This is a genomic window from Gottfriedia sp. NPDC056225 (assembly GCF_042267765.1).
Classification (GTDB): Bacteria; Bacillota; Bacilli; order Bacillales; family Bacillaceae_G; genus Gottfriedia.
This window is the reverse complement of the sequence record NZ_JBHJTJ010000009.1, coordinates 1-115,343: the sequence shown is the minus strand read 5'-3', so window position 1 is coordinate 115,343 and position 115,343 is coordinate 1. Positions and strand designations below refer to the sequence as shown.

99 protein-coding genes and 1 pseudogene are annotated in these 115,343 nt (G+C 32.1%); 67 read left to right on the top strand and 33 right to left on the bottom strand.

What is annotated here, in order from left to right:
* The first annotated feature begins 188 nt into the window (after positions 1-188).
* The 3 genes from kynU (at position 189) to ACFCYN_RS08880 (ending at position 4,241) form a co-directional block, all read left to right on the top strand.
* Entirely contained in the window at positions 189-1,475 is a 1,287-nt protein-coding gene (kynU, locus tag ACFCYN_RS08890) for a kynureninase (protein WP_375948795.1), read from the top strand.
* A 38-nt stretch (positions 1,476-1,513) separates the two neighbouring features.
* Positions 1,514-2,938, top strand: a complete 1,425-nt coding sequence (locus tag ACFCYN_RS08885) for an amino acid permease (protein ID WP_375948793.1) — start codon at positions 1,514-1,516, stop codon at positions 2,936-2,938.
* A 508-nt stretch (positions 2,939-3,446) separates the two neighbouring features.
* A complete protein-coding gene (locus ACFCYN_RS08880; RefSeq protein WP_375948791.1) occupies positions 3,447-4,241 on the top strand; it encodes an alpha/beta fold hydrolase in 795 nt (264 codons plus the stop codon).
* Between the two features lie 56 nt (positions 4,242-4,297).
* On the opposite strand, the gene ACFCYN_RS08875 is transcribed toward ACFCYN_RS08880, so the two are convergent.
* Positions 4,298-8,425 carry a S8 family serine peptidase gene (locus tag ACFCYN_RS08875; protein WP_375948789.1) on the bottom strand — a complete coding sequence of 1,376 codons (4,128 nt, stop codon included), beginning with the start codon at positions 8,423-8,425 and terminating at the stop codon, positions 4,298-4,300.
* A 345-nt stretch (positions 8,426-8,770) separates the two neighbouring features.
* Between ACFCYN_RS08875 and ACFCYN_RS08870 the strand changes: the two genes are divergently transcribed.
* The 4 genes from ACFCYN_RS08870 to ACFCYN_RS08855 all read left to right on the top strand — a co-directional run bounded on the left by ACFCYN_RS08870 (position 8,771) and on the right by ACFCYN_RS08855 (position 14,224).
* On the top strand, positions 8,771-10,342 hold the full coding sequence (locus tag ACFCYN_RS08870) for a spore germination protein (protein ID WP_172445454.1): 1,572 nt from the start codon (positions 8,771-8,773) through the stop codon (positions 10,340-10,342).
* On the top strand, positions 10,326-11,525 hold the full coding sequence (locus ACFCYN_RS08865) for a Ger(x)C family spore germination protein (RefSeq protein ID WP_172445453.1): 1,200 nt from the start codon (positions 10,326-10,328) through the stop codon (positions 11,523-11,525). The genes ACFCYN_RS08870 and ACFCYN_RS08865 overlap by 17 nt, the downstream gene beginning before the upstream one ends.
* Before the next feature lie 9 nt (positions 11,526-11,534).
* On the top strand, positions 11,535-12,632 hold the full coding sequence (locus ACFCYN_RS08860; RefSeq protein WP_375948787.1) for a GerAB/ArcD/ProY family transporter: 1,098 nt from the start codon (positions 11,535-11,537) through the stop codon (positions 12,630-12,632).
* Positions 12,633-13,183: 551 nt separating this feature from the next.
* A complete protein-coding gene (locus tag ACFCYN_RS08855) occupies positions 13,184-14,224 on the top strand; it encodes a CotS family spore coat protein (RefSeq protein WP_375948785.1) in 1,041 nt (346 codons plus the stop codon).
* A gap of 522 nt (positions 14,225-14,746) precedes the next feature.
* Here the strand turns inward: ACFCYN_RS08855 and ACFCYN_RS08850 are convergent.
* The 3 genes from ACFCYN_RS08850 to ACFCYN_RS08840 are packed head-to-tail and all read right to left on the bottom strand — an operon-like array spanning position 14,747 to position 18,588.
* A complete protein-coding gene (locus ACFCYN_RS08850) occupies positions 14,747-15,910 on the bottom strand; it encodes a Ger(x)C family spore germination protein (protein ID WP_375948783.1) in 1,164 nt (387 codons plus the stop codon).
* Positions 15,897-17,000, bottom strand: coding sequence for a GerAB/ArcD/ProY family transporter (locus tag ACFCYN_RS08845; protein WP_172445449.1), 1,104 nt, complete (start codon positions 16,998-17,000; stop codon positions 15,897-15,899). The genes ACFCYN_RS08850 and ACFCYN_RS08845 overlap by 14 nt, the downstream gene beginning before the upstream one ends.
* Positions 17,001-17,025: 25 nt before the next feature.
* On the bottom strand, positions 17,026-18,588 hold the full coding sequence (locus ACFCYN_RS08840; RefSeq protein ID WP_172445448.1) for a spore germination protein: 1,563 nt from the start codon (positions 18,586-18,588) through the stop codon (positions 17,026-17,028).
* Between the two features lie 472 nt (positions 18,589-19,060).
* On the opposite strand from ACFCYN_RS08840, the gene ACFCYN_RS08835 reads away from it, so the two are divergent.
* Entirely contained in the window at positions 19,061-20,341 is a 1,281-nt protein-coding gene (locus ACFCYN_RS08835; protein ID WP_172445447.1) for a helix-turn-helix domain-containing protein, read from the top strand.
* A gap of 136 nt (positions 20,342-20,477) precedes the next feature.
* Entirely contained in the window at positions 20,478-24,632 is a 4,155-nt protein-coding gene (locus ACFCYN_RS08830) for a S8 family serine peptidase (protein ID WP_375948781.1), read from the top strand.
* Positions 24,633-24,982: 350 nt separating this feature from the next.
* Here the strand turns inward: ACFCYN_RS08830 and ACFCYN_RS08825 are convergent, their stop codons facing one another.
* On the bottom strand, positions 24,983-25,999 hold the full coding sequence (locus ACFCYN_RS08825; RefSeq protein ID WP_375948779.1) for an NAD-dependent epimerase/dehydratase family protein: 1,017 nt from the start codon (positions 25,997-25,999) through the stop codon (positions 24,983-24,985).
* 250 nt (positions 26,000-26,249) lie between these two features.
* Here ACFCYN_RS08825 and ACFCYN_RS08820 point away from each other — a divergent pair, with 250 nt between their 5' ends.
* From ACFCYN_RS08820 to ACFCYN_RS08805, 4 genes are all read left to right on the top strand, one after another.
* On the top strand, positions 26,250-27,344 hold the full coding sequence (locus tag ACFCYN_RS08820; protein ID WP_172445444.1) for a CotS family spore coat protein: 1,095 nt from the start codon (positions 26,250-26,252) through the stop codon (positions 27,342-27,344).
* Entirely contained in the window at positions 27,344-29,002 is a 1,659-nt protein-coding gene (locus ACFCYN_RS08815) for a glycosyltransferase family 4 protein (protein WP_375948831.1), read from the top strand. Before ACFCYN_RS08820 ends, ACFCYN_RS08815 begins: the two co-directional genes overlap by 1 nt.
* A gap of 408 nt (positions 29,003-29,410) precedes the next feature.
* On the top strand, positions 29,411-30,316 hold the full coding sequence (gene galU, locus ACFCYN_RS08810) for a UTP--glucose-1-phosphate uridylyltransferase GalU (protein WP_375948776.1): 906 nt from the start codon (positions 29,411-29,413) through the stop codon (positions 30,314-30,316).
* 1 nt (position 30,317) lies between these two features.
* On the top strand, positions 30,318-31,628 hold the full coding sequence (locus tag ACFCYN_RS08805) for a UDP-glucose dehydrogenase family protein (RefSeq protein ID WP_375948774.1): 1,311 nt from the start codon (positions 30,318-30,320) through the stop codon (positions 31,626-31,628).
* Positions 31,629-31,672: 44 nt separating this feature from the next.
* Here ACFCYN_RS08805 and ACFCYN_RS08800 read toward each other — a convergent pair whose 3' ends face one another.
* Positions 31,673-32,455 (bottom strand): HipA family kinase, encoded by a 783-nt coding sequence (locus ACFCYN_RS08800; protein WP_172445442.1) that lies wholly within the window; start codon positions 32,453-32,455, stop codon positions 31,673-31,675.
* On the bottom strand, positions 32,448-33,557 hold the full coding sequence (locus ACFCYN_RS08795) for a glycosyltransferase family 4 protein (protein WP_172445441.1): 1,110 nt from the start codon (positions 33,555-33,557) through the stop codon (positions 32,448-32,450). Before ACFCYN_RS08795 ends, ACFCYN_RS08800 begins: the two co-directional genes overlap by 8 nt.
* Before the next feature lie 385 nt (positions 33,558-33,942).
* On the opposite strand from ACFCYN_RS08795, the gene ACFCYN_RS08790 reads away from it, so the two are divergent.
* The 4 genes from ACFCYN_RS08790 to menC are packed head-to-tail and all read left to right on the top strand — an operon-like array spanning position 33,943 to position 37,964.
* Positions 33,943-34,797, top strand: coding sequence for a MurR/RpiR family transcriptional regulator (locus ACFCYN_RS08790; protein WP_172445440.1), 855 nt, complete (start codon positions 33,943-33,945; stop codon positions 34,795-34,797).
* Between the two features lie 24 nt (positions 34,798-34,821).
* Positions 34,822-35,952, top strand: a complete 1,131-nt coding sequence (locus tag ACFCYN_RS08785) for an amidohydrolase (protein WP_172445439.1) — start codon at positions 34,822-34,824, stop codon at positions 35,950-35,952.
* Positions 35,953-35,971: 19 nt separating this feature from the next.
* On the top strand, positions 35,972-36,814 hold the full coding sequence (locus ACFCYN_RS08780) for a GNAT family N-acetyltransferase (RefSeq protein ID WP_375948771.1): 843 nt from the start codon (positions 35,972-35,974) through the stop codon (positions 36,812-36,814).
* A 34-nt stretch (positions 36,815-36,848) separates the two neighbouring features.
* A complete protein-coding gene (gene menC, locus ACFCYN_RS08775) occupies positions 36,849-37,964 on the top strand; it encodes an o-succinylbenzoate synthase (RefSeq protein WP_375948769.1) in 1,116 nt (371 codons plus the stop codon).
* Between the two features lie 53 nt (positions 37,965-38,017).
* Here menC and ACFCYN_RS08770 read toward each other — a convergent pair whose 3' ends face one another.
* Genes ACFCYN_RS08770 through ACFCYN_RS08760 form a run of 3 tightly spaced genes read right to left on the bottom strand, consistent with a single transcriptional unit; the run spans position 38,018 to position 41,370 of the window.
* Positions 38,018-39,202 carry a hypothetical protein gene (locus ACFCYN_RS08770; protein WP_375948767.1) on the bottom strand — a complete coding sequence of 395 codons (1,185 nt, stop codon included), beginning with the start codon at positions 39,200-39,202 and terminating at the stop codon, positions 38,018-38,020.
* A 17-nt stretch (positions 39,203-39,219) separates the two neighbouring features.
* Entirely contained in the window at positions 39,220-40,419 is a 1,200-nt protein-coding gene (locus ACFCYN_RS08765; RefSeq protein WP_172445436.1) for a DUF58 domain-containing protein, read from the bottom strand.
* A complete protein-coding gene (locus tag ACFCYN_RS08760; protein ID WP_172445435.1) occupies positions 40,420-41,370 on the bottom strand; it encodes an AAA family ATPase in 951 nt (316 codons plus the stop codon).
* Positions 41,371-41,724: 354 nt separating this feature from the next.
* Between ACFCYN_RS08760 and ACFCYN_RS08755 the strand changes: the two genes are divergently transcribed.
* From ACFCYN_RS08755 to ACFCYN_RS08735, 5 genes are all read left to right on the top strand, one after another.
* Positions 41,725-42,894 (top strand): CapA family protein, encoded by a 1,170-nt coding sequence (locus ACFCYN_RS08755; RefSeq protein ID WP_375948765.1) that lies wholly within the window; start codon positions 41,725-41,727, stop codon positions 42,892-42,894.
* 374 nt (positions 42,895-43,268) lie between these two features.
* Positions 43,269-43,817 carry an RNA polymerase sigma factor gene (locus ACFCYN_RS08750; RefSeq protein ID WP_098171206.1) on the top strand — a complete coding sequence of 183 codons (549 nt, stop codon included), beginning with the start codon at positions 43,269-43,271 and terminating at the stop codon, positions 43,815-43,817.
* On the top strand, positions 43,814-44,272 hold the full coding sequence (locus tag ACFCYN_RS08745; protein WP_172445433.1) for a zf-HC2 domain-containing protein: 459 nt from the start codon (positions 43,814-43,816) through the stop codon (positions 44,270-44,272). The genes ACFCYN_RS08750 and ACFCYN_RS08745 overlap by 4 nt, the downstream gene beginning before the upstream one ends.
* Before the next feature lie 14 nt (positions 44,273-44,286).
* Complete coding sequence (locus ACFCYN_RS08740) at positions 44,287-44,742, top strand: hypothetical protein (RefSeq protein ID WP_172445432.1); 456 nt, start codon at positions 44,287-44,289, stop codon at positions 44,740-44,742.
* Positions 44,739-45,950 (top strand): DUF4097 family beta strand repeat-containing protein, encoded by a 1,212-nt coding sequence (locus ACFCYN_RS08735; protein ID WP_375948762.1) that lies wholly within the window; start codon positions 44,739-44,741, stop codon positions 45,948-45,950. Before ACFCYN_RS08740 ends, ACFCYN_RS08735 begins: the two co-directional genes overlap by 4 nt.
* A 157-nt stretch (positions 45,951-46,107) precedes the next feature.
* Here ACFCYN_RS08735 and ACFCYN_RS08730 read toward each other — a convergent pair whose 3' ends face one another.
* The 3 genes from ACFCYN_RS08730 to ACFCYN_RS08720 all read right to left on the bottom strand — a co-directional run bounded on the left by ACFCYN_RS08730 (position 46,108) and on the right by ACFCYN_RS08720 (position 48,745).
* On the bottom strand, positions 46,108-46,773 hold the full coding sequence (locus tag ACFCYN_RS08730; RefSeq protein WP_172445430.1) for a DUF2642 domain-containing protein: 666 nt from the start codon (positions 46,771-46,773) through the stop codon (positions 46,108-46,110).
* A 35-nt stretch (positions 46,774-46,808) separates the two neighbouring features.
* Positions 46,809-48,167: an arsenic transporter gene (locus ACFCYN_RS08725; protein ID WP_172445429.1), complete on the bottom strand. Its 1,359-nt coding sequence runs from the start codon at positions 48,165-48,167 to the stop codon at positions 46,809-46,811.
* Positions 48,168-48,415: 248 nt separating this feature from the next.
* The gene (locus tag ACFCYN_RS08720) at positions 48,416-48,745 is read right to left on the bottom strand and encodes a DUF1904 family protein (RefSeq protein WP_172445428.1); all 330 of its coding nucleotides are present in this window, start codon (positions 48,743-48,745) and stop codon (positions 48,416-48,418) included.
* A 1,001-nt stretch (positions 48,746-49,746) separates the two neighbouring features.
* On the opposite strand from ACFCYN_RS08720, the gene qoxA reads away from it, so the two are divergent.
* The 7 genes from qoxA to katG all read left to right on the top strand — a co-directional run bounded on the left by qoxA (position 49,747) and on the right by katG (position 57,329).
* Positions 49,747-50,619, top strand: coding sequence for a cytochrome aa3 quinol oxidase subunit II (gene qoxA / locus ACFCYN_RS08715; RefSeq protein WP_375948759.1), 873 nt, complete (start codon positions 49,747-49,749; stop codon positions 50,617-50,619).
* Positions 50,619-52,586, top strand: a complete 1,968-nt coding sequence (gene qoxB, locus ACFCYN_RS08710) for a cytochrome aa3 quinol oxidase subunit I (protein WP_216854199.1) — start codon at positions 50,619-50,621, stop codon at positions 52,584-52,586. Before qoxA ends, qoxB begins: the two co-directional genes overlap by 1 nt.
* The gene (locus ACFCYN_RS08705; RefSeq protein ID WP_375948829.1) at positions 52,555-53,154 is read left to right on the top strand and encodes a cytochrome c oxidase subunit 3; all 600 of its coding nucleotides are present in this window, start codon (positions 52,555-52,557) and stop codon (positions 53,152-53,154) included. The genes qoxB and ACFCYN_RS08705 overlap by 32 nt, the downstream gene beginning before the upstream one ends.
* On the top strand, positions 53,151-53,432 hold the full coding sequence (gene qoxD / locus ACFCYN_RS08700; RefSeq protein WP_172445425.1) for a cytochrome aa3 quinol oxidase subunit IV: 282 nt from the start codon (positions 53,151-53,153) through the stop codon (positions 53,430-53,432). Before ACFCYN_RS08705 ends, qoxD begins: the two co-directional genes overlap by 4 nt.
* A gap of 684 nt (positions 53,433-54,116) precedes the next feature.
* Positions 54,117-54,353: a hypothetical protein gene (locus ACFCYN_RS08695; RefSeq protein WP_375948757.1), complete on the top strand. Its 237-nt coding sequence runs from the start codon at positions 54,117-54,119 to the stop codon at positions 54,351-54,353.
* A 27-nt stretch (positions 54,354-54,380) separates the two neighbouring features.
* A complete protein-coding gene (locus ACFCYN_RS08690; protein WP_375948755.1) occupies positions 54,381-54,611 on the top strand; it encodes a hypothetical protein in 231 nt (76 codons plus the stop codon).
* Between the two features lie 519 nt (positions 54,612-55,130).
* A complete protein-coding gene (gene katG, locus ACFCYN_RS08685; protein ID WP_375948753.1) occupies positions 55,131-57,329 on the top strand; it encodes a catalase/peroxidase HPI in 2,199 nt (732 codons plus the stop codon).
* 261 nt (positions 57,330-57,590) lie between these two features.
* Here the strand turns inward: katG and ACFCYN_RS08680 are convergent, their stop codons facing one another.
* Positions 57,591-58,802 (bottom strand): MFS transporter, encoded by a 1,212-nt coding sequence (locus ACFCYN_RS08680; protein ID WP_375948751.1) that lies wholly within the window; start codon positions 58,800-58,802, stop codon positions 57,591-57,593.
* A 203-nt stretch (positions 58,803-59,005) separates the two neighbouring features.
* Here ACFCYN_RS08680 and ACFCYN_RS08675 point away from each other — a divergent pair, with 203 nt between their 5' ends.
* The gene (locus ACFCYN_RS08675; protein ID WP_375948827.1) at positions 59,006-59,650 is read left to right on the top strand and encodes a DNA alkylation repair protein; all 645 of its coding nucleotides are present in this window, start codon (positions 59,006-59,008) and stop codon (positions 59,648-59,650) included.
* A 187-nt stretch (positions 59,651-59,837) separates the two neighbouring features.
* Positions 59,838-61,052 (top strand): D-alanyl-D-alanine carboxypeptidase family protein, encoded by a 1,215-nt coding sequence (locus ACFCYN_RS08670; RefSeq protein ID WP_375948749.1) that lies wholly within the window; start codon positions 59,838-59,840, stop codon positions 61,050-61,052.
* Positions 61,053-61,138: 86 nt separating this feature from the next.
* Here the strand turns inward: ACFCYN_RS08670 and ACFCYN_RS08665 are convergent, their stop codons facing one another.
* Together ACFCYN_RS08665 and ACFCYN_RS08660 are read right to left on the bottom strand one after the other, a co-directional pair.
* Positions 61,139-62,149 carry an inorganic phosphate transporter gene (locus ACFCYN_RS08665; RefSeq protein ID WP_172445420.1) on the bottom strand — a complete coding sequence of 337 codons (1,011 nt, stop codon included), beginning with the start codon at positions 62,147-62,149 and terminating at the stop codon, positions 61,139-61,141.
* Positions 62,150-62,160: 11 nt separating this feature from the next.
* Positions 62,161-62,781, bottom strand: coding sequence for a DUF47 domain-containing protein (locus ACFCYN_RS08660; protein ID WP_172445419.1), 621 nt, complete (start codon positions 62,779-62,781; stop codon positions 62,161-62,163).
* Positions 62,782-63,110: 329 nt separating this feature from the next.
* Here ACFCYN_RS08660 and ACFCYN_RS08655 point away from each other — a divergent pair, with 329 nt between their 5' ends.
* The 5 genes from ACFCYN_RS08655 (at position 63,111) to ACFCYN_RS08635 (ending at position 68,308) form a co-directional block, all read left to right on the top strand.
* Complete coding sequence (locus ACFCYN_RS08655; protein ID WP_216854197.1) at positions 63,111-64,499, top strand: aldehyde dehydrogenase; 1,389 nt, start codon at positions 63,111-63,113, stop codon at positions 64,497-64,499.
* Between the two features lie 111 nt (positions 64,500-64,610).
* Complete coding sequence (locus tag ACFCYN_RS08650) at positions 64,611-65,585, top strand: ABC transporter ATP-binding protein (RefSeq protein ID WP_375948746.1); 975 nt, start codon at positions 64,611-64,613, stop codon at positions 65,583-65,585.
* A complete protein-coding gene (locus tag ACFCYN_RS08645; RefSeq protein WP_172445416.1) occupies positions 65,582-66,433 on the top strand; it encodes an ABC transporter permease in 852 nt (283 codons plus the stop codon). Before ACFCYN_RS08650 ends, ACFCYN_RS08645 begins: the two co-directional genes overlap by 4 nt.
* A complete protein-coding gene (locus tag ACFCYN_RS08640; RefSeq protein ID WP_172445415.1) occupies positions 66,434-67,234 on the top strand; it encodes an ABC transporter permease in 801 nt (266 codons plus the stop codon).
* A gap of 27 nt (positions 67,235-67,261) precedes the next feature.
* Complete coding sequence (locus tag ACFCYN_RS08635; protein WP_375948743.1) at positions 67,262-68,308, top strand: polyamine ABC transporter substrate-binding protein; 1,047 nt, start codon at positions 67,262-67,264, stop codon at positions 68,306-68,308.
* 70 nt (positions 68,309-68,378) lie between these two features.
* Here ACFCYN_RS08635 and ACFCYN_RS08630 read toward each other — a convergent pair whose 3' ends face one another.
* A complete protein-coding gene (locus ACFCYN_RS08630) occupies positions 68,379-68,804 on the bottom strand; it encodes a MarR family winged helix-turn-helix transcriptional regulator (RefSeq protein WP_172445413.1) in 426 nt (141 codons plus the stop codon).
* Between the two features lie 204 nt (positions 68,805-69,008).
* On the opposite strand from ACFCYN_RS08630, the pseudogene ACFCYN_RS08625 reads away from it, so the two are divergent.
* Positions 69,009-69,207, top strand: a pseudogene (locus tag ACFCYN_RS08625) (histidinol dehydrogenase); the annotation flags it as partial.
* A 250-nt stretch (positions 69,208-69,457) separates the two neighbouring features.
* On the opposite strand, the gene ACFCYN_RS08620 reads toward ACFCYN_RS08625, so the two are convergent.
* A complete protein-coding gene (locus ACFCYN_RS08620; RefSeq protein ID WP_172447664.1) occupies positions 69,458-70,066 on the bottom strand; it encodes a YitT family protein in 609 nt (202 codons plus the stop codon).
* A gap of 644 nt (positions 70,067-70,710) precedes the next feature.
* On the opposite strand from ACFCYN_RS08620, the gene adhE reads away from it, so the two are divergent.
* The 3 genes from adhE to ACFCYN_RS08605 all read left to right on the top strand — a co-directional run bounded on the left by adhE (position 70,711) and on the right by ACFCYN_RS08605 (position 75,013).
* Positions 70,711-73,314, top strand: a complete 2,604-nt coding sequence (gene adhE, locus ACFCYN_RS08615) for a bifunctional acetaldehyde-CoA/alcohol dehydrogenase (protein ID WP_375948741.1) — start codon at positions 70,711-70,713, stop codon at positions 73,312-73,314.
* Between the two features lie 93 nt (positions 73,315-73,407).
* Positions 73,408-74,316 (top strand): RluA family pseudouridine synthase, encoded by a 909-nt coding sequence (locus tag ACFCYN_RS08610; RefSeq protein WP_375948739.1) that lies wholly within the window; start codon positions 73,408-73,410, stop codon positions 74,314-74,316.
* A 10-nt stretch (positions 74,317-74,326) separates the two neighbouring features.
* A complete protein-coding gene (locus tag ACFCYN_RS08605; RefSeq protein ID WP_172445410.1) occupies positions 74,327-75,013 on the top strand; it encodes a copper homeostasis protein CutC in 687 nt (228 codons plus the stop codon).
* An 87-nt stretch (positions 75,014-75,100) separates the two neighbouring features.
* Here ACFCYN_RS08605 and ACFCYN_RS08600 read toward each other — a convergent pair whose 3' ends face one another.
* Positions 75,101-75,937 carry a CAP domain-containing protein gene (locus ACFCYN_RS08600; protein WP_375948737.1) on the bottom strand — a complete coding sequence of 279 codons (837 nt, stop codon included), beginning with the start codon at positions 75,935-75,937 and terminating at the stop codon, positions 75,101-75,103.
* Between the two features lie 346 nt (positions 75,938-76,283).
* Here ACFCYN_RS08600 and ACFCYN_RS08595 point away from each other — a divergent pair, with 346 nt between their 5' ends.
* Positions 76,284-76,595, top strand: a complete 312-nt coding sequence (locus ACFCYN_RS08595) for a cyclic-phosphate processing receiver domain-containing protein (RefSeq protein WP_375948735.1) — start codon at positions 76,284-76,286, stop codon at positions 76,593-76,595.
* Positions 76,596-76,882: 287 nt separating this feature from the next.
* Here the strand turns inward: ACFCYN_RS08595 and nagE are convergent, their stop codons facing one another.
* The 5 genes from nagE to phaQ form a co-directional block, all read right to left on the bottom strand.
* Complete coding sequence (nagE, locus tag ACFCYN_RS08590) at positions 76,883-78,247, bottom strand: N-acetylglucosamine-specific PTS transporter subunit IIBC (RefSeq protein ID WP_172445408.1); 1,365 nt, start codon at positions 78,245-78,247, stop codon at positions 76,883-76,885.
* Between the two features lie 187 nt (positions 78,248-78,434).
* Positions 78,435-78,623 (bottom strand): alpha/beta-type small acid-soluble spore protein, encoded by a 189-nt coding sequence (locus tag ACFCYN_RS08585; protein WP_098120552.1) that lies wholly within the window; start codon positions 78,621-78,623, stop codon positions 78,435-78,437.
* A 90-nt stretch (positions 78,624-78,713) separates the two neighbouring features.
* A complete protein-coding gene (locus ACFCYN_RS08580; RefSeq protein WP_172445407.1) occupies positions 78,714-79,157 on the bottom strand; it encodes a MaoC family dehydratase in 444 nt (147 codons plus the stop codon).
* Between the two features lie 58 nt (positions 79,158-79,215).
* On the bottom strand, positions 79,216-79,725 hold the full coding sequence (locus ACFCYN_RS08575; protein ID WP_172445406.1) for a hypothetical protein: 510 nt from the start codon (positions 79,723-79,725) through the stop codon (positions 79,216-79,218).
* 47 nt (positions 79,726-79,772) lie between these two features.
* Entirely contained in the window at positions 79,773-80,192 is a 420-nt protein-coding gene (phaQ, locus tag ACFCYN_RS08570; protein WP_172445405.1) for a poly-beta-hydroxybutyrate-responsive repressor, read from the bottom strand.
* A gap of 202 nt (positions 80,193-80,394) precedes the next feature.
* Here phaQ and ACFCYN_RS08565 point away from each other — a divergent pair, with 202 nt between their 5' ends.
* From ACFCYN_RS08565 to ACFCYN_RS08540, 6 genes are all read left to right on the top strand, one after another.
* Positions 80,395-80,874 (top strand): DUF4349 domain-containing protein, encoded by a 480-nt coding sequence (locus ACFCYN_RS08565; RefSeq protein ID WP_172445404.1) that lies wholly within the window; start codon positions 80,395-80,397, stop codon positions 80,872-80,874.
* A gap of 25 nt (positions 80,875-80,899) precedes the next feature.
* Positions 80,900-81,640: a 3-oxoacyl-ACP reductase gene (locus tag ACFCYN_RS08560; RefSeq protein ID WP_172445403.1), complete on the top strand. Its 741-nt coding sequence runs from the start codon at positions 80,900-80,902 to the stop codon at positions 81,638-81,640.
* Between the two features lie 41 nt (positions 81,641-81,681).
* Positions 81,682-82,764: a class III poly(R)-hydroxyalkanoic acid synthase subunit PhaC gene (phaC, locus tag ACFCYN_RS08555; RefSeq protein ID WP_172445402.1), complete on the top strand. Its 1,083-nt coding sequence runs from the start codon at positions 81,682-81,684 to the stop codon at positions 82,762-82,764.
* A 106-nt stretch (positions 82,765-82,870) separates the two neighbouring features.
* Entirely contained in the window at positions 82,871-84,088 is a 1,218-nt protein-coding gene (locus ACFCYN_RS08550; RefSeq protein ID WP_172445401.1) for an NAD(P)/FAD-dependent oxidoreductase, read from the top strand.
* 79 nt (positions 84,089-84,167) lie between these two features.
* Positions 84,168-84,836, top strand: coding sequence for a DUF421 domain-containing protein (locus ACFCYN_RS08545; protein ID WP_375948732.1), 669 nt, complete (start codon positions 84,168-84,170; stop codon positions 84,834-84,836).
* Between the two features lie 23 nt (positions 84,837-84,859).
* On the top strand, positions 84,860-85,366 hold the full coding sequence (locus tag ACFCYN_RS08540; RefSeq protein ID WP_172445399.1) for a DUF3189 family protein: 507 nt from the start codon (positions 84,860-84,862) through the stop codon (positions 85,364-85,366).
* 37 nt (positions 85,367-85,403) lie between these two features.
* Here ACFCYN_RS08540 and ACFCYN_RS08535 read toward each other — a convergent pair whose 3' ends face one another.
* Positions 85,404-85,883 (bottom strand): spore coat protein, encoded by a 480-nt coding sequence (locus ACFCYN_RS08535; protein ID WP_172445398.1) that lies wholly within the window; start codon positions 85,881-85,883, stop codon positions 85,404-85,406.
* Positions 85,884-85,971: 88 nt separating this feature from the next.
* On the opposite strand from ACFCYN_RS08535, the gene ACFCYN_RS08530 reads away from it, so the two are divergent.
* On the top strand, positions 85,972-86,493 hold the full coding sequence (locus tag ACFCYN_RS08530; RefSeq protein WP_172445397.1) for a DinB family protein: 522 nt from the start codon (positions 85,972-85,974) through the stop codon (positions 86,491-86,493).
* 69 nt (positions 86,494-86,562) lie between these two features.
* Here the strand turns inward: ACFCYN_RS08530 and ACFCYN_RS08525 are convergent, their stop codons facing one another.
* Both ACFCYN_RS08525 and ACFCYN_RS08520 read right to left on the bottom strand, forming a co-directional pair.
* Positions 86,563-86,907, bottom strand: coding sequence for a DUF3905 domain-containing protein (locus ACFCYN_RS08525; RefSeq protein WP_172445396.1), 345 nt, complete (start codon positions 86,905-86,907; stop codon positions 86,563-86,565).
* Positions 86,908-87,117: 210 nt separating this feature from the next.
* Positions 87,118-88,860 carry a B12-binding domain-containing radical SAM protein gene (locus ACFCYN_RS08520; RefSeq protein ID WP_172445395.1) on the bottom strand — a complete coding sequence of 581 codons (1,743 nt, stop codon included), beginning with the start codon at positions 88,858-88,860 and terminating at the stop codon, positions 87,118-87,120.
* 529 nt (positions 88,861-89,389) lie between these two features.
* On the opposite strand from ACFCYN_RS08520, the gene mtnB reads away from it, so the two are divergent.
* The 4 genes from mtnB to ACFCYN_RS08500 all read left to right on the top strand — a co-directional run bounded on the left by mtnB (position 89,390) and on the right by ACFCYN_RS08500 (position 93,263).
* Complete coding sequence (gene mtnB, locus ACFCYN_RS08515) at positions 89,390-90,025, top strand: methylthioribulose 1-phosphate dehydratase (protein ID WP_098120538.1); 636 nt, start codon at positions 89,390-89,392, stop codon at positions 90,023-90,025.
* A gap of 313 nt (positions 90,026-90,338) precedes the next feature.
* Entirely contained in the window at positions 90,339-90,527 is a 189-nt protein-coding gene (locus tag ACFCYN_RS08510) for an aspartyl-phosphate phosphatase Spo0E family protein (RefSeq protein WP_172445394.1), read from the top strand.
* Between the two features lie 69 nt (positions 90,528-90,596).
* Complete coding sequence (locus ACFCYN_RS08505; RefSeq protein ID WP_373604977.1) at positions 90,597-91,046, top strand: MarR family winged helix-turn-helix transcriptional regulator; 450 nt, start codon at positions 90,597-90,599, stop codon at positions 91,044-91,046.
* Positions 91,047-91,568: 522 nt separating this feature from the next.
* Positions 91,569-93,263, top strand: coding sequence for a M3 family oligoendopeptidase (locus tag ACFCYN_RS08500; protein WP_375948727.1), 1,695 nt, complete (start codon positions 91,569-91,571; stop codon positions 93,261-93,263).
* Between the two features lie 348 nt (positions 93,264-93,611).
* On the opposite strand, the gene ACFCYN_RS08495 is transcribed toward ACFCYN_RS08500, so the two are convergent.
* The gene (locus ACFCYN_RS08495; protein WP_375948726.1) at positions 93,612-96,689 is read right to left on the bottom strand and encodes an efflux RND transporter permease subunit; all 3,078 of its coding nucleotides are present in this window, start codon (positions 96,687-96,689) and stop codon (positions 93,612-93,614) included.
* A 190-nt stretch (positions 96,690-96,879) separates the two neighbouring features.
* On the opposite strand from ACFCYN_RS08495, the gene ACFCYN_RS08490 reads away from it, so the two are divergent.
* On the top strand, positions 96,880-96,990 hold the full coding sequence (locus ACFCYN_RS08490) for a DUF6254 family protein (protein ID WP_257131702.1): 111 nt from the start codon (positions 96,880-96,882) through the stop codon (positions 96,988-96,990).
* Between the two features lie 211 nt (positions 96,991-97,201).
* Here the strand turns inward: ACFCYN_RS08490 and ACFCYN_RS08485 are convergent, their stop codons facing one another.
* Positions 97,202-97,387, bottom strand: a complete 186-nt coding sequence (locus ACFCYN_RS08485; protein WP_114341729.1) for a YkvS family protein — start codon at positions 97,385-97,387, stop codon at positions 97,202-97,204.
* A gap of 176 nt (positions 97,388-97,563) precedes the next feature.
* Between ACFCYN_RS08485 and ACFCYN_RS08480 the strand changes: the two genes are divergently transcribed.
* The 6 genes from ACFCYN_RS08480 to ACFCYN_RS08455 all read left to right on the top strand — a co-directional run bounded on the left by ACFCYN_RS08480 (position 97,564) and on the right by ACFCYN_RS08455 (position 103,061).
* Entirely contained in the window at positions 97,564-97,872 is a 309-nt protein-coding gene (locus ACFCYN_RS08480) for a spore germination protein GerW family protein (RefSeq protein ID WP_375948724.1), read from the top strand.
* A 115-nt stretch (positions 97,873-97,987) separates the two neighbouring features.
* A complete protein-coding gene (locus ACFCYN_RS08475) occupies positions 97,988-98,182 on the top strand; it encodes a hypothetical protein (RefSeq protein WP_375948722.1) in 195 nt (64 codons plus the stop codon).
* 368 nt (positions 98,183-98,550) lie between these two features.
* Positions 98,551-98,910, top strand: coding sequence for a class Ib ribonucleoside-diphosphate reductase assembly flavoprotein NrdI (gene nrdI, locus ACFCYN_RS08470; protein ID WP_172445389.1), 360 nt, complete (start codon positions 98,551-98,553; stop codon positions 98,908-98,910).
* Positions 98,897-100,981: a class 1b ribonucleoside-diphosphate reductase subunit alpha gene (nrdE, locus tag ACFCYN_RS08465; RefSeq protein ID WP_172445388.1), complete on the top strand. Its 2,085-nt coding sequence runs from the start codon at positions 98,897-98,899 to the stop codon at positions 100,979-100,981. Before nrdI ends, nrdE begins: the two co-directional genes overlap by 14 nt.
* 135 nt (positions 100,982-101,116) lie before the next feature.
* Entirely contained in the window at positions 101,117-102,085 is a 969-nt protein-coding gene (gene nrdF / locus ACFCYN_RS08460; RefSeq protein ID WP_172445387.1) for a class 1b ribonucleoside-diphosphate reductase subunit beta, read from the top strand.
* Positions 102,086-102,104: 19 nt separating this feature from the next.
* Positions 102,105-103,061, top strand: coding sequence for a quinone oxidoreductase family protein (locus ACFCYN_RS08455; RefSeq protein ID WP_375948720.1), 957 nt, complete (start codon positions 102,105-102,107; stop codon positions 103,059-103,061).
* Between the two features lie 612 nt (positions 103,062-103,673).
* On the opposite strand, the gene ACFCYN_RS08450 is transcribed toward ACFCYN_RS08455, so the two are convergent.
* A complete protein-coding gene (locus ACFCYN_RS08450; protein ID WP_172445385.1) occupies positions 103,674-104,906 on the bottom strand; it encodes a two-component system sensor histidine kinase NtrB in 1,233 nt (410 codons plus the stop codon).
* Positions 104,907-105,022: 116 nt separating this feature from the next.
* Here ACFCYN_RS08450 and ACFCYN_RS08445 point away from each other — a divergent pair, with 116 nt between their 5' ends.
* A complete protein-coding gene (locus ACFCYN_RS08445) occupies positions 105,023-105,871 on the top strand; it encodes a DUF72 domain-containing protein (RefSeq protein ID WP_172445384.1) in 849 nt (282 codons plus the stop codon).
* Here ACFCYN_RS08445 and ACFCYN_RS08440 read toward each other — a convergent pair.
* Together ACFCYN_RS08440 and deoD are read right to left on the bottom strand one after the other, a co-directional pair.
* Positions 105,868-106,281, bottom strand: a complete 414-nt coding sequence (locus ACFCYN_RS08440; protein ID WP_375948718.1) for a disulfide oxidoreductase — start codon at positions 106,279-106,281, stop codon at positions 105,868-105,870. The genes ACFCYN_RS08445 and ACFCYN_RS08440 overlap by 4 nt on opposite strands.
* A gap of 322 nt (positions 106,282-106,603) precedes the next feature.
* Positions 106,604-107,311, bottom strand: a complete 708-nt coding sequence (deoD, locus tag ACFCYN_RS08435) for a purine-nucleoside phosphorylase (protein ID WP_172445382.1) — start codon at positions 107,309-107,311, stop codon at positions 106,604-106,606.
* A 298-nt stretch (positions 107,312-107,609) separates the two neighbouring features.
* On the opposite strand from deoD, the gene ACFCYN_RS08430 reads away from it, so the two are divergent.
* From ACFCYN_RS08430 to ACFCYN_RS08405, 6 genes are all read left to right on the top strand, one after another.
* Entirely contained in the window at positions 107,610-108,338 is a 729-nt protein-coding gene (locus ACFCYN_RS08430; RefSeq protein WP_375948716.1) for a hypothetical protein, read from the top strand.
* A 10-nt stretch (positions 108,339-108,348) separates the two neighbouring features.
* On the top strand, positions 108,349-109,170 hold the full coding sequence (locus ACFCYN_RS08425; RefSeq protein ID WP_375948715.1) for an HAD family hydrolase: 822 nt from the start codon (positions 108,349-108,351) through the stop codon (positions 109,168-109,170).
* Between the two features lie 193 nt (positions 109,171-109,363).
* Entirely contained in the window at positions 109,364-110,251 is an 888-nt protein-coding gene (locus tag ACFCYN_RS08420; protein ID WP_375948714.1) for a ComEC/Rec2 family competence protein, read from the top strand.
* Between the two features lie 438 nt (positions 110,252-110,689).
* Complete coding sequence (nagA, locus tag ACFCYN_RS08415; RefSeq protein WP_375948712.1) at positions 110,690-111,826, top strand: N-acetylglucosamine-6-phosphate deacetylase; 1,137 nt, start codon at positions 110,690-110,692, stop codon at positions 111,824-111,826.
* Positions 111,823-112,533 (top strand): glucosamine-6-phosphate deaminase, encoded by a 711-nt coding sequence (gene nagB / locus ACFCYN_RS08410; RefSeq protein WP_375948710.1) that lies wholly within the window; start codon positions 111,823-111,825, stop codon positions 112,531-112,533. The genes nagA and nagB overlap by 4 nt, the downstream gene beginning before the upstream one ends.
* The gene (locus ACFCYN_RS08405; RefSeq protein ID WP_142317541.1) at positions 112,533-113,270 is read left to right on the top strand and encodes a GntR family transcriptional regulator; all 738 of its coding nucleotides are present in this window, start codon (positions 112,533-112,535) and stop codon (positions 113,268-113,270) included. Before nagB ends, ACFCYN_RS08405 begins: the two co-directional genes overlap by 1 nt.
* 548 nt (positions 113,271-113,818) lie before the next feature.
* Here the strand turns inward: ACFCYN_RS08405 and ACFCYN_RS08400 are convergent.
* The gene (locus tag ACFCYN_RS08400; RefSeq protein WP_375948708.1) at positions 113,819-114,601 is read right to left on the bottom strand and encodes a Cof-type HAD-IIB family hydrolase; all 783 of its coding nucleotides are present in this window, start codon (positions 114,599-114,601) and stop codon (positions 113,819-113,821) included.
* Positions 114,602-114,771: 170 nt separating this feature from the next.
* Here ACFCYN_RS08400 and ACFCYN_RS08395 point away from each other — a divergent pair.
* Positions 114,772-115,343 (top strand): PRD domain-containing protein (locus tag ACFCYN_RS08395; RefSeq protein WP_375948706.1); only part of this gene is annotated, 572 nt, incomplete at its 3' end.

The window sequence follows — 115,343 nt, the reverse complement described above, 5'->3', positions numbered from 1 at the left end:
ATTACTTCTAGCATATAGGTAAATTAATCAAAATGGAAGAAATGTAAGAAAAAACTGAACTTTATAAGCTAGTATAATATTTGAATTGTTTTTATTATCTGAAAATATGACATCGTGTCATTGACATAATGTCAGTTATTTTGATATGATTTTTTCATAAATAGTAGATTGATAGAGGAGGAGCAAAAATGGATACGAAAGTAATAGATAATACATTAGATTACGCAAAAAAAATGGACAGTGTAGATTCACTTACAAAGTTTAGAGATGAATTTTACTTAAAGCCTGGTTCAATCTATATGGATGGCAATTCATTAGGGCTGCTTTCTAAAAGAGCCGAGCGTACTTTACTAGAATCTTTAGATGATTGGAAGAATTACGGTATAGATGGTTGGACGAATGGAAATCATCCTTGGTTTTTCATGGCCGAAAAATTAGGAGAGAAATTGGCTCCATTAGTAGGTGCTTCTTCTGAGGAAGTAATTGTAACCGGTTCCACAACAGTTAACTTACATCAGTTAGTTGCTACATTTTTTCAACCAAATGGTAATCGAAAAAAGATTTTAGCAGATGAGCTTACATTCCCATCTGATATTTATGCTCTTCAAAGTCAACTACGTGTTCATGGATTAGATCCTGAAAAAGACCTTGTTTGTGTAAAGAGTAGAGATGGCCGTTATTTAGAAGAGGACGATATCATTAATGCAATGACGGATGAAATCGCTTTGATTATTTTACCGACAGTTTTATATCGAAGTGGTCAAATTTTAGATATGATGCGTTTAACTGAAGAAGCACATAAACGAGGAATTTTAATTGGCTTTGATGGATGTCATTCAGTTGGATCAATTCCACATTCATTTAGTGAGTGGGATGTTGATTTTGCCTATTGGTGTAATTATAAGCACTTAAATGGCGGACCAGGTGGCGTAGGTGGCTTATTTGTTAACCGTAAACATATTGGAGCAATGCCTGGACTTGCAGGTTGGTTTAGTTCAAGAAAAGATAAGCAATTTGATATGGAGCACACTTTAACGCCTGCTGAAACTGCTGGAGCTTATCAAATCGGTACACCTCATGTATTAAGCTGCGCACCATTAATTGGTTCATTAGAGATTTTTACAGAAGCAGGTATTGATGCAATTCGCGAAAAATCACTTCGTATAAATCAATTTTTAATGGATTGTATTGAAAAAGAATTGCCAAACATGGGATTTTTCATTGGGTCACCTAGAGAAGATGCACGCCGAGGAGGGCATGTGAGTCTGGAGCATGAAGAAGCAGCACGTATTTGTAAATCGTTAAAAGAAAACGGTATTATCCCTGACTTTAGAGCACCGAATATTATTCGTCTTGCACCTGTAGCACTTTACACATCTTACGAGGAAGTCTGGGAAGTTGTTCAAACACTTAAGAAAATCATGATTGAAAAGCAGTATGAAAAATTTAAAAATGAACGTGAAGTTGTGGCATAAGATCAGTTGGCTATCGAAGGGGACAAGGGGATGAGATCATGAAGAAATCCACCACTAATTATAAAATTGAAAACGAGCAAGAAAAAGGCTTAAAAAGGGAGTTAAAAACAAGTCAACTGACGATGATTGCAATGGGGTGTGCGATCGGGACAGGTTTATTCCTTGGAAGTGGACTTGCAATAAAAACTGCTGGACCGAGCGTATTACTAAGTTATGCAGTAGGTGCTTTCATCGTTTTACTACTAATGGGGTGCTTAGCTGAGATGACTGTTGCACATCCTACAAGTGGCTCGTTTGGAACTATTGCCGAAAAATATATTCATCCTATGGCTGGTTATCTTGTCCGCTATTCATATTGGGTGGCACAAGTACTTGCTGTTGGAGTAGAAGTAAGTGCAATTGCAGTCTATATGAAATATTGGTTTCCAACAGTGCCAGGAATTGTTTGGATTACGTTTTTTGCAGCAGTTTTAATTTATATAAACGCTACAAGTGTTAATACATTTGCAACATTTGAGTATTGGTTTTCAATGATTAAAGTAAGTGCAATTGTTGGTTTTATCTTACTTGGATCGTATGTCTTATTTGGGTCATCTAACCATGGGAATATAGGTGTAGAGAACTTGACCAATGATGGTGGATTTATGCCATTTGGTTGGTGGGGCATGTGGGTAGCTGTTTTCATATCATTATTTAGCTTTCTAGGAACAGAAATGATAGCGGTTACAGCAGGCGAAGCAAAAGAACCCGATATTGCTGTTCCAAAAGCTCTTAAAGCAACGGTTTTCCGTTTATCGATTTTTTATGTATTAACAATCGGAATCATGCTGATTATCGTTCCATGGAAGTCGGCAGGAGTAGATGAAAGTCCATTCGTAAAAGTAATGGAAATATTAAATATTCCTTTTGCATCTGGCGTTATGAATTTTATTATATTGACTGCAGCCTTATCTGCGATGAATAGTCAATTATATGCTTCGACGCGAATGGTGTATTCACTATCAAAAAGCAATCATGCTCCGAAGATTTTAGGGAAAGTCAGTAAAAGAGGTGTTCCAGTAAGCGCGCTTTCAGTTTCAACGATCGGGATTATTGTTGCTGCTATTGTCAATGCCGTTCTTCCAGATTCTTCTTATGCTTTTATGATGGGAATTTCAATGTTCGGTGCCATGTTTACATGGATGACAATCTTTATATCTCATCTGTTTTTTAGAAGGAAATGGGAAAAATCAGGCGGTAGAAAATTACCAGTAAAAATGATTGGATTCCCTTATTTCACAATTTTAGGAGCAATTTTATTATTAGGATTAACGATTACTTCTTGGTTTACAGGCTTTAAAATTATGCTCCAGTTCGGAATACCATGGTTAATTGTATTATCTGTAGCGTATCTATTTATTAATAAAAATCAGAATCATAATATACAACGAAATGATTCTGTCTTTAAAACAAAAGATAGATAAGTTCTATATTATAAGGAGATGTCTCATAAGTTATTGTGAGGCATCTTTTTTTGCCCAAAAGACGAACAAAATATGGACTTTATTCATAAAGCTGTGAACTTTGTTCATAAAATAGTGACTTTTGTTCATAAAGCAGCTAATTTTGTGCATAAAAGGCTGGTCTTCGTTCATAAATTTCTTTGACAGATTTGATCGTTGAAATAGCCAGGACTTAAGATTGAAAAATGCGAACATAAATTGAACTATATTGATAAAGTTGTGAACTTCGTTGATATAATGCCAAAACCGGTTGAAATAACACAGATTCTCGTTGATATAGTATAAAAATCAGCTAATAAATTGGAATCATACGAATGATAATCATTCAATCTGCTCAAAGAGAAAATTAATAATAGAAAATACATAAATTGGTATATATTTTTAAATAATGGTAATTTATATTTATAATGTGGATAAAGGGTAGACGAAAATAGTCTACTATTTAATGAATAAACTAGAATGGGGTTGAATGATCATTAATAGTAAAGTAGAACTTCAAAATTTAACAATTGCGTATAAGGATCAAGGTAAAGGTAAGACAATTGTTTTAATTCATGGATTTATGGGAAGTCATGAATATTGGGAAAAAGTAATACCAAAGCTTGCAGAGAATTATCGAGTAATCGCAATTGATTTACCTGGGCATGGAGAGTCTACTTCTATAAAGGAAGAACATTCAATTGAAGATTATGCAGATGTAATGAAAGATCTACTAGATCAATTAAACATTAGCCAAGTAACTATGTTTGGGCACTCATTGGGAGGCTATATTACACTAGCATTTGCGGAAAGATATGATCGGTATTTAAATGGATTTTCATTAATTCACTCTACAGCATATCCAGATAGTGCTGAAGCAAAAAAAGGTAGAATGGCAAATGTTGAAAAAGTTAAAAATGAAGGAGTTAAAAATGTAGTGGATGGATTGATTCCTAAACTTTTCTCTCCAAAAAACTTCCAAAAAAATAATTCAGAAATAGAATCAGCAAAGGAAATTGGTTATAAAACTTCAGTCGAAGGTACGGTTAAAGCACTGATTAGCATGAAGGACAGACCAGATCGAAATCATGTACTTAACGATACGAATTTACCAGTACTATTATTAGCTGGGAAAGACGATCAAATCATTCCGCCAGAAAAAACTTTTTCAGTCAAAAAAGATAATATAAAAACTGTTACTTTAAACAGTGCGGGGCATATGAGCATGTATGAGTCACATCAGGAGTTAGTTAATGAAATGAAGGATTATTTAAGCTCATTTTAGAAAAACTATAGAATTCTAAAAAAACGTCGGAACTAAAAGATCCGACGTTTTTTACGTTATTGAATATTTAAATCTTTCATTATATCCTCAAGAGTTTCGCCTTTAATTTTCTTTTTACCTTTTGGAGCTTCTAAGACATCAGGGTTAGGTGTTAAATAATTCCTTTGAACAAAGCTCATATCCTTTGCATCAACGATCCCATCGAAATTGATATCAGCTGCGCGCTTGTTAGTACCCCAATATGTTTTAATATAATCCGCATCTAATACATCGATTATATCATCGTTATTTACGTCTCCGCCCATAACGGGTGCGTATAAAATATAAGATAAGCGTCCAACGGTATTACCATTCGTAATGTCATATAAATCATTAACAGTTACATGTCGATCGAAATGACCTGGAATTTTGACAGTTAAATCGTATTCTTCATTAGTAGCTGGTAAATTTTTAACAAAGTAGCGTGCGCTGCTGTTAAATTCTCCTGTATATGTCTTACCACTTTTTGAAACTAATTTTAAACTCATACCAGCTTTAGAAAAGTCTTTTTTGTAGTCTAACCAAATACCCCAATCATCTAAAAATCCGTCCGCAAGTATACCACCTTCAAGCTGAGAGTAAGTTGGAACGATATTGATCCCTTGACCGAAACCTAGAATAGTAGCAGGTGCTTGATTTAATGAAAATGCTGTAGATTTTGTAATATCAATGTTTTGAATCCATTTAATATATGTGCTTGGTTTTTCCTTCACTTTAAATGTAATATCGATTAATGGCATAGCGGTTTGAATTGGCTGGATTGAATCACCAGTTAATTGTGTATTAAGTATGATATTATTTGTAGTTTGGTTAATTATTTTAAGGTCAGCATTTAAACCATGTGACTTAGCATAATTAGTAAAATCCTTATTTAATGATACATTTGCGATGTCATAAGTTGTTGAAGGGAATGTTAATGTAAATTCTCCACCTGTTAAATCTTTAATATTATGTGCACTAAGTGATAGCGTTACATTTTCGCCGTATTTTACATCATTTTTGCTTGCTGCTAGTTTTGCATATGGAAGTCCTTTTTTTACAAGTGTGTATGAGAAATCAGGATGATCTTGCATACCATTTTGTGCATAGTCATAGGCATCTAGAGTGGTTTTTGTGACATCTTTACCGTCTATTAGACCTAAATTAAATTCAAAGTCACCATTTTTTTCAATTGCTAAAGGTGTTGATGAGTATTTTGTTTTATTAATTAAGTTAACCATGTTAGAAGACTGATCCCAATTAAATCCGTTTTGATTCATGATATCTACTTGTTGATCATAGATGTTACCCTTTACATTCATACCGTCTTCAGTTACTTCATATACTCCACCTGGTTGTTGCATTTTTACGATAGGGTTCGTATTTTCAATATAAAAGATATCAGACTTTTTAAATGTTTTACCTTCTCTGTTAGTTGCGATTAGTTCCAATTCATATTTTCCTGGAGGTGCAAGCTTTTTTGAATATGAAATTGGATGATCTTTATGACCTGTAAATGCACTATAAAGTCCGTTAAATCCGTACTCAGTTTCAAAAGGAGTATCCTCTGTGAAAAGTCCTTCGTATGCATCAACCAGTCCGAGTTCTTTCCCAGTTTTCGCATCTTTTAATACAAGATCTACCGTTTCCATCGAACTATTAAGTGAAAATTCAATACCTGTTCCAGATGGGAAACTATGATTTAAGTCTCGTCGTGTTGTGAATGCGTCTTCATATGCATTGATATTATTAATGCCTTCTTGTAAGTGCTTGAAGCCAAATGGTAATTGATAAACTTCATCAGGATTACTATTGTCTGTAATATAAATATAACCTTCATAATTACCAAATTCTGCTGTATCAGGGATGTGAATCGTTGGTTTAATTTTTATTGTTTTGTTTGCATTAAGTGTAATTGAATCAGGTACATCTAAAGTTACATTATTAGCTAAAGCATCTTTAGCACCTTTTACATTTTGATTAAACTTAACTTGAACTTTATATTTTTTCTTTTTGTTACTATTATTCGAAATAGAAACTACTCGAAAGTCTGTTTTTTCTTTGTCCTCAGTAACCTGTGGACCGAAGCTTAAAGCTCCTGTAACATCTGGTATTGTTATATCATTACCATCTTTTGTACTGATTGTTTTATCTAGCACTTTAATATGCAAGTTAGCATGTACTGCTTCATAAACATCTATTCTTCCTGCACCTACTTCGAATACACTGTAATCTTTTTGTAGCTTATCTGCTGTATTCATTAAAGCAGCTTTGACATCTTCTGGTTTATATTCTGGATGTTTTTGAAGAAGGAGCGCTACTGCTCCAGCAACATGAGGTGTAGCCATAGATGTTCCAGATGCACTCATGTATGCGTTTGTATAATCAGTTAGATGATTTGGTCCATTTTGATAAGCTGGTACACTTGAGAAAACAGCAACTCCAGGTGCAGTAACTTCAGGCTTAATATCATAAAATCTGGTTGATGGACCACGCGAACTAAAGTCAGCTAATGTATCTCCACCAGTTTTTATTTCACTAAGAGAGTTTAAAGTAAATGTCGCATTCCCTTGATTTACTTGATCAACAACTTTTAATCCTTGTTCATTTGTAAGCGTAAATGAAGGGATAAAGTCAAATCCGTTTCCAAGATAATGAGGAATTTGGCCTTCTTCTGGGTTATTATTGTACATTAAAACTGCTTTTGCACCATGTTTCTTAGCAAGCATTACTTTTTCATTTAAAGAAAGTATTCCACGTTCGATCAGTGCGATTTTTCCATTTACATCCTTGCCGTTATAATCACTTTCACTATTTCCTAATCCTACAAATACGATTGGTAGAGACTGATTTTTTAATGTATTTAAGTCATCATCAAAGCTTTTTGCTAGAAGTCTTAAATTCGAGAGTGATAGATTATCATTTGAACTAACCGTACCAGTAGCTGTAGGGATAGTCATAGAAAAATCACTTGCACCAACTGTTAAAGCTAGCGGAGAAGTACCAGGTGAACCAAGTGAATATAAATCACTACCAGAGTTACCAGCCGCAATGACTGCAGTCGTTCCAGCTAAAACTGCATTATTTATTGCGATTGCATTTGGATCAAGAGGATCATTATAATTTGAACCTAATGATAGATTAATAACATCCATTCCGTCTGCTACTGCTTTATCGATGCCTGCGATGATGTTACTTGAAGTTCCTGATCCATATGGTCCAAGCACTTTGTATGCATAAAGGTCAACTCCAGGTGCAACTCCAGTCACTGCATAATCTGTTTTATTTTTACCTTGACCCGCAATCGTTCCAGATACATGAGTTCCATGGGAAGTATAGTATGTAGATCCAGCTAACGCATTAGTTTCGGGTTCTCCAGATTTTTTCCAGTCATCGTAAGTTGTTTCCATTGGATCAGAATCGTTATTCACGAAATCATATCCACCTTTATAAACATCTTTTAAATCAGGATGATTATAATCAATTCCTGTATCTATTACAGCAACCTTCACACCTTTACCAGTAATACCTTCTTCATGAAGCTTTGTTGCACCAATATTTTCAGTACTATCATCTGCAGGGGAATGACTAATTGATTCACTTGATTGTGTCTCGGATGGAGATGGATCTATTTGGATAATTTTATCTTCGAATATTGCTTTTACTTCATCCATCGCGAGAATAGTATGTACTTCATTAGCGGGTACAGTCATCGCAACACCGTTAAATGCTTGACGGTATTCTTTACGAATTTGAATATTTGGAATGGCTTTTTTTGCTTGTCCGATTTTATTTTTAAAATTTTGGTGAGATTTTTCTACTTTATTTTTAGCAACGTCTAGGGAAACTGCTATGCCATTTTCTTCGTTTTTCTTTACATCCGTTTTAGCCGGGTCCTGTGCAAATTGAACGATGATGCTCACAGGTTTATTACTAGTCGTATCGAGCTTAGGTGATAAATATTTATCTTGGTCCGTTGTTTCAACATTTTTATGAACTCGATTGCGATCCTCTTTTGTTAAATTTTTCAAGTATTGCTCAACGTTTGATATGCCACTCTGAGAAGTAGAATCAACCGAAGCAAAAGTGTGACTAGAAAATAGCAAACTAGCTGCTATAAAACTAGTAGAAACAACCTTGAGTGGCATGACTAAATTACTCTTCAAATACAATACACCCCTTCAAATTTATCTTAAGGAATTAACCTTATATTCTGATTATTAGAAATATTTAATTGACAGTCAATTGGGTTATTTATCCCTTATAAAATCAACGTTTTCCCACTCCTGAATTAAAATCTCTCTAATTTTTTAAAAAAAAATGTTCAAAAACATCAGAAAACATAATAAAAAAATGAATTTTGTTGTTTTTAAACGTTTCCTAATTATTGAACAAAATAAGAAATTCTGCATGATATTGTCTCTTAATTCAAAAAAATGGTAATAAATAGCATAATTTTTCTACATTTAACAAATTTTAAATAGTAATAAATAAATTGATAGGTGATTGGTATGCGATTGGGTTATCCAAAGAGAAGTAGACAATCAGACAAAGTTAAAGTTCAAGTTGTTTTATCATCCGAATTACAAAAAAATTTACAAAATATAAATAATGAACTGCAATATTGTGCGGATTTAATTACTAGAGAGTTTGAGGTTGGGGAAACCAAAAAAAGAAAAATGGCACTAATCCATTTGCAAGGCATTTCAAATGGTGACATGATTAGCCAATTTGTTGTTGATCCGATTCTTCATAAATGGAAAAACTCTAATGTAGATAATTTAAGTGATCTTAACTTTTTTAATGAACTAAAAGACAATACGTTCGATGTTCCACAAGTTAAAACTGAAACTGAATGGAATAACATCATGATGTCGTTGTTAAATGGTGACACTGCGATCTTTCTTGATCATCAGCAAAAAGTATTACTTATTGATACGAAGGGTGGGCAATTCCGTTCAGTTTCAGAATCTACTGGGCAAACGATTATTCGTGGCCCAAAAGATAGTTTTACTGAGTCGATCGCAACAAATATGTCCTTGCTTCGTTATCGAATTAGAAATAAACAGTTTAAGATGGAAATGTTGAAGGTGGGCGATATCACAAATACAAATGTGGTCATTTCCTATTTAGAGGACAAGGTGGATAAAGAATTATTGCATTCAATAAAAGAAAAAGTTGAAAATATTAAGATTAATGGTGTTTTAGAAACAATTTATATTGAATCGCTTATTGAAACAAAGCCTTATAGCCCATTTCCAACAGTTTTGGATACTGAAAGACCTGATGTGATTGCAGCAAACTTATTAGAGGGGAGAATTGGCTTACTTGTGGATGGTAGTCCAATAGGGCTTATTTTGCCAGCTACATTACCGATGTTTTTTCAGTCACCAGATGATTATAATCAGCGTTATATTGTTGGTACATCTTTACGATTATTACGGTCAGTAGCTTTTTTTATTTCTTTACTATTTTCAGCTTGTTTCCTTGCATTAATTACACATCATCCTTCTATGATTCCTACACCATTAATGGTTAGCCTTGCTGCCCAAAGGGAAGGCGTTCCGTTCCCTGCGATAGTAGAGTTATTATTATTAGAATTTGCATTTGAGATTATAAGAGAAGCAAGTATACGTAGTCCAAGAGTGCTTGCTTCAACGGTTGCAATTGTAGGCGCACTAGTAATTGGTCAAGCGGTTGTTCAAGCGGGAATCGTTTCCACTGCTATGATTATCGTTGTTTCAATTACTGGAATATCTAGTTTTACAATTCCAAATTACAGTGTTGCTGCTTCAGCTAGATTAGTTAGATATTTATTTATAATAAGTGCAGGTGTTGCTGGTTTATATGGTATTGCATTAATGTTTTTATTTTGGTTAGTTCATTTAAATACGATTGATTCATTTGGGGTGCCATATTTAATGCCACTATCTCCATTATCTATTAAAGATAATGAAGATACATTTATTCATATTCCTAAGAGACTATTAAAGACTGAAAAGAAAGATGTAGTTCCAGATTCATCTCGAATACGAAAAAAACAAAAAAATAAAATGGGTGAAGAAAATGAATCGAATACGTAAGATCGCATTAATCATTCCATTATTATTATTTAGTTCAGGATGTAGTAATTACACTGAATTGAACGAAATTTCATTTATATTAGGGCTTGGAATTGATTGGTCAGAAGACTCAAATTATAAAGTTACATTACAAATAATTAGTCCAACTGACTTATCAACAGGTGGAACTGGAGGTGGAGGTGGAAACGCATCACCAGTTTTTGTTTATACAAGCACTGGAAATACAATTTCTGCAGCAATTCGAGATGCAGCAAAAAAAATAACGAGAAAAAAAGATTTCACACATGTTGCACTAACAGTAATTGGTGAAAAAGCAGCTAGACACGGTATTGAAGAGATTGTGGATAGTATAATTAGAGAACCACGTGTTTCAGCATTTATGTCAGTACTTGTAGCTAAAGATTCAACAGCAGAGAATATTCTAAATACATTGACACCCATTAAAAAAGTTGCAGCTGTTGCAATGGTATCAAAGATACAAAATGTAAATTTTTCACTAGGTGAAAGTGTAAATCCAAATATATTTCAATTAGCTGAAAACTTAGCATACACAGGCAAAGAGATTGCGATTAGTGGTGTCAAAATTACTGATAATTCTAAGGGGAAAAATAATTTGACTAACATTCAAAAGATGACTCCTTCACAAACGTTTATAGATGATTTGGCTGTTTTTCGAAATAATAAACTCATCGGTTGGCTTGATGGAAGAGATATTAGAGCCGTATTAATGGTTCAAGATAAAATCGAACAGTCAAATTTTTCAGTACCTTGCGGGGATAATAAATTTACCTCACTACGTTTTTTAGAACAAGATATTAAAACCGAAGTGGATGTTAATGGAAATGTACCTGTTATTAAGATTAAAGATATACTATTGAGTTTAGTCGATGAAACTGGCTGTAAAATTAAACTAGAAGATGTAAGCGACTTAATTAAATTAGAAAAAGAAGCTGCAAAAGTTGTAAAAAAGCAGATTGTTGAAAGCATTGAACACGCTCAAAAGTATAAGAGTGATGTTTTTGGTTTCGGAGATATCGTTCATACGAGTAATCCTAAAAAGTGGAAAGCAATTAAAAATAATTGGCCTGAGGAATTTTCAAAAGCAAAAATTGACGTTAAAGTTACATTTATTATCAAGCGAACTGGACTATTGGGCAACCCAGTTAACTTGAAAAGGGAATAAGGTGTATTCATGCTAAATATGAAGTTTAATTCTGAACAATTTTTTAGCTTAATATCAATTTATCTGTTAGGAAGTGCAGTTGCGATGGATCCCGCAAAAGATGCAGGTAGGGATTCCTGGATTGCCATATTAATTAGTTTATTAATAGGACTAATACTCTTTAGTTTGTATATGGAAATCTATACAAATAACCCTTCAATTCCTTTGATTAATTGTTTACAAAAAGCATGGGGGAAATATGTAGGAGGATTAATCGGTTTATTATATATCGTTTATTGTATATATATTGCTTCACGGGTCTTGAGAGATTTTGCTGAGCTAATCCTAATTATTGCGTTGGAAAATACAAGTTTATTTACGATATCGATATTAATGATGTTTCTTATGGTTTACACAGTAATGAAGGGCTTTACAAGTTTTGCAAGAACAGTTTGGATTTGTTTTCTTTTATGTGGTTTTTTCGTATTCATATTAATTGTTACACAAATATTAACTAAGTTTTTTTCTTTATCTCATTTAAAACCAATTCTTGATCACGGTTGGAAACCAGTTTTAAAGTCTGTCTTTCCAACAACTGTAACTTTTCCTTTTGGTGAATCAGTCGTATTTTTATTAATAATGCATCATTTTGAACATCCAAATAAAGCCAAGAAAATTGGTTCCTTGGGTATGATTTATGCAGGCATATTCCTGGCCTTTTCTGCCATTATTCACATAGCAAATTTAGGAGAGATTATTTTTAAAGCTTCAACTTATCCAGTATTATCAAGTGTTTCTTTAATAAATATTGGAGACTTTTTTACAAGATTAGAGTCATTAGCTGTAGTAGTATTCGTTATTTTAGGTTTTATTAAAATCTCAATATTATTTTTTGGAGCAGTAGAAGGAACGATGCTATTATTTCAATTAAAAGAAAACTGGCTAATTACATTTTTAATAGGAATTATCATATTATTCTTAAGTGTACTAACAACGGTTTCATATGCTCAGCATGTACATATTGGACTTGATTTAGTTCCTAAATATTTGCATATTCCTTTCCAAATTATTTTACCGATGATTTTATTCATAACGTTAAAAATTCAAAAAAAATTATCGTTTTCGTAGTTTAACAAACAGCGTAACACCAAAATATATTAGAAAATAACACATTAATACTTTATCGAGTTTTAAGATCCCTACTTTGTTATATGAAAATGCTAACATTAAATAATGTAAGTCAAATCCTTGTAATAAGGTAAACATGTAGATCACCAAAAAACTTAAGAATGATAACAAAATAAAAATAAAGATTTCCTTCATAATAACCCTCCTTTGATGAGTAGTATGTGGAAAATGAAGTTTGATTACTCACAATGAAAGGGGAATAGGTTTTGCCTCTTTTTTTTAGAGGCTTTTTATTATAAAAATCTAACCAAAATTGATTCTAATTAAAACAATTTCTAAAAGAATGTAGTATTTAAACAGGTTAAGTGAAAGTAAAATATAAAGAATGAATTACTGAAATTTTTTGAAGCTGAAAATGAATAAATTGGAATTGAATCGGAATTTATAATTATAAACTTTTAAATAGTAATCTCTTAGTAGATTAGCCGTCTCTAAACTTGTACATATTCATAAATTAAAAAGTGGATAAGTATTATTTGGGAGGTATTTTTTTGGACGCTTTTTTTAGTGATATAGTAAAAAAAGTAATTTTAAATTACCCACTAGAAGTTAATCAAAGATCCTTAGAATTCATTGGTGATCTAAAAGCTGAGTGTCCTTTTGATACAAATTTTGGTGAAGTGTTATTGAAGAAAGTTGAAATTGATAAAGAATATATTGATTTTATGATATATGCAATTGAGTTACTAAGAGATAATGGAGTATACACACCAGAAATATTAACTACAAAATTAGGTGACGGTTTTGTAAGGATGAATGGTGAATATTATATGGTGTTTGAAGCAGTTACTGGCAGGCTTCCAAACTTGGAGAATGAAGACGATCTTATTATGATGATAAGTGGAATTGCTACTTTTCATAAGGCATCAAGAGGAATTGAAATAACAAATGAACAATTACCGTTAGTTCAATCAGATTGGCAAAAAGATCTAAAAAATAAATATTTAACATTAACGAAATGGAAAGAAGAACGCACTAAAGTTAAAAATCCAACTGAAATCGATAAGCTGTTTTTTAAAAATATTAATACAATATTAATACAATGTGAGAAATCTATCGCATTAATAGATAAATATTATCATGCGAAAGAAGCAGAAGCGACAGCTAGTATGAAATCATTGAGTTGTCAAAATATAGAAAATAAAAATTTTTCAATTGGAGAAGATGGTAATTTATATTTCTTAAATATTAGTAAAGTAAAAATCGAATTACCGATAAATGATATTAGAAGAATTTTATTTATGGCAATGAAAAACGAAAAAACTTGGAATTTAAGTTTAATGAAGAAAATAATCAAATCATATCAAGAGATCAATCCATTAACATGTATGTTGTTTAAGTTGCTTAAAGCCGAATTAATGTTTCCTCATTTATTTTATGAAACATTTTTAGCGTATTATGAAAATAAAGAAACAGATTGTGTTGAAGCTAGTTCAGTTTCATTGATAAAAAAGAACGTTGCATTAGAATTAAGTAAAGAAAGAGTAATATATACATTCTTTACACAATCAAAAGAAGTACTTAATGATTAAACGAAAAAACTTGATTTTATAATTAAAAAGCTCGAATCCCTTTAGAATGTGGATTCGAGCTTTATTTTTATTGGCAAGCACTATTTGACTTGTTTAAAATCTTTTGATGGACTTACTAGTCTAAATTTATCACTAAAAAGGTTGTTTATGAAATGTAAATTTATTCAGAACGTAAATTCACCTAATTGGAGGATAAATATGTAATGATATAATAAAAATAATAAACCGAATAGAAAAGAGTGATTTATATGGTCAAAGAAGTAAAAGAGGTATACAAAATTTCTCAACAAGATTTATTGAACGTTAAAGATTATATTCGCTCAATCTATGAAAATATTAAACTCAATTTTTGTTTATCTTCTTTCCCACTAGACGACCGTTCATTTCCTCTAAAAATAATTTTCTTTCCAAAAGTCTTCTTGAATAACAATCACATTTTTCTAATTATAAACAAAATTACCCTATAGAGTTCACTTTTTAGTGTCTACTCGATAGGGTAGATTTTAATTTAAAGGAGCATATTTATTTGTTTTTTTTCTTTCCAATCATACCATAATCTCTTATTGTAATATTAACATCGTAATTTATTTTAGCTTTACTAAATAGTTCATCCCAATTTCCACTCATTTTTTTCCACTTTTTAGGGTAGTGTATTCTTACTTGGTTTCCGAATCCGGCTACATCTGTTTTATATTCAGTTTGTAGCTTTTTAGTTACATTGTCTACAATGTTTGTTACTTCTTTTTCGGTTGCTTTTTCAATTTTTTTTACATTTTTCTCTTCAAATACAGGTCTTAATTTAGGATTCCAATATTCCGCAATTCTACCTTCTGATTCAATTTTCACGTCAAAAGTTATTTTGTTACCTTTAATATGAGGTGTAACTTTACTTTTCATCAATTCAATTTGAAACCATGTTGGTCCATCAGATTTTTTAGTGAATGCCTTTACCGCTCCACCTTTGCCTTGTGCAGTGATCCAATTAATTCCTTCTACTTCTTGTGTATTAAGAGTACCAATCATTTTATTTTTCTTACCGTTGAAAATTGCCCCTCCTGAAAACTTAGCACCTTTATCAGTTGTTTCTAATAATTGGAGAAGGAAACTAGACCCAGAGTTCATTAATCCACCAATTTTAATTAAAGGTGTTTTACTGACGATTTCTGAAGTTGATGATTCGTTAGCAATTTCAACGATTCGTAATGAAGGAATCACATTTGATTCATGCGTTTCCAGTGTTTCTTTGGCTTTGCCTTTTGCTATAAAAATTAGAGTACTCCCACGAATATCAATATCTCGAAAATAAAGGTCAGTAAGTTCACGTAGGTTTATTTCTCTAGCAAGTTCTTCACTAATTACAACACATTTTTGATGCGCTCCAAAAATGTACCCATCTCTACTTAGCGTTGTTTCCCATCCAGAGGGTTCTAACGAAATGCCTTCTCCGACCACATTTATATAAGGTTTTGTTGGATTAACTCCACCAGATTTTGTGGTCATTGCCTCAGGAACAACATATTGTAAAGTCGATCTTAATTTACCGTTGTCATCTTTATCTATAGCGGAGCCTACTATAATGTTTAAATCCTCAATTGGTTTACTACTCCAGCAACCCGATAATAATATTAGGAGAATTATATTAATAATTGAACTTATAAATATTCGTTTTAACCTACATTTTTTCATTAAATTTTTTCCTCACAAATGAAATCACTAGTAGGAGAAGAGGGATAATACCATATAAATAAAATGCAGTATTTCCGATTGCATCAGCCATTATTAAAGTATCATTTATATCCTTTGGAATCATTGCGATAATGTAAATAAATGGTAATGTACCGAACATAAAAGGTTTCATATTTTTTTTATTAAAAATTTGAGCCATACCAAGAGAGCCAATATAGAATGAAATAATATAAGTGGCAAAAATTTGCATAATCCAGATAACTAGAAGTAATGAGTCAAATCTTTCTACAATTAGACCTTGTATATCGTAGCTGCGAATATAAGTAAGTACGGGCCAAGTTTGCAATAAAACACCATCTACACTGAATGCCCCGACTACAGCAACAACTGTAATCGAATAAAAAACAAATGGTATACTTATTCCATAGACAATTGCTTTTGTTATTTTCTTTTTATCCTTCATAAACACAAAGATAAATAAAATCACTTCAAAACCTGAAAATGATAGTGAAGTTGTTTTAAGTCCATTAAGGACAGGCTTAATCCCATTACCAAGAACAGGACGTAAGTTGTCTAAGTCAATGATTCCGATTCCTAAAAAAATAACTAATAAAAAGAAAAATACAGTGATCGGAAAAATGAGTTCTAACATTCTAGCAATTGGGTTGATTCCCCCAAGAACTATATATAATCCGATCCACAAGAATGGAATTAAAATAGCCCAAGAAGGAGTGCCTTGTAGTAAGAATAATCTAGTTGTTTCTGACATTACCCGAACCTCTATAGCTGAAAGGCAAGTATAATATATAATGATAATGATACCTAATGGAACACCTAACCATTTACTAATTATTTTTTGAGTAAATTGAAAGTATGTTTCGTTCGGATATTGTTTACATAGCATAACTAGTAAGAAAACTAAGAGTAAAATTAATAAACCGGATATGACAACAGAGATCCAACCATCAGGAGTTTTTACTTTATCCGTAATCGTCCTTGGTAAGATTAAAATACCCGCACCAAAAATAAAGTTGACCATAAGCATCACAGTTTGATTCGTTGATATACGATCAATAGGCTCTGAATTCATAACTTTTTACTCCTCTTTTCTTATGCTATTTCATTCTTCTTGTTCTTTTTGTCTGCAAGCTTTTGGGTCTATTTTTCATCATAAATGATGGGGCTCTTACGATAAAATCTTTCCAGTCGCTAAATCTTAATGGAGCAGCAGGACTTAGATAAGGGACCCCGAAGCTTTTAAGTTTAACTAAATGACTACATAGTAAAAGGAAAAATAAAACGACTCCATATAATCCAAATATACTGGCAAAAATCATAGAAATAAAACGAAGCATACGTAGTGCAATTCCTACATTGTATTGCGGAAGTGTAAAAGAGGAAATTGCTGTTACTGCAACTACAATAACCATGATTGTACTTACAATACCTGCTTCAACTGCAGCCTGGCCAATAATTAACCCGCCAACAATTCCTAAAGATTGCCCAATTGGCTTTGGTAAACGAAGTCCGGCTTCCCTTAATACTTCGATAGAGATTTCCATTATTAATGCTTCAATTAATGGAGGAAATGGTACCCCACCTCTAGTTGCTGCTATATGAAATACTAGCTTTGTTGGGATTAAGCCTTGATGAAATGAAATAAAAGCAATGTATAAGGATGGAGCAAATAAAGCAATAAAACATGAAAAATATCGTAATAATCGTACTAAAGTAGCAGCGAACCATCTCTCATAATAATCCTCAGGCGATTGTAGTAACATCTGAAAAGTAACAGGAGCAATTAGTGCGAATGGGGATCCATCTAATATAATAGCAACTCGACCTTCCATTAAAGCACTCATAACTCGATCAGGGCGCTCGGTACTTTGAATCTGAGGGAAAGGACTTAAGTAATTATCTTCTATCAATTGTTCAATATAGCCGGAATCTGGAACGCTATCAATTTCAATTCTTTTAATTCTTTTTTTGACTTCTTCGATTAGTTTTGAATCCGCAATATTTGAAATATAAGCTATAACTAATTCTTTTTTTGAAACTTCACCAATCTCGAATCCGATCATTGTTAAATCTGGATTTTTGCCAGAACGTCTTAACATGGCAGTGTTATCTGCTAAATTTTCAACAAAGCCAAGCCTTGGACCACGAACAAGTGCTTCTGAATCAGGTTCCTTTATATCTCTTGATTTTGTTAATGCTTCCCCTATTAAAAAGCATTCAGAAATGCCATCTATTAACAAGGCTATTGAACCAAATAAAATATCTGATTTTAATTTTTTAAAAGTACTAACACCTTCAATCGTACAAACAGTGAGTGATCGCTCTTTAATACAGCTTTTAATGTCATTCATGTTCAGAGCTTGCCCATTATTTTTTTGATCAGTGACAACAGCAGTGAGTCCCGTCATTAATTCGCCTAAAATATGCTTTTGAATTAAATCTGCATTAGATAAGCCATCAATAAAAATGATTGCTAGTTGAATATTTGTATCGCCCAACAGAAATTCTCTAAACTTTACATCAGAATTATGTCCAATCTCATTAAAAATCCAACTTAAATTTTCTTGGAGATTACAGGACAAATTCTCATAATTATTTTGAGCGTCATTATTTAGAGATACCTTATTTTCCTGATTCATTTTGGATCTCCACTGTTTCATCTAAATCACTCTTTCTCCATAAGATGAACCCATTTAAAAAATCTCCATAAGCCTACAGGAACGATAAAAGTAACAAAGGCCTGGATAAAAATCGGATATTCAGGAATAAATGAAATAATCTTTTTGAGCATCTAATCATCCCTAACAAAGTTTTATAAAATATAAAGGTATTATTTCCCATTATAGGAAAAGAATTCGGTGACGCATGGAAAAAGCAAGAAGAGTTATCTTTCATGAGGTATTTCAAAGTCTATTCCTTCTGTTTTATATATCCCTTCTTGATCATAACTTGTAAAAATTAAGTAACTTTAATTAAATAATTGAATATTTCCTGTTTTAAAAAAATGACAAAATAGTATAATTAACCTAATAGATCACGTGCGATTGTACCTAATTGTCCTTTTTTTAACTAGACAAAATGGTGGGGACGATGAATCAGAAAGATTATTACCTTGTATGGAGAGGAAAGCTCATGAATCAGATACTTCTATATGATTTTCTTACATTAATGAATGACAAAAATTGGAATAAAGCTGATTTAGCTAAATATTCTGGAATCCATATTAGTGATATTAGTAGAGTATTTAATAATAAAAAGCCACTTTCTTTACATTATTTAGATGCAATTACAGACGCGTTCGGTTTGGCAGAAGGTCATTTTTACTCAAGCTATACACAATTATGTTTTAATCAGAATCGATATTTAGATAAACGAAGAAGTGTAGCATTCATTTATAAATGTGCAATAAATGGATTTAAAAAAGAATTAAATTTTATCGTATCAGAAATGTTAGAGGAAAAATCTAAAACAATTCGAACAAAAAATTTACAAAATTTATTTGAGATAGCTGAAAAGTTATTTGCTGAAGGAAAAGAGAAAGAGGCGTTGCCTTTATATGAAATCATTATTCATCATATGCCCGATCAAACAGCAGAGGAAGTCGCAATTAGCTATTTTAGAATGTACTATTTAAATCGATTAACAGAAGAAGGACCAGCTACTCTTGTCCACGTTCTAGAATATGTGAGCTATATGCCAGATGATTTTCAAGAACTAACAATTTTATGGATTACGGCAACTTACTATATGTTAAAACAATGGGACAAGGTACTTCATTATGCAAGCCGTTTAGAAAAAATGGCAAAAAATGAAAAGCATTTTGGTTATGCGTTAGTATATCAGGGCTTTGCTTTAAATAGGCTAAGTAATTCAATCGATGAAGTGCTAAAAATAATTAGTAAATATGGCAGCATAAATGATTTTTTTGCGGAGGCTGCAATAGGTAATCGTTATGTTACCTTACTTGATTTCGGTGAGTTACATTATGTCGATGAATACTATGACTGGATTAAAAATAGGGATGATCTATATGTAGGTATTCCGAGAATTATAGAATCCTATGTAAAATTAGGAAGATTAGAAGATGCTTCGATAGTAATTAAGTTACATCATAAAGAGATTAATGAAATGGCAAACAGTTCTAATTTGTATAAACAACAATTATATTTAGACTTCTGCTATGCACAATCAATATTAAAATGTGAAAATAAGCAATATATAGAAGGCTTAAATGAATTAATCAATGTTGCAAGAAAAGTAAAGAACGCAGGAATCATCGAAAAATTTAAATTATGCTTATTATCAATTTGGCACTATAGAGAACATTTAACAGACCAATTAAATGAGGATTATATTCATATGTTAAGTGACGATAAAAGTCAAATGAGTAATATGTATGCAAAGAGCCCGTAAATCGGGCCCTTTTTTTTGAATTTTCGATAAAATAAATGTTTATTTGACAGAATTTTCAAAAGAGTAAAATTCCATAAACTCACCTTACAATGAATTAGTAAGAGAACACAATTTATTTGGGGGAGAGAATAGAAAGATGAATCGTTTGATTAAAAGTACAGCAATATTAACTTTAAGTACTGGTGTTATTTTAAGTTCATTTCCAGTTAAACATCATACGAATTTAGTAAAGGCTGCAGCACAATCGTCTATTGAAGAAGTACTGTCTAAACTTACACCAGAGCAGCGCCAAGCCTTAAAAAAATTAGAGGTTACTAGCAAAGATGGATTACAATTACCGTCTTCAGTAGATTTAGAAAGTTCTAAAGATCTATCAGTAATCGTTGAATTAAAAGACAAGCCCGCTAAAGTTGCAGTAATTGAAGAAGCTGCAAATGGTAATAGCTTATCACTATCCGATGCGGAGCAAAATGCAGTAGAAGCTCAAGAAACATTTAAAAATGATTTACAAACAATCTATAAAGATGACTTAAAAGAGAATAAAAACGTTTATAAAATTAAACGCACATATACAAGCACTTTAAATGGAGTTTCAATGGAACTGCCTGCAAATAAAGTAAAGTCATTATTAAAATCGAAAGCTGTTAAAGCTGTTTGGCCAAACAATACGATTCAAGTAGAGCCACCAAAAGCTACAGAAGGTGCCGGGGATACAAAGAAAGTAGCAACTGAAGTGTTTCCAGGTGTTAATAAACTACATGATGAAGGTATAACTGGAAAGGGAATCAAAGTAGGGGTAATTGATACGGGAATTGACTATAACCATCCTGATCTAACAGATGCTTATAAAGGTTACCGTGCACAATCTGGAGTAAATCCAAAATCGATTAATCCAAGCTCTGTAAAAGGTTGGGACTTTGTAGATAATGATGCAGATCCAATGGAAACAACATACGACGATTGGAAAAAATCTGGTCTTGCTGAAACAAATACTAGTGGATCGACTTATTACACAGAACACGGTACACATGTATCTGGGATTATCGCTGGACGTGGAAAAAATAATACAGATTATGCTGTAACTGGTGTAGCACCTGATGCTGATTTATATGTTTATCGTGTGCTAGGACAATATGGCTCTGGTACTACTGCAAATGTTTTAGCAGGTATTGATAAGTCTGTATCTGACGGAATGGATGTTATCAACTTATCGTTAGGTAGTAATTCAAATGACCCATTAAATATTGAAAGTCTTGCATTAAATAATGCCGTACTTTCAGGGGTCACAGCAGTTGTAGCAGCGGGGAATTCTGGAGATCAAATGTATACTTTAGGTGCACCTGGAGCATCTGCTTTAGGAATTACTGTAGGTGCAAACGACACGAAGACTGAAATTGCTACGTCTAAAGGAACATTACACGGCACAGCTGATGTATCTACAGATTTAAAATTATTAGGTAAAGGCTTTGGAGACAATGTAGACAGCTTAAAAGGTAAAACTTTACAAATTGTTAAAGTACCAAATACTGGATCAGATGCTGACTATAAATCAATTGATGTAAATGGGAAAATTGCATTAGTAAACCGCGGAACAGTTGCACTTGTTGATAAAATTAAATTTGCTAAAAATCATGGTGCTGTAGCGGTAATTATTATGAACAATGTTGCTGGAGAAGGATTTATTCCAGCATACTTAGGTGCAAGCTATGGTTTAGTTCCGACGTTTTCAATGTCATATGAACAAGCAACTTCTATGACTTCAAAACTTGGTACTACTTCAACGTTCTCTTTTGATGAAATGGGAAAAATAGCATATGAAGGAAGTAAATTAGCTTCATTCAGTTCTCGTGGACCCGCTCGAATCACTTATGATATTAAGCCTGAAGTAACGGCTCCAGGTGTATCAGTTTTCTCTACAGTACCATCTTATATGCACGGAGCAGATCAAATTGGAAAATATCAATATGCATATGACAATTTATCAGGTACGTCTATGGCAACACCTAACGTAGCTGGGGTTGCAGCATTAATGCTACAAGCGAATCCAAATTTATCACCAGCTGAAATTAAAGAAACTTTAATGAACACAGCTGATCCTTTAAACGGAGACTATAGCGTGTTTGAAACTGGTGCTGGACAAGTTGATCCATATGAAGCAATTCATTCAAAAACTAGAATTGAAGTATTAGATGAAACAAATGGCATCACTGATAAAAAAGGTAATTTAAAAACAGTTAAAGATCTAACAGGTGCACTTGCATTTGGCGTATTTGCTCCTGCTGGTCAAAATATAGGTGCTCAACGCTCGCTCAACATCTATAACAATAGTAATCAAGCAAAAACATATGACGTAAAAGTAACTTTCCAAGCAAATCGTCGTGGTTCATTAGATGCTGACGATAATGGGGTAATGATTGTTACTGATAAGTCAATTAAAGTTGGAGCTAACTCGAAAAAGAAATCAACTGTAGCAATCTCAGTTCCGAAATCAGCGAAATTAGGAATTTACGAAGGATTTGTAACTTATACAAATCATGATAATCCTGAGGAGACATTCCAAGTACCATTTGGTATTAAAACAGTTGAAGAAGGAATGGGTTCAGTAGCGATGAGTCCTCAAGCATTTACTCAAGTGTTTGATTCAGCATATGCTGGTCAGTTGATTTATACAAATGCATATATGAGTATTAAATCACACATGCGTACTCTTGATGTTGTTCTAGAAGATGGAAAAACAGGAAAAGATATTGGTTTCATTGGTACAATGGACGGTTTAGGAATGGACGAAAATATTACTTACGGCGTTTCCAAAATCTTTAATGGATATTACTACAAGTTCACTGGTGATGAAGATCAACCAATCGCTTATGATACAGACTTAGCAAAACCAGGGTATTATAAGCTGAAAATTATTGGTACAAATGATGCTGGAAAACAGTTCACATCAGAAGGAGATTTCTATTTTGATAACACAGCACCTAAAATAACAGTTAATGCTCCTGATGTACTTGAATATAAAAACGGACAAGCTGGCGTAACGATTACTGGTTCTGTTTACGATAAAGAAACCGAAGAAATGCAAAAACTTGGCATGAACTTTAATCAAGGAAGTACAACTTTATATTACCAAGATCAATTAGGTGGAAGAGCAATAAATGTACCTTTAAATTCAGATGGCACGTTCTCTGTTACTGTTCCTACCAATGCAACTAGAGCTATGTTACTTAGTTTCTACGCATTAGATGCAGCATCAAATAAGACATTTAAAGAAGGTAGAGATATTTTCGTTGTACGTGATGATGTAACATACGGCTATATGCAACCGGAAAAACGTATTGCGAAAACGGGTGAAACCGTTCATGCGACATTGAATTTAAATAAAGCAAATGATGTAAAACAAGCTGTTTATAAGTTTTATCATTACTCGGATATTGCAACTATGAATATTACTCCAACTCCAAATTTATCAGATAAAGTTAATGTTAAGGTCGAAGATAAAGTTTGGAGTGGTAATTTAAATGAAGCAACTGTAACCATTACGACAAAAGATGGTGTGGCTCCTTTAAATGGTGACTTAAAACTAGCAGATATCGCTTTCAAAATGGGTACTGAATATTCACCACAACCTGATATATGGCCAGCTTATATGACAAGTGTTAATGTCACAGATACGAATAATACGACAAAAGCAGTTTCAAGTGGTAATCCTGGAATCTTCTTTACAGAACCAACTTTTTCTATCTTCCGAGGTAGTAAAAGAGCCGAAGCTTTCTTAGATCCAAATGGAGCAGCAACTCAAGGAATTGATTATTCAAAATTGGGTGTTAAAGTAAAAGCAACAAATTCTAATGGAACAGTTTACAATGGGAAAATCGAATCATCATCTGTTTTCCAAATTCAAAATTTACCATTAACAGATGACCAATATGAGTTAGAATTAGATTTCCCAGGTCACTTTACAGTACACAAAGACTTTACAATTGGTTTCCATGAAGATGGAAAAGTTGTTAATCAAAATCTATACTATAAATTAAATCCAGCTATTGCAGGGGATGTAAATAAAGATGATGTTATCGATGTAATGGATGCAATTTATATCCAAACTTATTGGGGAACAAATAAACGTGCAGCGGATATTAACTTCGATGGTGTAGTTGATGCAAAGGATATGGCTTATGTAGAAAAGAATTACTTAATGCAAAATCCAACAATTAAATTTGCACCAACACCAAAGAAGAAATACAAATCTCAAACTTTAGAAACAGTTAAGAGTGCATTAGGCATTCAATAATTTATTATTTGGAAATCTCAAAGTACTAGTACTTTTGAGATTTCTTTTTTTGATTGAATTGGAGGCGATGAGCACTAATACAATATTTACGCTGGAAAAGTCATTTGTGTATAAAAACTTGAGTTTTGTTTCATAAACGTTTGATTTTCGTGCATAAAACAGTAGTTTAGTTCATAAATCATTGGTGGCTTTATCTTTAAGCTCGAATCTAACTAAACTCGATTTAAAATCGTATCTAGAATCTTAGACATAACCAAAGATTACCTCTAACGGGTGGATTTTCCTATGTGAAATACGAATAAACCACAAGGAAATTGCGATCCTTGTGGTTATTTTTATTATATACGCTATTAGTTTATCTTTTTATATACTTTAAACCATTCTACGAATTTGGCGATGCCTTCTTCGATTGAAGTAGATGGACTATATTGAATATCATGAACTAGCTGGTCAATATCTGCATATGTTTCAAGGACTTCTCCTGGTACCATCGGCATTAATTGAATATTTGCTTTTGTGCCAAGTTGCTTTTCTAATGTTTCAATAAAATAGTTTAAGTTTACTGGGCTATGATTTCCAATATTGTAAAGCTTGTAGTAAGAAGAAGATTCAGTAGGCGGTCCATTTTTAATGATTCTTACGATCGATTCAATTACATCATCGATATAAGTAAAATCTCGTTTCATATTTCCATAATTATATACTGCTATTGGATGTCCGCTAATGATTGAATTGGCAAATTTAAATAGAGCCATATCCGGTCTACCCCATGGGCCGTAAACAGTAAAAAATCGTAATCCTGTTGTAGGTAGATTAAATGTATGACTATAAGAATGTGCCATTAATTCATTCGATTTTTTAGTAGCTGCATATAAGCTAATTGGCTGGTCAACTCGATCATTAATTGAAGAGGGAGTTTTTTTATTATTGCCATATACAGAGCTTGAAGAGGCATATAAGAGGTGTTTAATTTGATGGTTCTTACAGCACTCTAATATATTGGCGAAACCTACGAGGTTTGATTGGATATATGACCCAGGATTTTCTAAGCTGTATCTTACGCCAGCTTGTGCTGCTAGATTAATAACTAGATCGAAATCATTTTGTTCAAAGAGCTCCATTAACAAATCCATTTTATCGATTGAGCCGTTTACAAAATGAAAGTTTTCATATTGTTTTAAAAAATCTAATCTATCAAATTTTAGACGTGTGTCATAGTAATCATTTATATTATCAATGCCTACGATTTGTGAACCTTCTTCTAATAGGCGTTTACTTAAATGGAATCCGATGAATCCAGCACATCCAGTAATCAGGATGTGTTTTTTGTTAGCTTTATTAATGATAAAAACCTCCTTACCTAACAATAGTTGAAATATCATATGTAGGTAGAAACGACAAAGTTCGAATGCATTGAGAAATATGTATATAACTAGTTTGAGAGAAAATCTTTTAAATAGACTACACATATACCCTCACAATACTTGTACTAAATCATATTATTACAATAGGTCTTAACTCAGTTAGAGCATAAAAAATATAAGCAATTCGTAATTACATTTCCTTCAAATAGAAATGTGAATTTTTTTATGGGTTCTATAAAGTAGGAGGGAGAAATTGAATAATATAATAATTGAGCCATGGATCGTCGATGAGCTTATTCACGATGAGTTCTATGTGCCTGAATATATTGAAAAAATTGGGCTTGAAGTACTTAAATTTTATGATCTTCAAGTAAATAGCATGCAAGTCATTACTACGAAAGCCGACAAAGGTGGAGCAATTTGGAAAATTGAAACGAACGAAGGACCAAAAAGCTTTAAACTTTTACACAGAAGACCTACTAGAAGTATGTTTAGTTTAGGAGCTCAGAAGTATCTGGTTGAAGTTCAACAGGCTAGAGTTCCAGGGATTGTTCGAACTAGAGACGGCGAGGAATTTGTAGAAGCAGGTGGAAAGCTATGGTTCGTTGCAGAATGGATTGAACAATTGGCGCCAGTTTCTAAAGATTTAGAAGGTGCTAAGCTACTCTGTCACGCACTTGGAGAGTTTCATCGTTTAAGTAAAGGGTATGTACCACCGATTCAAGCAGAGGTCGCATCAAGACTACACAAATGGCCAAAAAGTTATGAAAAAATATATAACAAAATGAATTGGTTCAGAACAATTGCCTTAGCTTATGAAGAAATGCCTGCTAGTCAAGATTTATTAAATGTAGTTGATATATTTCAAGAGCAAGCAAGAAAAAGCATGGAAGACTTAAATGCTTCTAATTATTTTAATATGGTAAATGAAGGAAACGCTAGCTGGGGATTAGTTCACCAGGATTACGGTTGGTCAAATGGCCAAATGGGACCAAATGGAATGTGGGTTATTGATTTAGATGGCGTTGCGTATGATTTGCCAATTCGAGATTTAAGGAAACTTATATCTGGTACTATGTCTGACTTATTTGGATGGGATGCTACATGGGTAAGAGAAATGATAAACGCGTATCACGAAGCAAATCCAATCTCTCCAGAATTATATGACGTATTAATGATTGATTTTTCAATGCCAAATGAATTTTATAAAAACATTAAAGAAGTACTTTATGAACCAGAATTATTTTTAGGTGAATCTACTAAACAATTAATTCAATCAATCGTTGACCTAGAACAGTCAAAATGGGCAACATTAAATGAGATTCGCAACGACTGGAGTGGAAAATGATGAGAATATTGATGGTTTGTACAGAAAACCTACCAGTACCTCCAGTATTAGGTGGTGCGATTCAGACTTATATAGCAGGTAGTTTACCTTATTTAAGTAAAGTTCATGATATAACAATATTAGGAGTAAACGATCCGTCATTACCAGATGAGGAAACGATTGATGGTGTGGATTATGTACGTGTCCCCGGGAAAGTATTAGAGCTATATCGTGAAGGTGTAGTTCAATATATCGAAGGGAAGCAATTTGATTTAATCCACATTTTTAACAGACCACGTCTTGTCCTGCCTATTAGAAAAGTAGCTCCAAAGGCAAAAATCACTTTAAGTATGCACAACGATATGTTTAATATAGGTAAAATTGCTGTTGATGAAGCGAATTTAGTTTTAGAAGAAGTTTCTAGTATTGTTACTGTAAGTGATTATGTTGGAAATGTAATTCGTGAACTATATCCTCAAAGTTCAAATAAAATTAGAACAATATACTCAGGTGTTGATTCTGATCGTTTCTTACCTGGAAATGATTCAAGAATAGTAAGTACGAGAAATACGCTTAGAAAAGAGTTTGGTTTAGAAAATAAAACGGTTATTTTATTTGCGGGTAGACTTTCAGAAAACAAAGGTGTAGACCGTTTAATTAGAGCATTACCAACACTTTCAAAAACCTTCAAAGACTTAGCTTTAGTCATCGTAGGAAGCAATTGGTTTAGTCAAAACAATGTAACGGACTATGTTGCCTATATTCGTGCGATATCAAAAAAACAAGATGTACCGATTATTACAACAGGATTTGTATCGCCTTTTGAAATACAAAACTGGTTTGCAGTAGCTGATTTATTTGTATGTACTTCTTTATGGCAAGAGCCACTTGCAAGGGTACACTATGAAGCGATGGCAGCAGGTCTTCCTATTGTAACAACTGCAAGAGGAGGAAACCCTGAAGTAATTATTCCAGGAGAGAATGGTTTAATCGTTGAAAACCCAGTAGATCCAAATGAATTCGCTACCAAAATAACAGAAATATTATCAAATAAATCGTTAATGAAGAATATGGGAATTAAAGGTAGAGAGCTTGCAGTTTCTAAATATGTATGGAGTCGTGTAGCGGATGAAATTCTATCTGTATGGGGCCGAACAGAATACGCTTCATCAATTTCGCCGGAACAATTATTACAATATGAACCTCAAACATTATTTAAATCTGCAGTACAAAATAAACAGTTTATTGTGCCTAATGACATTGTTACTGAAGAAGTAGCAGAACCAGCTGCAGAAATCAGTGGAGTAACAGCACTTCCGGCTCCAAAAATCATAGAAGTTGAAGAACCAACTGTTGGAACGAAAGAAGAAGAATTAGAATCGCTAATTCAGTCTGAAACAAAAGTAATGGAAGAAGCCTTAGTCGAGCGGGTAAAATCAATCCCTAGAGATAAAGGAATAGTAAAAGCTGATGAGTATATAGCTAATACTAATCCAAGAGTACTGAGACGTATTAGAAAAGTAACTGATACGGTCGGAAATAATGTAAATAGAAGTAGAATAGAAAATAGATCTAATAATCTATCTAATAACTCATCTAATAAAGTTAATTCCGAACCATATAAACTAAAGAGAATTACTAGCATCACTGAAGTATATAGAAATAGAAATCGTTATTAGATCATGTTTTGAGGAGAATGTCTAAATATTAAAGCCCTGTTTCATAAGTTTAAATACTTTTGAGACAGGTTTTTTTTCTTGAAGGATTCGTTTCGGGAGAACATTTTGTGAACTTTGCGGATCAAGTTGTGTACTTGCTTAATTAATGTAGAAAGTGATTTGATTTATGTTCAAACAGCCTTATTAACTTCAAAACTCCCCTGGAAATCATTATATTGGCACAAATAATTCTAATTCAGAGACTAATTGCTATTTCTTTTGTTAGATGGCCTACTTAATGCTGTTGTATAGTCAAAAAAAGCTAGTTTTTAAGGCATAATCTTTCTAAACATAATAGGTATATATGGTGACAAGTCCTCCTTAATTTACATATAAAGTAGAATGAACAAAAGTTTGGAGGCAAGTATAATGAAAATCCGCAAGGCTATTATTCCCGCTGCCGGTCTCGGGACTCGTTTTTTGCCGGCAACGAAAGCGTTGCCAAAGGAAATGTTACCTATAGTTGATAAACCAACTATTCAATATATTGTTGAAGAAGCTGTTGCTTCTGGAATTGAAGAAATCATTATTATTAGTGGTAGAGGTAAGCGAGCGATTGAGGATCATTTTGATAAATCATATGAATTAGAAGAATCATTATCTCGAAAAAATAAGCTAACAGTATTGGAAGAGATGCAGAAAATATCCAATATGGTGAAGATCTTTTATGTGCGTCAAAAGGAACCAAAAGGATTAGGCGATGCAATATTATGTGCTAAGAGTTTTATAGGAAATGAACCGTTTGCTGTTTTGCTAGGAGATGACATCGTTATGTCCACTACACCTTGTCTTCAGCAAATTATTAATGTATACGAAAAACATAAAGCCCCAGTTATAGCTGTTCAAGGTGTTTCTGATCAAGAAGTGAGTAAATATGGCATAATTAAACCTAAAGAAAGTACTTATGATACAAATTTATATCAAGTTGATTGTCTTGTAGAAAAACCAAAATTAGAAGATGCACCTTCCAACTATGCAATTATGGGACGATACATTCTTACTCCAGAGATATTTGATATTTTATCAACACTATCGGTTGGACAAGGATGCGAATTGCAATTAACTGATGCCATAAATGAATTAAATAAACATCATCCAGTATTAGCATATAATTTCGAAGGTAAGCGATACGATATTGGAAACAAAATTGGCTTCATTATGGCTACAATTGATTTTGCAATCAACCGAGAAGACATAAAAGACGAAGTGATTGCTTTTTTAAATGAGGTCATAGCAGATGACACTTCAAATATAAATAATCAGGAAGTGGATTAACTTGAAAATTTCTATATTAGGTACGGGCTATGTAGGTTTAACAACAGGAGTCTGTTTAGCAGAGATAGGTCACACAGTTACTTGTATTGATATAAATGAACTTAAAATCAATAATTTAAGTGCCGGTATATCTCCCATATATGAACCAGGAATAGAAGTATTAATAACTAGAAATATAAAGTTAGGAAAATTATTTTTCACAACCTCATACGAAAAAGGGTTAGACGATGCTCAAGTTATTGTTGTTGCAGTAGGTACTCCTCAAGGGGAAGATGGAGCAGCAGATTTAACTTATCTTGAAGGTGCAGCAATTGATATCGCAAAAAATGTTAAAAAGCATGTAATTGTTGCTATTAAAAGTACAGTACCAGTTGGAACGAATGAAATCGTGAAGGAAATTATTCAAAAAAATTGTAGCGAAGATATTGTCGTTGACGTCGTTTCAAATCCTGAGTTCCTTAGACAAGGCTCAGCGATAAAAGATACAATGGAAGCAGATCGAATTATTATAGGTAGCAATAATCAAGAGTCTGCTAGAATTGTTGAAGAAATGTATAAACCATTAAATGTACCAATCTTAATTACTAGTATTCGAAGTGCAGAGATGATTAAATATGCGTCTAATGCATTTTTAGCTAGCAAAATAAGTTATATAAATGAAATAGCAAACCTATGTGAAGCAGTCGGTGCAAATGTTGAAGATGTGGCAAAAGGAATGGGGAAAGATAAACGAATCGGTGAAGCATTTTTATATGCAGGGATTGGCTATGGCGGTTCTTGTTTCCCGAAGGATGTTAAAGCATTATTGCACACAGCTCAGTTAAATGGGGTTGAATTTGGATTTTTAAATGAAATTATTTCGATTAATAAATTCCAACACGAATTGCTTGTAAAGAAAGCAATTGAAAGATTTAGTGAATTAGAAGGGAAAAAGATTGCATGTTTAGGACTATCATTTAAACCAGATACTGACGATATGCGAGAAGCACCATCTATTAAAATCGTAAATTCTTTAAAAAAATTAGGTGCAGAAGTGATGGCATATGACCCTGTAGCAGTTGAAAACGCGAAAAAAATTCTAGGTAGCAATATTACGTATGCTAGTTCAATAAATGAATGTGTAACGGATGCAGATGCAATTTTTATTGTAACCGAGTGGAGAGAATTTAGAGAACTTGACTTACCAAGCATACTAACTAAAATGAAGAATCCAATTATTTTTGACGGAAGAAACTGTATTATGGAAGATAGAATAAGAGATTGCGTGAAAATAGAATATTATCCAGTTGGTAAACCGTCCATCATTAAATAAAATAAAAAAACGACTTCTAAAAAAATTGAAGTCGTTTTTTCACGTTATTCATTTTGTTCATGTAAAGGACGGTAAATCGTTTTTACGAATTTATGTTTTAGGTATGGGAGAATTTTTTTTCTTCGATTTACTAATCTGCCTACAATTGCTTTTTTGTCATCCTTTGAAAGTAACCAATCATCGGGGGTTAATTCCACAATTTCTTCTAATAGGAGGACTGGGAATCTTTGGATGATCTGCAGTTGTTCATTAAATTTTTCTTCACTTTCTATATACTCGGACATGAATTGATGAGTGGAACTTTTCATAATATTTTGAGGCAAAGTTTCTAACTCTGAAACTAACCAACTGTAAGAACCAAATGCTTCAGCATGGTCAATAATCCAAAGGTTAAATTGATCTAGGGCTTCTTCGCGTAGTAAAATATTTTTTCTAGTACGGTCTCCATTGCACAACCAATAGTCAAATAAAATGATGCCAGCTAATTGGTCTTTATTTACAATACTTGGAACTAATCCAACTTGGTGACCATTTAAAGTTTCAGGGACATACAAAGAAGCAAACTGAAACTTTGATAGTTGAATTTCATCTAGTTCTAAATCCGGTATTGTTTTTGAAAATTCTTCAGGAATTGAAACGATTTGGGCATATGGAACAGGCAAATCTAAAAATCTAGCAATACAGTAAGCAACCCATTCGTTTGGTAATGTTTTCTCAAATCCAGAACGAAAATATTTCACAACATAATCTCTACCATCACTAAAGGTAATTAGATGAGCATTTGATTTTCCTTCAAGTTTTTTTATATATGAAACTGGTTCAATCATTTTGGATCACATCGCTATTTTTAATTTCACCAATTTTTAAAAGATACTCACGATAAATATCGGCTACTTTTTGAATCGCAAAATTTTGTTCAACATGCTTTACGGCATTTTCTGAAAGTTTCTGATGAAGTTTTTGATTATCAACTATTTGATAAATCATCTTTACGGCATCTTTTACATCATGTCCCCGAAATAACATACCTGTTTCACCTTGGAGAACGATTTCTGAAATAGGCATAATATTAGAGGCAACAACAGGAACTCCACATGCCATGGATTCGATAAATGTATTGCCAAAAGACTCAACTTTTGTTGTAGCGATCGTACAACCGCCTGATTGAAGTACTTTTGCATAGACGTGAGGCATTTGTTGATATGGAATAACCGGAAACCATTTGATCATATCAGTAAGACCTTCCTCCTTCCAAGTCAATGCAAAATCTTCTCGTTGGACACTTTGAGCTCCTCCGATTAACCAAATTTCAATATCTGATCGTTCACTTTTAATCCGCTTTGCAATCTCAACTAACATCGGCCAGTTTTTACGTTTATCTACTCTGCCAATCCAACACACTACTTTTTTGTTAGTTGGAAGTATTGGTTGAACATCATATGAAATTTCATCTGTAGCTAATGGATGGAAAAATGTGGTGTCAACACCATTGTAGATTACTTTAATGGGGATATTATCTGTTAAGATGGAGACTAATCTTTTTTGATAATTCGATGGTACGACAATTGAAACAGGTTCAACTGACCTGAATTTTTTTAAATGTGGCTGAAGTTTAATTAGCTCTGGCGTTCGTGCTTCTACAATAACTGGACCTTTGTATTTAGCTTTTTGTAACCATTTATATGCTGCTCCTGTATCTACTACAATAATTGCATCATAGGCATTATTTTTAATGATCCCAATGATTTCGTTTTCATCTTTTGTTAAATAGACAGGTGCAATATCTTCCATTATGTGTAATCCACCATGATCAGTTGTATATAGAAACTCAGTATGAATACCAAACTTTTTAAAGTAAATTGAACGATTCCTCCAGCCAGCATTAACTCCACCAACTGTTAAGAGACGCCATATTATTAAAACTTTCAAATTTTCCCCTCCTTGGGTTTAGGGTATACAAATAACTTTTATATCCTTTTACGAAAACTATTGTATACACTTTTATGGCTTTCGACCGGATTCAAATTTTGAATAGTAGTCCTATTTTAGTTAATTCAAATTAAGGTAAATTGTAAGGGCAATTAACTAATTACTACAAATATTTTACGGGCAAGAAGAGAAGGGAATGCAAGAAATTTATGGGACAAATCAGTTAGTTTTTTACTATTTTTTTTAAAATTTTTTCGTAAGCATTTACCTCGACTTTTTCTTGCCCCTGCTTTTCGGTTATGATAATGTATATGTTAAAGAAGTATTGACTGCAACTTTCTAAAAAAATGAAGTTTAAACTTCATTGGTGGAAGGATAAAAAAATATGAAGCGACCTAGTTTTAAATTGTTAGTAAAAGAGAAGTTTTCACAATTATCTCCGGGGCAAAAAAAAGTAGCTACTTATATGATTGAAAATTTAGAGGAGTGTGCATTTAAAGCAGCTTATCAAATAGGCAGAAAAGCTGATGTGAGTGAGACTACTGTTATTCGACTTTCGTATGCACTCGAATTTGAAGGATTCAGTGATATGCAGTTAAGCGTTCAAAACGAATTTCTACATTTAAATAAAGCAGATTATATGAATGAAAAAGAAGAAATTAAGGATATAAGTGGTCATCATACTTATACAAAAATTATCGAAAATGAAGTAAATATTTTAAGAAATTTGTTACAACCTTCCAATATTGAGGAAATATCAAAAGCGGTAGAAGCAATAATTAGCTCTGATCAAGTGTTAATTGTAGGACATCGTGTATCTCATATTGCAGCGTATTGGTTTGCAAATACATTAAGTTCGATTAGAGGTAATGTAATGTATTGTTCTCCAGCGGGAGATTTTTTTGAAAAATTCTGCAATTTGACGGATAAATCAGTTGTCATTGCATTTTCATTCCCAAGATATGCTAAGGAAACATTAACAATTGCCGAATGTACAAAAGAGAATGGAGTTAAGTTAATATCAGTAACTGATCGATTATTGTCACCGATTGGAAGAATTGCAGATATTATTCTCACTACAGAAGAAAATGTAGAAAGTGGATCAAACTCAATCGCTTCAGTAATGAGCCTGTTAAATTTAGTGATTGCTGGTTTATATGAAAAGGATAAAAAGAGAATTCAAATGTATCAACAAAAATTAGAAAAAATCTATTCAACATATGAAGTCTTTATAGAGTAGAAATTAAGCGAGGAGAAAGAGCTAATGAATCCACAATCCTATCTAGAAGTTAATAAGGAAGCAATAATACAAACGTATCAAGATTTACATATGTTAGCTGAACCGAGTTGGCATGAAGAACAAACAGCTAATTATATAAAAGAACGATTAATCAATGCAGGGATCGAAATTAAAACGTTTGAAAGTCATTTTGGATTTATTGCTGAAATAAAGGGTGAAGAAGATACTGTTGTTGCTCTAAGAGCAGATATGGATGCGCTAGTTCAAGAAGTTGACGGTGTTGTAATCGCAAATCATTCTTGTGGTCATGATGCTCATAGTACGATGGTTTTATTTACAGCGTTGGCCATGGCAGCCAGTAAGATAAAGCCAAGACATACGATTCGCTTTATCTTTCAACCAGCAGAAGAAAAAGGTGAAGGTGCACTCCAAATGATGAATGATGGAGCATTAGATCATGTCATTTCATTATTTGGAGTACATTTAAGACCTGAAAGAGAAGTTCCTTTCCAAAAAGCATCTCCTGTCATCATACATGGTTCAGCTGAAACGATTAAAGGTACAATTCAAGGCATTCAAGCACATGCATCTCGACCTCAGGATGGTATTAATGCAATTGAAGTAGCTGCTGAACTTGTATATAAATTAAAACGATTAAACTTAAATACTGACGTTCCACACTCGATTAAAATGACGCAAATTCAAACAGAGAATGAAGCATCAAATACGATACCTGAAACAGTAAAGTTCTCCCTTGATGTAAGAGCTCAAACAAATGAGATTATGAATCAATTAAATGCTTGTGCAGTCGAGGTTTTTGAAGAAACGATGGATGAAACAAAAGCAAAGATTTCGTGGGTAATGGAAGAATTTGTTCCAGCGGCGGTTCAAAACGCTCAAGCAATAAAAATGACTGAAACTGCAATTAAAGAAATTATCGGAGTAGACAACCTAGTGCCTGAATGCATTTCAAATGGAGGCGAGGATTTCCACTTCTATACAAATAAATATCCTCAAATTGCAGCGACAATGGTTGGTTTAGGTTGTGGACTAGTCCCAGGATTACATCATCCACATATGAAATTTAATTTAGAGGCTCTGCACTATGGAGCAAAAATTTTAACTCAAGCTGTTTTATTAGCATCAGAACAATAATAAATAAGAGGTGAATAGATTGCTAAACGATCTGGATCAATCCGAAGCTACGAATGGTATTACAATACGTTCTCTTCATTCAATAGAAGAAATGGAGCAGGTTCGAAAATTAGAATCAAAAATTTGGGGATTTGAGGATTCGATTCCTACTCATCAAACAATTACAGCTGCGAAGAACGGTGGCTTAGTTTTAGGTGCTTATTTTGAAGGAGAAATGATCGGATTTCAATATAGTTTTCCTGGATTCGATGGTCAAACTGTTTATCTTTGTTCGCATATGCTTGGAATCGATCAAGCGTTTCGTAATAAAGGAATCGGAAAATTGCTTAAAATTGCTCAACGAGAAGAAGCGCTTAAACTCGGTTATAAACTAATAACTTGGACATATGACCCATTAGAAACTGCAAATGGATATTTAAATATTTCAAAATTAGGTGGAGTTTGTCGTACGTATATTGAAAACTGCTATGGTGAGATGGACGATCTGTTAAATAGTGGAATTCCATCTGATCGTTTCCTAGTTGAATGGCATATTTCAAAAAATGAAGATGAAAAAGAAAATTTAAGACAAGTTGAATTGAGCGAAGCACTTGAACATTCTCTGATTGAATGGGAAGAAAATGAAGACGGATTACCTATTCCGAATATAAAAGATTCTTTTGAAATGAGTGATCTAGCATTTGTTGCTGTTCCAAAGGACTTCCGAACAATAAGAGAATCAAATATTCATATTGCAAATAAATGGCGAATGAAGACTCGAGAGTCCTTTCAAAATTTATTCAGAAATGGATGGAAAGTAACAGGATTTTATAAGATTTCAGAACCTAATCTGCCAGTCCATTTTTATATATTAAAAAAATAAAAAACGAATATTTAATATAAGGGAGAGTTCGTAAATGAAAATTAAACAAGTAATATTACGCCATATGAAACTGGATTTATTGCATCCATTTACAACAAGCTTCGGAACAGAGTATGACCGTGAGTTTATTCTATTAGAAACGATAAGTGAAGACGGAATTTCAGGATGGGCTGAATCAGTTGCGATGCTTGATCCTTTATATAATGAAGAAACTGTAAAAACAAACTGGCATATTCTCGAAGATTATTTAATTCCAATCGTCTTAAATAATGAAATTAATCATCCAGATGAACTTTCCGAAAAGCTGTTTTCTCATATTCGTGGAAACTATATGGCTAAAGCTGCCATTGAAGGGGCTATTTGGGATCTATATGCTAAGCAAGAAAACATTTCACTTTCTACTGCAATCGGTGGAACTAAAAAGGAAATTGAAGTTGGAGTAAGCATAGGCATTCAAGATACAATTGATTCTACAATTAAAATCATTGAAAATCGTCTCGAGGAAGGCTACAAACGATTCAAATTAAAAATTAAACCAGGCTGGGATATTGAACTGATCGATAAAGTTAGAAAGGTGTTTCCAACTATCCCTTTAATGGCAGATGCTAATTCAGCTTACACTTTATCGGATATGGATCAGTTAATCGCTTTAGATGACTATAATTTAATGATGATCGAACAGCCACTTGCTTACAACGATATTATCGATCATGCAGATTTACAAGCAAGAATGAAAACGCCTATTTGTTTAGACGAAAGTATTCATTCATTAGAAGATGCTAGAAAAGCGATAAAACTAGGAAGCTGTAAAATTATTAATATTAAAATTGGAAGAGTTGGCGGACTAACTCAATCAAAAAAAATACATGATTTATGCATGGAAAATAACATACCATTATGGTGTGGTGGAATGCTCGAATCAGGAATCGGAAGAGCACATAATATTGCAATTACTTCATTACCTAACTTCATTCTACCAGGTGACACAGCTGCTTCCTCACTATATTGGGCTGAAGACATTATAGAGCCAGAAGTAACTGTAGAAAATGGAATGATCACTGTACCAAATAAACCAGGCATAGGCTACGAGCCACACATGAAAAATATCGAAAAATATACAATTGCTACTAAAGCATACAAGAACAATTAAGGCATAATACAGAAAAAACACAAATTTTAATAAAATTTGTGTTTTTTTACCCTTTAACCTTGTTCTTTATCCCTATTCCTAATCATTTCTTTAATCCGCTTTACCTGTTCCTCATACTTTTCAATATCCTTTAATTCAGCTTTTCCATAGCGTACTGAGTTATATGCATTGATTAGTTCGTCTTCATTTGAAATTTGAATACGTTTAAACCATTCATTTAAAGTTTCACCGTTATGGCGACCCATTTTGTGCTTCGATGCATATTTTTGAAGTTGAAAGATTAGTTTTCTTATTTGATCAGTAGGGGCATTAGCTTTAAAAAGTCGTCTTTTTATTCTCATAGATTCTGGAATTGATTCATATTCAATACCAATTTCTTGTTGGAAAGATTGGTTTTCAATACGAATAGATTTAAGCCTTCTAATAACAAACCAAATTGCGATTAAAACAATTATTAGTATGGCTAGCCAAACCCAAGTAGGTACTGATTCTAAAATAAAATGCTGATTTTTTGGATTTTGCGGTATTCGATTTTTAAGTGGATGACGGTTAAGTTTAATTTTTTCAACTTTAAAATTTTTGTGATCAGCAAAGTTGAAAATAGGTGACGCTACAAATCCAACTACCTTAAATAATCCATCTAGTACTTTAAAAATACTCCATTTAAATAATGGTACGACTAACGTGAAAATACCAGTTAGTGTTGCTGCAATTAGTATTGAACCGAACATGCCACGAGAGTTTTTAATGCTTTGTGTATTAACTGCTTGCTGAAAATATCTCCCTAAACTAAAAAGAATTGTAAACATAATAATTAGCCCATATACGAAACTTTTATACTCGTAATGGAATGACCAGCCAAAAAAGAGTATGAATAAACTTGTAAAATAAAAAACTATTTGCAATTTATTTCGTTCTTCATTCCATAATGAAGTGTCTTTAAGAAAAGCCTCAATTCGAAAAAAGATAAAAGCAGCGCATAAAATTGATGTAACCGAATTTAAGCCAAGATTGTAGCCAACTACACCGCAAAAAACGGCTGCTAAGTATGAGCTAACACGAGACACTTTAGATTTATTTAAAGAGTAAAATAATATTAGATTTCCAATTAGAAAAATGCAAATCATAGCCAAGCTAGGCGGTAGTTGATTTTTTGATTCGTATAAAAATAGAACGATTAAATATAAATATAGACATTCTAATGAGAAAAAATATGTAGGTAGTAAACGTAAAATCATTTCATTATCCTTTCGACTTAATTCTGTCCAAATGGAACAAGCTTTGGACTTTCTAAATCATCTTGTAGATAATATATATTTTGACCGCGTTTTCGCATTTGAGCGAAGTATCGATCTCCATGCTTACCGAACGGTCCACATAAAATCACAACTGGAGATTTTCGTTGTTGTTTTTCAACGTAATGTAACAATCGATCGATCGGCTGTGTCGTTCTTGCTCCATTAATACGGGCAAGGATTTCAAAAGTTTTACTTAATTGAGATTTTCCTCCGCCTATCGGTAAATGATAAACAGGAACTCCACTTTCCATGTTCAAATTTAGAAAGATTTCATACTGAATATTTTTAAGTGTTGCATATTGGACCATATAGGCAATATTACTTGCAATCGATTCAATATTCTCAACGATACTTAGTCTGAAATTTTCATGGTTTGGATTTCTTAAGTTGATGATAAACGTAAATGAATAATCAGCAGTTCGTTCATATATTTTAGTTTGTAGTACTTGCGTCTTGGCACTTGCTTTCCAGTGGATTCGATGAAATGAATCCGAATATACATAATCTCTAGTTCCAATCGGAGCTAGAAAATCTTCAAAAATACTAGACGGCGTCACAAAATTACCATATGAATTAGTTGACATTATTTGGTCAATTTGAGGTACAGGAATTAAGCTTGGATAAACGATTATTTCTTTTTGTAAAAGTGGTTTATAAGTTAAATGTACATAACCTAAGCCAAAAAAATTTGAAATGGTTAGCTCCAATTCTTTTATTCTCGTAACTCCACGTTTTGTCGCAAAGAGCGGCAAAGAAAGCTGAACAGTCTCATTACCTTTTAATTGAATAGGTATGATTAGTTCTAAATTCGAATCATTACTTATAGTTTTAAACTTTTTACCTTCTAAAATTGGATTTAATTTTATTCGAACTGTAGCGTTTATGATCGGTAACCAATTATTTTGTTTAATTTTAACTGGTAATGTAAATTGATCTCCAACGGTAACATGAATTGGTAATCGGTCGTTTTCAATCGTAAGGTGATCAGCTATATGATTTAAATAATATCTACTCATTAAACTAAGGATGATTAAAAAAGCACCTAAAAACATTAACAAGTAAGAAGACTGATAGAAATTAATAATTAAAAAGATTGCGCCAAAAATGATAAGTACATCAAGGGAATTCTTTCCATTTATCTCTTTATGCCAAGTCATTTATTGACCTGCTCCAGCTTCTACAGGAACCTCAACTTGATTTAAAATTGATTCAATAACTTGTATAGCATTGTATTTAAAGGATGCTTCAAGGTTTAATACGATTCTGTGTGAGAGAATATAGGCCGCAACATCTTTTACATCTTGAGGTGTAACAAATGTTCGATTATTAATATAAGCTTTGCCTTGCGAAGCTCTCATTAATGCCAATGTACCACGTGGACTCACTCCAAGCTGAACATCTTCATGATTTCGAGTTAGATGTACAATTTTTAAAATATAATCTTCCACTTCATCCGAAATCTTAACAGTCTTCACTTGTTCTTTCATTTCATAAATTTCATCTAATGTTAATACTTTATTTAAGTTTGAAAATGGACTATTTAAACGATATGATTTCATAATGCTTTTTTCTTCTTCAAACGAAGGATACTTCAAACTAATTTGCATAAAGAAGCGATCCATTTGTGCTTCAGGTAATGGGAATGTACCTTGCTGCGATTCAATTGGATTTTGAGTTGCAATTACGATAAATGGGTTAGGTAGACTAATCGTTTCTCCATCGATTGTTACTTGTCGTTCTTCCATTACCTCTAATAAACTAGCTTGGGTTCTAGGGGTAGCACGGTTAATTTCATCAGCTAATAATATATTCGTCATAACTGGACCGATTCGAAGTTGAAAATCTTGTTCCTTTGGATGAAAAAATTGAATTCCAGTTACATCACTCGGTAATAAATCTGGAGTAAATTGAATCCGCTTAAACGAACCGTTAATCGTTTTTGCAAAGCTTTTAGCTAATTGAGTCTTACCCGTCCCAGGAACACTTTCCAATAAAATATGTCCATTATTTATTAAAGCAATGAAAATCATTTCAACGACATCATCCTTACCGATAATGACGTTGCTTATTTCTTTTTTTAACTGTAATAACTTTTCTGATATACCCATTTTACTCTCCTAACATTTTCAAAATTTAGTAGCCACGTAATATAAGAATGTCGAAATTATTTAAAACCGAAAAACTCCATTCATTTTGACCATATTATTATTTTAATAGTTCTTTTATACTTAAGTCCAATAATTCTTAATTTTAAAAAAATGTTATCTTAAAGTATTAATAATGATTGATATTTGTTAATAAACAATGTAAAATTAAATGTTCATTTGTAAAAAAATGGGAGAAGATTAACTAATTAAATAATAAAGATTAATATGGGACAACTTAAAAATGGACTATGCCTATCCTACTGATAGGCTAAAATCTAAAACTTTAATCTTGCCTCGAACTTTGGAGAGAAAAATGTGAAAAAATTTATAATCATATTGATAACCTGTATTTTTGCTTTATTGAGTGCTTGCTCAAAAAATAATCAAGAAAATAATGTAAAAGAAAATAAATTAAAAACAGAACAGGTCAAAAGACCGAATGAAACTGTTGAGAAAAATGATGAGGTTGTCTCGAAAGTAACTGTTGGTGCTGTCGGTGATATTTTAATACATAATGAAGTTTATGAGGATGCTGTGCTTCCAAACGGTATTTATAATTTTAATAAAATGTTTGATGAAGTTAGAAAAACGATGGAACAGCCAGATATTTTAGTAGCGAATCAAGAAACAATGATTGGCGGAAAACAGTTTGGACTATCAACTTATCCAGCATTTAATAGTCCATATGAAGTAGGTGATGCACTTAAAGGTGCTGGAGTTGATTTTGTAACATTAGCAAATAATCATTCACTTGATCGCGGTGAAAAAATAATCCAAAGTGCACTTTCTCATTGGAATGCAATTCACATGCCATATACTGGGGCATTTAAATCGAAGGCCGACCATGACCAGATAAGAGTTTTAGCAAAAAATAATATACGTTTTTCATTTCTTGCTTATACATTTGGTACGAATGGTATTCCTGTACCTAAAGGCAAAGACTATTTAGTAAATTTAATTGACCTAACTAAAATAAACCGTGATGTTGAAAGAGCAAAAAAAATATCTGATGTCGTAGTAGTTGCGATGCATTGGGGTACTGAATATGAAAGAATGCCAAATAATACTCAAAAGGAACTGGCAAAAAAATTAGCAGATATGGGAGTTCAAATTATTATTGGAAACCATCCACATGTACTACAACCACCGGCATGGATAACAGGAAAAACGGGGAATAAATCAATTGTCTTTTACTCATTAGGAAATTATTTATCAGCTCAAGATGAAATTTATGAGTTAATTGGTGGCCTTGCTACCGTAGACGTAGTAAAAAATCAAAAAAACAAAGATGTAAAAATCGAATTGACTAATCCAAGTTTTTTCCCGACATATAATTATTATCGAGATAATCGAAACTTTGAAATTATGTCTTTAGAAAATATAAATGAGGTAAATTTAAAAAATGGCAAATTGAGATATGAAGAAATAGTGAAACATATGCGCACCTTTATAAAGGATTTACATATTATTCCAGAAGTTCAATAATAATTAAGCAAATCGCAAATAATATCGGGAATCGCAAATAAAAAAGGACAATATTTGATCAAAACAATGTAAAAACATACAAAATTACAAAAAAGTGACTGATTACATAAATTTTTTCCTTAAAACTTAACAACCGTACTTTCTTCACAACCGACGAAACAAAAAAGCTTGTATTAACCCAATATAAGCTTTTTTTTTTGTTCATTTATTCATTAAATAAGTATTTTCCCACAAACTACTTAATAGTTGATATACATGACTTTTTTGCTTTCAATTATATCTTTAAAAATTTTATTAAAAAAACTTTTAAATTTTTGCAGGGTTATTAAAATTTTCTTCGTCTAAAGTTATGGATAGGGAAAAGAGGTGATGCAATGGAGTCGGATGAACAATTAGTAAAAAATATATTAAAGGGAAATCATCAACTATTTAAGGAATTAATTTTAAGATACGAAGCAAAGGTATTTGCAGTAGCATTGAAAGTTTCAACTAATCAAAAGGATGCTGAAGATATTTCGCAAGAAGTCTTTCTCCAATTGTATCGTTCTCTTGAAAACTTTAACGGAGAATCAAGTTTGGCAACATGGATTTATCGAATTACAATGAATAAAGCAATTGATTTTAAAAGAAAACAAGTTAAACAACAGGAGCATGAAACTGGTGAGTTACTTTCTACTTTACCAGAAGAGAATATTTTAACACCTGAGGAAGCTTTACTAAAAACGATCGATAAAGAACTTATTCATTCATATTTAATTGAATTGCCACAAGCATATAGCGATGTATTGAAATTGTATTATTTTGAAGAACTGACCTACGCTGAAATAGCTATGAAATTAAATGTAGCCGTTAAAACTGTAGAGTCACGCTTATATCGAGCCAAACGATTAATTAAAGACAAGCATAAAGGAGGGGTTATTTGAAACATTTAACTTCTGAACAATTATTATCGTATCAACAAAATAAGCTTTCAAAAAAAGAATCTCTTATGCTTGAACAGCATTTAAATGAATGTAGCTCCTGCGAGGCTGAACTTGAACTTCTTAAAGAATTACAAGAGGAATGGATGAATCCACCTGATTATCATTTTTCTGATGACTTCGTGAATGAGATTATGAAGCAAACTGAGTTAATCGAGATTAAGGAACAAGTTAACGAAATGAAATCGAATAATCATAATTCAAAAAAAGTTCGCTTTATCCATTTAGTGTTGGCTGCGGCAGCAACATTTTTATTTTTCCAATTTCAATTAGCTGAGCGAATTTCAAATTCAAATCGCCAAGTTGTACAAACAATCGATCAGACGTCTTCATTAATTGAAAAAAGTGAAAAAATAACAATATCAATTCCAAAAATATTGAAAGAAAATAAAAAATAATGGAGGTACAAACTTTGAAATCACGTAAAAGATTAGTTTATATATTATCAATTTTACCTGGGCTTGGTCATTTCTATTTAGGGTTAATGAGTCGAGGGTTGCAGTTTATGCTACTGTTTTTCGGAACGATATTTTTAACAAATTTAATTTCAAGTTTCGGATTTTTTATACCAGTTATTGTATTTTATAGCTATTTTGATGCTCTACAATACCATAGCAAATATCGTGAGGATATCGAATTAATCGATGAGCCAATTTTAAATAATCATTTTAAAGTTAATAAATTTTTAATTGGTTGGGTATTAATCGGTTTCGGTTGCTTATCATTATTAGAAAATGCCTCAGATTATATCTCAAGACATTACAATCTATTTATTGATTATCATCTAGTTCAAAATTTAATATTCAGTTTCGTGTTTGTTGTACTTGGTATTAAATTATTAACTGGAAAGCCGAAGAAAGAAGTATGAGGAACTGGAAAGTTGGCACTATAACTGCTGGTATTATTTTGATTGCAATTGGTGTATTGTGGTTTCTACAAAGTTTTATTTCGATACCATATACGAAGTTTTTAATTAATGCTTGGCCAGTTGCTTGTATTTTATTAGGGATTGAAGTCTTGTTCTTTCATTTAGTAAGAAAAGAAGACACACTCCGTTTTCATGGATTTAGTATTTTTCTACTTGTTTTAGTAATGATCGTTTCAATTGTTTTTAGTATAGGACATTATTTTATTAAAGAAATTGGGTACACGTTTAAATCCAAAAATATTGAAATAAATGATTCACAAACTATTTCTACATCAATTAATGAAGTTATTATTAAAGCAACGGATGGAGAAATAAATGTAAATGGAACTGACTCAAATTCGTTAAAAGTAAACGGGACGATCCGAATTCCTGATAATGGTAAAAAAGAAACAGGGAAGTTATCAGATTATTATTCGGTAAAAACACTTGGAAATAAAATGTATATAGAAATTAATGATGATGACAATAACATATTCCATTTTGGAAATAAAAAGGCTGAGTTAACGATTGATTTGCCGAAAAGTATGATGACGAATATTAAAGTAGACAATGGTTCGGTAAATTTAACGAATAAGGCTAATGAAACAGTAATTAATTCAAATGACGGTCAAATAAATGTTGAAAATGTATCCGGAAACTTAGTTGCAAAAACTAGAAATGGCTCAATTAGCTTAACTAAAGTGAATTTAACAAATGAAAGTGAAATTGCAACACGTGACGGAGAAATTACCGTTAGGAATATATCTGGTTATTTAAATGCAAGCACAAAAGATGGTAGAATTTCGTTTGACCATGCGAATATGGAAGGTAGAAGTGAAATCACTACAAATGATGGCGAAATAACCCTGAATGAGTTTAAAGGTGAAGTTAAAGCAAAAACAAACAACGGTTCAGTTAATGTCGACGATGCATTATTGTTTGGTAGTAGTAACATTACTTCAGATGACGGTGAACTTCAAATCAACTTGCTAAAAGATAATAGCATTGCAATTAATGCAGAAACAAATGATGGAAACTTTGATGGGAATATAGGCTGGAAAATGGAAAATAAAGATGAAATCCATTCAAATCAGGCGATTGTAGGAAGCGGCGAAAACCAGCTTAATTTAAAAACGAAGAATGGATCGATTTACGTTAATAAAGATTAGAAGACTAATATAGTTAAAGTTAAAAGCCCCAAGCATGGAATGGGGCTTTTACTTAATGCATTAAATTTATATATTAAAGTAAAGTGGCTTAGAAAGTATCTTGCTTATAAATAAAAAAAAACCTTTAAATACAACGCGTATCAAAGGTCATATCCTGCTAAGGTAGGTGAACAGATTTTATATGTGCTAGCTTTAAATAAACATTTTCTCCACTTGCTATACAAAGCACTAATTGATTATTATCAACTTTGTTTAAACGCCCAATTTTCATTGGATCTGTCCCACCATCGAAAATTACCAACTTTCCAATTTCCTTTTTTATCTGACTTTCAAATGATCTGTGTAATGGAGTGGTAGAAGGATGCACAGATAAAGTATCATCATTTAAATTATATGGAACAACTTTATGATTATAGGGTGTAATCCATTTTAAATGCGATAAAGAGATATACATTGTATGAAATACAGGTGAATAAAAGACTAAATAATCACTTAGTACATTCATAACATATCCATGAAAAGTTATATTACCAGTTACATAGATTTCTGAAAAGATACCTTTAGCATTTAGTAAAATTTTACGATAAGAAATTGTCTCCATTTCTTGGGTAATGGATGGTTCATTAGGGTTCTTTATTTTTTCTTTCAATTCATTCGTTTGATATACCATATGGATATGCATCCAAGGAATATAATAATATTTTATGCCATTGAAAAGGACTAAAATATCTTGTCCTAAATCAGTAAGAATACCTTCGAAAATGACATCTCCAGATAGTTTTACTGAAACTTGTTCACCAAGCAATGTTGATACATCACTCACTTTAATCTCCTCCTATAGGTAATTAAAGAACTAAATTAATGAGCAAAAAATAATTGTATCCAATAAAATAATAATATTAATGTAATAATAGTAGTTAATGGGATCACAATTATTGTAACGCTTAAATAATCTTTCCATTTTACTTTAATTTTATTTTCTTTTAATATGTGCATCCAAATTAAAGATGCTAATGTTCCAATCGGTAATAATAGTGAGCCAATATCACTACCGATAATATTTGCAAGATAGATTGCTTTTAGGGTTACTGGATTTAGACCCATCTCAGTTAAACTGATTGTGCCAATCATAAGAGCAGGGTGATTGTTAAATAAATTTGATAATAGACTTACTAATCCACCCATTACTAAAGTAGCATTAAATAGGCCTTGATTAACGACTGGTTCAAGTTCTTTTACAAGAAAATCTGTTAGACCAGCATTATGAAGCCCAAAAATAATTACATACATTGAGAATGCAAACAAAAGTATTTGCCAAGGGGTCTTTTTTAAGATATCCACTGGGTTTGTTCTTAAATGGTACCATCTCCATATAAGTAAAATGAGTGAGCCGAGTACAGCAACAAATTCAATTGGAATCGAAATAAAGGATGCGACGAAAAGCAAACATCTCATAACAAATACGAAAGTTAATATTTTAAGCATAAACTTTGTTCTTTTTCTTTTCGTTTCAACAGAGATTTTTGTTTTTAAAGGATGAAAATTTTTGATGAAAAATGATTCTTCAATGTCATTTGTTGAAGCAGGTAAAACTTCTGGAAATTTACTCTTTAATACGAAATACATCATGAGTGACATAAAGGATAAGCCGATCATTGTTGGTACAAACATCATTAACGGCTGCATATATAGTGGCATGTGAACGATTTTTAAACCGATTAAATTTACGATATTACTTACGCCTATTGGAGCACTCGAAGCGGTAGCAATTAATGCACCCGATAATAGGTAAGGTATTTGTTGATGTGGTTTTAAGCGGAGATTTTTTAAAAGAATAATTAGTATTGGTGTTGTTATTAGGATACTACCATCATTATTAAACAGCAGTGTCATTAAAAAACATAGTAATTGGATATACCAGTATAGGCGATAACTTGATCCTTTAGCTAATGTTACTAGGCGTGCTGCGGACCAGTGGAAAAATCCAAAGCTTTCTAAAATAACAGCCATAACAATTGTTGCAATAATTGTTATAGAGGCCCCACCAATTTTACTAATGATGTCAAGAAGGTCATGGCGACTGACGATTCCAGTTAGCAGTATTAATACTGCCCCTATAGTTGCAGGCCATGCTTCATGAATTCCTTTTGGTCTCCAGAAAATGACAGCCATTGTCATTATGAAAACAAAAGCAGTCACAATAATTTCAAAGTTCATTCTCATTCACCTTTCTCTAATCGGAAGTATTTTGGTCACCTACTTGTCCGATTAATATACTAATATTCAATTTTGTCGATCATGTACTTAGTTACATAACTATTTTTTAAAGTTTGTATATTTGTCCACATAGTAAAAATACCGTGAAATGACATCGTCCTATAGGTACAGTTGACCTATAAATAATGGAAATTATACAAAATAAAAAGGCCAGTGGATTCACTGGCCTTTGTTATTTTGGTATAGTATTATTCAAATCTCTTTCCATTAATATAATAGCTATCTTCTTTATATGTAATAAATGCTATTTCAAATTCTGGAATATTTAATAAATTAACATGTTTTTCGATTGTTGCAGCGAAACGATCTCTTGTCTCTACTCCACGTTCAAACCACTTTACTTCAATAAATGGAAAACTATCTACAACTTCACCATCAAAGATTGAAGTAGAATGAATACAATCAATCGTAAAATTGTCAGTTCCACATTCGCAAACATTTGCAAGTTCTTCAATTAATGGCTTGCTAATTTTGCAAATATCATTTGTTGAAATACCTTTAATTAATAATTGCGGCATACTTGTCCCACCTTTTTTCTACAATTATAACTTATTTGATTTGCAATATTAAATGAGATTGAATTTTATTAATTTGATTTAGAAAATAAAGCATCAATCAAAAAAACGTGAAATGGATGTAAACAATGGATATCTGTCATGGTATGCGCTAAAGGCGGTTGGGTATGGAAAGAAGTAAAAAATTATAAGAGAATGCTGGCTTTGTAGTATTTGAGGCATGATAATGTTTTACTTTTTTATAAAAAATTACAATAATTGGTATTGATAATCATTTTCATTTATGTTAATCTAAGTTTATAAAAGAAGTGTAAGAAAAAGCCATTGTTTTTCTTAGTTCTTCGATTGGATACACATTTTAAAATTAATGTGGAATGCAACCCTAGAACCCCCCCAACCCTATGAAGAGAAGAACATGCTAGGACAGTAGTTTTTCTCTTCAATAAATTAATAACCCTGTTTTTGACGCAGAGAGATCTGCGTTATTTTTTTTGTTAATTTAGAAAGTATCAATTGGTAACGGTGAAGATAAATCGGCGTAGATGCCACTTTTAGGTTGAGTGGAACTATGCCTTTGTCTTCCCCTGACGGATCGCCAATAGAAGAGTATTCTTTGTCCGAAAATACTGATTATTCCGTGAAAATCGTTCGAAATTATTATACTAAATTAATAATATGTAATTTTGAAATTGTGAACAAAAAGTTAATCGAAATCTAATATTTGTCTAAAATGTGAACGTTGTGAAAAGGTGAGCATACATACCGGTTCCTTGATACATATAGGTTTTTAGGAAAAACACATATTTGTAAATATGTCTAAAATGTGAACACTTATTTTTTCCTTTCAAAATAGAAATTAATTGTTTGTTTTTTTAATTAAAGTATCTTACTATAACTGTGGACATTGTTTGTCATTTTGGTGACAATTTATAAAAATACTTAACTAAGAAGCAATTCAAAAAACTGTTTTGTACTTTTACTTACTTAAAGGAAGGAAGAGCGAGATGAAAAAATTTCTAATGAGCATGATGATCATGCTGGTTGCATTAGCATTGGGTGCTTGTGACAAGATTGCAGTTCTTAATCCAAAAGGACCTGTTGCTAAAACGCAAGCAGATACGATTATCTTCTCAATGTTAATGATGTTAGGAGTTTTACTAGTAGTTTACATTCTTTATATAGTTATTCTTTATAAATATCGAGCTAGTAAACTTCCAAAAGATTACGAACCACCTCACGAAGAGGGAAGTAAAACACTTGAAATTATTTGGACGGTTACACCGATCATAATTGTTGCAGTTTTATCAGTAGTAACTGTTAAAACAACAAATGCAGTTGAAAGTGTTCCAAAAGGTCATGCAAATGATAAACCACTTGTAATTTATGCAAGTTCTTCAAACTGGAAATGGCACTTCTCATATCCAGAACAAGGAATTGAAACAGTTAACTATGTTAACATTCCGACGAATAGAAACGTAGAATTCAGACTATATTCATTTGGTCCGATTACAAGTTTCTGGGTTCCACAATTAGGTGGACAAAAATACGCAATGAGTAACATGGTAACTAAATTAAACTTTGTTGCTTCAAATGAAGGTTCATTTATGGGTAAAAACAGTAACTTCAATGGTAAAGGCTTTGCTGGAATGGAATTTGAAGTACTGGCAATGAACAATAAAGATTTTGACGGCTGGGTTAAAGACGTTAAAAATACGGCTCCTGCTTTAACAGAAACAGAGTTTAATAAGTTGCTAAAAATAGAGCATTTAGGTAGAAAGACATATTCTTCAACCCACTTAGAATTTAGACCAGCTCCTGAAGGAAAAAATGCAGGGCATGATCATGGTTCTATGGATAATATGGAGGGGATGAAATAATGATGGGTTATAAATGGGATCACTTTTTTGTAACAGGTGAGCCAATGATCTATGGCGCAATGGTGAGTATCGTTATTGTTTCTCTCGCTATTTTTATTGGTTTAACCAAATTTAAAAAATGGGGTTATTTATGGAAAGAATGGTTAACAACGGTTGACCATAAACGTATCGGTGTAATGTATATTCTTTGTGCATTATTAATGCTTTTCCGTGGCGGAGTTGATGCCTTATTAATGAGGGCACAATTAGCAGGACCAGATTTAAAAATATTAGATGCACAACATTATAATGAAATTTTTACAACTCACGGCTTAATTATGATTTTATTCATGGCGATGCCTTTCATTATTGGTTTAATGAATATCGTTATTCCATTACAAATTGGAGCACGTGACGTAGCATTCCCTTATTTAAATGCAGTTAGTTTCTGGTTATTCTTCGCAGGTGCAATGCTTTTAAACTTAAGCTTTGTTATCGGTGGATCACCTGATGCTGGTTGGACAGCTTACTTCCCACTAGCAAGTAAAGAATTCAGCCCAGGTGTTGGAAATAACTATTACGCAATTTCGCTTCAAATTGCTGGTCTAGGTACATTAATGACTGGTATTAACTTTATCGTAACAATTTTAAAAATGCGTGCACCAGGTTTGAAATTAATGAAATTACCAATGTTTACTTGGAGTATCTTAATTACAAACGTTATTATCGTATTCGCATTCCCAGTATTAACAGTAGCTTTAGCATTAATGATGTTTGACCGTGAATTTGGAACACAGTTCTTCACGATGGCACATGGTAATGATATGCTTTGGGCGAACTTATTCTGGATTTGGGGACATCCTGAAGTTTATATTGTTATTCTTCCAGCTTTCGGTATTTATAGTGAGATTATTGCAACATTCTCAAGAAAGAATTTATACGGATATAAGAGCATGGTTGTCAGTATGATTGCAATCTCTGCTTTAAGTTTCGTTGTTTGGGTTCACCATTTCTATACAATGGGTCAAGGTTCTGTTGTAAATGGCTTCTTTAGTATTACAACAATGGCCATAAGTATACCAACCGGTGTGAAAATCTTTAACTGGTTGTTCACATTAAGGAAAGGTAAAATCGAATTTACCGTTCCAATGCTTTATTCATTAGCGTTTATTCCAATCTTTACAATCGGTGGTGTTACAGGGGTAATGCTTGCAATGGCAAGTGCTGACTATCAATATCATAATACGATGTTCCTAGTTGCTCACTTCCATTACGTATTAATACCAGGTACTGTATTTGCTGTAATAGCAGGTTTCTACTACTGGTTCCCAAAAGTTTTCGGTTTCAAATTAGATGAAAAAATCGGTAAAATTACGTTCTGGACAATTATTGTAAGTTTTAACGTAACTTTCTTCCCATTATTCTTATTAGGATTAAAAGGTATGACTCGTCGTACTTATACGTATAGTGCAGATTCAGGTTTTGGTCCTTTAAACTTGATTGCTTCAATTGGTGCTGTAGGGTTAGCTATCGGGTTCATGTTACTTGTTTATAATATTTATTACAGTGTACGTTATGCTCCAAGAGAAACTAATGGTGATCCATGGAATGCAAGAACATTAGAGTGGGCTACAAGCAGTCCAATTGCTCCTTATAACTTTGCAGTAATTCCTAAAGTTGATTCATTAGATCCATTCTGGAAAGCTAAAAAAGAAGGAAAATCTCTACTTGAAGGTGAGATTACAGATATTCACATGCCAAGTAATAGTGGTATACCATTCATTTTAGGTATGGCATTTATGGCATTTGGTTTCTTCTTAATTTTTGAATGGTGGGTTCCAATGATTGTATTTGCAGTTCCGGTTGCACTTTGCTTAATCGCACGTTCATTCCAACGCGATCATGGATATCATATTCATAAAGAAGAAATTATTGAAACAGAGAAAAAATTACGAGGTGATCATTATGAACAGCAAGCCTCTATATAGTCTAGGTGAAGAAAGTTCTAATAAGATTCTAGGTTTCTGGATCTTTTTAGGAGCTGAGATTGCTTTATTCGGTACATTATTCGCAGTTTATTTCACATTAGCAAAAAATACTGGTTCTGCACCTACTCAAAAAGAATTATTTGAGATGAAAGGTGTAATGATTGAAACATTTGCCTTATTAACTAGTAGTTTTACGATTGGTTTAGTTGTTAACACTATTAAATTACATTCAAAAAAAGCTTTTATTAGCTTCCTTATGATAACTTTAGCTTTAGGTGCAGTCTTCTTAGGAGTAGAGATTACAGAATTCTTTACTTATGTACATGAAGGTGCGACGATCCAAAGTAGTGGAGCTTTATCAGCGTTATTCGTATTATTAGGTACTCACGGTGCCCACGTTTCATTCGGTATGTTATGGGGTATTGCAATCTTAATTCAAGTATCTCGTGAAGGTATTACTGAAACTACTGCAAACAAAACATTTATTTATTCACTATATTGGCATTTCCTAGATGTAGTATGGATCTTTATCTTTAGTTTTGTTTACGTGAAAGGACTGATTGGATGAGCGCGTTATTCCCTAAGCATCAAGTGGTTGGCTTCATCCAATCACTTGTCCTAACAATCATAGCTTTAAGTGTTTACTATTTACATTTACCTTTTAATGTGTCATTTATTATCTTAATAGTAACGGCATTATTACAAGGTGGTCTTCAATTAATTGTTTTCATGCACATGAACGAAAATGAAAATAAAAATGTATTATATATCAATTTAGGTTACGCAGTATTTATTGCAGTAGCAATAGTATTTGGTACTCTTTGGACATTAGTTTGGGGTATGTAATATGAGAAAAGCTCTTCGGTAATCGAAGAGCTTTTTTTTGCATATTAAGAAAGTATTAATTGGGAACGGTGAAGATAAGTCGACGTAGATGCCAATTTTAGGTATAAGTATAAGTGCAACTACCGTCCTGTCTTCGCCTAAAGTCTCGCTAATCGGCGAATTTTCTTTATATAGTATATAAAAAAAGTGCAAATAAGAATGCCAAACATTCAAATAAGAGAATAAAAACTGTAAATAAAAGTGGAAGTGAAAATAAAAATAGGAAATCTGTAATTAAAATTGTGAAACATGCAAACAAACCTATCGAACGTGCAAAAAAGAAATCAGAAACTTACCCTACATTTTCCGGCATACAGGTCAATTCTGAAAAAATATAAAAAAGAAATCACATTGTCTGTTCCAAAACTTTTAGGACAGCCTCTTTTTTTTAAGGGACGACATAAGGGTTTCATGAGTAAATAAAAAAGGGAGAAGGAGTCAATATGTTACTCATTTTGCGGCTGGACTCTAATCAAAGTAGGACCGGGCTGATTTTTCCCGGTTTTTCTTATAGGATAAGGCTGAGCAGTTGAATAAGTTACACATCAAATTCTACGAAAAAAGTCAATTTACCCCCAATTACAAATAACGCTAAGTTATATATAATGACAATATTAAAGTACTTGAAATCCTGGAGGAATGGAATTGGAAGATCCAATCTTACTGTACAAAAATAAACCATATGAGATTATTTTAATGGATGTAATTTTACTAAGTGGTATTTTGGGTTTGACTGTATGCATCATAATAGGACTCGTTAAAATGGATTGGCTTTTCATTGTTATGACAATCTTATTTGCATTGCTGTTTTATTTTTTATTTATCCCTGAACGTAAAAAAATACGAGGGTATGTAGCTGTATATTCTAATAAAATCATTTAAAAGAAAAAAAACACAAAAGAAGTGAAATTGAACGACGTTATAGAAGTAAAATATATTAAAAAAGAAGAATATATTGCAAGACAACCTTGGAATATTGATTATTTACAATTTTATCTCAATAACCATGATGAACCTATTTTAATCCAGCCTTCATTTGGCGGTACGGTTGCACCTTATAATATGAATGAAGAAACAAAGGAGATCCTATCATTTATTAGGGGGAAATTTCCAGATATTAAAGTAACTAAGGAAAAATAATGACTTAATAATGGATGTTTCGTTTTTTAGCTATTGCATTTCGAACGTTGGACAATAAATGGGAAGTAAATTTATATTAAAGATTATAAGCTGCTAAAATAGCAGTTTTTTTGTAGTAAATGGCAAGGTATTCGAACAAGGAAACAGGAATAAAGTATAGAATTAATTACTAGAATAGTACAAGCAAGTGATTGTAAAATTTCAATCATAAAGTTACTTTCAGTTGAGATTTTATAAATAGTATTACCTGCTAAGCAAAGAAATTATAAGAATTAGTGGAGAGTGCAGAGTTGAAGAACAAATAGCTTATTATTCGATAGAGTATGAACAAACTCACTAACCAAAAATCTATTTTACTAATGACATACAATGTTCATATGTTTATCGAAAAATTCATAATAGTAATACTTATTTCTGTTAATATAAGTAATAGTTTAATATAATGATTACATAATCATTATCATATCTTGTTAGTTACGTATATTTACGTATACATAAACTCTTAAGGAGGAAACAAATATGGAAACTAATGAAACTTCTAACATTGCAAAGTGCCCGTTTAATCACGGTAGCGCTACTACTCCCAAATCATCTGGTACTGCAAATAAAGACTGGTGGCCAAACCAGCTAAACTTGAACATTCTACATCAGAATGACAGAAAATCAAATCCCATGGACGTAGAATTTAATTATGCAGAAGAATTTATGAAGTTAGACTATCAATCTCTTAAGCAAGATCTCCATAATCTTATGACAAACAGTCAAGATTGGTGGCCTGCTGACTATGGACATTATGGTCCGTTCTTTATTCGTATGGCTTGGCACTCTGCTGGTACATATCGTACGGGTGACGGCCGTGGTGGAGGGGGAACTGGCACACAGCGTTTTGCCCCACTTAATAGTTGGCCAGACAACGGTAATCTCGATAAAGCCCGTCGTCTGCTATGGCCGATTAAGCAAAAATATGGCAACAAAATCTCTTGGGCTGATTTATTTATTCTAACAGGAAATGTTGCTATTGAATCAATGGGTGGAAAAACATTTGGATTTGGTGGAGGACGTGCAGACGTTTGGCATCCTGAAGAAGATATATACTGGGGTAATGAAACAGAGTGGCTAGGAGATAAGCGTTACAAGGGTGATCGTGAGCTTGAGAATCCACTTGCTGCTGTTCAGATGGGACTTATTTACGTTAACCCTGAAGGTCCAAATGGTAACCCAGATCCGGTTGCAAGTGGTCGTGATATACGCGAAACCTTTGCACGTATGGGAATGAACGATAAAGAAACAGTTGCATTAATCGCTGGGGGGCATACTTTTGGAAAAGCACACGGTGCTGGAGATGCTGCACATGTTGGACGAGAACCGGAAGCTGCTCCTATTGAAGCTCAAGGCTTAGGCTGGTTAAGTACTCATGGCTCTGGAAAAGGTCGAGATACAATCACTAGTGGAATTGAAGGTGCTTGGACTGCAAATCCAACAAAGTGGGATAATGGTTATTTTGAACTATTGTTTGGATATCAATGGTGGCTTACAAAGAGTCCTGCAGGCGCGTACCAATGGCTTGCTGTAAATCCTCATGAGAAGGATCTTGCACCAGACGCTGAAGATCAATCTGTTCGTGTTCCTACAATGATGACTACAGCCGATATGGCATTACGGTATGATCTAGAATATGAAAAAATTTCTCGTCATTTCTATGAGAATCCAGAAGAATTTGCTGATGAATTTGCTCGTGCATGGTTTAAACTAACTCACAGAGACATGGGGCCACGTTCAAGATATTTAGGTCCTGAAGTTCCAGAAGAAGTGCTAATTTGGCAAGATCCTATACCTGCTTTAGATAATGAAATAACTGATGCAGACATTGAAAAGATTAAATTAATGATACTAGACTCAGGACTTACAATTAGTGAGCTAGTAAAAACTGCTTGGGCTTCAGCAAGTACTTTCCGTGGATCAGATATGCGCGGAGGTGCTAATGGAGCACGAATCCGACTTGCTCCACAGAAGGATTGGGAAGTAAATCAACCTGAACAACTTACAAAAGTACTAAATGTACTAGCAAATATTCAAAATCATCTAGAAAAGCAAGTTAGCTTGGCGGACTTGATTGTACTTGGTGGTAGTGCCGCTATAGAAAAAGCTGCACAGGATGCAGGCTTTGATGTATTAGTTCCGTTTTCTCCAGGACGTAGCGATGCATCGCAAGAACAAACAGATATCGAAAGTTTTGCAGTGCTTGAGCCGATCGCTGATGGATTTATTAACTATCAAAAGAAACAGTATAATGTAAGTTCAGCAGAGTTACTAGTTGATAAGGCACAACTACTAGGTCTCACTGCACCAGAAATGACTGCACTAATTGGTGGTATGCGTGTCCTAGATACTAACTATAATGGCACAAAACATGGAGTATTCACTAATCGAGTTGGCACGCTTACTAATGACTTCTTTGTAAACTTGCTGGACATGGGAGTAGCGTGGGTGCCTGTAGACGGAGACGTATTTGAAGGACGTGATCGCAAGTCAGGTGAAATAATACGTACTGCAACTAGCGTTGACCTAGTGTTCGGCTCAAACTCGATTCTACGTGCGATTGCAGAAGTGTATGCTCAAGATGATAACAAAGAGAAGTTTGTACGTGACTTTATCGTTGCCTGGGCTAAGGTCATGAATGCAGATCGTTTCGATCTTGTTCGAGGAAGTACACTATAAAATAAATACGAAAAAAATAAAAATCCTTCCTGACATTTCAGGGAGGATTTTTCAATTTCTTTGACTAGTTTAAAATCAGTCGAAATTTGATTAATGCAATAAAAAAGGATTTTATCGTTAGTTAAAAGAATTATTAAAAGGCTGCCTATTTGACAGCCTTTTAAAATTCAAAAATCAGGTTTACTTTATAAAGAGCTAATATTTTCAATTTTGGCTTACTATAGCCGAAGATTAGTGTCATTACTTTCTGCGGGAATATCGTTAAACTGTTTTTTTACGATCATTTGGCAGCATAAATGCTACTAAGCCTAGTAATGGCAAGAAACTACATAAGTTCATAACGAATTTAAGGCTAGTTGCATCGGCAATTACACCTAATAATACGGCTCCTAAAGCACCCATTCCGAATGCTAAACCTACAATTAATCCACTAACTAAACCAACTTTACCAGGAACTAGCTCTTGAGCATAAACAACTATTACACTAAAGGAACTAGAACTGATGATACCAATTAAAAATAAAATTGGTATAACTGCTAATAAAGAGATATGAGGGAGTAATAACGCTAATGGAAAAGTTCCAACTAAAGAAAATAAAATCGTATTACGTTTTCCAAATTTGTCAGCTAATGTTCCCCCAATAAATGTTCCAATTACACCTGCAATCATAAAGATAAATAAATATAATTGTGTACTTTTAATCGATAAACCATAGCTCTTAATTAAATAAAACTGATAATAGTTGCCTATGCCAGCTGAGTACCATGAGCGAGCAAAGGTAATAAAAATTAACAAAATAATAGCAAATTTTACGGCCGATGTTATTTTGAAACTTTCAGTTGAAGTTTGGCCTTTATTTTTTAATTTAAATGGGTCTTCTTTTAATTTATTTCGGTACCATGTAGATACATAAATTAACACACAAATACCAATAGCAGCTAGAATAGTAAACCAAGCTGCGCCTTTTTGTCCTAGTGGTACAAATATTAATGCCGTAAATACTGGAGCTAGCGAGTTTCCTGTATTTCCTCCAACTTGATAGATTGCTTGAGATACCCCTCTTTTTGAGCCAGAGGCTAAAAACGCTACTTTAGAGCCCTCAGGATGGAAGATTGCTGACCCGATACCGATTAATAGGACAGATAATAGAACCATCATTAAATTTGGTGCAAAAGCTAAACAAAGCATACCTAGTAAACTGGATGACATTCCAATTGGAAGGAGAAATGGTGATGGCTTTCGATCGGAAAAAATTCCAAATACAGGTTGCATTACAGAGGAAGTCATATTTAGCGCAAAGGCTATGAATCCAATTTCTGTGTAAGTTAAATTCATCGTCTTTTCTAAAATTGGAAATATGGCTGGTACAACTGCTTGCATCGAGTCATTTAATAAATGACCTAAACTAATTGCAAATAGAATTTGATACATGGTTGATTGATTAATAACCTTTGTATTAACTGCTGGTTGCATAATATCCCCCTTTCATATTGACTTAACTATCATAAACTAATCTTCAAAAAATTTACACAATTTTGCTCCATAGTCTTTTCATTAAACTTTAACCTCTATTATAATAGAGGAAATACATTGAAATGCTTTTCCCGTTAAAGTTGAATAAATAAAATTAGAACGTTTAAGGGGAGTTGAAATTGGACAACTATTCTAAAGAGTTAATGAAGTTTTTTAAAGACCATCAAAACAATGAAAATCGTCCTGCAATGGAAGCATATATGAAAAACAAGTTTACCTTTTTAGGAATTAAGGCACCAGAACGAAATACGTTATTGAGACAATATCGAGAGAACTATGGTGATCCGCCAAGTTTAAACTCAATCATAAATATTTGGGGCCTTGAAGAAAGAGAGTTTCAATACATTGCATTAACATTTTTAGACCGGCAATATAAAAAAGCTGAAATTGAACGAATCACATTATATGAACAACTAGTAGTGGAAAAATCTTGGTGGGATACCGTTGATACAATTTCAGGAAGGCTGATTAGTTATCATTTTTTAAAATATCCTGAATTGATTGATGAGTACTCAAATAAGTGGATTACTTCTAATAATATGTGGTTAAACAGAGTAGCATTATTATTTCAAATGAAGTTTAAAGAGAAAACTGATCAAGAGCGTCTTTTTAAATACTGCAGACTATTATCAGAAAGCAAAGAATTTTTTATTCAAAAAGCGATTGGCTGGGCATTGAGAGAATTCTCATATGTCAATCCTAAAGCCGTTGAATCATTTATATTAGAGACTAAGTTAGCACCTTTAAGCAAAAGGGAGGGGCTAAAAAAAATAGAGAAATCAAGTTAATAAGAATCTGTCGATTTTCCGGGAAATAACCGTTATTTTTTAAAAACTATTCCAACTTTATGTATAGTTGAGACATTAATTTGAAAAGGTTATAATAGGGACATTATTGTAATGTAAGTACTATTTTACTCAAGAAAACATTAGCGTGAATTGAAAAAATCAAATGAAAAAGTATAAAGGAGATTTAATGTTTTATATGAAATCTACTTTTAATAATATGATAAAATTATGTCTTTGTATTAGCTTAATTAATGGTTTTTTTATGCAGAAAACTGTACATGCAGATGAATTAAATCTATTTAGTGATAAGGCTATTTCAATATTAGCTGATAATGGAGAAGTAATATATAGTAAGAACAGCAATAAAGTTGATTTCCCAGCTAGTACTACTAAAATAATGACTGCTATGGTCATGATGGATCATTTAAATGAAAATGATAAAATTAAGATGACAAAAAGAAGCATACAAGAAGAAAAAAGCAATTCTCAAATACTTTTTTCTACAGGCGAAGTATTAGATCGGAATACAGCATTAACAACGATGATGATTTTGAGCGCAAATGATTTAGCATATGCAATCGGTGAACGAGTTGGCGGGAACATGGATAATTTTGTAAAAATGATGAATGAAAAGGCTAAAAAGATTGGCGCTTATCATACAAATTTTATGAATCCAAATGGACTGCCCAATACAAACCATTATACGACTGCACATGATTTAGCCCTAATCACAAAGGAAGCTTTAAAATACCCGTTAATTATTAAAGCAATGGGTACAAAAGATGCTCATATTAATACATCTAAACAAAAGAATGTGTATATCTTTAATCGCGGAAAAATGTTTGAAAATCCATATTTTTATGCAGGTAAAACCGGATATACAGATTCTGCTCGAAACACTTTAATTGAAATTGACAAAAAAGACGGTCAAATGATTATTAATATTTTATTGCGCTCTTCGAAACCGCAATATTTGCAGGATATTAAATTAATGGATTCATACGCGTTTTCAATGATTCATAAAAAAACGTTAATTAAGAAAACAGATTGGCAGAAAAAAGTAACAATAAGAAAAAACTTAATTCAAACGAAAATTTCGAAAGATTTGGCTTTTTTAACTACTCTAGGTACAAATACAAACTATGATATTAAATTAAAGCCATCATCAACAATTGGCGAGAAATTCAAGGAAAATGGAATATCTAAAAATCAAAAACTTGGTCAGGTTGAAGTTTGGGCTAATAAAGAAAAAGTTTTAAGTACAGATTTATTAGCTGCTAAATCATATAATCGACCTACATTACTTTCGTTAAATACTTTTTTAATCGCTGGTTCGATTATTTTACTGCTTGTTGTAATTTTTTATATAACAAGACCGAAAAGGAAAAGAGAATATATGTAAAAACTAAAGAAGGTTAGACATATAATTGTGTTTGGCCTTCTACACAAAAAAGGCGAACTGTGGTTACGGGTTCGCCTTTTTTATTATTAGATTAAGATTAATTTTAAAATTTGATAGAAGATAGCTGCAACAACTGCTGAAATTGGGATTGTAATAACCCAAGTGATTATCATACGTTTAGCAGTACCCCAGTTTACATCTTTAACACGTTGAGCAGAACCAACACCCATAATAGAAGATGAAATTACGTGTGTTGTACTAACTGGTAAATGTAAAGCAGTAAATGTGAAAATAATTGCGGCCGAAGATAAGTCGGCTGCTGCACCGTTAATCGGGCGTATTTTCATGATTTTTCCACCAACAGTTTTAATGATTTTCCATCCACCAACTGAAGTACCAATTGCCATTGCTGTTGCACAACCAATACGTACCCATAATGGAACGTCTGCACCTGGTCCTTCAATTTTAGCAGCAATTAAAGCAATCATGATAATCCCCATTGCTTTTTGTGCATCATTTGTACCGTGAGTAAAAGACTGTAATGAAGCAGTAAGTATTTGTACAAATCTAAAACCTTTATTTGTTTTAGAAAGATTCGAACGACGGAATATAGTTGCTAAAATTGTCATTACAATAAAACCAAGTGTAATAGCAATGACTGGAGAAATTAATAATGCCTCGATAATTTTAATAAATCCGTCAGCCTTTAAAACGTGAATTCCTTTTGCAGAAACTGCAGCACCAGCTATTGCACCGATAATTGCATGTGAAGAACTACTTGGAATCCCAAAAAACCAAGTAACTAAGTTCCAAACGATACCACCTAATAAGGCAGCAATAACGACAACTAGTCCATTTGTACCTTGAATTGAAATTGGATCAACAATACCAGTAGTAATTGTTTTTGCTACTCCTGTAAATGTAATTGCACCAATGAAGTTCATTATAGCTGCAACTAAAATTGCAGTACGGGGCTTCAAGGCTTTTGTCGAAACAGACGTTGCAATAGCATTTGCTGTATCATGAAATCCATTAATAAAATCAAATAAGAATGCAAAAATCACGATTAATATCGTAAGTAAAAATAAATGTTCCATTTTATAGCTCCTTACGCATTTCGCATGATAATTTGCTCAAGAGTGTTTGCAACATCCTGTGCACTATCAGCTACAGATTCTAAACCTTCGTAGATTTCTTTATACTGTATAATTTTGATAGGGTCTTTTTCATTCATAAATAATTGTTTAATTGAAGTACGTAATAGTTCATCACATTGTGATTCGTAATCTTTAATTTTTATTGCATGGACACGAATTTCAAGTAATTTTTTATTTGAAAGTAATTTGACAGAAAGTAAAATTTCTTCAACAGCTTTTTGTAGAATATCAACGAATTTGACCATATAGTCATCAGCTGAAGTAATAGAATACATCTCAAAACGAGCTGAACAATGTTCGAATCCATCTAGTACATCGTCCATTTTCATCGCTAGTTGTAAAATATCTTCACGCTCAATTGGAGTAATGAAAGTTTTGTTCAATTCAACGATTAGAGAGTGAATGAACTTATCACCTTTTGTTTCATATTCCTTCATTTCTTCTTGAAATTTCTTTAAGTCGCTTGCATTTTTTATTTTAAAATCAACGTAATACTTTGATGCAACGTCCAAATTCTCAGCGATCCCTAAAAGCTTTTCAAAGAATACATCTTTTTTTTGTCCAAAAAACATTATGATTCCTCCAACTAAAACATATAATTTATTATCACCTTCACCATTAATCAGAATTTTATTAATGTCAGAAACTATGTAAAAATGTCGAAAAAAGTAAAGGCCACGTTAATAATAATAATTGGTTTTTAAAATTAATCAATTAAAAACGTTTAATTAATTTACAAATTTACAATATCTTTACAATCCCTTAACAAAGTTAATAATTCGATTCTTTCATTCGTTTATATTGATAATAGTATTCACAGAAATATTGACTTTATGTGAGTTTTTAATTTAGCATTAGATTATATGTTTAAACGAATCAACTTTAAAAGGATGTGATGATTTTGGAAAGTACATATAGAACATCTGAAATTACACAATTAGTAAATAAGCAAAAAGCATATTTTCAGACAGGTATAACTAAAACATCTAAATACCGCATTGCACAATTAAAGAAACTATATAAATCAATCGTCGAAAATGAAGAAGAAATAAAGCAGGCATTAAAACAAGACTTAAATAAATCTGATTTTGAAGCTTATATGACTGAAATTGGATTTACATTAAAAGAAATATCAGAAGCAATTAAAAAAATTGAAAAATGGATGAAGCCTAAAAAAGTTAAAACTCCAATCACTCATTTTGGAACAAAAGGTTATATTTACAGAGAACCATATGGAGTTACGTTAATAATTTCACCTTGGAATTATCCGTTTCAGTTAGCAATGGCTCCTTTAATTGGGGCAATAATCGGAGGAAATACAGCAGTCATTAAACCGTCAGAATTAACTCCTAATACATCAAAAATAATTCAAAAAATAATTAAAGAGTTATTTGATGAAGACTATATTGCGGTAGTTGAAGGTGGAATCGCAGAAAGTACTTTATTATTACAACAAAAGTTTGATTTAATCTTTTTTACAGGAAGTGTTCAGGTCGGAAAAATTGTTATGGAAGCAGCAAGTAAAAATTTAACGCCATTAATACTCGAATTAGGTGGTAAAAGTCCAACAATTGTTCATAACGATGCAAATATTCAAATAGCAGCTAAAAGGATCGTATGGGGGAAATTTACGAATGCAGGACAGACATGCATTGCTCCTGATTATATTTATGTACATGATTCAGTAAAACAAAAATTTATAAGTGCACTAAAGAATGAAATTGTTCATTTTTATAAGGATAAGCCTTTGTTAAATAATGATTATTCAAAAATAATCAGTGAACGCCATTTTAATCGATTGGTTGACTTTTTGAAAAATGGTCAAGTTGTACATGGTGGAGACTATGATTTGCTAACTCATAAAATTGAGCCTACCTTGATCACCGATGTAAATTGGGATTCACCAATCATGTCTGAAGAAATATTTGGTCCTATTTTACCAATTCTTTCTTATTTTAATGTTGATGAAGTATTGGATGAAATTAATCAACATCCTAAGCCTTTAGCACTATATGTATTTACAGAAGATAAGGATTTAGCGAAAAAAGTAATTGAAAAAGTACCATTTGGCGGTGGATGTGTAAACGATACACTTTATCATATGGCAAATCCAAATTTACCTTTTGGAGGAGTTGGAGAAAGTGGAACCGGGAATTACCACGGTGAATACAGTTTTTCTGCTTTTACTCATGATAAAAGTGTTCTACTGCAAACTACAAAAATTGACTTGAAAATTAGATATCATACAACAAAAAACGCTTTACGGTTCATACGTAAATTGTTAAAATAAAGGTTAATGATTAGTTTCTAAGCTCCTTGACAAAAGGGGCTTTTTATATGTTGAAAATAATTTATTCTTTTTTACATAATAATAAAATATTAATATAGATGGGACGCGAAAATGAAAAATATAATTGAAATTGAACAAGTCGAGAAAAGTTTTAGTGAAAATAGTGTTATATCCCCACTTTCATTAGAAATTTATTCGGGAGAGTTTTTAACAATCTTAGGTCCTAGTGGTTGTGGGAAAACTACACTTTTAAGAATGATTGCTGGTTTTGAAGAACCAACATCAGGTTTGATCAAGTTAAACGGTGAAACAATTAATAATTTGCCTCCATATAAAAGAGATATGAATTTAGTGTTCCAACACTATGCATTATTTCCACATATGAACGTTGAACGCAATATTCAATTTGGCTTAAAAATGAAAGGTGTTTCGTTAGAGGAACAAAAAGTTCGAGCTAATGAAGCAATGAAACTAACTCAATTAACCGATTTTAGAAATCGTAAGCCTAGCCAACTTTCTGGTGGTCAGCAGCAAAGGGTTGCAATTGCTCGTGCAATAGTGAACAATCCAAAAGTATTATTATTGGATGAACCACTAGGTGCACTAGATTTTAAATTACGTAAAGATTTACAAAGAGAACTTAAAAATCTTCAACGTGAATTAGGAATTACTTTTATATATGTTACTCATGATCAAGAAGAAGCAATGAGTATGAGTGATCGCATCGTCGTAATGAATCATGGAAAAATCGAACAAATTGGAACACCGAAAGAGATTTATCAAAGACCTGCAAGTAAATTTGTTGCAACATTTATAGGTGAAAATAATTTCTTTAAAAAAGGCGATAAAGAGATTGCAGTTAGACCCGAAAATATTAAAGTTTCGCCTGCTACTGATGAATTTACCGAATACTTAGGTACGATTAAAGATGTTGAGTTTGTTGGAACTTTAAATAAAGTTTTTATTGATTTACATAAACAAGAACAAACAATTGTTGTTTATCAAATGCCAGACCAAACATCTCTTTCGAGAAACGACAAAGTTGAAATTAGTTGGAAGTCGGAAGATGAGGTGATTATGTATTGAGAAATGGTAAATACATAATTGCACCTACGATTATATGGTTATTAGTCTTTTTCCTAGTACCATTACTTTTAATATTTGGATTTGCATTTATGAAAAACGGATTGTATGGAGAAATTGAAAAAACATTTACTTTAGAAAACATTATTAAAGTTTTTGATCCACTTTATTTGAAAGTTTTATGGACTACATTTTGGATTGCTTTAGTTACTACAATAATTACACTACTTGTTGGTTATCCTTATGCATATACAGCTACTGTTGTAAATGCAAAATGGCAAAGGATGCTGCTTTTATTAATCACAATTCCATTCTGGATTAATTTCTTAGTTAGATCGTATGCTTTAATTGTCATCCTTCGTTCAAAAGGAATTATTAATACATTGTTAATCCATCTAGGAATTATAAAAGAGCCGTTACAACTACTATATAATACTCCATCTGTCATAATGGGAATGGTCTATACATTATTACCATTTATGGTATTACCAATCTTTGTCGCTATTGAACAGTTAGATAAACGTAAATTGGATGCGGCTAATGATTTAGGAGCGACTCCGTTCCAAACATTTTTATATGTTACACTTCCATTGACTATGAATGGAATTTTTGCAGGTAGTATTTTAGTATTTGTTGCATCATTTGGTATGTTTGTCGTTTCAGATGTAATGGGTGGTTCGAAAGTTGCGTTAATAGGTAATGTTATTCAAAACCAATTCTTAGCAGCAAGAAACTGGCCATTTGGGTCTGCACTTTCAATTTTCTTAGTTTTAACGTCAATTGGTTTAATTGGACTTTACTATTTAGCGACTAAAAATATTGGTGCTCAAAGAAGTAGAGGTGAGAAATAAATGAAAAAACCGATACTTATTGGATTTTCCACAATTGTATTAATCTGTTTATATTTACCTATTTTGATTTTAATACTATTTTCGTTTAATAAATCAAAGATTAATGCTCAGTGGTCTGGATTTACGTTTGACTGGTATTTAAATCTATTTAAGAATCCACAAGTTGTTGATGCTTTAATGAATAGTTTAACGATCGCAATTGTAACGACGATCCTTTCTACAATTTTAGGTACGATTTGTGCTTTAGCATTACATAAGCATAAATATAAATTTTCGAGTTTTATTAGTGGACTAGTTTACTTACCAATCGTAGTTCCTGATATTTTGATGGGACTTTCTTTACTAATCCTTTTTACAAATTTCCATATCGAATTAGGTAGTATCACAATTATTATTGCACATGTCACTTTTTGTATTTCATATGTAATTATTCTTTTAGCAGCTAGACTTTCAGGTATGTCTTCTGATTTAGAGGATGCTGCAAGTGACCTAGGTGCAACACCATGGCAAACATTTAGATTTGTTACATTACCGGCACTTATGCCAGGAATCATTGCATCTGCACTTTTATGTTTTACATTAAGTATTGATGATTTTGTTATTAGCTTTTTTGTTTCAGGACCAAGTTCAACTACACTACCAATTTATATATATGGAATGGTTAAAAAAGGTGTAACACCTGAAATAAATGCAATTTCAACCATTTTAATCGTTACAATTATATTCCTAATGGTTGTTTCTGAAGTATATCGTACAAAAGGAATCAATAATAAAACAGAGAAAAAATCTTATATAGTTTAAGATTAAAGGAGGTAGTCAGTAGGCATTATGAATAAATTTAAAAAAGTTGCTTCACTAATGGTTTCTTTAGGTTTAGTAAGTTTGCTATTATCTGCCTGTTCAACAGGAAAAAAAGAATTAAATATTTATAGCTGGGCAGATAATTTTGACGAAAAGGTTTTGGAATCATTTGAAAAGAAATATGATGTTAAAATTAATTATCAAGTGTTTGCTAGTAATGAAGAGCTATATGCAAAATTAAAAGCTGGTGGTTCAGATTATGATGTAATTCAGCCTTCAGACTACATGGTTAAACTGATGATTAATCAGAAAATGTTAGCTAAGTTAGATAAAAATAAAATGCCAAACTTAAAAAATATTTCTCCAGAATATACGAATCAAGAGTTTGACCCAAAAGGTGAGTATTCAGTTGTTTATACTGGAGGACTAACAGGGATTGCTTATAATCCAAAATATGTGAAAGAAAACATCGATAGCTGGGATGATCTTTGGAACCCTAAATACAAGGGTCACGTTACTTTATTAGATGATAATAGAGAAGTATTTGGAATGGGATTAATTAAAAATGGTTTTTCAAATAGTTCCACAAATAAAGATGAACTTCAAACAGCATATAATAATTTAAAAACTTTAACACCTAATTTATTAGCATTTGACACAGATACAGTAAAACAAAAATTTATTACAGAAGATGCATGGATTGGCCAAGTATGGTCAGGTGATGCTGCTTATATTCAAAAAGAACTTAAAGATGTAAAATGGGTTGTACCAAAAGAAGGCTCATCAAGATGGGCAGATACATTGGCAATCCCGAAAGATGCAAAACAAAAGGATTTAGCAGAAAAATTTATTAATTATATGTATGATCCAAAAGTAAGTGCAAAAAATTATGAATCAATTGGATATGCAGATCCAAATAGTAAATCAGGACCTTATCATTCTGAAGAATATAAACAAAATCCTTATATAAATGTTACAAAACAAGAAACAGATGCAACTAGTTGGATTAAAGATGTTGGAAAACAGACAGAATTATATGATAAGTATTGGACTGAATTGAAAACGGGAAAATAATATTCACTTTCCTTTAAAAAGTTATTCTTATATCAAACAAAAAAAGGTTATCTCACTTGAGATAGCCTTTTTAGTTTGAAGTTAATTTGTTTAATAATAGATGGAATTGATCTCTTTCATCTTTTGATAGCTTTTCGAATAATGTAAGCCAAAGCTCTTGTCGAATGTTGAACATGTCCTCAATTATTTGTTTTCCTTCATCTGTGAGTTCAAGCCAAGTCACTCTGCGATCTCGGATATCTCTTTTACGAGTAAGTAGATGATTACTTACCAATTTATTTACAGCGGTTGTTATTGAACCTGAAGAAAGACCCATTTGTTTTCCAAGGTCTGAAGCTGAAAGTTTTTGATTTTTATATATTAAATACAATAGTAAGTATTTTGGTGGAGTTAAGGGGTTTTTAACTTCCTCATCTGTTTTTTGCCAGTTTTTTCGAACTCGAATCATTAAGCTAGTTAAATCATCAATCAGAAGTTTATCGTTTTCAGCTAACAAGGCAATATCCACCTCCTAAATTATGATAAAAAGATGATATTAATGTGGCTATTGTATGTATAATTTATCAATTTTCTTAAGTATTATCAAGAATACTTGATTAAACGTTGGTATTTTTTATTTTTGTCAAGTTTTGGTTGTATAGTTTCTATAGTGTTTTGTAAATAGTATGATAAAAGACAACATTGGTAGGGGTGAAGTACAATGTTTAAGTATTTTAAGTTTAAAATAAATGATACTGTTCAATTTGTAAAGAACGATGGCCATTTCTATCGAGTTATTGGATACAGGATCGAAAAAAGTATTTATTTAAATGATGAGTACAGCAGCATTATTTACGAACTCTTACGAGAATTTGATGGTCTACAAGTTGACGCCGAAGAAGAAGAATTAGTAAGTGTATCAAACTTCGATGAGTTTTACGGATCAATGTTTGAGAAATTAGGTACATTTACAATTAAGTTTGCTAAAAAACAAGAGGAAGTAAATAAGACAAGCATTGAAGAAGGCTCATCTGTGGACGAACTATTAGATAAATATAATGACTACCGAAGACTGGCAATCCTTTTTAAAGATTGTCTTTATGATTTAGCTGCTGAAAATGTTTTAAATGAACTCGTTGACTACTCAGAATCAAAAAAAGATTACACGCATTAAGCGTGTAATCTTTTTTCATTCGTTTTAATTGCAACGGATTTATTTTGAACTTTACCTTCATATACTAATTCAGTTACTTTTGCACAAATAGCGACTGAGAGTATTGTATAACCTACTTCATTCCATGAAAGATAACTAAGAGAACAAAGTAGAATCACAGCATCAAATATAAAATATACTTTACCTATTGAAATTTTTGATTTTTTGCTCATTATAATTGTTATTAAGTCATCTCCACCAGTTGCTCCACCACTTCTAAGAATTAGCCCTAATCCAAGTCCAGCGAAAATTCCACCTAATATAGCGGGAATCCATAAATGATTTCCAAAATGAAATGTAAAATGTGATGTTTTTTCTATTATAGAATAAAACACTGAAAATGAAATTGCGCCGAGTGTTGTATTAATTAATAATTTTTTACCTAAATACAATCCTGCCAATAAGATAATCGGAATATCAAGAATTAATGTTGTAATTGAAGGGGATATATTAAACGAATTTTTGACTAATAAAGCAATGCCAATAAATCCACCCTCAGCAAGATTGTTTTGATAATGAAAATGGTAAAGTGTAGTGGCTAAAATAAATGAACCAATTAAAATCATTAAGGTCTCACCCAAACGATTGTTACTCATTGTTATTTCCTCTTTTCGTAGTTAGTAGTTAAAAAGTAAAGTTATAAAACTAACTACGTACATATAGAGCTCGTAGTTAGTTTTTTGTCTTTCTAACTACAAAGCTATATATCATTGAAGAAATAACATAATCGCCTGTCAACCATAGTTTCGCCTACCTTCAGTTTTATTTTTAGAGTTCTTTTGGTTCTCTAAATTAAAACCGCTAAGTGTAGGATAAATCTTTACGTTGCCAAATGCTCCTTCGAGCAATCATGGTTACACGTCCTTTTTGCCAGTTTTGTTAGAAAAATCTAACAGTTGAAAAATAAGTTCAAATGAACTTACTCTTAATTTTATCATATGCGAAATTATTTGAAAAAAGAAAAGAATTAACAAAAATCTACAAAGAATGAATCCAGAGATAGGATAAAAAACGAAAAAAATGAAAAATCCAAATAAAAACACAAGAAATTGTGAAATATTTCACAAAATAGACATAGCATTTTCAATGAAAACGATATATATTATATTTGTAAACGACAATGTGAAATATTTCACAATTTAAATTGATAAATGGGACGTATTAAATCCTAATTGGATATAATTGTCCATCATCAGAGGAGGAGAGCCAAATGGCTGTTCAAGAAAAAATTGTAAATGAAATTAGTAGCGCTTCTGAAATGGTAAATGAATTAGTAGTAAAAGGACAAAAAGCATTAAAGGAATTTGAAAGTTTTAATCAAGATCAAATCAATGAAATCGTACATTCGATGGTTCTAGCTGGTTTGGATCAACATATGCCACTAGCAAAAATGGCAGTTGAGGAAACAGGCCGTGGAGTTTATGAGGATAAAATAATTAAAAATATTTTTGCAACAGAATATATATGGAATTCAATAAAAGATAATAAAACGGTTGGAATCATAAGTGAAGATCAGCAAACAGGAATAACTGAAATAGCAGAGCCTGTTGGTGTAATTGCAGGTGTAACTCCAACAACTAATCCAACATCAACAACATTATTTAAAGCAATAATTGCAATTAAAACTAGAAATCCAATTATTTTTGCATTCCATCCTTCAGCACAAAACTGTAGTAGAGAAGCAGCAAAAATAGTACGTGATGCTGCAGTTAAAGCTGGAGCACCAGAGAACTGTGTGCAATGGATTGAAGTGCCCTCTATAGAAGCAACAAAATGTTTAATGAATCATGTAGGAGTAGCTCTTGTATTAGCAACTGGAGGAGCGGGTATGGTTAAATCAGCCTATAGTACAGGAAAGCCCGCTTTAGGTGTTGGACCAGGAAATGTACCTTGCTATATTGAAAAATCTGCTGAAATCAAATGTGCAGTTAATGATCTAATTCTCTCAAAAACATTTGATAATGGAATGATTTGTGCATCTGAACAAGCAGTAATTGTTGATGAAGAAATTTATGATGAGGTAAACGCCGAATTAGAAGCAAATAATTGTTATTTTGCAACAATAGAAGATAAAAAGAAATTAGAAAAGCTAGTGATTAACGAGGCAACTTGTGCTGTTAATGGGGACATTGTCGGTAAATCAGCTTATGAAATTGCGAAATTAGCTGGAGTAAGTGTTCCGGTGGATACAAAAATTTTAATCGTAGAATGTGACAATGTAGGTGCAAATGAACCTTTAACAAGAGAAAAACTAAGTCCAGTTTTAGCAATAATAAAAGTAAATGACAAAGAAGAAGGCTTTAAACGATGTGAAGAAATGTTAGAGCTTGGTGGATTAGGACATTCTGCAGTTATTCACAGTAGTAATGAAGAAATTCAAAAAGAATTTGGATTAAGAATGAAAGCATGTCGTGTAATATCAAATGCTCCTTCAGCTCATGGTGGAATTGGTGATTTATATAATGCATTTATTCCTTCATTGACACTAGGATGTGGATCGCACGGTAAGAACTCTGTATCAACAAACGTAACTACAGTTCATCTATTAAATATAAAAAAATTAGGAAGAAGAAATATGAATATGCAATGGGTCAAGCTACCACCAAAAATTTACTTTGAAAAATATTCAACTCAGTATTTAGAAAAAATGCCAAATGTCAAAAAAGCATTTATTGTAACTGACGAAGCAATGGTCAAACTTGGTTATGTTGATGTGATTAAATATTATTTAGAAAAAAGACAAGAAAATATTCAAATTGAAATCTTTTCAGATGTAGAACCAGATCCTTCAGATGTTACTGTAATGAAGGGTGCAGACAGAATGAGGGCATTTGAACCAGATACAATCATTGCGTTTGGTGGCGGTTCAGCAATGGATGCTGCTAAGGGGATGTGGATGTATTTTGAATATCCAGAAACTACTTTAGAAGGGCCTAAGCAAAAGTTCTTAGACATTCGAAAAAGAGCTTATAAATATCCAAAATTAGGTCGAAAAGCTCAGTTTGTTGCGATTCCAACTACTTCAGGTACTGGCTCAGAAGTAACGCCTTTTGCTGTAATTACAGATAAAGCAAATAATATTAAATATCCTCTAGCGGATTATGAGTTAACACCAGATGTTGCAATTATTGACCCTCAGTTTGTGTCAACAGTTCCTAAAAGCATTACTGCAGATACAGGAATGGATGTATTAACACATGCTATAGAGGCTTATGTAAGTGTATTAGCGAATGATTATACAGATGGACTTGCTTTACAAGCGATCAAATTAGTATTTAAATATTTACCTAGAGCTTATAAAGATGGAAATGATTCTGAAGCACGTGAAAAAATGCATAATGCATCAGCAATAGCGGGAATGGCATTTGCAAATGCATTTTTAGGAATTAACCATAGCTTGGCTCATAAAATCGGTGCGGAATTCCATATTCCACATGGCAGAGCAAATGCGATCTTAATGCCACACGTAATAGGATATAATGCCAAAAAACCAACTAAATTTACTGCTTTCCCTAAATATAAGCATTTTATTGCAGATGAACGCTATGCAGAAATTGCACGCTTTTTAGGACTTCCGGCTACGACAACAGAACAAGGCGTTGAGAGTCTAATCTCAGCAGTCATTAAGTTATCGAAGGAATTAAATATAAATATGAGTATCGAATCACAAGGTGTATCTGAAAAAGAATTTAAAGAAAAAGTAGCATATTTAGCTGATCGTGCTTTCGAAGACCAATGCACAACTGCAAATCCAAAACTACCTCTAGTAAAGGAATTAGAAGAAGTTTATATGAATGCTTTTAAAGGCTGTTAAATAATTAGTAAATGTAGGGGCACCTGAAAGGGTGCTCCTTTTTTGACTAATCTTATTTTGGTATAATAGCCATATTGAAAGTGGTGATTAGTAATGGAAATTATGAATCAAAATCCTTGGTTTAAGGTTGAAATAAGTAAAGTGCATGAGAATCAAACCGTAGAATCGTATTTGAAAAGTGCATGGCAATTTCCAAAGAAGTTGCTTCATGAATTAAGGATGGCAAAAGGCTGTATGATAAATGGAGAAGCTAAGCCTTGGAATATGGTACTAAAGAGTGGTGACCTTGTTGAAATCCGATTGTTTATAGAAGAAGATTATGGTGTTATTCCACAAGAGCAATCAATCGATATTTGCTTTGAAGATGAACATTTATTGGTGGTAAATAAACCGTATGGAATGGACACACATCCAAATGAAAAAGGACAATTAAACACATTAGCAAATGGTGTAGCCTTTCATTTTCAAAATAAAGGCTTGAAAACTAAAGTTCGACATATCCATCGTCTTGATAAAGACACTACTGGTGGAGTCGTATTCGCTAAACATGCCTTGAGTAGTGCAATTCTAGATTCAATGTTAAGTCAGCGGAAAATAAAACGTACATATACAGCAATTGTTGAAGGAAACGTCAAATTACCAAATGGAACAATTAATGAGGCCATTGGAAGAGACAGACATCATCCTACAAGAAGAAGAGTTTCACCTAAAGGTGATAAAGCCATTACGCATTATAAAAAAATTAAGTATATTTCAAAGCTAAATGTAACGGTTTTAGAATGTCTTTTAGATACAGGAAGAACACATCAAATCCGTGTTCATTTAAGTTTTTTAGGTTATCCATTAGTAGGAGATCAATTATATGGTGGAAAACAAAAAATATTAAATCGTCAAGGACTACACGCAAGCAATGTGTCGTTAAAGCATCCTTTTACAGATGAAATAGTATCAATATCTATTCCATTTCCTAAGGACATACAGCAAATAATTAACGAAAAGTGAGATGAATTAAATGTTATTAGAAGTAATTGCAACTACTGTAAAAGATGCGATAGACGCAGAAAAGTTTGGTGCAAATCGAATCGAACTAGTTACCGGAATAAAAGAGGGTGGTTTAACACCGAGTTATGCTACGATTAAGCAAGTCACACAAAATGTATCAATTCCCGTTCATGTTATGATTCGCCCACATAGTCGATCTTTTATTTATGATTCATATGATCAAGAAGTCATCCTAAATGATATTGAAGTATGTAAAGAACTTGGAGCTACAGGGATTGTTTTTGGAGCTTTAACTGAAGAAAATTTAATAGATGAGGTACTTTTAAAGAAGGTAACAGCTCGTGTGAAAAATATGAATTTTACGTTTCATCGCGCGATTGATGATTCAGATCATATTCTAGAGGCCATTAATACATTAATGCAATATCCAGAGATTACACATGTTTTAACTTCAGGCGGTGTTGATAGTGCAATTGATGGAAAAGAAACGATTAAAAAAATGGTCGAACTTACAAAAAATTCGAATATAAAAATTTTAGCGGGAAGCGGCCTATCAATTGAAAATATTTCAGATTTCATCGAATATACGAATGTGGAAGAAATTCATTTTGGTTCAGGGGTTCGAAAAAATAATTCTGCAATTGATGTAATTGATTCATCTTCAATGGAAAATTTGTTAAAAAAGTTTGTACGTTAATAAGTTTTTGAATAAAATTAAATTATTTTTGTATAATAAAAAAGTAGTCCGATTTACGGACTACTTTTAAAAACTATATACTAATTATTATTTACCGATGAATTGTTGAGTCCAAGCATTTGATCTTGAATCATAACCAACACCAATTTGAGTTAAGTTAGGATTTAAGATATTTGCACGGTGACCAGCACTGTTCATCCAAGCAGTAACTACTTCTTCAGGAGTTTTTTGACCTTTAGCAATGTTTTCTGCTGCATAGCTATAAGTGATTCCGAATTGTTTCATCATATCAAATGGTGATCCATAAGTCGGAGAGTTGTGGTCAAAATAATTTTTGTCAGTCATATCTTGTGATTTTAAACGTGCAGTTTTAGATAATGTTGCATTAACTGTAAATGGTTTTAAACCAGCTTTAGTACGTTCAGCATTTGTTAATTCAACTACTTTTGATTCGTAAGCTGATAATGATGCTGAATTAGATGACGTATCTGTTGACGGTGTTGACGGTTTTTCAGTTGACGGAGTTGTAGGTTTAGATGGTGTAGTTGGTTCCGTCGGTTTTGTTGTAGGTGTTGCAGGTTTAGCCGGTGTTGTAGGAACAGTCGGTTTTGTTGCAGTTCCTGGGTTAGATGGCTTAGTTGTTGAAGCTTGTCCTAATTGTTGCTTAATAGCATCTTGAATTTGCTTCATATCAATACCATTGCTAGATAATAATTTATTTAAATCAATTTTAATAGTACCATTAGTAGTTGATAAGTTTGGTAGATTAAAATAATTGAATAAAGTATCATTTAAATTGATATTTTGTGTATATGATTTAGTTGTATTTGTATCCTTAGTAATAGTTGCTGCATTTACGGCACCTACAGGAGCACCTACTAGTAGAGTAGCAGCCACAGTTGATAAAGTAACGATTTTTTTCATGTTCTTTCTCCTCCATTTGTCTGGTTATCGTCTCGCTGTACAAGTAATACTTTAGCATGAAAACGCATGACATAATTATGGGAAATAATGGGGAGCTAAAAATGAGGATTTTTTTGGTAGCCCAGTCTTATTACAGAAATAAAATAAAACGTTGTTATGACTACTATTTTACTAGAATAATATTTATAGACTTACTTGATTTTTTGTTTAAAATTTCCATAAAAAAAATATGAAGTTAAGAAAATACCGTATTTTCTCGTTATAATACAGGAAGGAAAACCCAGTTTTGTTTTAATCCGGTTACGATTGTAATCATTCTGTAAAATACGTATTGTAGGTGATGGATTTGAAATTATTTGTAGATGATACTAGACCTGTGCCACACAGCTTTATATTGGCAAAATCCGTTGAAGAAGCATTAAAGCAATGCAAATATCAACATTTTGAACAAATTTCATTAGATTATAACTTAGGTTTTAGAAAAGAAACTGGATTAGACTTTATAAAAAGGTTTTTTGAAGAAGGTTACTATGTCCAGCACATAAATCTACACAGTGATGATGTATTTGGTGTACATAAAATGGAGAGTGCAATTAATGCACATATAATAGAAGAAACGAAACAAAAGATTAAAATTACAAAAATCAGTTATTCATGAAAGGACACTAGTTATGATAGTGTCCTTTTACTTTTTATTTGAAAAATAAACATTTATGTTTTTTAACTCGTGAACACTTTATGAGTAGATCGCAGCAACTTGCTTTAAAAGTTACCCATGCCCCTATAGAAACTCTTATCTAACGAATCAATCCTTTATAAGTAACAAAATCAAATAAAAAACACAAGGTCTTAATCTCACGTCTTATATACTCTGATTTAATTGCTTAATTTTAAATACATGAAACAACAAAAAAGCTTGCCCAATTGGACAAGCTTTTTGATCAATTATTTAACTTCTTTCTTTAAGTCTTCAGCAACAAACTCTACGTTTGTACCTACAACTACTTGAACGTTTTTATCATCTAATTTAATAACTCCACGTGCACCAGCTTTTTTAAGAAGTGCTTCATTTACTTTAGAAGCATCTTTTACTTGTAAGCGTAAACGAGTTGTACAGTTATCAATATTTGTTAAGTTTTCTTTTCCACCTAAAGCTTGTAGGTATAAAGAATCACCAATTTCAGTTGTTACTTCATCAGTTTCAACTTCATCGTCTTCACGACCAGGTGTTTTAATGTTAAATTTCTTAATTGCAAAGTAGAACACGACAAAGTAAATTACACCAAAGATTAAACCGATTAGGAGTAATAGTATAGGTTTAGTTGCGATATTGTAGTTCAGAATGTAGTCCATGAAACCAGCTGAGAATGTAAATCCATCTTTAATTCCTAAAGCATTTACAAGACCCATTGATAAACCTGTTAAGATTGCATGGAATGTATATAGTACTGGAGCAATGAACATGAATGCAAATTCAATTGGTTCAGTAATACCAGTTAAGAATGATGTTAAAGCAAGTCCGATAAACATACCTGCAACAGTTTTACGTTTTTCAGGTTTTGCAGCAGCGATCATTGCAAACGCAGCAGCAGGAAGACCAAACATCATAATTGGGAAGAAACCAGTCATGAATGCACCAGCAGTGTTGTCACCAGCGAAGAATCTGTTTAAGTCACCGTGAACTAATTTACCAGCAGCATCAGTAAAGTCACCTAAGTTGAACCAGAAAATTGTATTTAATACGTGATGTAAACCTAATGGAATTAAAATACGGTTTAAGAAACCAAATACTGCAGCTCCGATTGGACCGATATCAATAATCCAGTTACCAACAGAGTTAATTGCATCTTGAATTGTTGGCCATACATAACCAAATATTCCTGCTAATATCAGCATAGTAGCCGACGTTATGATTGGAACGAATCGTCGTCCACTAAAGAATCCTAACCATTCAGGTAATTTAATACCACTAAATCTGTTGTAAAGCAGACCAGCTACAACCCCAGTAATAATACCACCAAGGGCAGCCATGTTTATATCTTTATTAATAGTAGTTGTTCCTGCAGTTAATACGAAGTAACCGATTGCACCTGCAAGACCAGCTGCCCCATTTCCATCCTTTGAAATACCAATTGCAACACCGATAGCAAAGATTAATGGAAGATTTGAGAAAATTGCATTACCAGCAGCCGCCATAAACGGAATGTCTAGTAAATCGGGTTGTCCAAAGCGCAGTAAAAGACCCGCAGCTGGAAGGACAGCTATTGGAAGCATTAATGCTTTACCAATACGTTGTAAAAAACTAAGCATATTATTTTCCCTCCGAAAATTATTATAATGATTACGCTTTCAATATTAACTTAAAAGGTCCAACTTGTCTATACAACTAGTTAAGATAAATATTGCTATTTTCTTCCAATAAATTTAAAAATAAAAAGGGAAGAATTAATTCTTCCCCTATATTAAGCCATTTTATATAGTTTGTTATTTCTTTAAATCATTGACCCTTTAAATGACTTTGCGCTTGAGCAATTAAACGTTTTGTAATTTCGCCACCAACTGAACCATTAGAGCGTGCAGTTGTATCTGAACCCAAAGTTACTCCGAATTCATTAGCAATTTCATATTTAAATTGATCTAGTGCTTGCTCTACACCTGGAACTAATAATTTATTTGATCTTGTCATGATAATCTCCCTTTCTGTAAGTAGTAGCTTACAATTATATTTTTTACATTTAGGATTTTATCATGCTTGGTAAATACAGTCATATTAGGTTTAAGTTAACTTTTTAACAACAGCTGATCCTTCCACAACAAGTATATTATCCTGATTATATACATTCGTTTGAAGGGTTAGTAATTTTTTATCATCTCGTTTGCTTATTACACTGACGATTACTTTAATTGTGTCATTAATTTTAACTGGTGCTTTGAAAAATACTTCTTGAGATAGGTAGATGGTGTTTTTGCCGGGTAGTTTAGTACCTAGTACTGAGGAAATAAAGCTGCAAATCAACATGCCATGTGCAATTCTTTCTTTAAAGATGCTTTCTTCAGCAAAATCATCTAATAAGTGAATTGGATTAACATCTGTTGAAATTGCAGCAAATTGTTCAATTAACTCTGCCGTAATTTTTACTTCCAGAGTAGCTTCATCACCAACTGATATGGAGTCAAAATGAACTTCCTGTACATGTCTTGCACTTTCGAAAATATTCATTTTGTTTCATCCTCTCCTTGATGAAATAACTAGCTATTCAAGAAAATCGTTAAAAATTTTATAGTTTTGAGAAAGAAAATTCTTGAATGTTTTTTAACCAATCTTCTTGAGTTTTTTGGAACTGTTGATACATATTCGTCCAAGCAGTGAAAGGTGTGCTATTTAATGGTTGTTTGAAAAATTGTTGAAAAAGTTGTTGTTGTTGATTTGAAAAAGTACTCATAGCTTGAAAAAATGGTTGATATGGATTTTGATTAAAGTTTGACCATAATGATTGGAATGGAGTAAATTGTTCAAATAATTTTTTCCAATTTTTCTCAAATGTCTCTTGAGTCATTGTTGGTTTAATTTCATTTAGTAATTTGATCATTTCTTGAAATTGTTCATAAGATTCTTGTTGTTGAAGTTGTACTTGCTCATTTAATGTTTTCCATTGCTTTGCTTGTTCTTGAAATAAAGACTCTGTCCATTGTTGAATTTGTAATTGGTTATCTAGTAAGTATTGAAGCATCTTTTGAAAATTCTCAGTTGCAAGTTCTGTTTGTAATTCGATTGTTTTTTCAGTCATTAGTATTTCCTCCAAAAAAATTTATTATTGAATGCATTGCTGCAATTTCAATCATTTTTAAAACTTTCATCAGAGCTGCTAAAAGGAAAGAAGGAATTTGTGTAAATTGAAAAAAATGTTTGGAGCATTTGATTATATTGAGTAAATGAACTATGGCATGTTTTTAAATATTCCTCACCAGCATCAGTAATTGAATAAATTCGTTTTGCTGGACCATCGAGTCCATTTTCCCAACTAGATTTAATATAACTTTCTTTTTCGAGTTGTCTCAGAATTCGATACACATTACTCGAATCAAGCGTAGTAAAACCTAAATCAAATAATACTTGCATTAATTTATAGCCATGCATGTTCCATTGCTTAAGGCTTAGAAGTAGAAAGGGAACTAAGAAGTTTTTTGGCAATGTAAGATTGTTGGAAGTTTCCTGTTTTGTTTTTTTACTTGTATCATTTTCATTTGTTGTCATAAAGTATCGTTCCCTCCTATATCGTAGTAAGGAATCATCCCTTAGGTGTAATTTACACTTAGTTAAATTTATTGTCAATGTATTTTAAATATAATGAATATTAAAAAACAAATTTCGACAAAAATGTAGAAATATCACGAAAATATTGGATTGTTTTGTTGTCGAAATGTTTTCTATACTTAAATGAGTGAGGGGGATTTAGATGTCAGAGCAAAATTATTCAGATCCATTAAAAATGTGGAAGCAAATGTATGATGTTAATGAAAAATACTGGGGAAAAATGATGAACGATCATGTTCATAAAGAAGAATTTTCTGAGTGGATGGGTTCTGTACTAGATTTTAATCTATTTTGTAAAAAAATGATGAATGATCAGTCGAAAACTTTCTTAGAGGCTTCGAATATCGCTTCAAAAGAAGATATCGCAAATGTAGCTAGCTTAGTGATTAATTTAGAATCAAAAGTTGATACATTAGAGGACCAATTATACTTAAATACGCAACCAGAGCTAGATGTAACAGCATTGAAAAAAGAGTTAGACATTGTTGCATTAAAACGAGATCTTACAAAAGTGAAAGCTGAAACCAAATCAATCCATCAACAAGTTAGTGAATTAAAGTCTTCAATGTCAAACATTGAACAACTTTTAAAGCAATTAACAACAACAACAACAAAACAATAATTAGTTAAAAAAGGAGAAATGATTAATGGATTTAGTAAATCGTGTAGCGATCGTAACAGGTGGAGCAAAAGGAATAGGAAAAGGTATAGCATTCGCTTTAGCAGAGAAAGGTGCAAAAGTTGTAATCAATTATAATAATAGTGAAGCACACGCAAAAGCAGTTGTAGACGAACTTTTTGAAAATGGTTATGAGGCATTAGCAGTTCAAGCTAATGTTGCTGAATTAGATCAAGCGAAAGCATTAATTGATCGTACAGTTGAGCATTTTGGTCGTTTAGACATTATTGTAAACAATGCCGGAATCACTAGAGATCGTAGTTTCAAAAAGCTAAGTGCGGAAGATTGGCATGAGGTTATTGATGTAAACTTAAGCAGTGTTTATAACACATGTAATTCTGCTTTACCACACTTATTAGAATCTGATAATGCTCGCATCATTAATATCTCATCAGTTATTGGTCAATCGGGTGGTTTTGGTCAAACAAACTATTCTGCTGCAAAAGCCGGAATGATCGGATTTACTAAATCATTAGCTCTTGAATTAGCAAAATCAAATGTTACAGTAAATTCTGTATGTCCAGGATTTATTGAAACGGATATGGTAAACGAAATACCAGAAAATGTAAAAGAACAAATTAAATCTAAAATACCAAAAAGAAGATTTGGTACAGTTGAGGAAATTGCTAAAGCAGTAGTTTACTTATGCGAAGGCGGCGAGTACATCACTGGTCAACAAATAAATGTAAATGGCGGACTTTACGTTTAAGTCTTATATATAGATGAACTTTATCAAAAGGGGGGAATAGTGTGATTAGTTCACAAAAGTTAGAAGAAGCTACGGAATCACTTCCAAGCGGATTAAAAGAATCATATAAAAGATTGAAGAAAACTGCAGATATTCTTATAAAAGAAGGGGAGCCACTAGTAGGTCAATCTCCTAAAGAAGTCATTTGGACTAAAAATAAGAGTAAATTGTATCATTATATACCAACTACTTCAAAAAAAGTAAAAAAGACTCCGATCTTACTTATTTATGCGCTAATTAATAAGCCTTATATCCTTGATTTAACGAAAGGTAATTCTTTTGTAGAATATCTTGTTAATGAAGGATTTGATGTTTATTTATTAGACTGGGGTACTTTTGGTTATGAAGACCGACATTTGAAATTTGACGATTTCATTCATGATTATATTGCGAAAGCTGTAAATCGCGTTCTTCGTTTTTCAGGTGCAGAGGAAATATCATTATTAGGTTATTGTATGGGCGGCACTTTAACTAGTATTTACGCATCTCTTTATGAAAATGCACCAATTAAAAACTTAATATTCGTAACTAGTCCATTTGATTTTTCAGAAACTGGATTATATGGATCGTTTTTAAATGAAAAATACTTTGCATTAGATAAAGCTGTCGACACATTAGGAAATATACCACCTGAAATGATTGACTTTGGTAATAAAATGTTAAAACCAATTACTAATTTCGTTGGGCCTTATGTAACTTTATTAGATCGATCTGATAATACAAGATTTATTAAGTCGTGGCAGTTAATGCAAAAATGGGTTGCAGACGGTATTCCTTTCCCAGGTGAATCATATCGTCAATGGATTCGTGAATTTTATCAACAAAACAAATTATTGAATGGTGAACTTGAAATTAGAGGTAGAAAAGTAGATGTATCAAACATACAAGCTAATGTATTAAATATATCTGCAACTAAAGACCATATTGCAATGCCATGCCAAGTAGAAGCTCTAAATGAGCATATTTCTAGCGTAGATAAGCAATATGTATCGATTCCATCTGGCCATGTTTCAATTATGTTTGGACCAGTTTCTCTAAAAACAACATATCCGACAATTGGAAAATGGTTAGCTGAAAGATCATAAAAAATTAAATTTAGCTTAAAAAAATCTCACTTTGAAAAAAGTGGGATTTTTTTCATTCAACTGACAAAAACTACCTTAAATAATGATTAATGAAAGGAGTAGACATGTGAAAAGTATTAGCGGTGTTTTATATTGGCCAACAACTTACATTAATTCGCACCCAGAATTAGATAATATTAAATCACTAGATGAGGATCTAGTATGTGATTTTGTAATAGTAGGAAGTGGTGAGTCAGGTGGCTTATCCGCGTATTTCCTAAGTCAAACAGGAGCAAAAGTAGTATTACTAGATAAACGAAAAGTTGCTCATGGAAGTACAAGTGCGAATACCGGACTACTACAATATACAAACGATAAATCATTAAATTCATTTATTAACTCTTTTGGAAGAGAAAAAGCCGTTCGTCATTATCAATTATGTGTTGAAGCTATAAAAGGAATTGAAAAAATGTCAAAAAAAATTGAAATTGATCCAGATTTTATAAAAAGAAAAAGTTTATATTATGCAAGTGATTTAGACGGAAAAGAAAATATTGAATTAGAGTATAAGGTGTTAACGGAACATGGATTTAATGCTGAGTTATTTACAAAAGCCCAAATAAAAGAGAAGTTTAATTTTACAAAGGAACTTGCACTTTTCACTGGTGATGACGCTGAAGTTAATCCGTATAAATGTGCCCATGGCTTACTTTTATATGCTATGAAGCGAGGGTTAAAGGCATACTCTGATACCGAAGTAACGCGGATCATTGGTTCAAAGGAAGGTGTCCAACTTTTTACGAACACTAAACATACGATTCGTGCTAAAAAAGTTATTTTTGCTGGAGGTTATGAATCTCTAGAAGTAAAAAGTGAAAAAAATGCAGTCTTGACTTCGACATTTGCAATTGCAACACAGCCGTTACTTGAAAATAGTAATGCATGGTATGAAGACTGCTTAATTTGGGAGACTGCAAGGCCATATCTTTACTTGCGCACAACTGTTGATGGAAGAATTATTGTTGGCGGTCTTGATGAACCTACAATCATACCAGAAAAGCGTGAATCAATGTTATTTCATAAAAAAGAGCAGCTTATAAAAAATTTAGTAGAGTTATTTCCACATCATAAAGATGCAAAAGCGGAATTTTATTGGACAGGCGCATTTGGAGGAACGCATTCCGGCTTACCAATGATTAGAGAATACAATGAATATCCAAACTGTTTGTTTTTAATGGCGTATGGAGGTAATGGAACTGTATATAGCTATGTATTGGCAAAAATATTAAAGGATCTAATTACGGTTGGCTCTCATCCTGACGCACATCTTTATATGGAAAATTGATTTATTTGGAATTTTTTCAAGTTATCTATTAAAACTATAAATAGTCAAAAGTAGTAAGAAAAATATAGGAGTGTATTACATGAGCTATCATGAAATGTTTAGTGAATTATTTTTCGGATATATAGCACTTTTTATCGTAGTTAAAATTAATGGAAAAACACAAATAACACAAATAACACCATTTGATTTGATATCATCTCTAGTGCTAGGAAATATACTAGGAGATGGAATATATGACAAGGAAGCAAATCTCCCAAGAATTTTATTTAGTATTTTTACGTGGGGAGCTCTAATCTTAGTTACCGAAATCATTACTCAAAAGTCACGAAGAGCTAGAAAGTTCTTAGAAGGTGATGCTGCAGTCGTAATTAAGCACGGAGCAATTCAATGGAAAGAATTGAAAAGAAATCGTTTAGATACGGATCAATTGATGCAATTATTAAGAGCGAAAGATACTTTTTCAGTTAGTGAAGTTGCGTATGCTATTTTAGAAAATGACGGAACAATCAGTGTCTTAAAGAAATCCAATTTCGATACGCCTACTAAACAAGATTTGAAAATTCAGATGGAAAAAGAATTTTTACCTGTCGTCGTCATTAGTGATGGGCAAATTATAGAAAGAGCACTTAATTCATTGAAAAAAGACGAAAAGTGGGTACATAAAAAACTTTCTGAGTCAAATTTATCACTGAAAGAAGTATGTTTTGCGGAATGGGATTCAAAGCAATTACATTTACATACATATTAAAACAAAATTTGAGGATGAGATGAATGAAATATTATATTTATTACTGTTTTGGGGGCACACATTCTTCACCATTGGCTGCTGCATATCACTTGAAACAATTACCACTTGATCGCCAGCCAACAACGGAAGAAGTAAAGAATACTTACTTATTCAATAAACTAAAACCAAAAGATGGTGGAAAACTATTTTTTCATGGTGAAGACGAAAACGGGAATCAAGTATATACAGTAGCAAAAAGATATACTAAAAATGTGCCGACAGCTATAGAGACTCTAGGGAAAATCTTATTAAATGAGGATGATAAAATTATTTTATCAAGTTCATCGCCAACAGTACCATTAGCGATGACTTTAGGTGGATTTACATCAAGATTTTTGCATATAGATTTTATTGGAGTTCCATTACTTGTATTAGGAGCAAAGCAAACATATCTAAATTTAATAAAATTAGTTGAAAATACAAAAAGATATAATTACCTAGCAGCTGAAAAGGTCACTTGTTTAGATAATAAGAATTTCAATAAAGATTAAAGAGCAAACAAAAATGGACGTAAAAAACGTCCATTTTTTAATATGGCATTTTTAATACGTCCATTGCCTTTTTAGCGTCGTTTTCGATTAGTTTATTAATATTGTATACTGAATATTGACCTTGTTTTGATAAATAAGTAAAAATTTGAGTGTGCAAATTATTTACTGCTACTAGTTGTTTAACAAATGTGTTATTTAAATCAGGAGTTGCTGTTTCAGTAAGTGCATTTGCATACATTTTAGTTAACACTTTTGTAGCAGATAATAAATCTTCTGCATTCATTTCACTCGCTAATTTATCACTTGCTGCATCTCTTTCTCCAATTGTAATGTTGGTCATAAATTTAAGTAAGTCACGTAAGTTATTTTCAAAAGTAGTAATGGATGTTTTATATAATTCTTTTAATCCTGCATCTGAAACATTTTTTATATTTGTTTTAAGTTTAAATAAAAAGTAAGTTGTAGTTGCTACGATTTCGTGCAACTCTAAGGTCTCATGCCAAGCAAGTGTTCTCATAATAATCCCTCCTCTACTGTACAAATTTATTCAGAAGGACATGATTCTATGACAAAATAAGGACAGAGGGCATGGGAGAATAGAGCTTATGTTAAGGAGGGAATGGACTGGTGAAGAAATCAAAATACCTAACCTTTACCAAGTCTTAAAAATGTATGTAGAAAATGTAATTAATCAGTTAAGTTTAAGTGTAAAGACTGTTTTTGAAATGATTGAGTTAATAACTGAAGAAGATTTAAATTTCAGACCGATTGATGATAAGAAATCGATTGGGGAGTTAGCACAGCATTTGTGTGAGTTAATAGGTGCTGATTTGAAAATTATGAGTGGAGTAAGTCAAGAGGCGATGGTAGTATATTATACCGAAGTCCAATGTACATCTTTAATTGAAATGAAAAAATTATTACAAAAAAATTTACATGATTTAAATGAACACTATTTGAAAATGAATAGACAGGATTTATTTGAAGAAGTTACTTCATATTGGGGATTAAAATACTCTAGATTTGAATGGCTATTAGAAATTCTAGTTCACTTCACACATCATAGAGCCCAGTTACATACACTACTAGCCCAAAAAAAGGGCAAAATCAATATAGCTTTATTTTAAAACGCAAAGTAAGGATAAAGGTTTTCCCTTTACCCTTTTCTTTCTTTATACTTGAGTTTATCCAATTAATCAGTCCCTAGTTTCATGTTGCGGATGCATAAATTGTTTTGTTGGTTCACGCTTTTTCGATTCTAGAAGTGCAGCGTTTTCTGCAGTTGCCCATCCAATATCATTTGTAGGATGAACCCATTCGTCACCTGCCATAACTGAAGGATCTACATCTTCTGACCAATTATTTAATGGAGAGTTAGGAGAACTATATTTACTGTCGCCGATAACTACACCCTTTGAATTAACAAATGGTTCCTCCATTTTAATGTTTGTTCCCTTAAAAGATGGGAAATTTGATATATGTGGTATTGTGTCTTGCATTACTGGTGAGTCGATTTCAGTATTGTCTTTTTTTCTTTTCATATTAATATCACCTCTATTTACAAATTATTATTTGCTAATTAGTGAAATCAATACAAAAGAAGGCTGTCGAAAAAATCAACAGCCTTTTCTATTGGCTAAAAACGTAAAGTATGTTCAAAATATAGAAGTACTTCTTCGATTTCTACTTTCGGATGTTTCCTTCTGTAGAGAACAGCGCATCCTTATCTCGCCTGAAATATTTCAGCTTAATTATGCTTCAATTTTATAAAATGAAGGTGATAATGTTTTTGGTGAGAAATAAATTAACATTGCATATTTACCAGTTCGATATTCTCCAGTCAATAAGAAATGTTCTACATCAAATGATAAAGGTTCAATTATTGTGTGTTTATAAATTTCTTTTTCGTTTAAGCTAAGTTTAATAAAATTTGAACCAAGTTGTTCAGGATCTTCGATAATTCGCTTATAAATATCTTTCGAATAGTCTTGAGTAGTTACTTCGTCCCACCAAGGTTTACGAGGTTTGTATTTATGGTTTAAGTAATAATCAACCTTCATAATATCTTTCACGATTGGATCATTTTTAATTTGATAATGAGTTAAAAATTCATTTAATCGTTTAAACAAATCTTCAAGCTGATGCCCGATTCTAGACCAACCGCGTTCCTCCCAGAATGAACCGAATAATTGGAAGAAATCAAACGGACTTTCGAATTCATTTTTAATTAAATATTCTATTGTATTATTTGTTCGATGATCATTCCAATATTTTTCAAGTACGTCTTCAACTTGTTTTATTTTTACAATATCATCGAATGAAAGGACGTTATTACCTAACACTTCATACGGAGCATAATCCATATAGACATAATCATGCTCATGAGCTCTTAAGCGTACGCCAGTACCTCTTAGCATTTTTAAGAAACCTAGTTGCAGTTCTTCTGGTCTTAATTCAAATACATCATTGAAAGTTTGACGAAATGAATTGTAATCTTCTTCAGGTAAACCAGCTATTAAATCCAAATGTTGATCTATTTTTTCTCCATCTCGAACTAGTGTGACCGTTCGACAAAGTTTCTCGAAATTCTGTCTTCTCATTACTAATTCATTTGTAGCATCATTTGTTGATTGAACTCCAATTTCAAATCGGAATAGTCCTTTAGGTGCATTATCATTTAAAAATTCGATGACCTCTGGACGCATAATATCCCCAGTAATCTCAAATTGAAATACGGTTCCTTCCAAATGTTCATCAATTAAAAATTGAAACATATCCATAGCATAACTACGACTAATATTAAAAGTTCGATCTACGAACTTAAAAACTTTTGCTCCGTTTGCCATAAGATAACGTATATCATCTTTAATGACCTCTCGATTAAAGTATCGAACTCCTACTTCAATAGAAGATAAACAAAATTGACAATTAAAAGGACAGCCTCGGCTTGTTTCGATGTATTGAATCCTTTTACCTAAAAATGGTAAATCTTCTTTAAATCGATAAGGCGAAGGAATTGTTGTTAAATCAATCTTTTCAGTTTGTGGTTTGATAATATTTTTACCTTCATCTCGATAACCAATGCCATTTATTGAAGTGAAATCATCTCCATTATCAATGGCCTGAATTAATTTCTTTACAGTAATTTCACCTTCACCAATTGTTATGACATCAATTTCTTTGACTCTGTCTAGCCAATAGTTCACATCATAGCTTACTTCAGGTCCACCAACAAAGATCGTAACAGTAGGATCAATTTTTTTATACATTCGGACGACTTCAATTGTTTGTTCAATATTCCAAATATAACAACTAAAACCAAGAATAGTTGGTTTACGCTTATATAAGTCTGTAATGATATTAAGACTTGGATCTTTAATCGTATATTCTGCTAGTTCGATATCGTATTCAGGTTGTGCATAAGCCTTAATGTAACGAATACCTAAATTAGTATGAATATATTTTGCATTTAATGTTGCCAAAACAATGTTCATTAAAATACCTCATTCTAAAATATTTTCGATTTATTTTATCATAAAATAGTAAGATTACTAAATTATGAAAGAGTGGGAATGACCTAAATAATGAAATAAATGCAAAACATCTCAAAAACGCATTTTAAAAGTATGAATTGAATTAACGAAAGTTAGTTTTGTTCTCTAAATACTAATCGGTTCTAGAGAAGATATTCTTCACATTTATTACTAATAAGACATATAATTTACTAAATACAAAAAAGTTTCCTTAGGGAAAGAAAGGATAAGCAAATGAGTAGAAAAATAGTATTTTTCACGTATTTGTGTAATAAAATTGGAGTACTGTCAAATCAAGATGTAAAAAAAGTATTAAATCAATAAGTTCTATCAAAAAACCATAAAAGATGTAGAAAATTGATGTTCGTTCATTTACTTAGAACTATTGACAATGAAGACCGACACATGACATAATTTTAATAAATAGTAAGAATAGTTTGAATTTTTAACGTTGTCCAAATAGATAGTCTAAATAAGTGGAGGTGTAGATATGAGTTTATTTTTAGAACAATGGAAAAAGCTTGCAAATATTAAATGTGATTTGGCAAAAAGAGATTGGTTTTATGGAACGAGCGGGAACCTATCAATGAAAATTTCAGACGACCCATTATTGTTTCTTGTAACAGCAGATGAGAAGGATAAAAGAGCACGTTGTGATGAAGAATTTATCGTTGTTAATAATTTAGGTGAGCCTGTATTTGATACGGTATTAAAACCATCACTTGAAACATTGATTCATGCAAATATTTATGAAAAAACAGCTGCTACTTGTGTGTTGCATGTACATACTGTAGATAATAATGTTATTTCTGAATTATTTGGTGATGAAGGACAGGTTGAGCTTGAAAATAACGAAATGATTCATATATTAACGAGCTCATATTTTGAAAATAAAATAACCGTTCCGATCATTGAAAATGCTCAAGATATGGAATCTTTTAACCGTGCTTATACACCTTTTTTAACAAATGACTTTGGGGCAGTTCTAGTTAGAAATCATGGGATAACCGTTTGGGGAAGAAATCCCCTAGAAACGAAGAAATGGTTAGAAGGAATAGAATTTCTAATTAGCTATAAAGTTAAATTAATGATGATCCAAGGCCATAAAATAAAAGCAGGCAATTAATTAGAAATGAAAAAGCTGAATTAGTAATGGTAAATAATTTCCATTACATTTCGGCTTTTTTATTTTATAATAGTAGATAAAGTAAAGTCTTTTTTGATATTAATTCAAAAATAATTAACTTAAGCAGGATTTAATAAAAAATCGTCAAATTTATTAATATAAGTGGTAATACATAAACAAAAATAGACCTACTAGGTAATTTTGCTTAGTAGGTTTCATATTTTATCTATTTTAGATAGAATGAATAATAATAAAAAAAAAGAAAGACATAATACGTGTAATTAAATCATCCTGTAGAAGGGAATTTAGTCTAATGAATGAATATCAACTCAGCCATTTATTATTATCTATTTCCATAAAAAGAGAAGAAATGGTATTTTTTGCGGAAACTAAAGGTTTGAATGAGCATTTGACCTTAAAAGCCAGTCAAGAATTGGACGAGTTAATTATTTCATACCAAAAAAAACTACTAAGCGTAAATAAATCATTTTCAATGAAATAAACTTAAAAAAGGTTAATCAGTATAAAATAAAAATAGAATCCGAAACGTAAACGAAATTGAAGGGGTATTATTATGGAAGAAACAAATAGAGAAGATATAGAGCTTTCTTTAAAACTATTTATTGTATTATCGCGTGCACATAGAAAAATCAATGATTCAGCTAACAAATCAATTGCTAGCTTTAATTTGAATCCAACTGAATTTGCAGTATTAGAACTACTGTATCACAAAGGAAATCAACCGCTTCAACATATTGGTGAAAAAATATTAATAGCAAGTGGAAGTATTACATACGTTGTAGATAAACTTGAGAAAAAAGGACTAGTTTATAGAAATCCTTGTAGCGCAGATCGCAGAGTAATCTATGCGGAAATAACTGAAAGTGGAAATAAATTAATGGAAGAAATTTTTCCTATACATGAAAAATTCTTACATGAACAAATGAGTGATCTTTCAAATGAAGAAAAGAATTTCTTAATCCACTTATTAAAAAAAATTGGATATCATGAGTCTAACTGATAAAACGGCGTTAAGAAGATCAAGTTTAAAAGATCATTTTGTTTTATATAATTTTCTAAGATAGCACAGGTCTAGTATTGACGTGACTATATGTTGTAACTAAAAAAAGCACATAAATGTAGATTACACCCCTTAAAGTAGATGTTGAAATACCCATAGCCTGGGCAACGTTGATTTTAAGGGGTGTTTTAATAGCTTCTAGTGAAATTAATTGCAGTTTTACTTATTTTAAAACCAGATTCTCTATTATTAATTGCATTTTGATCTTTATTCCCAGATTTTGATTTTTTATTAGTGCAGCCAACGGTTTTTAACTCTTCAAATTTTATTTAAACTACTTTCCCTTAACTATTTCTTCTAACTTTTTTAACTTTTTTTAGACGATAAACCGAAAAATTCACCATTTATTTTATAGTTTAAATAAAATGTTATTTAAATTGTCAGAAATTTATTGAAAATTAGGTTTTTTTACTAGAAGATTTTATATATAATAGCAATATCACAAAAAATGGAGGGATTAACATGGGTTTTCAAGATTACCAGTATTCTAGACCAAGTATTAAGAACTTAGGTGAACAGTTTAAACGCTCTTTACAAAATTTCTACGATGCTTCAACAGTCTATGAACAAGAATTAGCAATGAATGAAATTAATGACTTAAGAAATGAATTTTCAACAATGGAAAATTTATGTGCAGTTCGCCATTCAGTTGATACGAACGATAAGTTTTATGAGGATGAGCAGGCGTTCTTTGATGAAAACACTCCAATTGTTCAATCGTATGGACAACAATACTATAAAGCATTAATTGGTTCACCATTTAGAGAGCAACTTGAAGCTAAATATGGAAAACAATTATTTGCTTTAGCGGAATGCGAAGTTAAGATTTTAAGTGAGGAAGTCATTCCAGATTTACAAGAAGAAAATAAACTAACAACTGAATATGCTAAGTTAGTAGCGGCTGCTAAACTGCCATTTTACGGTGAAGTGAAAACGTTAGCACAAATTTCAGCGCATTTTGAAGACAAGGACCGAGAAGTTAGGAAAACAGCTTATGATACATACTTTGGATACTTCTCTGAGAATCAAGATAAATTTGATGAAATCTATGATAAATTAGTAAAGATTCGAACACGTATTGCTACTAAACTTGGTTTTTCAAACTTCATCGAGCTAGGCTATGCACGTATGATGAGAACAGATTACGATGCAAATGATGTTAAAAAGTTTAGAGAGCAAGTACTTGAAACAATTGTTCCAATTGCAACAGAATTAAGGGAGCGCCAAGCTAATCGAATTGGCGTGGATCAACTTTATTATTATGATGATAAATTTGAATTTGTAACAGGTAATGCAACGCCTAAAGGTAGTCCTGAGTGGATTATTGAAAACGGTAAAAAAATGTACGATGAGTTATCGAAAGAAACAAGTGAATTTTTCAACTTTATGTTAAAGGAAAATTTACTAGATTTAGTTGCTAAGGAAGGAAAACAAGGTGGGGGATATTGTACATATATTCCAAACTATAAAGCTCCATTTATTTTCTCGAATTTCAACGGAACATCTGGTGATATTGACGTTTTAACACATGAAGCCGGCCATGCATTTCAAGTTTACGAGAGTCGTAAATTTGAAACACCTGAGTACAACTGGCCAACATATGAGGCTTGTGAGATTCATTCTATGAGTATGGAATTCTTTACATGGCCTTGGCAAGAAGAGTTCTTTAAGGAAGATACACAAAAATATTATTTTACGCATTTAAGTAGTGCAGTTACATTTATTAGTTATGGCGTTGCAGTAGATGAGTTTCAACATGAAATCTACGCGAATCCTGAATTAACACCTGAAGAACGACACGGGCTTTGGAAGAGAATAGAAGCAAAATATTTACCTCACCGAGCAAATGATGGAAATAGTTATTTAGAAAAAGGTGGATTATGGCAAAGACAAGGTCATATTTATCAATCTCCATTCTATTACATCGATTATACATTAGCTCAAATTTGTGCATTACAAATCTGGAATAAAATGCATGAAGACAGAGATACAGCATGGTCCGATTATGTTGGGTTATGTCAGTTAGGCGGAAGTCAGTCATTCTTAGGATTAGTTAAAGAAGCTAAACTTGAATCACCATTTAATGATGGCTGTATTGAGACAACATTAGAGCCTGTTAGAAAGTGGCTAGCAGGAGTTAATGATAAAAACTTATAAATAATTTAGAGGTGTCCCAAAGTAAACGTGGGGCACCTCTTTTTTTATTTGGTGGTATTTTAAAGATAAGTAGACAAATATAGGTCGCAGTGTAAATAAAATCGTTGAACATGCAAAGAATGTAAAACGGGAGAATTAGAAATCAGGAACTTAAGTTAAAGGTTGTAGTTCAAATAGGTCAATTTGTCTTTTAAGTCCGGTCTACTACAGTGTTCTATTTGTCTCTCTTTACTATAAAGGGAGCATCCAAGAGAGGGATTCTAATGTTGAATGATTTTCGTAAATAACCAAAATAAAAGGCTGTCGACTAGATCGACAGCCCAAGAGAGCAAGAGTGTATGTTTTTCTTTAATTATTAACTACTTTGGCTATTTCATCAGTTTTAGTATGCTTCTTCGTCTTTTTAGAAAAGAATAACTCATATACAACTGGAATAAACACTAGTGTTAATAAAGTAGATGAAGTTAATCCACCAATTACTGTAATTGCTAAACCTTTGGAGATTAGCGTACCACTAGATTTTGTTAGAGCTAATGGTAGTAATGCAGCTATTGTAGCAAAAGCCGTCATTAAAATTGGGCGTAGTCGGGTTTTTCCGCCTTCAATTATTGCTTGGCGAAGAGGTAGCCCTTTTTGTTCGATATTTTGTCCAATTCGATCGACTAATACGATAGCATTTGTCGTTACGATCCCAATTAGCATTAATAAGCCAATCATTACACTAATAGATAGTGGTTCGTTTGCTATGAAGAGAGCTACGAAAGAACCAATTGGTACAAAGACTAATGCTGATAAAATGATAAATGGTATTCGAGCTTTTCCAAAAGTAATTAACATTGTTAAATAGACTAATCCGATTGCAACTCCCATTGCTACGCCTAAATCTTTAAAGGTTTGAGTCGTATCGTCACTTCCACCGCCACCTTGTAATGTTACATCTGATGGTAAAGATACATCTTTTTTCACATCATTGATGACTTCATTAGTTACTTTTGCAATATCTTTTCCTTGAATTTGAGCGGATACTTTCGCGAATATTTTACCATCTAATTTTTGAATGGCAGAATACGTCTCAATCGTTTTAACTTGGGCTACATCTGATAATTTAATCGGTCCTAATTTCCCAAATAAATTTATATTTTTAATATCTTCTACCGATTGTAGGTCCTTATTATAAGTTAATTGTACATTTTGATCTTTACCGTCGATTTTTAATATACCCATATTTATTGGATTTGTTTGATCGGCAACTAATCCTAGTATCATTCCAGCAGAAAGACCATTTTCTGAAACTTTTTTCTCATCAATTGAAACAACTACTTGCTTTTGTTTTTCAGAGAAATTATTTGTAACATATTTTAAGTGATTGTTATTTTTCATATAGTTTTCAACTTTTTTAGCACTTTCTTCGAGTGCAACTAAATTATTAGAGTATAAATTGATGTCGACGTTATTATTTGTTGGCGGACCTCCAGAAGAGTTTTCTTGTATGGTTACTTTAGCACCTTGAACTTCTGATTTTGCCAATTTTTCCATTTTTGTTTTTGTGTTTTTAATAAACTGATCGACATCTGCACTTTGTTTTAAATTAATAAAATAGCTAGCTTTATTTTCTGTTTTAAGACCAGTCATAAAGTCACGACTACCAACGCCAGTAGATACTTCTTTAACTTCATTCATATTTAAGAACATTTTCTCAATTTTCAATGAAACGTCATTTGTTTTTGCTATTGAAGTTGATGATGGTAATTCAAGTGAAGCTGTAATTGCTCGTGATGATTCATTTGGAATAAATGTAAATCCAAGTCTTCCAACTAACGAGAAAGATCCCGCAAGCATTACTACAGCAATCACGATTACAATCCATTTACGATTTAATGATTTCTCAATTACCTTTCCATACCATAATTGTATTTTTTCTTCGTTTTCTTCAGCTGGTACTCTCTTAAATGCATACCTACCTAAAATCGGGACAATTGTAATAGAAACTAATAATGAAGCTAATAAAGAAAATACAATTGTTAATGCAAAAGGTAGGAATATTTTACTCGTAAATCCACCAACTACACCTAAAGGCAAGAAAACTACAATTGTTGTAATCGTAGAAGATGTTACTGCTTTTAATATTTCTTTAGTAGAAGATAGAATTAAATCATTTGAAATTCCTGCTTTAGATTTACGTATTCTACGGAAAATATTTTCAATCACTACTATACTATCATCAACTACACGTCCTACAGCTACAGCCATACCACCTAGTGTCATAATATTTAACGTTATATCTAATTTAAGTAAGAAAATTGATGTAATTAATAATGATAACGGAATAGAGATAATAGCAATAAATGTAGCTCGAAAGTTACGTAAGAAAATCAATACTGCTAGTGAAGCGAATAGTGCTCCAAGTAATCCTTCTTTAATAAGGGATTCAACGGATTGTTTAACGCCTTCTGCAGAACTGTAACCTACTTTATATGAAAGTTCTTTTTTGTATTTATTTAATACGTTAATGACTTTGTCAGCTACTTCAACAGTATTTGCATCTTGTTTCTTCGTAATTGCCATTGAAATAGCATCGTTTTTGTTATATCGAATTAATTCGTCTTTAGAGTCAACAGATTCAATTTTTGCCACATCACTTAATAACACTTTTGGCGTCTGAGCGGCTTGATTAGGTGTCGTAGAAGCAACGGACGCAGAATGTAGTTCTAAATCCTTTAGTTTTTGAATTGTATCTAACTTTTCTTCGACCCGTATTGGAATCTTAATATTCCCTTCAGTAATTTTTCCAGCAGGGAATGATAGGAATTTTGAACTGATTTGATCTTTGATGCTTGACAGCGATAGCCCTAAATTTGCAATTTTTTGCTTATCTACTTCAATTGAAAGAGCAGTAGATTTTCCTCCACCAATTGAAACGCTGTTTACACCTTCGATTTTATTTAATGCTGGTACAATTTCATCATTTAAAGTTGTTTCAATATTGGATCCGTTTTTTGAAAACATAGAGATGTAATAAATAGGAAAGGAGCCAAATGAGAATCGATCGACCTTTGTTGTTACATTTTCAGGTAAGCCAGCATCCTTTAGTGTATTGTTGATTTGTTGTTCGACTTTGTCCATATCTGTATTAAACGGAAATTCTAGGTTAATAACAGAAACACTTTCGAAAGACGAGCTTGAGAGAGTCTTAATACCTTCAATTGATTTAAATGAGTTTTCAAGTTTTGTTGTAATCTGGTCATTTATATCATCTGGTGCCGTGCCAGGATAGACAACTTGTACTGAAATTGCAGGAAATTCAATATTTGGCAGTTCTTCTACTTTTAATTTTGAATAAGAGTACACCCCTCCAAAGATTAGTAAAAAAGAGATGATAAAAATTGCTACAGAGTTTTTTAAACTAAACTTTGTTAAAAAGTTCATTCATAACATCCTTCCTATAAATAGTAATTTAGTTGTGGTGTGACTTAATCTGAATTTTCAATCTTTTAAACACGTAGCATCAACAGGTTGTTAAATCTCCCTTGAAGTGTTTTGATCTCATTACATAGATTGATCATTTTTGTGAAATGATAAGATAGAAAGAAAGATCTTATTTTAAGGAGTGATAAAAATGACAAAATCAAAAAAAGAAAAGGAACGATTTTGGAATGAAAGAAAGTCGAACCATAATCCACACGATAAAGTAAAATCTTTTAAAGAATTGGACAAAGAAACAAAATAGTCATCTCCTTTTCTAAAGAGTAAATGGTTCCAGTATTTACCTGAATTACCACTAATCATATTTTCACTTGTAATCATAAAAAAAAGTCCCGTGATATACACGGGACCTGAGACTGATTTAAAAAAGTGTTTTAATAAAATTTTAATAGAATTATAAACTATGTAGATTGTACCTTTTAATTTTTGATTATAAGTAGATACTACTAATTTATCTATTCTGCTGCTCTTACTATTTTATAATTTTTATGGTTTACAACTGTTAGCGGTTCCATTTCTAAATCTCTGAAGTTTTCCATTATGGATATGTCAACAATGACAGAATTTTTATTAACTTTTTGAACTCTACCTTTTAACCCCTGTTTAAACTCAATGATATTTCCTGCTTCTGCAATTTTCATGAGCATATCTCCTAACAAAGTTTTGACTTGACACCTTCTATAATGCATGAAAACGGTTTAAAGGTAAAGAGAAAATTTAAATTTTTTTACAATTATGTCTATTTTCATAAGAAATTATGTTTAAAAACCTTTTGATAGGTAAAAATGGTTGTTAGCACTTTCAGGAGGTTAGTTCGTTGAAAGATTGGTTTGAAGAGTTTGAAGTTGAAATTTCAAATGAAATAAAGGATTTAGTTAGCAGTAATACACTTATTGGAGATCCGATTTTATATTTTGATAAAATTATTTTAATACCATTTTTTGAAATGATTGTAGTACTAGGTGAAGCGCATTCATCCTTTGAATTTGCTAGTGTTGGAACTGGTGTTGAAGTAATTCCTAAGGCATTCTTAGTTATAATGGATGGAAAAACAGATGTAATTTTAGTAAATAATAAAAATATGAATTTAGCTGTTTCAGAAAAAATTCTGGACGTAACTTTTTAGTTTCCAATAAGTACATTCTTTGTTAATGTTAACTTTATGAAAGAGAAGAAGGGCAGGAAGAAATTAAAAAATGATTTTTTCCTCGAACCCTGATCTAATAATAAAGGGTGAGAAGATGGAACAAAACGAATTTATACAAGTAATTGATCAACTAGTTAATGGTGAAATTTCAGAAATTCATATTAAGAAAGATGATTTTTTAGCTTTTAGACAAATAATCGTTAATCGAGACGATTTTAAGCACTTTCGTGGTATTGCTAAACACGGAGGCGATGTGACTTATACATATTTGGAAGAAGCCAGAAGTTAAAACAATGTGTTAAATTATTAGGTAAAAAATATTAAAAATTATATTATTTTAATCATGTACTCATTAAAAGTTTGCGAAAAAAAAAAGTTTTTTAAGCTTTTTTTCTTATTTCGCAAGGCGTTAATGAGTACTTTTTTTGTGAAATGTTAATGACTCCATTTGACAAAAAAATCGTTTTACACATTATTGCACTATCCCCCATAATTTGTTAAATTTCATATATTGTTTCATTTCGAGATATATTGTCGAAATGTTTATTTTCTAATTTCAACACCTATATATTGTGTTTGTTCTAAAAAGGTAATACAATATGTAGGTATATAATATAAGTATTTTCAATATTCTTACATATGAACGAGGGTGATAATATGGTGATAGTTTACAGTTCAATGACGGGTAATGTTAAACGTTTTGTCAATAAAATTAGAATGCCGTCAATCCAAATAAAGGATGGATTAAAAATTGAAGAACCGTATATTCTCGTAACCTATACAACAGGATTTGGTAATGTACCTGAAACCGTAAGTACTTTTTTAAGTAGTAATTCGGAATATTTAAAAGCAGTCAGTGCAAGTGGTAATAAAAACTGGGGAGATTCTTTTGCAGCAAGTGCAGATAAAATAGCATCAGACTATCAAGTGCCAGTGTTATCAAAGTTTGAACTGTCAGGGACAAGTCGAGATGTACAATATTTTATTGAGGGAGTGGAAAAGCTTGAGACATATTGAGCTTAATAATGAATTGACGATTAAAAAAGATGGTTTTTTTGATCTCGCAAAAGATAAAGAAGCACTTCTTTGTTTTTTAAAAGAAGTTGAAGATAAAAAAATTCAGTTTTCTTCTTTGAAAGAACGCTTAAATTATATGATTCAAGAAAACTATTATTATAATGTTGAGTTAGAATACTCCTTTGATGAAATAGAAAAATTATATGAGTTAGTTTACAATGCAGGATTCACTTTTCAATCATATATGGCAGCTTCAAAATACTTTAAAGACTACGCATTAAAAACAAATGATGGTAAGTACTATTTAGAAGGCTATGAAGATCGAATTGCGATCGTTGCACTATATTTAGGAAGAGGCAATATTGAAAAAGCATTGAAGTTAGCGAACATGATGATTCAACAAAACTATCAGCCAGCTACTCCAACATTCTTAAATGCTGGAAGAAGTAGAAGAGGCGAGTTAGTATCATGTTTCTTATTAGAAATGGATGATAGTTTAAATTCGATAGGATTTCAGATTAATACAGCAATGCAGCTATCAAAAATCGGCGGTGGAGTTGCACTTAATTTATCGAAGCTTAGAGCACGTGGAGAACAAATAAAGGAAATTGATAACGCTGCAAGTGGTGTTGTTCCTGTAATGAAGCTATTAGAAGATTCGTTTTCGTATGCTAACCAGCTTGGACAACGTAAAGGTGCTGGTGCAACCTATTTAAATATTTTCCACTGGGACGTAGTTGAATTTCTTGATACAAAAAAAATCAATGCCGATGAGAAAAGTAGAATTCAGTCACTTTCAATCGGATTAATTGTTCCAAATAAATTCTTTGAACTAGCTGAGAAAAATGAACCATTCTACGTATTTGCACCATATACAGTGTACAAAGAGTATGGAATTCATTTAGATGATTTTGATATCGATGAAAGATATGAAGAATTAGTAAATAATGATCGCATTAAAAAGAAAAAAATAGATTTAAGTGCACGAGACCTTTTAGTAAAAATTGCTGCGATTCAGTTAGAATCTGGCTATCCATATTTAATGTATAAAAGTAATGCGAATGAGCAGCATGCATTAAAGGATATTGGTGAAATAAAGATGTCTAATTTGTGTACAGAAATCTTTCAACTTCAAGAAACATCAGTTATCAACAACTATGGTGAAGAAGACTTAATCAAACGTGATGTAAATTGTAATTTAGGATCTTTAAACATCGTAAATGTAATGGAAAATAAAGCGATTAGAGAATCTGTACATGTTGGTATAGAAGCTTTAACAGCCGTAGCAGATATGACAGAAATAGAAAATGCACCTACTGTTAAAAAAGCTAATGAAGAGCTTCATTCGGTTGGTTTAGGTGCGATGAATTTGCATGGATTTTTTGCGAAAAATGGTATTGCATATGAAAGTGTTGAGGCAAAGGATTTTGCGAATACATTTTTTATGATGGTAAACTTTTATTCGATCGAAAAAAGTATGTTAATTGCTAAGGAAACAGGTAAAACATTTAAGGATTTCAAAAAGAGTGAATATGCGAAAGGTACTTATTTTGAAAAGTATACTTCTAAATCATTTGAACCTAAAACTGACAAGGTGAAAGAATTATTTAACGGTATTTATATACCTAATGAATTTGACTGGGTTACATTGAGTAAGCAAGTACAAGCATATGGTTTATATAATAGCTATCGTTTAGCAATCGCACCTACACAATCAATTAGTTATATTCAAAACGCTACATCATCGGTTATGCCAATTGTAAATGTTATTGAATCTAGAACTTATGCAAATTCAACAACATATTATCCGATGCCTTATTTATCAAAAAATAGTTTCTGGTATTATAAATCAGCATATGATGTGAACCAGTTTAAGCTAATTGACTTAATCGCTGAAATTCAGCAGCATGTCGACCAGGGGATAAGTACAATCCTATATGTAAACAGTGATGTCTCGACAAGAGAGCTTGCTAGATACTATATTTATGCTAATAAAAAAGGATTAAAGAGTTTATATTACACACGTACTCGCAAATTAAGTGTGGAAGAGTGCATTAGTTGTTCAGTATAAGATAATAGTTAAATAGAATAAATTAAATCGAAATTAAATTACTTGATGGTCTAAGTGAGAAGCTCGAATATAGAATGCTTTAAGCATATTGTTCTATATCATCGGGCTTTCTTTATGATTAGGGGGAAAATATAGATGAAAGCTGTTAACTGGAATAAAAAAGAAGATGATTTTAGTTTAGTATTTTGGAAGCAAAATTTATCTCAGTTTTGGACAGAAGAAGAAATCGTCGTTTCATCAGATAAAAATACTTGGAATACATTAACGAAAGAAGAACAAGCAGCTTTTAAAAAGGTATTAGGTGGACTAACATTATTAGATACTAAGCAGGGCGGAGAAGGTATGCCATTAATCTTAGTTCATTTAAAAAACTTACAAGCTAAAAGTGTACTAGCATTTATGGGTGCGATGGAAGAAGTGCATGCTAAGAGCTATTCACATATTTTTACAACCCTTGCTACAGAAGATGAAATTGATGAGCTATTTAAATGGGTGGACGAGCATCCAATTTTAACGAAAAAATCAGAGTTAATTTCTTCTTATTATTTAAATTTATTAAAGCGTGATGTTTCAGATGAAGAGCTATACATGGCAATGGTTGCAAGTGTATTTTTAGAGAGCTATTTATTTTATAGTGGATTCTTCTTCCCGTTATATTTAGCAGGTCAAGGGAAAATGACCGCAAGTGGAGAAATTATTAATCTTATTTTACGAGATGAAAGTATTCACGGAGTATTTGTAGGATTGTTAGCACAACAAATTTATGACCAATTTAATGATGAACAAAAAACTCGACTTTTCAATGAAACAATGTCATTATTAGTTCAATTGTATGAGATTGAATTACAATATGCAGATGAAATTTATTCTTCAATTGGTCTAGTAGAGGAAGTTAATAAGTTTATTCGATATAATGCAAACAAGGCATTAATGAACTTAGGATTTGATCCTTATTTTGACGAAGAAGATATTAATCCAATTGTTTTAAATGGACTAAAAACAGATACAAAAAACCATGATTTTTTCTCTGTAAAAGGAAATGGGTATGTAAAAGCAGTTACAGTGGAAAAATTAACAGATGAAGATTTTATTTTTGAATTTTAAAAGGTTAGGAAGTATGTAAATGAAAGCACTAGTTTTTAGAGAGTTTGGTCAATCAGACGTATTAAAATATGAAGAAATCCAGGCACCTACCATTTCAACCGACGAAGTTTTAATTGAAATGAAGGCAGTAGGTGTTAATTTTGCAGATATATACCGTCGCAAAGGGAATTATCATTTAGCAGGTGATCCACCTTATATTTTAGGGTACGAGGGTTCTGGAGTTATTACCGAAGTTGGTTCGAATATAACAGACTATAAAGTAGGTGATCGAGTAGCTTTTGCTGATGTTCCGTTTGCAAATGCAGAGTACGTTGCTGCAAAAGAAACTCATATTGTACCAATTCCGGATGAAATTAGTTTTGAAATTGCTGCTTCTATTATGTTACAAGGATTAACTGCACATTATTTAATTAATGATAGTTATAAAATAAAAGCTGGTGATGTTGCTCTTGTACATGCTGTAGCAGGTGGCGTTGGTCAATTATTAACTCAAATGATACGTTTAAAAGGCGGCGAGGTAATTGGATTAACCTCATCTACAGAAAAAAGAGACAAAGCTCTATCAATTGGTGCAAAAGAAGTATTTTTATATAATGAAGACTGGGTATCGAAGGTTAAAGAAAAAAACGGTGTGGATGTAGTGTATGAATCAGTAGGTTCGACAATAATGGATAGCTTTGAAGCTACTAAAATTCACGGAACAGTCGTGTTTTACGGAATGGCTGGTGGAGACCCAGTACATATCGATCCTAGAATGTTAATGGATACATCAAAAACACTAACAGGTGGAGACTTGTGGAATGTTTTAATTTCAAAAGAAGAGAGACTACGTAGAAGTAATGAACTATTTAATTGGATTGCAAATAAACAATTAATCGTACAAGAACCTACCGTGTTTCCTTTAAAAGATGGAAAACTTGCACATGACTTATTAGAAAGTAGAAAATCAACAGGGAAAATTATTCTAACTGTATAAAAAAGAGGATGTCCCAGATTTGTAAAGGGGCATCTTCTTTTTTGTTTTATAGAAGATAGTTACAAGAAAAGTATTAGAAATAAACGATTAGAACGTGAATGTGAAAATTAGAACTGTGAAACGTGCAAATAAGAACTCGGAGTGCAAATAAACTTTGAAAAGTGCAAATAAGAAATTGAACGGTGCAAATAAAACAGTGGAATGTACAAATAAGTGGTCGGCATGCTTATAGAACCATGGGAAGTGCATATAAGTAAATGAACAGTGCAAATAAATAAGTGAAATGTGCAAATAAGAACTCGTAAACTGCAAATAAGAACTCGTAAACTGCAAATAAATACGAGAGGATCCTAAAATAGATAAGATAATACCTATACCGGTTAGGGTATCTCGCCTTAAAAGTAGATGCACAATAATGGAAAAGTGAATAGTTTCCTCTAATTCTTTCAAATTCTACTAATATAATGAAGACTTCTACTAAATATCTATAAATGAAGATCCCAAAATCAACTTTAATTGAAAAACGCCGCAAAGATACCCCCTTAAATAAATTGCCATAATAAAAAGCCATCGAAGGGTTCGACAGCTTGTATTCTAAGATACTATTCCTTATTAAACAGCAGTGCACTTAATAGGTAATGTAATTGTAAAGGTAGTTCCATTATCTCCACTTAGTACTGAAATCGTGCCGTTATGATTTTGAATCAGTTTTTTTGTTAATGGTAAACCAAGTCCGGTACCGTCATCTTTCGTCGAAAAGAAAGGATCAAATATATATGGTAAGTCAGCAGAAGGAATTCCTGTACCATTATCTTTAAAGGTAATATAAATGATATCTTCATCGATAAAAGTAGCAATATTAATGATCAGTAACTCTTCTTTTTTCGCATCTAATGCATTTTGAAATAAGTTTAAAAATACTTGAACGAGTTGATTCTTATCAAAAAATATATGTGTTGCTATTAAATCTTCAGATAAGAAAAATTTAAATTTTACGTTATTTAAAAATGTCTCACTGAATAATAACTGTTTTATATGATTTGATATAAAATCATTAATCTTAATTGCCTCTGGTTTATAGTTTGCATTCTTTGTAATAGATAAAAAATCAGTGATTATGCCATTTGCTCTGTCTAATTCTGGAATCAGAAGATCATTAAATAATTGCTTATAATGAGGTGGGGCTTCTTCTTGTAAAAATTGTAAATACCCTCTCACTGTCGTAAGTGGATTGCGAACTTCGTGGGCAATCCCTGCAGCAATTCTCCCTGACATAGCTAGTTTTTCAGATTCTCTTGCTTCGTTTAAATTATGAAAAATACCGATCACTCTTAAGATTTCACCATTAATGTCACGGATAATACGAGTGTTAATGATGCCGTAGTTAATATTTAAAATTTCTTTATTATAAAATTCTTCGCCGGTATATAGTGTTTGAAGCAAACAAATCTCTTTATCTTCTATTTTTAACAAATTTCTAATATGTCTACCAATCAGTTCGTATTTAGTGATTCTAAAATCATTCGCAACCTGCTGATTGTATAACGTAATAATACCATTTTTATCTATAAATAAAATATGGTGCGGTAAAGCATCGTAAATCGATTGTAAAGTTCTTTTACTATTCGCAAAAAAGATCGAGTATTTAGTGTGTAATGGAAGTTCGTTAATGGAATTACGAATATCTGTATTTCTAGTTAACTGATTTGAGCTAGATAATTCACGAGTGTTATTTGAAAAGATAGACCCAGAAGTAATTGTATTTAAAATAGATTCATATGATATTACTTTTTCTTCAAGTTCAGCAATTTTCTCTTTTAGTTCTTGTATTGTCTCGTTAATCATTTACACTTTACTCCAATTTCTACTAAAATAAGTATTTATATCAGACTATATCGTTTATTTTAATGAAAAATAGAAATAATTAATTATTAATAATCAATGAGCTATTGGAGAGAATTATGGAAATAAAAATAGGAGTTACTGGGTGGGGGGACCATGATAGTTTATACCCTGACCGGATCCACTCATCCAAAAAATTAAGACAATATTGCACCCATTTTCCAATTGTTGAAATAGATTCTTCTTATTATAGTATCATGCCGCAATCAAACTATCATAAATGGGTGAATCAAACTACTTCAGATTTTTCATTTATTGTTAAAGCTTATGGCGGTATAACCGGTCATTCAAGACAAAATTATTCGAAAGAGGAACAAATATTACTATTAACACCATTTTTAGAATCAATTCAACCTTTAATTGAAGCAAATAAATTAAAAGGAATATTATTTCAATTTCCACCTTGGTTTAATTGCAAGAAAGAAAATGTTGAATTGCTTCGAATTATGAAAAGTAAACTGAAAGGACTTCCGGCAATTTTAGAATTTCGAAATCAATCATGGTTTTATCCTCAATTTTATGATCAAACTTTAAAATTTATGGAAGATGAAGGATGGATTCATTCAATTTGCGATGAGCCTCAAGCGGGAAATGGAAGTATACCAATTGTACTACACCCAACAAATCCGAATTTAACTTTAATCCGTTTTCATGGACGAAACATATATGGATGGAATCATAACGGACAAGATAATTGGCGAGAAGTACGGTATTTATATCGTTATAACGAAGAAGAGCTTTTTGAATGGGTAGCAAGAATTGAACAATTAGCAAAAAATACAAAAGAAATATGTGTTCTTTTTAATAATAACTCTGGTGGAGATGCAGCGGATAATGCAAAACAATTAATGAAGCTGCTAGGTATTGAATTTGGACCTTCATCTACCGAACAGCTCGAATTGTTTTAGTTTGATTTTCGTAATAAAGAAATACAGCAAATATTAATAAGTAGAAAAGCAACAAACGCTAACATCGGAATTGTAATGAAACCAAACCAATTTAAATAGTCGCCAGTACAAGGAACAGGTCCACATTGAGTTGCCGTTTCCTTCATAGCAGGAACTTTTTGAATTAAAATATGATAGATTGAAATGCACATACCAATTAATGATAATGGTAAAACATAAATAACATCTTTTACTTTATTTTTATAAACGGCAATACCGACAATAAAAACAATTGGATACATGAAAATTCGCTGATACCAGCATAATGAACAAGGTGTCCAATGATTAATAATGGAAAAAGATAAACTACCTAGTGTTGCAATAATGCTTACAATCCAAGTGAAAAATAAGATTGATTGATGTTTCTTCATTCTTTACCATCCTTATGTTGAAATTCGATAATATTATTGTACCTTTGATTGGCCATAAAGTGGTATTAAAACGAGATATAAGTTTTAACTTTATTGGTTACATAAAAAAAAGCAGGCCTTTGTCGTCTAAGCTGAAAAAGTGATATATCAACCTGTTTTAGTAATATATCAACGAGAATTAGATCTATATCAACGGAGTTCACAGCTTTATCAATATAGTTCACATAGTGTTCGTGTTTTCGTCGCTTAACTAATTAAAAAAGGATGACTCATAAGTATTTTAACTAAAGAGTCATCCTTTTTTTATATAAATATTTCTGTACTATTCAGCAATCGCAGCATCTAAAGCAATAACAATCATATCATTGAAAGTTGTTTGTCTTTCTTGTGCAGATGTCTCTTCACCAGTGAAGATGTGATCGCTTACTGTTAAAACAGTAAGTGCATCTACACTATGTTTAGCAGCTATTGTATATAAAGCTGTTGTTTCCATTTCTACAGCCAGAACACCGTATTCTCCTAATTTTTCATACATGTCCATACTATCTCGGTAGAATATATCTGACGTTAAAATATTTCCTACTTTTACATTTAACCCTTTATTAATTGCGCCATCATATGCTTTCTTAAGTAAATCAAAGCTAGCACATGGAGAATAATCGAACCCAGGGAATGTTTGACGATTCATATTTGAATCTGTACATGTAGTCATCGCTATTATAACATCACGAATTTTTACATCTTTTTGAAGCCCGCCACAAGTACCTACGCGAATTAATGTTTTTACACCATAGCTATTAATCAGCTCATTTACATAAATTCCGATTGAAGGTATTCCCATTCCAGTACCTTGAACGGAAATTCTTTGACCTTTGTATGTACCAGTAAAACCAAGCATGCCACGTACTTCATTATAGCAGACAACATCTTCTAAAAATGTTTCAGCGATATATTTTGCTCTTAAAGGGTCACCAGGTAATAAAATTTTATCCGCAATCGCGCCTTGTTCTGCGCCAATATGTATACTCATTTAAATATCCTCCTTAAAAACTTAATTGAATAGCCCATCCTTTATCAGTAATTTAGTCTCTACATTTAAATAAAAAACATTCTAATTTATATAGCTACTTAAAGGAAAATGTAAGTCGAACGTAGTAGTTAATAAATATAGAAAAAACTATAGACAAAATTAACCAATACAGATAATTTATGGCGAATTTTAATTATTGCATAGGTAATTGAATAATGAAAGAGTTTACAATATGAAATTGAACTTTCTCGAAATGACAAAAAATTGTTAATTTTAACTATTTAAGGGAGAATGATCTATGAAATTTCGATTTATTGCAACTCTATGTATAGCTATCCTTATTATCTTATTAATTAGTAACCGCTTAGTTAACCATAGTATACTATCAAATGGAAGTCAGGCTAACTCACTTAAAGTCCAAAAGGTTAAATGGAATCTTACAACGAAAAATATTAGGCAAGAAGTAAGTGTGGCTTCTAGATCAATGAGTATACTGCAGCGCGACAAAATTAAAATATTTATTACTACGGACGACTTAAAATCTTATAAAATAATTACCCCTGATTATAACGGAAATAATCAATTTACATTTAAGTATGCCTTTAAGAAAAATGTTACATATTTTGTAAGTGTATTTTTAAATAATCAGACGCTTGATACGAAGATTTTTCAAAAACAAAAGGATAAAACCGATGAAGTATTTCCTACAGCAATTTTGACTAAGAAGTATGATGATTATACAGTCTCGTTGTTATATACATCGATCCTACCAAAAACAAAGAGTCAAATAACATTTGATTTTGAACAGTTTAAAAAACGTTCGAATTTTACAAATCACCAATTTTATATTATTAATGAAGATGGAACGTATTTTAAACAAGTAAATAATCCAGAAAAAAATTCTAAAGTAAACTATGAACTTGATTTACCTAAAGCGGGTATGTATAAAATATTTTATGAATTTAATTTAAATGACGAAAAACAGACATTTAATTTTATTCTGGATGTAAAAGACAAAGACAGCTAAGGAGTCGCAAATGCATAACATATTAATGAATTCAAAAGTATTAGTTTTTGATTTAGATGGTACTTTATATGACGGAACAACACATTACGATTACTATGCTAAACTACTAGCAAATGAAGTTAGTCCAGAGAAACGTGATTCCTTTTTGAGGGACTATGAAAAAATCAAAGATTATGACCATGCTTTAACAATTGGAAAAATTTACGATGCTGAAAATGATTTAATTATTTCGTTAGACCCAATTACTTTAAAGCCGATTCAGGTTTTCACTTGGGAAGGTCAGCTTCTGTCTAAAGATGAATTACAAGATAACTATCTTGATCGGATCAATTATGAATTGCCTTACATACCTGTTGGGGATGGTTGGTGGATTCCTTTAGTGGCAAGCTATCACTATGGAGCAAAAGACGTATTTCATTGCTATGATAAAACAAAAGAGTTCATGGCAACAAAGGAATTTAGTATCCCATATATTAAAGGTTTAAAACAAGCTTTAGAGCAAGTAAAAGATACTAAAAAATTAGTCTTGTTAACAAATTCGGATCGAGAGGATGTAACTCGATTACTAAATTTACTTGATTTAAATGGATTGTTCCATTTGGAAATTACAGATGGAAAGAAGCCACTAGAAACGGAAAATCATTTTAAAAATATTATGAATAAATTCAATGTTTTACCACACGAAGTTGTTTCAATTGGAGACAATTTTATTAATGAAATATCCCCTGCTCTAAAATTAGGCATGCACGGCGTATACATTACAAATCAGACTACTATGCAAGTTAGCGAATCCTTACTAGTTGTAAAAAGATTAGAGGAAGTTTTTGAGTAACATAAAAATGAATATTGATTCGTTAAAAAACTGTAAGAAAAATTGCTTACAGTTTTTTGATTTGTATAATGAGCTGTGATCCAATTTGAACTTCATATTCAAAAGATGTATACTCTAAATCCAACTTATTTTTACGGAACTCATACATACTTTTGAAATTGCAATGAGAAAATAATAGTAGGAGGAAGTGTGAATGGACAAAAATCGAAAACTCTATTCTCTCGTAATTTCTATTATTATTTTTTATACTGTTTTTTTTAGTAATAATTTATATACAGATGCAAGAACAACAAATTATGGCTATATTACGCATCCTTTATTAGTTTATTTTTTTGACGTAGGTCAAGGCGATAGCATGGTATTGATTTTACCAAATGGAAAGACAGTGTTGATTGATGGAGGAGATGTAGAACATGGTGGAGCTGTTATAAAAAAACTTAAACGACTTCATGTCAATGCAATTGATCTACTTGTAAGTACACATCCAGACATTGATCATATAGGCGGATTATTAAAAGTCATGAATAGCGTCAAAATATCGAAAATATTAGATAGTGGAAAAAAATATAATTCACACTCTTATTACTTATATAAGAAAGAAGCGTTTCAAAAGAATATCCCAATTAGCATCGCAAAGTTAAATGAGAAGATCTTACTAGATCCAAATGTAGATATCACAGTATTAAATAGTGGGAAAAAATCCTATACAAATAATAATAGTTCAATCGTTTTAAAAGTAAAGTATGCAGACATATCAATTCTATTGACTGGAGATATTGAAAGAAAAGCTGAACAAAGACTAATCAAAAGTGAAAATATTGACGCTCAAGTATTAAAAATTCCACATCATGGTTCATCAACATCAACTTCAGAAGCTTTTTTATTTGCTGTCAACCCAACAGTAGCAATTCTCTCGTATGATAAATTTAATCTATTTGGTCATCCACATCGATCAGTAATGAAGCGGCTAAATCATCTAGGAATCAAGCAATACACAACCGATCAATACGGAGATATCGAATTATCAACAAATGGTCATAACTTATATATTGAAAAACAAGAAGTATTGGTTAATCCTTAAGGATCGATCCAATACTTTTATTTTTTGAGGGTAGAGGGATTAAACTGACTGATTATTTTTTATATAAGTGAATAGGTCATTTGTATCTCTGACCCCTTTAATAGTAAGAAAAATAGGTCAATAAGCTATGTTTTTAGCTCATGAGCCCTTTATGAGTAAGGACATTAGATCATAAAGCTATTTCTTAACCAATGCCCCCATATAAAGATGGGTATAAGAGCAAATTACATTCTATTTTATAATGAAAATACCATAATTTTTTATGACGATTTTATGAAATTAACATAGGTAGTATAGACAACTAGGAGTATATATCATACAATGGGTAAGTAGAAATCCTAGTATAGATCTAAATGAATGTGAATGATGATTAAGTAAACACTACTTTCTATATGCGGTTATTTATAAACTTCTTAGAATTAGGAAAGAGGAGAGTATATGAAATCAATTATTAATGTAAAAATTTATACGGGCACAGAAGTAATTGAAAAGGGTTACATTCGATATGACGAAAAAATTTCTAATATCGGCCACATGGACGGTTATGTAAATGAAGGCGAAGAAATAATTGATGGAAACGGTACTGTTATTATTCCAGGGATGATTGATATTCATATTCATGGAGCATACGATGTTGATGCGATGGATGCTGATCCTAACACGATGGTTACTATGAGTAACAAAATGATGAAAGAAGGGGTTACAACCTTTTTTCCAACTACAATGACTCAGTCTAAAGAAAATATAGAAAATGCATTGAGATCATTAAAGGAAGCTAAAGAGCTTGGTGCACATTTTGAATATATTCATTTAGAAGGACCATTTGTTAATAAAAATAAAGCTGGAGCGCAGCCTCTAGAATACATTATAAATCCTGACGTAGAATTATTTAAAAAATGGCAAGAAGCTTCGGGAGGATTAATAAAGTTAGTTACTTATGCACCAGAGGTTGAGGGTGCAAAAGAGCTAGAAGCAGAGCTACAACGAACAAATGTTATTGGAACTGTTGGTCACTCTGATGCTGTAAGTGCAGATTTTGAAGGTAGAAATATTTTTCATGCTACACATTTATACAACCAAATGAGACCTATGCATCATCGTGAAGTAGGTACAGTAGGAAATGTACTTTTAGATGAACGAGTAATGGTTGAATTGATACCTGATGGAATTCACATACATCCTGATATGGTTAAGCTTGCTTACCGATTAAAAGGAGCTAAAAAAATTAGCGTAATTACCGATGCAATGAGAGCAAAAGGTCTTAATGACGGTAAATATGAATTAGGTGGACAACCTGTATTTGTAGCAAACAAAAGTGCACGATTAGAAGACGGCACGCTTGCAGGTAGTATTTTAAAAATGGATGAAGCATTTAGAAATATTATGAAATTTACAGGCTGTACTCCAGAAGAAGCAGTACAAATGACATCAATAAACCAAGCTGAAGAGTTTGGGCTTACACATAAGGGAGCATTAAAACCTGGAAAAGATGCTGATTTTGTCCAAATGACTCCTGAGTTTTTCGTAATTAACACTACTAGACAAGGTAAAAATTTTAATGAGGTGACTTTATGAACGTAATCGTAGTAAAAAACGCTGAAGAAATTTCAAAAGTAGCATATGAAAAAATGGTACAAGCAATTGAAGGGAAAGATGAATTTACTCTAGGTTTAGCTACTGGTGGCTCACCTCTAGGTATTTATGAACAATTCCGAATCAATAAACCGGATATGTCAAATGTAATTACAGTTAATCTTGATGAGTATGTTGGATTAGCTGAGGATGATCAAACAAGCTATCATACTTATATGGCTGAACAGTTATTTAATCATTTGAAATTTAAAGAAAACCATTTACCGAATGGAAATACTAAAGACTTAGAAGAAGCATGTAAAAATTATGAGGACTTATTACAGAAGCATCCTGTAGATTTACAACTTCTAGGAATTGGCGAAAATGGACATATCGCATTTAATGAGCCAGGAACTCCTTTCGATACACCGACTCATATCGTAGAACTTACTGAATCAACACGTAATGCGAATAAAATATATTTTGAGAACGAAGAAGATGTACCAACTCACGCTGTAACTATGGGAATTGGTTCAATTTTAAGAGCTAAAGAAATTATCTTAGTAGCATCAGGAATTAAAAAAGCAGAAGCAGTAAAAGAAATGTTAAATGGAAAAATAGATATTAACTGCCCGGCTACTGCTTTACAACAGCATAATAACGTTACAATTGTGGTTGATGAAGAAGCATACTCACTTTGTAACAAATAATGTTAAGGCTAGATAAAAATTCTCCTTTACCGATTTATTTTCAAATACAAGAGATTTTAAAGGTGAAAATTAGCTCAGGAGAATGGAAACCTGGGGACAGAATCCCTTCTGAGCAAACATTGAGTGAGATGTTAAATGTAAGTAGGATGACAATTAGACAGGCTTTAAACAATCTTGTAAAAGAATCTTTAATAAGTCGGAAGCGTGGAATTGGTACGTTTGTTTCAGTAAAAGATGGAATTGAAGTTGAGGAATCCCTTAAATCATTAAGGAGTTTTTCTGAAGATATTACATCAATTGGATTAACACCAACTAATAAGTTACTTGGATTTTCAACAATTGAAGCGGATGAATATTTAGCAGAAGTTTTATCAATTGAAAGTGGCTCTGAAGTTTTTAAAATTGAAAGATGTCGTTTAGCAAATGAGCATCCAATTGCAATCGAAACAACGTATTTACCTAAAAATTTAGTAAATCGAATTGATGAAAAAGCATTAAATCATTCTTTATACGAATACTTTGAAGTTTCTTTAGGTTATACAATTAAAAAAGCTACTAAATGGATTAAAGCATCGCTAATGTCGGAAAGAGATTCTTTAATTCTCGAAGTGGCAGAGGATTCTCCAGCATTAGAATTACACCAAATAACATTTATTAATGATGGTTTACCTCTTGAATACGTAAGCTGTATTTATCGAGCTGATCGTTATCGATTTACAATTGATATTGACCGTTAAAAAGGGTGCATGTTTGCACTCTTTTTTGTTGTTGAATAACATAGTACTTGCGAATGAAAGCTGAAACTGGGGAAGTGCAAATAAAAAAGGTAAAAGTGCAAATGAAACTGACGAAGTGCAAATAAAACTAGTGAAACTACAAATAAAATCATGACAACTGCAAATAAAATCACGATTCAATAAAAATAGAGCAAATGAAATAAAATAAAGTAAATGAAATCAAATAAAATTAAGTGTGTAGAACCCAATACTAAGCAAAATAGAGTTAAATCATAAAAAAGTATGAATTTTTGCGACGATATCTGGGGAGAACTCTACAATATTAACGAATTGCGCGACGTTATCAGCGGAGTTTACTACAATATCAACGAATCAGGCAAATTATCAACAAGGATTGCTACAATATCAACGAGGAACAACATTATATCAACGAAGACCCCCATTTTATCAACCAAACTCACAACTTTATCAACCAAGTTCACTTAGTGTTCGCATTTCCAATATTCTTCTACAAACAAAAAGGGTGCTTCTAAAAGCACCCTTACTTTTTACTTCATTTGTAAAACAATTTTAACAGCTTCAGCTACAGAAGGAACTGTATAAGAAGCATATTTTTTCACTTCATCATCTGCGTTTTCCATAGCAAAGCTATTTGGAGTTAATTCAAACATTGAAATATCGTTGTAAGCATCACCTATACAAGCTATTTCGTTAGGTTTAATGCCTAGTTTTTCAATTAATATTTGAATTGCAGATCCTTTACTTACATTTACTGGGACAATATCTAAGCAATTTTTTGCTGATATAAAAGAAGTAACATATTCCGGTAGTTCTTTTTGTAATTCTTTTTGAAGTTCAAGTAAATCTTCGTCTTCGCCTAAAACTACATATTTTTTTGGTGTAATTGACTTACCTAGATCAGATTTTAATGTTTTCAATTCAACTGCATTCATGCTAGAGTTTTTTTCGATTTCTTTTACTAAGTCAGTTTTCTCTTCAATATAGTAAGTAGAGTTATCGGCTACATAGATTAAAAATTTATCATGTGTAATCATCTCATATACTTTGTCTATGACACTTGGATGAAAAGTAGCATCTAATAAAGCTTCACCTTCATTTGAATAAATATAAGTTCCATTCATACTAATACGATGGAAGTTATTTCCTATACTTTCCATAATTTTTACAATTTCATAGTCTAAACGACCTGATGCAAAACATAATATAACCCCTTGATCTATAAGGTTTTTTAATGCTTCAACGTCATGTTCAAATAGTTGACCTTGGTGAAACATCGTACCATCTAGATCACTTACAAATAATTTAATCATAATACTAAACACCCACTTGATTTATATTTATACTTTTATATTCTATCCTAATATAATAGATATTCAAAAAAATATGATTAATTTATGAAACATAATTTGTGTATAAACTATTTTTGAAAAATTATGTTATGATATAAAAGCGATTTTTTAACTTGGGGGTGATAAAAAAAATGTCGGTTTGCTATACAATCAAAAAGGTGCTTAATAATAACGTATTAATTGCTAAAAATCCCGATCATACCGAAGTTGTACTTTTAGGAAAAGGTATCGGTTTTAATAAAACTAGAGGAGATTTAATTTCCGAAGGTGTAGTAGAGAAAATGTTTATCTTAACTGATGAACAAAAACAAAAACAATATAAATCATTAATTAACTTTATGGATGAAAAATTAATGGGTACACTACAGCAAGCGATTTATTTAATTTCTGAAAGAACGGGATGCACTTTAAATGAGCAAATTCATATTGGATTAACTGACCACTTAATATTTGCGATCAAACGAATTAGAGAAGGCTATAATGTAGATAATCCGTTCTTACAAGAAACAAAAGCGATGTATCCAGAGTATTTTAAAATTGCACAAGAAGTTATTGATTTAATAAATAAAGAAATAGATATAATTTTACCAATAGAAGAAGTAGGCTTTGTCACACTTCATATCGTTAGTAATTTATCGATGGAAGTTGTATCGGATGTAAATAAGTTCTCTCAGATCATTAAAGATTTAGTATTATATATAGA

Coding starts and splice junctions, on each gene's coding strand:
- kynU (WP_375948795.1), top strand. CDS start 189: ATGGATACGAAAGTAATAGATAATACATTAGATTACGCAAAAAAAATG.
- ACFCYN_RS08885 (WP_375948793.1), top strand. CDS start 1,514: ATGAAGAAATCCACCACTAATTATAAAATTGAAAACGAGCAAGAAAAA.
- ACFCYN_RS08880 (WP_375948791.1), top strand. CDS start 3,447: ATGATCATTAATAGTAAAGTAGAACTTCAAAATTTAACAATTGCGTAT.
- ACFCYN_RS08870 (WP_172445454.1), top strand. CDS start 8,771: ATGCGATTGGGTTATCCAAAGAGAAGTAGACAATCAGACAAAGTTAAA.
- ACFCYN_RS08865 (WP_172445453.1), top strand. CDS start 10,326: ATGAATCGAATACGTAAGATCGCATTAATCATTCCATTATTATTATTT.
- ACFCYN_RS08860 (WP_375948787.1), top strand. CDS start 11,535: ATGCTAAATATGAAGTTTAATTCTGAACAATTTTTTAGCTTAATATCA.
- ACFCYN_RS08850 (WP_375948783.1), bottom strand. CDS start 15,910: ATGAAAAAATGTAGGTTAAAACGAATATTTATAAGTTCAATTATTAAT.
- ACFCYN_RS08845 (WP_172445449.1), bottom strand. CDS start 17,000: ATGAATTCAGAGCCTATTGATCGTATATCAACGAATCAAACTGTGATG.
- ACFCYN_RS08840 (WP_172445448.1), bottom strand. CDS start 18,588: ATGAAACAGTGGAGATCCAAAATGAATCAGGAAAATAAGGTATCTCTA.
- ACFCYN_RS08835 (WP_172445447.1), top strand. CDS start 19,061: ATGAATCAGATACTTCTATATGATTTTCTTACATTAATGAATGACAAA.
- ACFCYN_RS08830 (WP_375948781.1), top strand. CDS start 20,478: ATGAATCGTTTGATTAAAAGTACAGCAATATTAACTTTAAGTACTGGT.
- ACFCYN_RS08815 (WP_375948831.1), top strand. CDS start 27,344: ATGAGAATATTGATGGTTTGTACAGAAAACCTACCAGTACCTCCAGTA.
- galU (WP_375948776.1), top strand. CDS start 29,411: ATGAAAATCCGCAAGGCTATTATTCCCGCTGCCGGTCTCGGGACTCGT.
- ACFCYN_RS08800 (WP_172445442.1), bottom strand. CDS start 32,455: ATGATTGAACCAGTTTCATATATAAAAAAACTTGAAGGAAAATCAAAT.
- ACFCYN_RS08790 (WP_172445440.1), top strand. CDS start 33,943: ATGAAGCGACCTAGTTTTAAATTGTTAGTAAAAGAGAAGTTTTCACAA.
- ACFCYN_RS08785 (WP_172445439.1), top strand. CDS start 34,822: ATGAATCCACAATCCTATCTAGAAGTTAATAAGGAAGCAATAATACAA.
- menC (WP_375948769.1), top strand. CDS start 36,849: ATGAAAATTAAACAAGTAATATTACGCCATATGAAACTGGATTTATTG.
- ACFCYN_RS08770 (WP_375948767.1), bottom strand. CDS start 39,202: ATGATTTTACGTTTACTACCTACATATTTTTTCTCATTAGAATGTCTA.
- ACFCYN_RS08765 (WP_172445436.1), bottom strand. CDS start 40,419: ATGACTTGGCATAAAGAGATAAATGGAAAGAATTCCCTTGATGTACTT.
- ACFCYN_RS08760 (WP_172445435.1), bottom strand. CDS start 41,370: ATGGGTATATCAGAAAAGTTATTACAGTTAAAAAAAGAAATAAGCAAC.
- ACFCYN_RS08750 (WP_098171206.1), top strand. CDS start 43,269: ATGGAGTCGGATGAACAATTAGTAAAAAATATATTAAAGGGAAATCAT.
- ACFCYN_RS08735 (WP_375948762.1), top strand. CDS start 44,739: ATGAGGAACTGGAAAGTTGGCACTATAACTGCTGGTATTATTTTGATT.
- ACFCYN_RS08725 (WP_172445429.1), bottom strand. CDS start 48,167: ATGAACTTTGAAATTATTGTGACTGCTTTTGTTTTCATAATGACAATG.
- ACFCYN_RS08720 (WP_172445428.1), bottom strand. CDS start 48,745: ATGCCGCAATTATTAATTAAAGGTATTTCAACAAATGATATTTGCAAA.
- qoxA (WP_375948759.1), top strand. CDS start 49,747: ATGAAAAAATTTCTAATGAGCATGATGATCATGCTGGTTGCATTAGCA.
- qoxB (WP_216854199.1), top strand. CDS start 50,619: ATGATGGGTTATAAATGGGATCACTTTTTTGTAACAGGTGAGCCAATG.
- qoxD (WP_172445425.1), top strand. CDS start 53,151: ATGAGCGCGTTATTCCCTAAGCATCAAGTGGTTGGCTTCATCCAATCA.
- katG (WP_375948753.1), top strand. CDS start 55,131: ATGGAAACTAATGAAACTTCTAACATTGCAAAGTGCCCGTTTAATCAC.
- ACFCYN_RS08680 (WP_375948751.1), bottom strand. CDS start 58,802: ATGCAACCAGCAGTTAATACAAAGGTTATTAATCAATCAACCATGTAT.
- ACFCYN_RS08675 (WP_375948827.1), top strand. CDS start 59,006: ATGAAGTTTTTTAAAGACCATCAAAACAATGAAAATCGTCCTGCAATG.
- ACFCYN_RS08670 (WP_375948749.1), top strand. CDS start 59,838: ATGTTTTATATGAAATCTACTTTTAATAATATGATAAAATTATGTCTT.
- ACFCYN_RS08665 (WP_172445420.1), bottom strand. CDS start 62,149: ATGGAACATTTATTTTTACTTACGATATTAATCGTGATTTTTGCATTC.
- ACFCYN_RS08660 (WP_172445419.1), bottom strand. CDS start 62,781: ATGTTTTTTGGACAAAAAAAAGATGTATTCTTTGAAAAGCTTTTAGGG.
- ACFCYN_RS08650 (WP_375948746.1), top strand. CDS start 64,611: ATGAAAAATATAATTGAAATTGAACAAGTCGAGAAAAGTTTTAGTGAA.
- ACFCYN_RS08640 (WP_172445415.1), top strand. CDS start 66,434: ATGAAAAAACCGATACTTATTGGATTTTCCACAATTGTATTAATCTGT.
- ACFCYN_RS08635 (WP_375948743.1), top strand. CDS start 67,262: ATGAATAAATTTAAAAAAGTTGCTTCACTAATGGTTTCTTTAGGTTTA.
- ACFCYN_RS08620 (WP_172447664.1), bottom strand. CDS start 70,066: ATGATTTTAATTGGTTCATTTATTTTAGCCACTACACTTTACCATTTT.
- adhE (WP_375948741.1), top strand. CDS start 70,711: ATGGCTGTTCAAGAAAAAATTGTAAATGAAATTAGTAGCGCTTCTGAA.
- ACFCYN_RS08610 (WP_375948739.1), top strand. CDS start 73,408: ATGGAAATTATGAATCAAAATCCTTGGTTTAAGGTTGAAATAAGTAAA.
- ACFCYN_RS08605 (WP_172445410.1), top strand. CDS start 74,327: ATGTTATTAGAAGTAATTGCAACTACTGTAAAAGATGCGATAGACGCA.
- ACFCYN_RS08600 (WP_375948737.1), bottom strand. CDS start 75,937: ATGAAAAAAATCGTTACTTTATCAACTGTGGCTGCTACTCTACTAGTA.
- nagE (WP_172445408.1), bottom strand. CDS start 78,247: ATGCTTAGTTTTTTACAACGTATTGGTAAAGCATTAATGCTTCCAATA.
- ACFCYN_RS08585 (WP_098120552.1), bottom strand. CDS start 78,623: ATGACAAGATCAAATAAATTATTAGTTCCAGGTGTAGAGCAAGCACTA.
- ACFCYN_RS08580 (WP_172445407.1), bottom strand. CDS start 79,157: ATGAATATTTTCGAAAGTGCAAGACATGTACAGGAAGTTCATTTTGAC.
- ACFCYN_RS08575 (WP_172445406.1), bottom strand. CDS start 79,725: ATGACTGAAAAAACAATCGAATTACAAACAGAACTTGCAACTGAGAAT.
- phaQ (WP_172445405.1), bottom strand. CDS start 80,192: ATGACAACAAATGAAAATGATACAAGTAAAAAAACAAAACAGGAAACT.
- ACFCYN_RS08565 (WP_172445404.1), top strand. CDS start 80,395: ATGTCAGAGCAAAATTATTCAGATCCATTAAAAATGTGGAAGCAAATG.
- ACFCYN_RS08560 (WP_172445403.1), top strand. CDS start 80,900: ATGGATTTAGTAAATCGTGTAGCGATCGTAACAGGTGGAGCAAAAGGA.
- ACFCYN_RS08545 (WP_375948732.1), top strand. CDS start 84,168: ATGAGCTATCATGAAATGTTTAGTGAATTATTTTTCGGATATATAGCA.
- ACFCYN_RS08540 (WP_172445399.1), top strand. CDS start 84,860: ATGAAATATTATATTTATTACTGTTTTGGGGGCACACATTCTTCACCA.
- ACFCYN_RS08535 (WP_172445398.1), bottom strand. CDS start 85,883: ATGAGAACACTTGCTTGGCATGAGACCTTAGAGTTGCACGAAATCGTA.
- ACFCYN_RS08530 (WP_172445397.1), top strand. CDS start 85,972: ATGTTAAGGAGGGAATGGACTGGTGAAGAAATCAAAATACCTAACCTT.
- ACFCYN_RS08525 (WP_172445396.1), bottom strand. CDS start 86,907: ATGAAAAGAAAAAAAGACAATACTGAAATCGACTCACCAGTAATGCAA.
- ACFCYN_RS08520 (WP_172445395.1), bottom strand. CDS start 88,860: ATGAACATTGTTTTGGCAACATTAAATGCAAAATATATTCATACTAAT.
- mtnB (WP_098120538.1), top strand. CDS start 89,390: ATGAGTTTATTTTTAGAACAATGGAAAAAGCTTGCAAATATTAAATGT.
- ACFCYN_RS08510 (WP_172445394.1), top strand. CDS start 90,339: ATGAATGAATATCAACTCAGCCATTTATTATTATCTATTTCCATAAAA.
- ACFCYN_RS08500 (WP_375948727.1), top strand. CDS start 91,569: ATGGGTTTTCAAGATTACCAGTATTCTAGACCAAGTATTAAGAACTTA.
- ACFCYN_RS08495 (WP_375948726.1), bottom strand. CDS start 96,689: ATGAACTTTTTAACAAAGTTTAGTTTAAAAAACTCTGTAGCAATTTTT.
- ACFCYN_RS08490 (WP_257131702.1), top strand. CDS start 96,880: ATGACAAAATCAAAAAAAGAAAAGGAACGATTTTGGAATGAAAGAAAG.
- ACFCYN_RS08485 (WP_114341729.1), bottom strand. CDS start 97,387: ATGAAAATTGCAGAAGCAGGAAATATCATTGAGTTTAAACAGGGGTTA.
- ACFCYN_RS08475 (WP_375948722.1), top strand. CDS start 97,988: ATGGAACAAAACGAATTTATACAAGTAATTGATCAACTAGTTAATGGT.
- nrdI (WP_172445389.1), top strand. CDS start 98,551: ATGGTGATAGTTTACAGTTCAATGACGGGTAATGTTAAACGTTTTGTC.
- nrdF (WP_172445387.1), top strand. CDS start 101,117: ATGAAAGCTGTTAACTGGAATAAAAAAGAAGATGATTTTAGTTTAGTA.
- ACFCYN_RS08455 (WP_375948720.1), top strand. CDS start 102,105: ATGAAAGCACTAGTTTTTAGAGAGTTTGGTCAATCAGACGTATTAAAA.
- ACFCYN_RS08450 (WP_172445385.1), bottom strand. CDS start 104,906: ATGATTAACGAGACAATACAAGAACTAAAAGAGAAAATTGCTGAACTT.
- ACFCYN_RS08445 (WP_172445384.1), top strand. CDS start 105,023: ATGGAAATAAAAATAGGAGTTACTGGGTGGGGGGACCATGATAGTTTA.
- ACFCYN_RS08440 (WP_375948718.1), bottom strand. CDS start 106,281: ATGAAGAAACATCAATCAATCTTATTTTTCACTTGGATTGTAAGCATT.
- deoD (WP_172445382.1), bottom strand. CDS start 107,311: ATGAGTATACATATTGGCGCAGAACAAGGCGCGATTGCGGATAAAATT.
- ACFCYN_RS08430 (WP_375948716.1), top strand. CDS start 107,610: ATGAAATTTCGATTTATTGCAACTCTATGTATAGCTATCCTTATTATC.
- ACFCYN_RS08425 (WP_375948715.1), top strand. CDS start 108,349: ATGCATAACATATTAATGAATTCAAAAGTATTAGTTTTTGATTTAGAT.
- ACFCYN_RS08420 (WP_375948714.1), top strand. CDS start 109,364: ATGGACAAAAATCGAAAACTCTATTCTCTCGTAATTTCTATTATTATT.
- nagA (WP_375948712.1), top strand. CDS start 110,690: ATGAAATCAATTATTAATGTAAAAATTTATACGGGCACAGAAGTAATT.
- nagB (WP_375948710.1), top strand. CDS start 111,823: ATGAACGTAATCGTAGTAAAAAACGCTGAAGAAATTTCAAAAGTAGCA.
- ACFCYN_RS08405 (WP_142317541.1), top strand. CDS start 112,533: ATGTTAAGGCTAGATAAAAATTCTCCTTTACCGATTTATTTTCAAATA.
- ACFCYN_RS08400 (WP_375948708.1), bottom strand. CDS start 114,601: ATGATTAAATTATTTGTAAGTGATCTAGATGGTACGATGTTTCACCAA.